We start from the raw sequence: 115343 nt of genomic DNA on the forward strand, positions 1-115343 counted from the left end.
TCTTCTTCAAAACCTACCTGTTGAATGGCTGATTCAAATTCAGCGCGTTCTTCTTCAGAGTACCTCTGGTTTTATTAATTAAATTACTTATTATGGTTAATCAACAGACGTGTATTGTTTTATTTATTCTTTCTGGTATGGATCGTTAAGTTTATTTATTGTGTGATCTTTGAAAACTGAAAAACAACGGGAGTGGTCTATATTTCTAATGGGACAACTGTCATTCATTCGCGCAAACTATCTCTTTACCTTCAATTAAGGGGATTTATGCTGGTTGCGATTGGTGATGATTTGAAGAGTGATAGGAATGTTTATTTGTTTTGCTCTAGTGAACGCTTACAACAGGCAATGGCAGATTATAAAACCGACCATGAATTTCATGAGTATGCCAGCAGAATGCCAGTAAGGAGCTAAACTAATACATTCCAATCATTCTATTCCAACATTTGTTGATGTTTATGGCGAGAAGTATACAAATAAAATTTTAAATATGAAGCGAAGGATATTGGAAGGTGAAACTGATCCGAATACGTTTGTAGTTATTGATTTAGAGGCTTCACTCGGTAAATCGGTGGAAACAAATAAGATTTTGAGAAACTACATCGAGTCCTATCAGTTCACAGGTATCAATTATGGGAAGCCATACAGGAAGTTTTTGTTGGTGAAGCGGTTTGCTAAGGACGTTGAAGATTCAGAAAAGTACATAGGTAAAAATATTGACAGGTTGTACCAAGGATTTGGAGACAGTAGCGAACGAATTATAGGCAAAGGTCAGCATGTTATTGGGATTACAAGTGAAAGTTGGCAGAAGCATTATCGCCATAATCTTGAGGTTGTACAAGATTCGGATGTTCTCATTATTACGCATTCACGCTATAAAATGCTGTGTGAAGACGATGAACTAAGACGATGGTTCACAGAGGGCAGACACACACAAATCATAGACGAACGCATTGACTTCGATATTGCCAGTTTCAGTAGGTCGGAGTATAACAATCTATTTTCTATTTTACCGCATACTCTTCATCCCTTGTTGTATGATGCTGTCAGGGGTTTGCTTGATCAGGTTAATGAATGTGAACGAATGAAGACGGCTGAAGGGAAGAAACTTTCCAGCAGGGGAATTATCAAGTGCCATCCCAAAATAGATAGCTTGGAGCCTGTCTATGAGTTGTGTAAGGTCATAAATAAAAACAAAGCAGAGATTACCCGTGACAAAGGATTACCAGTCTATAATAATCTCAAAGGCATTGTGCAAAAACTGGAATTATTTTATAAAAACACATGCTATTACAATTATCATTCGCTTAGTGCATATAACAGAAAGCACAGATTGTTTTGTCTAGACAACAATGTAATACTAGACGCTAACGGACAAATAGACCATCTATACAGTGTGAAGAACGGGAATATCAAATTTATTTTGGATAAACAATCCAAGCTTATTGATCATTCAGGCTCAACGATAACACACATTAAATTCAGCACCAGCAAAAACAGCATTCATAAGAAGCTGAACACAGAAATCAATCAGAATGAATACTTTGAAAAGATAATAAATTTCATCAAGCGCAACTTTAAGTTTGATAAACGCTATTTGGTTGTCTTACATAAGGAGTTCGTGTCATCTGTTAACGGTGATGAAGGTGATTTTATTCGTCAACTCAGACAAATTGGATTCACGGATATTGCCATAGGGGATGAATATAATGGCGAATCTATATCAGTTAACTGGTATGGGAATCTAATTGGAAAAAATACTTGGCGTGACTTTGACTGTTGCTATTTACTTGGAACACCTAATCAACGTTTCGAGTCCCATATCATCCATTTGTGCCAGTATACAGATAAACACGACTGGAGAGTGTCGTTAGATATTATAAAGAAGGAGAAGGCTAGAGGCTTCAAAAACAGGAATTTAGAGAAAATCAGACAGTGCGATATCATATCAGAGATGTATCAGACTGTTAAACGTGTACAGCGTATTCCTAAACCCAAAGCAGAGATATACATAGTAACCAGTAGCGGAGAAGTGTTTAATAAAGTAGCCAAGCAATTAAAGGGGATTAAGATAGCTAAGCCAATTCCATTGGTTGTAGATGATTTCGTGAGCAAGCATGAATTAAACGGTGATGCAGGACTATCTACAAAAGCAACAATGACAGAGAGGATCATGGATTGGTTACTTAGCCAGCCACAGGGAACATATCCAAAGAGGGACATAGCCAAGCAATTTAATATTAAAAGTAGCCATTTTGCGAGACATTTCAACAAGGATTTAAGTCTGGTACAGACATACCTGAACACAAAACAGATTCTAATTGAATATCGTTCTGTCATTAGGTTGTAATGTCTAAGCTACTTTAACAATAAGATCAAAAGAATCTCCGCAAGCGCTACGCTATTGCTACGTCATCCAGTCACGGGGTGACTGTCTGTAATTTGGATTCTTGCACTTGATCAGATACTAATCTATCCATTCTCCCTATATATATTATATAAAAAAGTGGCGAGATTAAGAAAAAAGTGTTGATATCATTGAGTTTTTTGCATATTTGGTTTTGCAAGTTATGGCTGAAATTAGTGTGAAATAGGCTGAAACTTGCAAATCAGATGGCGAGATTGAGAAGTATACAAATGAACAATGTGGCGTATGCCATGCTGTAAATGTTAGAACACGACCCGCTAAGGGGAGTTTTCTAATCGTTATAGCTGCATAAGTAGCAAAAAGATTGGAAGCTATATTTTGATTTCTGTGTTTTGTTACATGAATTATGGGAATCAGGGTGTCAGATTAGTTGGCAGATGGGATAACAGAATAGGATGTATTTGGTCAAGATGGATTATTATTGACTCGTCTTTAGTGCATCCATTTTCTGAATAATTTACAGGGAATTAGATACTTCTTCATAGACAAGGTATTTGTAAGGGGAAGGACAATAACTGTTATTCATAGATACATCTATAGGGATTAGCGATAAAATTAATTTAGGGACTCATCTTTACGTTTTCCCATGCAGCAGCATAGACTTACCATAGAGGCGGTTTGTAGATTAGATGTAATGAAGTAGCCGACTTATTTTTATAATGAGGTGTAATCATGGACGGTAAAAAATTTGTTCTTATGCTTTTACTTTTTTGCTTGTTGGGTATTATAGGGCTAATGTCTTTAATCTACGGATTCATCTGGCTAGTATTCAATGGATAGCTTATAAAATCAACATTTGACATGGAAGCAGGTCAATTGAGTACAGATGGGATACATATTGAGTCGAAACAGTTTATTATGACAGCCATAAGGGATGAAGGTTATCCATATGAAGTTGTTAGGACGTTCTTAGACAATTATTATTGCTTAGACGATCTGGAAGCGATTTTAAAGCGTGTTTACGGTTAGGGAGTAGTTAGAAGTAGGTTAGCAAGTTAGAAAGGCTTAGAATTGGAATTATAGATTTTCAGCAGGTAGACAAACAAGGAAACGAAAACGGAGGTAAATATACATACATGGAAGAAGAGATGTTAAAAGCTTTAGGATCATATCCCCCACTTTTAGATGTAAATCATATTCAGGAAATACTTATGGTGGGTCAGGCAGCAGCCTACAACGAATTAAATTCTGGCAATTTCCCAGTGATGAAAGTAGGTAAACAGTTACGAGTAGCAAAGCCACTTTTCGCAAAATACATAATCGAATCATCCACTTATAGCAATGTATAACCATGTATAAAGAAAGAACACACCAAGCAATTAATTTTTGCAAATGTGTTCTTTCTTTATGATGTAGTGGTCACACACTGGTCACAAAACCTCAAAAAAACGATGAAATTCAATAAGGTAGTTTGTGACTAGATGAGAAGTAAGATAAGAAAAAACACTGATACATAAGGTTATTTGAGGTTTCATGAGACTACATGAAAAGCTTTTGCCCATGGAGCGTACATGGCTGCTTTTTGCCCAAACGGAATCTTTATTACGTTTCCAGCATCTTCAAGAGAGATTTTATTTTGTCGCCCAAATGCTGTGGATAAAACTGCAAAGGAACATACGGACGTTGAGCTGCTTTCAACGCCTTATATACATCGATTTGGCCATATCCGAAATATTTGTCATGCCCCGGTGTACCCAAATCAATCACGCTGTTCCTCATCAAATCCATGACTTCTTTGTTCGTCAGGTCGGGGTTGATGGAACGAACGAGGGCGGCAAGCGCTGATACATGCGGACTGGCCATTGAAGTGCCTGAGAGGGCAGCGTATTGGTTCCCCGGATACGTGCTTGCTATGCTTGCGCCGGGGGCCATAACGTCAACATAATCTCCGTAGTTGGAAAATGAAGCCCGGTGCATGGACGCATCTATGGCAGATACGGCAAATACTTCAGGATAGGCTGCGGGATAGCCAGGCCGTTCCGTATTATCATTTCCCGTGGCTGCGACTAATACAACATCCTTGTCATAGGCATATTTAATCGCATCGTGTAAAAATTCAGCTTGCGCATAATTACCGAGGCTCAGATTAATGACCTTGGCTCCATGGTCTGCAGCCCATATAATACCCTCTGCCACGGAATATGTGGTACCGGAGCCTGATTGATCGAGTACCTTGACTGGCATAACCTTGTTGTACCATGTCATGCCAGCAACACCCTCGCCGTTGTTCACAAGCGCGGAAATAATGCCAGCAACATGCGTTCCGTGACCGACGTCATCGTAAGGCTTTTCCTTCGGGCTGACTACGTTGTGTCCCGCTAGGATTTGGCCCTTTAGATCAGGATGGTCCATATCCACTCCCGTATCCACGACGGCTACGACTACATTTTTGCTGCCTTTGGATAGCGCCCAGCCCCGGTTGGTTTCAGTGGCCGGCAGATTCCACTGATAGCGGGAAAAGAGCAGGTCATTTGGAATAGAGACATCCGATGCTTTTACAGGTGTTTTTTCATTAGTCAGATACATGTAGTGAGGTTCTGCATATACCGGGTTCCACTTCTGCGAGAAATATTGCTGTAGCTCTTTGAAGCTCATGTTATTCGAATGGAACACATACGTATAACCAAGCTTTCGGCCTGGCTCACAGTTCAAATCTGCTGCAATTTCGCGTAATTGCCGTTGATCAGGATTTTGGCGGAAGCGAACGACAATTTCATTTTCAAAATAATGGCTCGCATTTTCATTGTCATGACCCGTTTTGACGGTAATATCATGCAGTGTGTCGGGATGTACAGATTCGATTTTGTAGCTGCCCTCCTTCGGGTATGGGATCAGACGCAGGTTTTTACGCTGATGCTTTTCCACGTCACGAAGCACTTGCTGGCTGACCAGCGCGGCAACGCCGTATGTCCCGTCAGTCGATGGCTCTGCCATGACAAAATATTTTCCACCCTCTGCCTGAAAAGCAGCGGACTCGTAAGATTTATTTTGCAGGACGGAACGGCGAGCCGCAGCCAGGCTGTTTTTGACTTGAATGTGATTAAGCAGACGAGGTTGTGCCTTGCTGCCTGTGTAGGTAGTGCTCTTCCCTTCATGTGTATTGATCCACTGTAGCGTGTGAAGATGACTGTGCGACTGCTGAAGCTTGCGGGCAAAATGCTTTTTCTGATCATTAGTTTTATCATTCAGTTCTCGCATTACGTATTCAATATCCTGTCTGGCATCCATGCGAGTGATGGTATCCGTAGCGGACAAGTCCAAAGCCAACATTCCTTTTTTGAGCTTCTTTTCCTGCTGTGGCACCATTTTTGCCGTATATTCGGGCTGTGGTGTGTGGCGGTGATCTCGGGAAGGCAGCATCAGGGTGATGATAAGCACCCCGGCGGCTGCTCCGATCAGGGGTTTTAACCATTTTTGCCGAGACATGGGACCGTCCTCCTTGGGAGTTTATGAATTTATGGTTTAGCGTGAGAAGGTTGGCATGTTTTTATACCTTTCAATCCTTATTTGTGTTAGGATAAATACTGAAAATTACAGCTCTTTCGGTTAGAAGGATCTATTTTCGGGTAACCAAATTGATGAACAAGCAACAAATAAGGGGGAGCTGCATTAATGTCAGCAGTCAACGTACAAAAATTATGTGAGTCTGCGCAGGAGAAACTGAAATCTGCCGTGGAACGGGTGGAAGCATTCCTTAATGAACATGCACTGCCGGAGCTGGCTGTGGATCGCAGTGAGGAGTCTGTACTCTTTTACAAAGGCTTTTTGTCGGATCTCCGCCATGTCCTTGTTTTTTCTGAAATATCTTATGAAAAGCTGGGTGTGGCTTTGCGCCGTGCCAACTTTGACGTCGATTTTGCGGAAAAGGCATTGTATAACGTTTACCATGACTGCGTGAACAGCTTTTTTTATCCCAAAAATGAATCTTACGCAGAGGATGGACGCTACGCTTATACGGGACAAGATGCTATACGCTTCCGTAAAACGCCAGTAACGCCCGCCCGCGAAGTGATCATGGACATTACGAAAAATTTTGAAGAATTGCGCGATGATCTTGCTTATTATGAAAGTGATTATTTGACTCACCGCCGGATGCAGACTCGCCGTACACATGCATAAGCATCTAGCCAGATATTTCTAAAAAACAAAAACATACGAGACAAGCAAGCCGTTTCCTGTTTGCTTCCTGCCAGTTCGGAGGAGGTGCCGGAAACGGTTCTTTTCGTATGTCACCAACTGCCATATACCATGGCGCATAGGTGAACGCTACGGAGGAGACAATGAATCCGAGGTGATAATCATGAGCCAAGAGGCCAAGCCAATAGTCAAATGCAGCGTAGCCAATTGTCATTATTGGGGAGAAAACAACTTGTGCAAGGCAGATTTGATCATGATAGAAATTGACAGTCATGCCGGGAAAAAATTTGATGAAGAATATGCGGGTGAAAGCTTCAGCTCAGCCGAACGTGAACAGGCTGCAACATCTGCTGCAACCTGTTGCCACACTTTCAAACCAAAGTCTCTGTAAAGTTCATACCACGAATCATTACGTAATTGGAGGTGCAGTGTATTATGGAGGGTCATGAAAATGACAAGCATCGAGACGAAGGGCATTTTAGCCGTGAGCGTGTGGATTATCCCCGTCGTATTCAAGAACGTTATGCCAAGCGTCGCAATCACCAGGAGGAATATGCGGCTGAGGTAGCTCCAGGCTCACCAGCCGTGACTCGGCATGAGGACAAGGATGAGCAGCATGTCATAAGCCAAAGTGGACGTATCTCTGGCTATATTGGTCTAGCCGCAGGAATTGCTGCACTGTTTATGTGGTCTATTGTTCTGGGGCCTATTGCTGCGGTGTTGGGCTTTTTTGCTTATGTAAATGGTAACAAAACAACAGGTATTTGGTCGATTGGACTGGGTGCGCTGGCGACATTAAGTTACTTTGCTTTTATTCCATTTGTTCGCTGATCTCGTGAAGGCACGAAAAGCCAAGTGATCGCTTGCTCTGTTCGAGTAAATTATAAGCGATCTATTCTGTATTGACACAGTACCATGAAGCTCCGCTGTCAATTCGACGATGCGGAGCTTTTTTCCTTAAAAAGTATGGCAGTACATAGCAAAACGTTGTATCATAAGCAGTAATGATAGGCTGTTTGGGATATAACAACTAAAGAAAGTTGGGAATGCCACATGCAAATAGATCCGCGCGTGTCCAAGGCCATAATAGATACGCAGTTGTTGAGTAATATAGGTGCTACAGCACAAACGGGTACAACGGACGCTTTTTCCGGATTACTTGAGCAGGCAGGACAGTTGGAGACAGATGATGCTGCAGCTCGTGTAAATTCAGGGGACGTTACAAGGGATGAAAATGGGTTGCTCTGGCTCCAATTGGGACCCTCGAGGGGAACGATTTCGCCATTGGCGGTATATCCTGCTTCCAGCACAGCAACCGATGGGCCGACCAAACCTACAGCTTATGATGATTTAATTAACGAGGCCAGCAATAAATACGGGGTTCCGGTGTCGCTGATTAAAGCGGTCATTGATACGGAATCTTCGTTTAACCCGCTGGTCACTTCTTCAGCTGGAGCCAAAGGGCTTATGCAGCTTATGGATGCTACGGCCCAGGGATTGGGAGTTAGCGATGCGTATGATCCTGCACAAAATATTGATGCCGGAGTTCGTTATTTGTCTTACCAGATTAAGCGTTTTAATGGACAGGAAAATATGGCCTTGGCAGCTTATAATGCAGGCCCCGGACGGGTACAGCGATTGGGCGTGAACAGTGACGAGCAGTTGATGGCTGTGATGAACATGCTTCCGGTAGAAACGCAAAAGTATATTACCAAAATACAGAATGCACGTGAAAAATATACGTTTTAAGCCCTGTAGCTTATAAAGAAAAAAACAAAATTTTAATCAGACAGATCCGCAGGTGGGATCAATATGGGGAACGGGTGTCACTGTGTAATGCAGTGGCCTTTCCCTGTTTTGGTCTTTTTTTTGTTGTAGAGGTTGCAGTGCAGAAAGGGGAGTTTCATGAAGTATTTTGATTATGCAGCGACAACTCCACCTTTTGAAGAGGTGATTACGACGATTGCTGAGGTGATGAGACTCCACTATGGCAATCCGTCCTCAATGCATCGGTATGGAGAAGATGCGGATAAGCTGCTTAAGCGTTCCCGGGAGGTTTGTGCTACAGCTTTGGGGGTGCATCCGGCGGAGATTGTGTTCACATCCGGGGCAACGGAAAGCAACAATCTCGCTATTAAAGGAGTGGCCTTGCAGTATCAGGCCAGAGGCAAGCATATCGTTACGGTGTCGACGGAGCATCCGTCCGTGTATGAAGCTTGCAGACAACTGGCAGACCTCGGTTTTGAGGTCACATTTTTGCCCGTTGATGCGGAAGGGCATGTCAGTGCCAAGCAGGTATGTGCAGCTATCCGTAAAGACACGATTTTAGTCAGCATTATGCATGTCAATAATGAGACGGGAAGGGTACATCCGTTGCGTGATATCGGAGTAGCGTTGAAGGAACAGTTCCCGCGTGTACTGTTCCATGTTGATGGTGTGCAGGGCTATGGAAAGCTTCCTGTGGATATCCGGGGCTGGAGGGCTGATCTGTACAGCCTGTCCGCACATAAGCTGCGCGGTCCCAAAGGAGCCGGACTACTTTTTATTCGGGAAGGTGTGGAGCTTTTCCCACTGCTTAGTGGAGGCTCTCAGGAACAGGGATTTCGTGCAGGTACGGAAAATGTTCCGCTGCTCGTCGGTATGTCCAAGGCGGTCCGGCTCGCAGGAGAGCGGCAAGCAGAGGAAGCGCAGCGTATGACTGGGTGGAGAGATCGGCTAGCCACGGAAGTGAAGACGATCCCGCAATTGCTATTGAATAGCGGGGAGGAAGCGCCGCACATTGTCCATTTTTCGTATCCGGGTATGAAGGCAGAGGTGCTGCTGCACACGCTAGAGCAATTGGGCGTGGCTGTTTCGACCCAATCGGCTTGTTCCTCCAAATTGGCCGAGCCTAGTCGGGTATTACTGGCGATGGGTCGCAATGAGGCGGAGGCGTCCGGTGGCATTCGGATCAGCTTCGGTGATGAACATACAGAACAGGATATTGACGAGCTTATTCTCGCGCTCCACCAGGCTGTGGCACAATTGGAATCCCTTGAAAGGTGGAAACGTTAAAATGCACTATGACATGCTGTTGCTTCGCTTTGGCGAATTTACATTGAAAGGGAAAAACCGTGCCCGTTTTGAAAAGGCGGTACTGAATCACGTGAAACTGTTGCTCAAGCCGTTTCCCGGCGCTTCTTTGCGTAAGGAATTTGGACGGATTTATGTCGTTCTCGGGGGAGAGTCTTATGAGAAGATCATCCAAGTATTGCAAAAGGCGTTTGGTATCACCACCATCAGTCCTGTTAAAATGGCTCCTGTTGAGCTTGACACGATTATTGAGACCGCTGTAGCCTTGATGCGTGAGTTGAATCCGACGGAAGGAACGACTTTCAAGGTAAATGCTCGCAGGGTGTGGAAAGGATTTGCCCATTCATCACATGAGATGAATCATTTGATTGGTTCGCCGGTACTGCGCGGGTTTCCAGTGTTAAAGGTCGATGTTCGTCAACCGGATATCGAGCTACGGGTGGAAGTCAGAGAGCAGGCGGCTTATATATTTAGCGATATTATTAAGGCTGTAGGAGGCTATCCGTTAGGTACAAACGGCAAAGCTATGCTGCTGCTCTCGGGCGGAATCGACAGTCCGGTAGCGGGATGGTCCTCCATGCGCAGAGGATTGGAAATCGAATGCGTCCATTTTTACAGCTACCCGTTTACGAGTGAGCGTGCGAAAGAAAAAGTTATTGACCTGGCGAGGGTATTGGCGGGTTACGCGGGACGCATCAAGATTCATCTCGTACCTTTTACGGAGGTGCAGACGGCTTTTACACGTACTGGACAGGATAATCTAATCATCACGCTGATGAGACGGTCCATGCTGCGTATTGCTACGATGCTGGCGGAGCGTGAAGGCGCACTGGCGCTTGTGACGGGTGACAGTCTAGGCCAAGTAGCCAGCCAAACCTTATCGAGCATGAATGTGATTGGGCGTTCGACCGAATTACCGTTGCTGCGTCCTCTCGTGATGATGGATAAACAGGAAATTACGGAAATAGCCAAGCAAATCGGCACATACGATCTATCTATCCTGCCGTATGAGGATTGCTGCACATTGTTTGTTCCCAAATCCCCAACGACCAATCCTAATTTATGGGTTGTTCAAAAGATCGAAGCCTCTATTCGGGATTTAAATACGTTGATTGAGCAGGCCGTGGCTACAACGGAGACTGTTGTTCTTGAGGCAGATGGGGCTATAGAGGGACGTCAAGAGGAAGTTGTGCAAGAGGATTGGTTTTAAAATCTTTTAAGATGCTGCGTTTAGCGGTATATAAAAAGGCAGATCCATCGACTATTGTCGGGTCTGCCTTTTTTAGATTATAGATATACAAGTATTTTTCTTAAAATTATTTCAAAACGGCTTTTTTTCGACTGGATATGGCTCTGCGGTTTTGAAGATAGCCTGTGAGCAAAATACCAACCATCACTGAGGCAATAAACAGGACACGCAGCGCGGGATGTGCGGTAAAGTATGGCTCCAGCTTGCGTTCCTCGGTAATCATATTGGAGGCAGTATAGCCAAGCACAGCCGAGCCCAAATAGATGATCCACGGGAACTTGTTAATAAGCTTGATGAAAAGAGTGCTTCCCCATACGACAATCGGCACGCTGATCAGCAGACCGAGCACCACCAGTATCAAATGCTGCTGGGCAGCGCCTGCGACGGCAATCACATTGTCCAGTCCCATGGCTGCATCAGCTATAACGATGGTACGGATAGCCCCCCATAAAGTCGTTCCTGCTTTGACTTCGGCGTGATCCTCCTGATCTACCAGCAGCTTATATGCGATCCAGATCAGCATTACACCCCCGACGAGTAACAGCCACGGCACTTGAAGCAGCCAAAGCACAACAATCGTGGCGGCTATACGAATGAGTAGAGCACCTCCGGTACCGTACAGAATCGCTTTTTTTTGCGGTTCGGGCGGTAATTTCCGGGCGGCAAGTCCAATGACAATAGCGTTATCTCCTGCAAGCAGAAGATCAATAAATATCACATTAAGCAGTAGCCCAAAAAACTGAAATCCGGACATGTCAATCGTTCTCATCTCCCTGATTAAACAACGTTTCAGTATGCTCTGTTTATGATTAATACCCGTTTTTCGGAAATACGATTCATTATATTGCTGTTTGCTACTGATTTCAAGGATTATGCTCAACTAATCGGGTATTGATTTTTAATAAATGATGGCACACAGCATAGCCTCGTCCTATTTCGCATACAAGTAGCATGGGGGTGTTTGTACACATGGAGCATATCATTTTGCTGTTAAAAATATTAATGATCAATTTGGTGTTAAGCGGTGATAATGCGGTTGTTATAGCCATGGCGAGCAAAAACTTGCCTGCAAGGCAGCGGAGCCAAGCAATATGGTGGGGAGCGCTCGCCGCAGTTGTCCTGCGCTGTGTATTGACTTTTGCAGCTGTCCTTTTGCTGGGCATACCCTTTATTCAGGCGGCGGGCGGTCTGCTTCTGTTATGGATTGCGTTTAAGCTGCTTTATGAGAATAACGATAATGTGGGAGTAAGAGCAGAAACAACTATATGGAAGGCTATACAGGTGATTCTGGTGGCGGATTTTGTGATGAGTCTCGATAATGTATTGGCTATTGCAGCACTTGCAAATGGGGATATCGCCATCATTGTCATCGGTATTGCGATCAGCATTCCAATTGTGGTGTGGGGGAGCAACGTTATTGCAGTCTGGCTTCACCGTTTCCCTGTACTTGTTTTACTCGGATCTGGAATATTGGCTTTCACGGCAGGCGAAATGCTACTGCGTGATCCCAAACTGGAAGCATGGTTAACTGGGTATGGGGAAGTTTTACATTCATGGTTACCGGGGTTGCTGGCCATCGTAGTTGTAATAGCAGGATTGTATCAGCAGTTGCGAGCCCGCCGTATTTGAACGTAGTTTTTTTGGAAAACATCGGCTAAACTAGACCATAGGGATTTTGCAAACGCCGGGGAATCTAATCGGTTTTTGTAAAAACACTATAAAATACAGCAAATAAAGGAGACCACGATGAATTCCGGAAAAGAGCGTATGATCGGATTGGGCATCATTGCCGTAGGACTGATTATTTTGTTGGGAAAACTGGGGGTCTTCTCCTTTTTGGGACAATACTTCTGGCCTTTGCTGATTTTAATACCTGGTATTATATTGCATGCGATGTACATGATGCGTAAGCTTTCCCCCATTATGCTGCTGCCGGCCGGGATTTTGTCGGTGTACGGTTTTTTATTTTTTCTCTGTAATACATGGGGCTGGCATCTGATGGTCTATCTATGGCCTTTGTTACTGCTGGGTGTGGCGGTTGGATTATGGGAATACGCTATTAATGATATAACGCTGCCTCGCACTGTATATACAGGGAGCATGATTTTGGGACTCGTTTCGGTACTTCTACTGATAATTAGCATGTTGAGGACCGGAATGATTTATGTTGTTGCAGTTGTATTGATCGGTGCAGGGATATGGCTGATGGTTAACAATCGCACCAAACGTAAATGGTAAACGACAAGCAGTGCAAAATTTATGGCGGTAAATTACGGAACAGCCAATAATGTCTTGCTTTATGACATTTTTCAACTATAATATTAATGGATATGATAAGAGCGTCGGAATGTTTTCTGACGCTTATTTTAAGGTTTTAACGCGATTCGGAAAGAGAAGCTGCCTGCTCAAAGCCTGAAATATACAGAGGGCTGGCAGGGAGCGAGCCTGAAGAACGATTGTTAGCCTTGGATAAGCATTACTTTCAGGATAGAGACACTATTTTGATATACGGAAAGGATATGGATACAAACCATGCATGCAAGAGAGAATATTCGCAATATTGCAATTATTGCCCACGTCGACCACGGCAAAACGACGCTTGTCGACAAGCTTCTTCAACAGTCCGGAACATTTAGAGACCACGAGGCTGTTCAGGAGCGCGCCATGGACTCCAACGATCTGGAGCGTGAACGCGGTATTACGATTTTGGCAAAAAATACAGCTATTACGTACAAAGATTATCTGATTAACATTGTGGATACACCGGGACACGCCGACTTTGGCGGCGAAGTGGAACGGATTATGAAAATGGTTGACGGAGTTTTGCTCGTCGTTGATGCTTACGAAGGTTGTATGCCGCAGACTAAATTCGTACTGCGTAAAGCATTGGAGTCAAACCTGACGCCAATTGTTGTTGTTAACAAAATTGACCGTCCGGCAGCTCGTCCAGCCGAAGTTATTGACGAAGTACTTGATCTGTTCATCGAGTTGGGTGCGAGTGATGAGCAGTTGGAATTCCCTGTTGTGTATGCTTCAGCACTGAACGGAACATCCAGTTTGGATGCTGAAAAGCAAGATGATAACATGCAGGCATTGTACGAAACCGTTGTGGATCACATCCCAGCTCCAACGGAGAAAATAGATGAGCCTCTTCAATTCCTCGTAACACTGATGGACTATAACGAATATCTTGGCCGCATTGCAGTTGGTCGTGTAAACCGTGGTATTATCAAGCAAGGACAAGCGGTTACGGTTATGCAGCGTGACGGCAGCAGCAAATCAGCGCGTATTGAGAAGCTGTTCGGTTTCCAAGGTCTGAAACGGATTGAAACCGATCAAGCGGGCGCTGGTGACATTGTGGCTATTGCAGGGATCAAGGATATTAACATCGGAGAAACGATTGCCGATCCAAACCATCCTGAAGCTTTACCTGTACTCAAAATTGATGAGCCAACGCTGCAAATGACCTTCCTGGTTAATAACAGCCCATTCGCAGGTCGCGAAGGTAAATGGATCACATCCCGTAAACTCCGCGAACGTCTTCTGAAAGAACTCGAAACGGATGTCAGCTTGCGTGTCGATGAAACCGACAGTCCTGACGCATTTATCGTATCCGGACGTGGTGAGTTGCATCTGGGTATTCTGATTGAAAACATGCGTCGTGAAGGTTATGAACTGCAAGTGTCCAAACCGGAAGTAATCGTGAAGGAAATTGATGGCAAGAAAATGGAGCCAATCGAACGTCTCCTCATTGATATTCCTGAAGAAAGCATGGGCGCAGTGATGGAAAGTCTGGGTTCCCGCAAAGCTGAAATGGTCAACATGATTAATAACGGCACCGGACAGGTTCGTTTGGAATTCCTGATTCCTGCACGTGGTCTGATTGGTTACACTACGAACTTCCTCACTTTGACTCGTGGTTATGGCGTAATGAACCATGCGTTTGACAGCTATGGTCCATTTATTGGCGGTCAAGTTGGTGGACGTCATCAAGGCGTACTCATTTCGACGGAAAATGGAAGCACTACATTCTATGGAATGATGGGTGTAGAGGATCGCGGTATTCTGTTCCTGGAGCCGGGTACTGAGATTTATGAAGGTATGGTCGTCGGAGAGCATACACGTGATAACGACATCGTTGTTAACATTTGTAAAGAGAAGCAATTGACGAACGTTCGCTCTGCAACAAAAGACGATACTGTTAAACTTAAAACGCCTCGTATCTTCTCTTTGGAACAGGCGCTCGAATATTTGAATGATGATGAGTATTGTGAAATTACACCTAATGCCATTCGTTTGCGCAAAAAGATTTTGAACAAAAGTGAGCGCGAGCGTGCAGAAAAACAGCGTAAAACAACACAAGCAAATTCGTAATTGATTGGATTGGTTTTGGCCACAGCGGCGACGCCCGGCAACGGGATGCGCCGCTGTATCTGTTTTAGGATTGTAAACTTGGAGAAATTTTATTTCTCAAAACGCAGGAAAAGGTGTTGAAGTTATGAGTAATCTTTCTAACGGATTGCCTCCCCGGACACAAAGCGGGAAAAAATCCGCCAAACCGAAAAAAACCAAAAAGAAAAAAAGCTTTTTCAGATCGTTTATGAAGTTTGTTCTGTTTCTGCTTATTATAGGTATCTTGGCGGCTGGCGGTTATACCTATTATCTATATAATCAGGTAGAGGAAGTTTTGGATACGGGGATCAATAAGGAAGTGCCCAAAACACAATTGGCCGAGGCCAAGCCTTTGACCATTTTGTTGCTTGGAACGGATTACCGTCCTGATCATCCAACTTATTTGTCAGACGTTATTATGGTAGCTACACTGAATCCGAATACCAAGTCATCTACAATCGTGTCGCTGCCGAGGGATACGCGGCTTGAGCTGGAAGGATATAAACCTCGTAAGCTAAATGAGTACTATCCGGTGTTCAAGGCTAGAGAGAAAGAGTCTGGTGAAGTCGCTGAAGAGCAAATGAAGAAGATGATCGGCAAATATTTGAACATTGACATTAATTATGTGACAGTTATTAACTTCCAGGGCTTTAGAGATGTTGTGGATCATTTAGGTGGCGTAGATGTTACGGTCGACAAAAATATGTGTTACCGTGACAGTGCAGATGGTACTAACATTAACTTGAAGGCTGGAGCACAACATTTGACCGGTGATCAGGCCCTAGATTTTGTTCGTTACCGTAAATCAAACTGTCGCCCGAGAACAGCTGAATCTGACGATTTTGATCGCAACCGTCGACAAAATCAGGTGCTTCATTCCTTAATTGACCAAATGCAATCCTTCAGTGCTCTAAGTAAATTTAGTGCAATTATTAAATCTGTTGATAAGAATTTGATGACAGATATTGAATCTCAGCAAATGAAAAATCTTGTACAGACCTATTGGAATATTTCCAAGCAAAATGTGAAATACAATCCGGTAGCAGGAACGTGGCGCAGTCCTTATGTCTATATTGATGAGCAACAGCTTGAATTGGCCAGACAATCCTTGCAAGAGGAGCTATCAAAAAAAGCGAGCGACAATAATACTGTCTCTTCTTCCAATTCTTGAGTGTGTATCTTTCTCCCCTCTTATGTTATACTCGCAGCGAGTAAAAGCTCAATTGCATAAGGGGGTTGAGGTATGTCTGAATGGGTAGCACGCCAAGGTTATGGTTTGGACATTCATACCTGTTTGCTGTCTAATCTCGTTTGCTTTTTCTGTAATGAAATGAATGAAATAAGTAAGTAAGGTCCAGTGAGTGATCACTGGGCCTTTTGTGTCTAATCCAAAGGTGTACAGGCTCTAAGGCTCTAATTACCTACCAACTTTTCGTTGTTTAACGCTGCTTCTGGGGTCTTTTTTCAGGGAATCAGCAAGTATTGGCTACCCGGTGAATAGGTATAGGTATGAAACACGAGATTGTCCACGCCGCTTTGGAGGGGATCTAAATGAAGAAAATTTTTGTGCTGGATACGAATGTGCTATTGCATGATCCGAAAGCCATCTTTACCTTCAAAGAACATGAAGTGGTTATTCCAGCTGTTGTTCTGGAAGAAATCGACTCCAAAAAACGCAACGCGGATGAGATTGGACGGAATGCTCGCAACGTATCACGATTGCTGGACGGGTTGAGGGAAGTAGGACATCTGCACAGCGGTGTTCCGCTTCCGCAAGGTGGGAGGCTCAAGGTTGAATTAAATCATCGGAGCTTTTTGAAAGTTCAGGAGATGTTCGGGGAAGTCTCGAATGATAATCGAATTTTGGCAGTCGCCTTGAACTATCAAATGGAGGAGAAGGAACTGCCTGAACCGCGTTCGGTGGTGCTGGTTAGTAAAGATGTGCTGGTGAGAATCAAGGCAGATGTGCTGGGACTGCTGACCGAAGACTATTTATCCGACAGAACCGGTGATCTGAGTGAGCTATATCCCGGGTACTCGGCAATTCAGGTGCATCCGTCCATCATAGATGAGTTTTATTCCAATCGTTTCTTACCGATTAAGCCATTGGAGCTGTCTTATACGCTATATCCTCATGAATTTGTTATTCTAAAAGATGAGATGGGGACTGGAAAATCGGCTTTGCTGAAAGTAAACCAGGAAGCAGACCGATTAGAGCCTTTGTATTTAAGCAATGAATCGGTGTGGGGGATCAGTGCGCGTAATGCCCAACAGCGGATGGCGCTGGAGCTATTGCTTAATGACGATATCCCATTGGTGACGATTACCGGAAAAGCGGGTACTGGCAAAACGTTGCTGGCGCTCGCTGCTGGTCTGCTCAAGGTAGAGGATGAACATCGCTACAAGAAGCTGCTAATCGCCCGTCCTGTTGTTCCTATGGGCAAGGATATCGGTTATTTACCGGGAGAAAAGGAAGAAAAGCTTCGTCCGTGGATGCAACCGATTTACGACAATCTGGAATATTTGTTTGATACCAAAAAATCAGGCGATATTGATAAAATTTTGATGGGCTTGGGGAGCATTCAGGTGGAGGCGCTCACTTATATTCGCGGGCGTTCAATACCTGGACAATTTATTATTATTGATGAGGCACAGAATTTGTCGCGGCATGAAATCAAAACAATCGTGTCCCGTGTAGGTGAGGGGAGTAAAATTATTTTGATGGGAGACCCGGAGCAAATTGATCACCCCTATCTGGATGCTGCCAGTAACGGCTTGACGTATGTAGTAGAACGCTTCAAGCAGGAAGGGATTAGCGGGCATATTATGCTGGAAAAAGGAGAGCGCTCCAAGCTGGCGCAGTTGGCAGCCGATCTGCTGTAGAAGCTCATATTACAATCCCATGATCAGGATGTTTATATACTGCGTAATGTTTGTTGTAAATAAGAAGACCTCGGGAGCATCCCGGGGTCTCTTATTTTTGTCCATGTATTATTTATGATAGCTATACAAGGGTGACAAAGCCTTACTTCAGGCTCAATTCGAGCTTAACCTCAAGTACCCCCGCTATGGTGCGTACCTCTGTGGCCTTGACATAAGAAATAAGTTGCTGCGGATAGAAGCCTAGATCAAAATCCTTTTCCAGCTTGTTACGGGTCGTATCTGGTAGCTCCAGCCCGTTAAAGACCAGGCGATCCACATGGAATAAAATCGCATTTTGCGGTTCATTCTCTACCGTGTAGTGCCCCTCTACCCTCAATTTCATGGTTCCCTGTTGACCTTCTACAACAATACGATCCTGCCCGAAGGAAAAGTTGAAGTGATTAAATAATTTATTTTCCGATTTCAGAAAACGGTTAAAATCATCCTCACGTATGCTTATCGTAATGATTTTTCCGTTTGTAACCATGGCTCCTTGCTGCTGCTGAATAAATTGAGGCAAATCCTGCATCGCTTGAGCCAGCGCTTTAAAATGCTTGTTCACCTCGTAGACGCCTACATTCTCCCAATAAGCTGTCATTTCGCTGATTAGCTTGCGTAGCGTATCCGGGTCATTGCTGTTGTTAACACCGGCATTTACACGCTCCTGAAGCAAAACAATGCGCTTACGTTGTTCCAACAAGTTTGTTTTGACCGTTTTCAAATCCGATGAGGCCCGTGTGACCTGTTCTTCCGTTTTTCGCATAATCCGATAATTGGACTCGTATTCCTGAAGCACATCCTGATCGTGGCTAATCAGCAACAAGTAGTAATCGTACAGGGAGAGAATCTGTTTAAGACTTTTAGCTCCCAGCACTACACTGAGCAGCTTGTCTCTTTCGCCCATATAATAGGAGCGCAGCACAGAACTCGCACGTTTCCTTTGCCTGATCATCTGCTCCTGCTGAGTGGCGAGATTGCTCCGTAGCTCCTGCTGACGTTGTAAAAGTATCTGTTGTTCCTGACTGATCCGCTCAATTTCATGGTCAATCTCGACGATTGACAGACTATCCTGCAAAATCCGGTTTGCTTCTTCTGAAGGAGCGGCCAGAACAGGACATACAGGCATGGTGGTTAATATCAAAATGATCGTTAGCAGAGTACAACTTATCATTTTTAGAGTGGGTCTGTTCATTGGTTTTCCCCTTTTATGTATTCCCGCAAAAAGTCTAACAGTAATATATATGTTCCTTTCTTATTCTTTAACCATTGATTTATTGTACAGCACCCAGAGGATGCTTGAAACCTGAAACTGTATTTGTCCACGTATGAGTTCTTATAGAAATGGAAATACAATTTAGTATCAAATAGATTCTATGAACTCTACGAGAGGCATAGAAATGAATAAACAGCTTTTATACCCTATTCAAATACCGGTAAGATCGGTTCATGAAGACGGTTATTTCAGGATGTTGTTAGGAGGGCTAGAGGCATGACTGCAATAAGACAAGATGCATGGAGTGTTGAAGATGATTTGATACTGGCGGAGGTGACATTGCGTCATATCCGGGAAGGTGGAACACAGCTCGCCGCATTTGAAGAGGTTGGGCAAAAAATAGGAAGAACCTCCGCAGCATGCGGCTTCCGCTGGAACAGTTGCGTGCGCAAGCGTTATGATGAAGCCATCAGCATTGCTAAAGCGCAACGTCAAAAACGCAGTTATATTCGCAAGCAGAGTCCAGTTGGTGTATCTCAGGTGGCAGCTTTTGCCACGCTTGATACGGCTCAAGGGCTATACAGAGCGGATGGAACGAGTGAGGATACGTTGTCCATTGACGCAGTGATCCGTTTTTTACGTCAATGGAAGGGATCTGTACAGGAAACCAATCGACAGATCAAAATGCTGGAAAAAGATTTACGTGAAAAGGAAGAGGAATTAAATCAACTTCGCTCCATTAATGATCGGTTGTCCAAAGAGGTTAATGAGGTGCAAACTGACTATCGCGTTGTGAATGATGATTACAAAGCCTTGATTCAGATTATGGACCGGGCCCGCCGTTTGGCTTTAATTACTGAGGATGAGGAAGAGCTTAAATCCAGATTCAAAATGGACGCCAATGGGAACCTGGAGCGCATTGAGTAGCAAAATTACAGCAGCAAATGTTAAATAGAACGTCAACTCACGCTTTGCCGTAGTTGGCGTTTTTTGTATTTCTCTAGAGTGCATATGATATAGTAGAAAAAAAGATGGAAGAGAGACGATACATAGGTGATTGATATTATTGGAGCAGGTTCGCTCGGATTGTCGTTTGCTGGAAGACTAGCGGCCTCAGGTACAAAAGTAAGGCTATGGACACGAACGCTTGAGCAGGCACGGATCATTGCTTGTGAAGGGATTACTGTACTTAAAAAAGAGGGGCATGTTGCTGTTCATGTGACTGGAGGAGACGAATTAAAGGCAGCGCCGTTGGCAGATTGGCAACGCTTGAATTCACAGGTTCCGGCACGGTGGATTTTGATAATGACTAAACAGGGGGCGATTGGGGAAGTGCTGGAGCAGATTAAATCTGCGGGCAATACAGAAAGCGATATCGGAATTGTTTGCTTTCAGAACGGAATCGGACATATAGAACGAATTAAACAAGCCTATCCAGAAGCGGCGGTATATCCTGCGGTAACGACCGAAGGAGCCAAGAGAATGGGAGTAGCATCTGTCTTGCATGCCGGGCTGGGGGCTACGGAGATTGGCTGTCCAGATGAGCTGGAGGAGAAACAGGTCGGAAGATTCGAACAATATGTGTTAAATAGGCTGCTTGCAGCAGGATTTGACGTTTGCTTGTCGAAAGAAATCGAGAACGGTATTTACCGCAAGTTGCTAATCAACGCTGTGATTAATCCGCTGACAGCAATATGGCGAATCCCCAATGGAGAGCTGCTTTCCGATCCGGGCCGTATACATATGATGCGCAAGCTATACGAAGAAGGCATTCAAGTGTACGAAGCCAATGGTATTCGGTGGGACAGCGCATGGTGGGATCAGATTATGAAGGTTTGCCGGACAACAGCAGAGAATCAGTCGTCTATGCTGGCCGATGTGCTTGCACATTCCATGACAGAGGTTGCTTCCATTAACGGACAGCTGGTGCAGATGGCAGAGCAAGCGGGGGTTACTGCACCAACCCATTCGGTATTATGGCAATTAATTGAGGGCATGCGGCTAAAAGAGGGGTGATCAGTTGAGTCTCATACAAGGTACCATCATCACATTTAGTATTCTTCCCTTTTTTCCGTTTCTGATCGTGTTTGCGGTTTGCCGCTACCTGCTTAAACTGGAAAAAAAGAAGTCGTTGCTTATATCTATGGACATTACTACGGCTTTTCTGATACTATCCGTCGCGGCGCTCTTTAATGTCATTTTTGCATCAAGATTCGGTTTTTATTTGATATTACTGCTGCTACTTTTGGCGCTGGGTTTAATTGGAGGAGCCCAAAATCGAATAAAGGGTAAGGTCGATGGGAAAAGATTATGTAGAGCCGTGTGGAGATTAACTTTTATAGCCATGACATTAGCGTATATTCTATTAACTATTGTTGGCATTTTTAAAAATATATTCAATAACGTGTGATATAACATGACATGAAAACCCGAAAAAATATGAATTAATCATGTTTTTTTGAAAAAAAAGCTCAATTTAAAGAAATGTGATGTAGATTTTTTTGACCGCTGGTTGTATAATCTATAAACATATACCACTTTAGAACTAGGGGGAAAACGCTAGATGAAAAGGAAAAGTTTTTTAGTCCTTTTGACACTCGTTCTTGCAGTTGGCGCACTGCTCGCAGGTTGTGGCTCTGCCAAGAACGATAACAATGGTAAGGGCGCACAAGAAAATGCATCAACTACGCCGGCTCCGGCCGACAAACAAATTTTGCGCATTAACCTTTCTTCCGAACCGCCAACCTTCGATCCGGCACAAGCTCAGGATAGTCAAACGAACACGGTTCTCAAAACTTTGTATGAAGGTCTCGTACGTATGGGTCCTGATGGCAAAGAAATTCCTGGTGTAGCTGAATCTTGGAATATTTCCGATGACGGCAAAACCTATACGTTCAAGCTTCGTGATACTGCAAAATGGAGTAATGGCGACCCAGTCAAAGCAAGTGACTTCGTATTTGCTTGGCAACGGGTATTGGATCCTTCCACGGCTCCAGCACCTCCATATGCTTACCAATTGTACTATATAAAAAATGCTGAGGGCTACAACCTGAGCACTTCCAAATCTTTTAAAGGCACTAAAATTACAGACTTCAAAGATGTAGGTGTCAAAGCAGTTGATGACCATACATTGCAAGTAGAACTGGATCACCCAACTCCTTACTTCCTGGGCTTGACTTCTTTCTACACCTTCTATCCTGTAAACCCTGCTATTAAGGGTAATGAAAAGTGGGCGGTTCAGAAAGACAGCATGATCACCAATGGACCTTACACTTTAACAACTTGGGACAGCGGTCAAAAGATCGAAGTTACCAAGAGTGAAAACTATTGGGGCAAAGATCAAATCAGGTTGAACAAAATTACAATGTCTCTTGTAAACAGTGGTGCAACAGAACTGGCTTCTTATAGAAGTGGACAACTTGATTATGCAGGTATGCCAAGCGGTGAAATTCCTACAGACCAAATTCCGGCTGTGAAAAAAGAACTGCCGAATGAGTTTAAGGCTAAAGGGATTGCAAGTACGTATTACTATTTGTTTAACGTAACTGAAAAACCATTTAATAATGTTAAAATCCGCAAAGCATTTGCGATGGCTATTCAACGCCAACCGATTGTTGAGAGAGTAACATTGGGTGGTCAAATTCCTGCTTACGGCTTTGTACCTCCAGGTATCAAAGGAGTTTCTCAGGAGTTCCGTACCGAAAATAAAGATGATTTCTTCAAAGAAGATTTTACTGAAGCGAAAAAATTACTTCAAGAAGGTATGAAAGAAGAAGGCGTAACTACACTTCCTCCTGTATCTTTGCTGTATAACTCCAGTGAAAGTCACCAAAAGATTGCTTTGGCAGTCGCTGATATGTGGAAGAAAAACCTTGGTGTGGAAATTAAAACCCAAAACCAAGAGTGGGGCGTATTTATTCAAACACGTAACAAGCTGAATTTCCAAATCGCTCGTGGTGGTTGGTCTGCCGACTACAATGATCCAATGACATTCCTGGATATGTGGACAACAGGCAACACTAATAATAATTCTGGCTACGCTAATCCTGCATATGATGCTTTGATTGAAGCAGCTAAGACAGAAACCGATCCAGCAAAACGCATGGAAGATTTCGCAAAAGCAGAGAAAATTCTGGTTCAAGACGATATGGTTATGCTTCCGATCTACTACTATTCAAATGTTTCTTTAACGAAACCGAATGTAAAAGACATAACTCTTGACTTTAGTGGAGCGATTGATTTCACAAGAGCGTATATTACACAGTAACTGAAGCTCAATTCTGAAGTTTAATAGTTACTTCGGGATATATATGTGGATACAACCATATATATCCCGTTTTTTTTGTGTGTCATGATCTTTTCCATTATCATGTAACCATGCAAATAAGTAGGTTGGACATTCCAATTCTATTTCGATAAAATCGAATGGTGTCGAAAAAAATTTATGGGGGGTGTAAACGGGCAATGACGCGTTATTTGATCAGTAAATTTTTCTATATGCTGCTTTCCTTGTTCATTCTGATCTCTGCGACGTTTTTTCTCATGAAAGCAATTCCGGGTAACCCCTTCATGAGTGAAAAAGCGACTTCTCCTGAGATTCAAGCCCGGTTAATGGAGCAATATGGGCTGGATAAGCCTGTATATGTCCAATATTTCAAATACTTAGGTGATATTGCTTCAGGTGATTTTGGTATTTCCATGAAAAAAGCTGAACCAAAGTGTTACTGACATTATTGGACAAACTTTTTCGGTATCGCTTAAATTGGGCTTTGTCGCCATAATTGTGTCGATTATTGTCGGACTCTTGCTAGGTATGCTCGCAGCTTTATACCATCGCAGGCTTATTGACAACGTCGCAATGATTTTAGCGATTATGGGGATTGCGGTTCCCAGCTTTGTCCTGGCATCGTTGATTCAGTTCTTCTTTGCACAGGAGTTAGGTTGGTTTAATGTCATGGGCTTTGATGGTCCAATGGATTATTTCCTGCCTGTTGTAGCTTTATCCGCTTCGCCAATTGCTTTTATCGCTCGACTAACGCGTTCCAGCATGCTGGAAGTGCTTCATGCGGATTATATCAAGACTGCTAAGGCTAAAGGTTTGAAGCCTGTTACGATAATGTTCAAACACGTTGTACGTAACGCCATTTTGCCGGTTGTTACCTATGTGGGGCCTATGACAGCAAATATTATTACGGGTTCCGTCGTTATTGAACGTATTTTCGGGATTGGTGGTATTGGTAAAGTATTCGTAGACAGTATTACGACCCGTGACTATACCATGATTATGGGAGTTACTATTTTTTACGGCATTTTGCTAATGGTGGCACGTTTTATTACTGATATTGCATACGGTTTTATTGATCCACGGATTAAGCTGACCGGCGGGAAGGAGGGATAACTTTATGTCTGTGAAAGACAATGCTGTGAATTTGGAGAAGCTTCAGGTACAACCGGAAGACTTTCAGAAAATCGGCGCGGATGAGAAGCAGTCTGAAGTTATTCAGCGTGAAAGCTTATCCGCTTGGCGTGATGCTTGGGAACGGCTTCGTAAAAATAAACTGGCAATGACAAGCCTGAGCGTTCTGATTTTTATTGTACTTGCTTCGATCGTTGGTCCGATGCTTTCGCCATACGATGACCGTACGAATGATTTGTTGAGCACCAATCTTCCTCCTTCGGCGGAGCATTGGTTCGGAACAGATGATCTGGGGCGTGATATGTTTGTCCGTACATGGATGGGTGCCCGAATTTCCTTGGTTATCGGTTTGGCCGCAGCAATGATTGACTTGATGATTGGTGTTATTTATGGTGGAATTATGGGTTACTTTGGTGGCCGTGTAGATGAAATCATGAATAAATTTTCTGAAATTCTGTATTCCATTCCATATCTGCTTGTTACGATCCTGCTACTCGTTGTACTGGAGCCAAGTATCACGACGATTATTATTGCGCTCTGTGTGACCGGGTGGATTAACATGTCGTGGATTGTGCGTGGTGAAATGCTACAGCTGAAAAATCGGGAATTTGTGCTTGCTTCCCGCTCGATGGGTGCAGGTGCAGGCCGTCTGCTGTTCCGTCACCTATTGCCTAACGCTGTGGGCCCGATTATCGTCACACTGACTTTGACGGTTCCAAGTGCTATTTTTTCCGAGGCTTTTCTGAGCTTCTTGGGATTAGGGGTACAGGCTCCTCAGGCTTCGCTGGGTTCAATGATTGAATCAGCATTGACAGGATGGATGTACTATCCTTGGCGCATGCTTTTTCCGGCAGGTTTGATCAGTTTAATTATGCTTGCGTTCAACCTTTTTGGTGATGGATTGCGTGATGCACTTGATCCGAAGCTGAAGAAATAGGAGGTGAGATCATGGTGAGTAGCAACAATTTAATTGAGGTTGAAGGTCTTAAAAAGTATTTTAATGTTGGCAAAAACCGTGTGCTCAAAGCGGTGGACAACCTGAATTTTTATATTCGCGAAGGCGAAACACTAGGTATGGTTGGTGAATCAGGTTGTGGTAAATCTACAGCGGGCCGCACCATTCTTCGATTATACGAGCCTACAGCAGGTAGCGTACGCTTCAACGGTACGGATATCTACAAATTATCATCAGGCAAAATGAAAGCTATGCGCCGTGATATGCAGATGATCTTTCAAGATCCGTATGCATCCTTGAACCCGCGTTTTACGGTTTCTGATATTATCGGTGAGGCACTGGATATTCACAACATGGCAGGTAGCCGTGCAGAGCGCAAAAAACGGATTGAAGAGTTACTGGATTTGGTAGGTTTGAACCCGGATCATGCAACCCGTTATCCGCACGAATTTTCCGGTGGTCAGCGTCAACGTATCGGTATTGCCCGCGCGCTGGCGGTTAACCCTAAATTCATCATTTGTGATGAGCCGATCTCAGCTCTTGACGTGTCTATTCAGGCTCAGGTTGTCAACCTGTTAAAAGAGCTTCAAGAGCGTCTTGGTCTGACATACCTGTTCATTGCGCATGATCTGTCAATGGTCAAGCATATCAGTGACCGGGTAGCTGTAATGTATATGGGTAAAATGGTTGAACTTGCAGAAAGCGCGGAGTTGTATGCAAACCCGATCCATCCTTATACGAAAATGCTTCTGTCGGCCATTCCGATTCCCGACCCGGAAGTGGAAGCCAACAAAAAACGGATTATTATGCCTGGTGATCAAGCTGGCCCCATTCATACAAATGATGCAACCGGCAATAAGTCAGGCTATAACCTGGAAAATGCTCAGCTGATCGAAGTGTCCAAAGGGCATTTTGTAGCTGAGCCTTACGCCTGATGTTGTTTTATGCACCAACCGCCGAGTTTGCTCGGCGGTTTTTTTGTGAGAAGCTTTGACGCGGACAAGGGCTTTCGGTACAATCAAGCAGTAAGGTTTTGGTGGAGACAGGAGGCAGACCCATGAGAATAATTCCGGAAGAGCTTCGCGGAGGGTCGGCTTTGGCAGAAGATTACATACAGGGTACAGGACGCGCACGCGATTTGTATGAATATGATGTTCTGCATGCCGATGCTTATGCCCAACGAGCGAAGCGCCTGGATGAGACGGAGCATCTGCGATTAAATCGTAACGATGTCGTAGCATGTCTCCGCATATACAATGAGCAATACAACGCACACGAGGCAGTTCATGCTTCATTGGATCGGCTGGAACAGCTAGACGCTCTGGTGGTAGTTGGCGGGCAGCAAAGTGGACTGTTCACAGGTCCGATGCTGGTCGTTTACAAAGCTGCTACGATTATTAAGGCGGCCAGGGAAGCGGAGGAGCGGCTGGGGCGTCCAGTTATTCCCGTTTTCTGGATTGCGGGTGAGGATCATGACTGGGATGAGGTCAATCATTCATATGTAATGGGGAATGACCTGCAAGCAGTCAAAATCAAGCTGAATAAGCAGCCGGAACGTCGTTCTTCGGTTAGTGCGATTAAGGTCGATGCCGCAGAGTGGAAGCAAGCTATGGCTGATTTAGAGCAAAGCTTGCCTGACTCAGAGCATAAGGCTGATATTTTACGCATGATTAAGCATGGTTTCAATGATTCTTACGGATTAGGTGAAGGTTTCGCCAAGTTGATGGGACTTCTTTTTGGTGCCTACGGATTAGTGCTGCTGGATTCAGCTGATCCTTCGCTGCGCAAGCTGGAGACATCCGTTTTCCGTCGGTTGGTTCAACACAATGATGAGCTGGAGCAAGCTTACCATGCGACTGCTGCACGGATTGTAGATTATGGCTATCATTTGCAAGCAGATGTGCATGAAGGCGGCGCCAATCTCTTTTATATCCATGAAGAAGAACGCTTACTGCTGTTCAAGCAAGATGGTCTATTCACGGATCGCCGCGGTCAGGTAGCATTTACAGTCGAAGAACTGCTCGAAGAGACAGACAGGCATCCAGAACGTTTTAGTAACAATGTCCTAACCCGCCCTCTTATGCAGGACTCACTGTTTCCAGTGCTGGCCTCTGTGCTGGGTCTAGGAGAAATTGCCTACTGGGCGATTACACGCGACGCTTTCGGCGTGCTGGGGATGCAGATGCCACTACTGCTGCCACGGATGTCCTTCATGTTGGTGGAGCCAGGTGTGGAGAAGCATATGCTTAAGTACGAATTGAGCTTTGGAGAAGTTAGAGACGGGCTTGAGGAACGGAAAAAGCAATGGGTTGTCACCCACGATCAACTTGGAATGCAGGAGCAATTTGCCGGGGCCAAGGAAGCTTTTGTCCGAATGTATGAACCACTGATACAGCAGTCAGGCTTGATTGAAAAAGGTTTGCTTCGGATTGGGGAAACCAACCGTGAAAAGATTCTGGAGCAGATTGCCTATCTGGAAGCAAAAGTTCAGGGAGCACTGTTCCGGCAAAATGAAACAGCGCTTCGTCAATGGGATCGCATCGAGTGGTCACTTTTTCCGTTCGGACAGCCCCAGGAACGGGTGTATACGATCTATCATTTTCTAAACCGTTACGGTCTCAGCCTGATCGATATGATTATGGATGTGCCGACCGATCTGACGGGTACGCATCGTGTCATTTATGTATGATTTAGCATGTTAACAGCTACAACCAATATGAAGGAGGAACAAATATGACTTCCCATTCTTTGCAAAACAGCATCGTTCACGATCTTAATCTGGCGCCTGAGGGTCATCTGAAAATTGATTGGGTGCAAGCCCATATGCCGGTATTGAACCGTATACGTCAACAGTTCGAGCAGGAGCAGCCTTTTAAGGGTCTGAAGGTAACCATCTGTCTGCATCTGGAGGCCAAAACGGCCTACCTGGCTAAAGTAGTACAGGCGGGCGGGGCTGAGGTTACAATTACGGGTAGTAATCCGTTGTCCACTCAAGATGATGTTTGCGCAGCATTGGTTGAAGATGGAGTTACGGTTTTGGCTAAATACAATCCGGACCCTGCTGAGTTTAAAAGCTTGCAAATTAAGGCGCTGGAAACGAAGCCGGACCTTATTATTGATGACGGGGGCGACCTGGTTACTCTCTTGCAATCCGAACGCCCTGATTTGATTTCTACCATCCGCGGTGGGGCGGAAGAAACGACTACCGGGATTATCCGCTTGAAGGCGCTCGAAAAAGAAGGTCAACTCCACTTCCCGATGGTGGCCGTTAATGATGCTTACTGCAAATATTTGTTTGACAATCGTTATGGTACTGGACAGTCAGCATTCGACGGCATTATTCGCACAACCAACCTGGTTGTGGCAGGCAGCACGGTCGTCGTGGTGGGTTATGGCTGGTGTGGTAAAGGGGTTGCGATGCGTGCGAAAGGGCTGGGAGCCAATGTGGTCGTAACCGAAGTTGATCCTATCAAGGCAGTAGAAGCGCATATGGATGGTTTCCATGTGTTGCCGATGGTGGAAGCAGCCAAGCTGGGTGACTTCTTCATTACGGTGACTGGCAACAAAGCCGTAATTACCGGGGAGCACTTTGATGTCATGAAGGACGGGGCTGTGCTGTGCAATGCGGGGCATTTTGATGTGGAGGTTAGTAAGCCTGAGCTTGCCAAACGTTCCGAATCCATTCGGACGGTGCGTCGTAACATTGAGGAGTACCGCTTCAAGGATGGACGTAAAATGTATTTGCTGGCAGAAGGACGCCTCGTGAATTTGGCTGCGGCGGATGGTCATCCTGCGGAAATCATGGATACCACGTTTGCGCTTCAGGCGCTTGGCTTGAAATATGTGAACGATCGTTATAATGAGTTGGGCAAAGCCGTAATTAATGTACCTTATGAAATTGATGCGCAGGTAGCCCGCTTCAAGCTAGATAGCCTGGGAATCCAAATTGATTCTTTAACAGAGGACCAAAAGGTCTATCTGGATAGCTGGAATGCATAACTTGAGCATTGCCGATCACAATGTCCGGGTTCAAAGGTTTTAACGTGTAACACAGGTGTCTGTATAGGTTGGTATGATGAATGGGACTAAGCCCTTTATTTTCATGTTGTTTCGAAACCTGATGCATATTGTCGGGAGTTCGTCTCATGGAATAAGGGGCTTTTTGGCGAGTTATGATACTTGGCGACAATAATAGACATCATCGTATGGATTTGTCGTTTATCACTTTTTGGAAATGTAAAGAAGGTCTTTGATTTTTTAAAGCGAATCTATTATGCTTAGGTGGTGGAAAATGGGCCAAAGTGGGAGAATGGGGTAAGGGGTGACGAAACCAATGTTTATGGGGGAGTTCCAACATAGCATTGATGAGAAGGGGCGGCTTACTGTTCCGGCCAAGTTTCGTGAACTTCTCGGTGCCTCGTTCGTGGTTACCCGCGGGCTGGACCAATGCCTCTTCGTGTATCCCATGGATGAGTGGGCTGTCATGGAGAAAAAACTTAAAGCACTGCCTTTGATGAAGGCCGATGCGCGGGCGTTTACCCGGTTTTTTTTCTCGGGCGCGACTGAATGCGAATTGGACAAACAGGGCAGGGTAAATTTACCGGGGAATTTGTGCGAATACGCCAAGCTTACCAAAGAGTGCGTCGTATTGGGAGTGTCTACCCGGGTAGAGATTTGGAGCAAGCACACTTGGGAGCAATATTTCAGCCAATCAGAAGAAGCATTTAACGACATTGCTGAGAAATTGGTTGATTTCAACTTTGAATTGTAATTTAGGAGGTCAGCCGTTTGTTTCACCACATTACCGTACTCAAGGAAGAAGCAACACAGGCACTAAACATCAGGCAGGACGGGATCTATGTGGACTGCACGTTGGGAGGGGCAGGACACAGTTCCGTCATTGCGTCACAGCTTGGCCCTGAGGGAAGGCTGATTGCCTTTGATCAGGATGACTGGGCATTGAACAATGCGCGCGAGAAGCTGTCGGCCTACGAAGGAAAGATTTCATTGGTGAAGTCCAACTTTCGCCACTTGCAGGACAGGCTGGCTGAACTGGGATTGCCCGAAAAAGACGGCGTCCCACAGGTCCAGGGTATTTTGTTCGATCTGGGTGTGTCCTCGCCCCAGTTCGATGAGGGGGAGCGGGGATTCAGCTACAATCATGATGCGCCGCTTGATATGCGGATGGATCAGAGTAGCTCGCTGACGGCTTACGAGATTGTCAATGAATGGCCAGAAGCAGAGATTGCGCGTATTTTGTTTCACTATGGAGAAGAGAAGTTTTCACGCCGGATCGCGAAGATTATGGTTGAACGTCGAAAGAACAAGCCTATTCACACAACAGGGGAACTTGTCGATATTATCAAAGAAGGAATTCCGGCTGCGGCACGCAGAACCGGGGGACATCCGGCCAAACGCAGCTTTCAGGCTTTGCGGATCGCTGTAAACGATGAGTTGGGTGCACTGGAAGATACTTTGCATCAGGCAGTTAAATGCCTGGCTCCAGGGGGCAGAATTTCGGTCATTACGTTCCATTCTCTGGAGGATCGGATATGCAAGCATATTTTCAAGGAGTATTTGGCGAGAAGCATATATCCATCTGATTTGCCTATTTTGGAGGACAAAATGATAGGCGATCTAAAGCTGGTGAATCGTAAGCCGATTGTGGCATCAGAGCAGGAATTGGAGCTTAATCCACGGTCCCGGTCAGCCAAGCTGAGAGTTGCCGAGAAATTATGAATTTAATGGAGAAGGAGAGGCGACATGGCTTATACACGCGGTAATTTGGCTGTAAAAGAAAGAGCCCGTCAGGAACAGGTTCAGCAACAACGGTATCGTGAAACCACCAAAGTCGTTACACGCCGCAGAGAGCTGCCGATTCGGGAAAAGCTGCTGTATATTTTGACACTTGTAGCGTGCATTATCATTGCTGGTATGCTGATTGGCAGGTACGCGCACATTTATCAAATCAATTATTCGATTAATACAGCGAGCAAGGACATTTCCAAATTACAGACCAATATCGCCCAACTGAAAATTCAGAAGGAACGGCTGGAAAATCAGATTGTACCTACGGCAAAGGAACAGGGATATATCGAGCCGACAAGAGAGCCCATTCGTGTGGAAAAGCAGGCTGCCAAATAGTTAGTTAGGAGCATAGCATCAAGCTATGCTCTGACGTACATTTTTTCGCAGAGAGGTTTGAGCTATGGTCAAAAGAATAAAGCTTCGCACACTGCTGATAGGGGGATGTATTACCCTCTTTTTTCTTGTTCTGCTACTTAAGGTATTTTGGATTCAGGTCGTGAGCGGGGAATACTGGCATAATCAGGTAGTTACGCAGGTGAAAAGAGACCAGGTGATCCAGCCCAAGCGCGGAACGATTACGGATCGCAAGGGAAATGTACTGGCTGCAGATGCCCCTGCTTATACGGTAGTGGTCAACCCAAGCATCATTCAGGAATATGATCTGGAAAACGAGGTCGTAGCCAAACTGCATCAGCTGCTCAAAACACCTGAGGACGAACTGAGAAAGCATCTCTCGGCCAAGGACAAAGACGGTAAATATTTAATAAACCGCGAGATCCGTAACGGAGGCTGGAAGGTAGATCCTGAGCTCAAAACTCAGGTGGATAGGTTCAAAGAATATTTAAAGGATAAGTACGAAGTGATTGGAGCTGTGGATACGGTTCAGGAATCCAAACGCTATTACCCGGAAAATAAACTGGCTTCTCATGTTCTTGGCTATTACCGTAAAGATGGTACAGCAGGCATGGGGTTGGAAGCTTATTATAATAAAGAGCTCTCGGGTACGGCTGGAAAGCTTCTTTATCAGCGAGATCGAAAGGGAGTTCCTCTTCAGGGATCGGAGAGCATCTATGAACCGGCACAAAATGGTAAGAATTTAAAGCTGACGATTGATGATACAATTCAGTATTATATAGAGGGCGCTATGCAGGAAGCTATTGCAACATACAATCCGAAAACGATGACGGTTGTAGCAGCAGATCCCAAAACGATGGACGTTCTCGGTATGGCAAGTTACCCCAATTTTAATCCCAATACATACGGGAGCACATCTTCGATGGAATATTTCCGTAATAATGCAACTCAGTCCATCTATGAGCCAGGCTCCACGTTTAAGATTGTAACCTTGGCTGCGGCAGTTCAGGAAAAGGTGTTCAATCCAAATGAAACCTATCAGTCTGGTATGATCCGAGTCGGGGGATGGGATATTCGTGACGTGAGTCGAAATTGGGGAACGTTAACCTATCTTCAAGGGGTTAAGCGTTCAAGTAACGTCGGTTTCGTCCATCTGGGGCTGGATAAGCTGGGCGGCGAAAGGTTGAGGAAATATATTAACAACTTCGGATTTGGTGTGAAAACAGGGATTGATCTTCCGAGTGAGTCTAGCGGAGCCATTACGTTCCACACCCAATACAAATCCGAAGTCGCAACGGCTGCATATGGACACGGACGTGTTCAGGTAACTCCAATCCAGCAGGTAGTGGCTATCTCGGCCATTGCTAACGGTGGTAAGCTGATGCAGCCTCATCTGGTGAAGGAAATTACGAACCCGGATACAGGGGAAGTACAGACGATTCAACCGAAGGAAGTCCGCCAGGTGATTTCGCAGGAATCGGCATTACAGACCAGCAGCTATCTGGAGCAGGTCGTGTCTGACCAAGAAATTGGCACCGGGCGTCTTGCTTATATTGATGGGTATCGTGTTGCTGGTAAAACAGGCACAGCGACGAAAGTTGTGGGCAAAGTGTATGACCATTCGAAGGATGTCGTGTCCTTTATCGGCTTTGCACCCGTGAATGATCCGAAAATAGCTGTCCTGATTGTTATGGATGAACCTAACAAATCGGTAGGTGGAGGTACCGCAGCAGCCCCTGTGTTCAAAAAAATCGTATCCCAGTCGCTGCAATATATGGGAGTTCCCAAAACAGGAGCCAAAGCGAATAAATCAGACAGTGCTACTGTGAAAACGGTGAATCTGCCGACAGTGCCACAATTAACCGGTCAGGTGAAGAAGGATGCGCAAAACGCATTGCTCAAACAGGGGATTGCCTATGAAACGGTCGGCAAAGGCTCCAAAATTGTCCGTCAGTATCCGGAGGCAGGCGTCAAAATGAAGCCGGGACAACGCATTTATTTGCTGACTGAGGATAGTGCCAACATGACCATTCCCGACTTTACAGGCGTCTCGTTGCGTGACACGCTGCAAGTGTTGACGCTCATGAAGGTGGGCGTTCAGGTAAGCGGCGAAGGTTATGTTGTCTCGCAAAAGGCACAAATGGTGAGTGGCAAGCGGATCGTCAATGTGACGCTCCAGCCGGCTAAAGAAACCGTGACCGGAGTAAAGCCGGAGGAAACATCGGACCCAACTACCGGCGTAGCATCTAAACAAAAAGACAGTACAGTGAAAACGAGTACCGATTCAAAAACTGATACCACTGCGAGTGCAAGCTCCAGCAGGGAGACTTCCAAAGGTGGGAGCTCCGCTGTAGCCGATGAAAAAAGTGCGGCTGCAATTAAAGGTGAGGATAACTGATAGCTTGTTCTAACGTCCGTTTTTTTGAATATTCATGAGGTAAGACATGTCATGAGTATTTGGAGGAACGGAGGGGAGCGCGTTTGAAGAAATCTAACGTGACCATGCGGCGCAGGCTGGTATGGGGGCTGCTGGGATTGTTTGTATTGTTTGCAGCCTTGTCGGTCCGGCTCGCCTATGTTCAATTGGGTAAAGGGGGCGAACTCTCGGCCAAGGCCGAGGAATCGTGGCGCCGGAATATACCTTTTGCCGCCAAACGCGGCGAAATTTTGGATCGGCAAGGTATGGCGCTGACCTATAATGTCACTTCGCCGACAGTCATGGCGATACCGGTGCAGATCAAGGAGCCGGAAGAAACGGCGCGCAGGCTGGCGCCCTTGCTTGACATGAGCGAGGATAAAGTACTCAAGCTGATTACCAAACGAACAGCAAGCCAAAAACTTCAGCCCGGCGGACGAAAAATTACGATGGAGAAAGCGCAGCAAATTCGTGATTTGAAGCTGCCGGGTATCGTTGTTGCTGAAGACAACAAACGTTATTATCCTTATGGCGATTTGGCGGCTCATATTCTCGGGTTTACGGGAATTGATAATCAGGGGTTGACGGGGGTAGAGAAAAAGAACAACAGCAAGCTTCGGGGTATTGACGGAAGCATTGCGTATCTATCCGATGCAGGCGGTCGCCTGATGCCCGGTTCTTCTGAGAAGTACGTTGAACCAAAGGATGGTCTGAACTTGCAACTGACCATTGATAAGTCTGTACAGTCTATCATGGAACGGGAGCTTGACCAGGCTATGGTCAAATTCCAGGCTAATTCCGCGTTGGCCATCGCAATGAACCCCAAGAATGGGGAGATATTGGGCATGGCCGGGCGACCAGGCTATGAGCCTGCGCTATATAAACAATATGCACCTGAAATTTACAATCGAAATCTGCCGATTTGGATGACATATGAACCAGGCTCTACTTTTAAAATTATTACTTTGGCCGCTGCATTGGAAGAAAAGAAGGTCAATCTCAAAAACGATCACTTTTTCGATCCGGGTTACATTGAAGTTGGCGGGGTTCGCCTGCGCTGCTGGAAAAAAGGAGGCCACGGCAGCCAGACCTTCCTTCAAGTCGTGGAAAACTCCTGTAATCCAGGCTTTGTGACACTGGGTCAGCGTCTAGGTAAGGAATCGCTGTTCAAGTATATTCGCAATTTTGGGTTCGGCAGTAAAACGGGCATTGACATGATTGGCGAGGGGAATGGTATTTTATTTAAGTTACCCCAGGTAGGACCGGTAGAACTGGCGACAACTGCCTTTGGTCAAGGGGTATCTGTCACTCCGATTCAGCAGGTGACGGCTGTGTCGGCTGCGATCAATGGCGGCAATCTGTATAAACCTCACATTACAAAAGGCTGGATTCAACCAGAGACAGGCAAGGTGCTGGAAAAAGTAGAGCCTGAACTGGTGCACAGAGTCATTTCAGAGGATACCTCCCGACAGGTGAGGGAAGCGCTGGAGAGCGTCGTTGCGAAAGGCACAGGCCGCCCCGCTTTTATTGAGGGTTACCGGGTGGGAGGCAAAACAGGCACAGCGCAAAAGGTGATCAACGGACGTTATTCATCCTCGGAGCATATTGTATCCTTTATCGGTTTTGCCCCGGCGGATGATCCGCAAATAGTCGTCTATACCGCTGTGGATAACCCAAAGGGCATTCAATTCGGCGGTGTAGTCGCTGCGCCAATCGTGCAAAATATTTTGCGGGATTCGCTGCTTGCTTTGAAAATACCACCTCGTACCAATCAGATTGCCAAGGAATACAAGTACGGGGAAAATCGAATGGATACGGTGCCGGATTTGGTAGGTGCTACTGTGGCTGATTTATACGAAGATTTGAATATGAACTTTATGCTCGTAAAATCCGGGTCAGGCAAGACGGTTGTCAGTCAGGCACCAAAGCCAGGCTCCCGGTTGGAGCGGGGATCAACAATCCGTATATATATGGGGGATTGATAGGTTCTTTTTATACCCATACTATGATTAACGAGAGAGCAATGGAGGAATGAAAGATGCAGCTTCAACAATTGGCTTCACTGCTGGCTGCCTCCCGCATTGTGGGGGACGGTACAGTGGACTGCCGAGGAATCGGGGCGGACTCACGCCGGGTACAGCAGGGAGATTTATTTCTGTGTCTGCCCGGTTTTACGGTTGACGGACACGATTATGCGCAGCAGGCAGTTGCGTCTGGGGCGACAGCTTTGGTTGTGGAACGGGAATTGAATGTATCTGTGCCACAACTCATAGTCAAGGATGCCAGGTACGCAATGGCGGTTTTGGCGAATTATATGTTTGATTCACCGAGCCGCCGCATGCGCATGATCGGCGTAACCGGGACGAATGGCAAAACAACCATAACTTATCTAATTGAAAAAATCTTGAACGATGCCGGAGTGAACACTGGACTGATTGGCACTATTCAAATGCGTTACGGTGGTCAGTCCTACCCTATGTCCGGTACCACACCCGAGGCGGTAGAGCTGCAACGCTATCTTGGAAATATGGCGGAGCAAGGGGTCCAATGCTGTGCGATGGAGGTATCTTCACATGCACTGGAGCAAGGGCGCGTGAAAGGAACTGATTTTCGCACCGCTATTTTTACGAACCTGACGCAGGATCATCTGGACTACCATAACACGATGGAGGAGTACCGTGCGGCCAAAGGATTGTTGTTTTCTCGCTTGGGAAATACCTTTTCGCGGGATGCGTCGGACAGTAAATATGCTGTTCTGAATGCGGATGACCCGGCCTCCTCCTATTTTCAGGCTATCACTGCAGCCCAAGTGATTACATACGGCGTGGAAAAGGAGTCGGATGTGCAGGCATCCCATATCGCTGTAGGTGCCAAGGGCACATCCTTCCATGTCTCTACTTTTAAAGGAGATACCGATATTGAGCTGCGCATGGTGGGCAAGTTCAATGTGTATAACGCATTGGCAGCCATCACGGCCGCTTTGCTGGAAGGAGTGGCTCTGCCTGATATCAAGCACAGCCTGGAGTCCATAGCAGGCGTAGATGGGCGGGTAGAGCCTGTAGACGCAGGTCAGCCATTTGCGGTTATCGTGGACTATGCCCATACACCGGATGGACTGGAAAATGTGCTTCGCACTGTTAAGGAGTTTGCAGTTGGCAAAGTATGGTGTGTATTCGGGTGCGGCGGGGATCGGGATCGTACGAAACGTCCTTTGATGGGAAAAATTGCTGCTCAATACAGCGATCATGCTTTTATTACCTCGGATAATCCGCGGACAGAGGACCCGGAAGCCATTTTGAAAGACATCGAGCAAGGGCTGATTGACCAAGGTATACCTGTAGAACGCTACGAGCTGATCATAGATCGTAGAGCTGCTATTCATAAAGCTGTTGAAATGGCAAGCCCTGACGATGTAGTATTGATTGCGGGAAAAGGTCATGAGACCTACCAGTTGATCGGAAAAACGGTGCATGAATTCGATGACCGCATCGTAGCCAAAGAAGCGATAAGGGGTTTATCCAAGTGATGAAAAGAACAATCGGTCAAATCGCCTCCATAAGTGGGGGAACGCTTCACATAGAGGCGGACCCCGAACGAATGGTTGAGGGCGTTTATACAGATTCACGCAAGCCACAGTCCCAGGGGCTGTTCGTTCCACTCACGGGTGAACGGTTTGACGGGCATGATTATGTGCAGCAGATTGTGAGCGGAGAAGGCGCAGCTGCTTTTTTATGGCAAAAGGATCACGGTGCACCTCCTGCAGGGAATGCGATTGAAGTAGATGATACTTTGGTGGCCCTCCAGCGTCTTGCGGCTGCATATTTGCGGGAGACAGGTGTATCTGTCGTAGGGATTACTGGAAGCAACGGCAAAACGACGACAAAAGACATCGTCAACGCTCTGTTGGGCACGACCTTTAAAGTACACAAAACCGAAGGGAATTATAACAACCATATCGGTTTGCCTTTAACCGTGCTGTCCATGCCGCAGGATACGGACATCCTCATTTTGGAGATGGGAATGAGTGGACGTGGGGAAATCCGCCTGCTGACTGATATTGCCCAGCCTGATGTAGCGGTCATTACGAACATTGGCGAAGCGCATTTGCTCCAGCTCGGTTCCCGTGCGGAAATTGCACGAGCAAAGCTGGAAATCGTCAGCGGTCTCAAATCCGGCGGCTTGCTGATTTACAATGGAGATGAACCGCTATTGCCGCAAGTGCTTGCGGAACCCGAAACGGTTAAGCCTGACGGCTTGAAGCTGTTCACGTTCGGAATGTCTGCGGATAACGATGATTATCCAACTGGAATAACTACGGATGGAGTAGGTAGTCTATTCACGACAGCCCAATCCGGCAAGGATGCTTTCCGGCTTCCGCTGCTTGGGCAGCACAATGTAGTGAACGGTTTGGCAGCACTGGCGGTAGCGCGTCATTTTGGGGTGGATGCAGACCATGTGCGCCAAGGGCTGTCGGCATTGAAATTGACAGGCATGCGCATTGAGGTTGTGAGCTGCACCAATGGGCTTACCCTGCTGAACGATGCTTATAACGCCAGTCCGGCTTCAATGAAAGCTGCAATTCAGACGTTATCCGGTTACGAAACAAAGGGACGTAAAATCGCCGTGCTTGGCGATATGCTGGAGCTGGGTCCCGAGGAAAAGAAATTCCACGAGGAAATCGGGCTTTTTGCAGCGAAACATGACGTAGATATGCTGTTCACCTACGGTGTGTTGGGGGCGTCCATTGCGCATGGGGCGCAAGCGTCCATGCCGTCTGATGACGTACATGCTTATGAGGATAAGCAAGAACTGATTCAAGATCTGCAAGCTTACCTCCGTGCCGATGATATCGTGCTGGTTAAGGCATCCCGAGGGATGCGACTGGAAGAAATTGTGGATGCGCTGAAAAACGGTCCGCTACAGAAATGATGTTGACGAGAGGGAGACTCCCATGGATATTCAATTATTACTGCTGACGATCGTCGTATCGTTTATACTGGCGGTCATTGCCGCTCCAATACTCATTCCGCTGCTGCGGCGAATGAAATTCGGCCAGCAGGTCCGGGATGACGGGCCACAAAGCCATCTCAAAAAGACGGGTACGCCTACTATGGGTGGAATCGTTATTCTGGTGGCTTTTACGCTGACCTTTCTTAAATTTTCGGCGATAAAAAATACGGACTTTTACGTCCTGCTGGTCGCTACGCTTGGTTTTGGGCTGATCGGCTTTCTGGACGACTACATCAAAATTGTTTTCAAGCGTTCGCTCGGATTGACTGCCCGTCAAAAGCTATTCGGGCAATTGCTGTTCAGCGGGATCATGTGCTGGCTTCTGATCAGCAATGATCACAGCACTGCTATTGGCATACCGGGAACTTCCTGGTCGTTTGATTGGAACGGCTGGTTCTATTATCCGTTCATCGTCATTATGATGCTGGCGATTAGCAACGCCGTCAATTTCACAGATGGACTGGACGGGCTGCTGTCCGGTACCAGTGCGATTGCCTTTGGTGCTTATGCCATCGTAGCGATTCAAGCAACCTCGCTTCCGGCTGCGGTTTGCTCAGCGGCCATGATTGGTGCTGTACTTGGATTTCTTGTATATAACGCACATCCTGCCAAGGTATTTATGGGCGATACAGGGTCGCTGGGCATCGGAGGCGCTATAGGTGCCATCGCTATCGTCACCAAAAGCGAAATTTTGTTCGTTATTATTGGTGGTGTATTTGTAATTGAAATGCTGTCCGTAGTTTTGCAAGTAGCTTCCTTTAAAACACGTGGCAAACGCATTTTCAAAATGAGCCCAATTCATCATCACTTCGAGCTGTCCGGCTGGTCCGAATGGCGCGTTGTTATTACATTCTGGGCTGTAGGACTGCTGCTGGCGGGACTCGGACTTTATCTCAACAAGGGGCTGTAGACAAATGAACCATCCAGACACATACCGAGATCAAGAGGTCGTCATTATAGGCCTGGCTAAAAGTGGCGTGCAAGTCGCCAAGGTACTGCATCAGGCCGGGGCCAAGCTGATAGTCAATGATAAAAAAGACAGGGAACAATGTCCCGAAGCTTCTGAATTAGAGGCTTTGGGAATTTCCGTTTTATGCGGCAGTCACCCGGAAGGGCTAATTCACCCGGGAGTGAAGCTGGTTGTCAAAAACCCGGGTATTCCTTATACGGCCCCACCAGTGCAGAAAGCTATCGAACTGGGCATTGAGGTCGTGACCGAGGTCGAGGTCGCCTATCATCTATGCAAAGCGCCGATGATTGGGATTACTGGCTCGAATGGGAAAACGACTACAACCACTTGGGTGGGTAAGCTGTTAGAGGCATCCGGCATGAAGCCGATCGTGGCTGGCAATATCGGCACACCATTATGTGAGGCCGCTGTGGATGCTAGGTCGGACGAGTGGATGGTGGTTGAACTGAGCAGTTTTCAGTTAAAAGGAACAAAGGATTTTAAACCTGCTGTAGCCTGCTTGCTGAACGTGGCTGAAACCCATCTGGACTATCATGGTGATATGAAGGACTATGTTGCGTCCAAGGCGCGTTTGTTTGCCAATCAAACGGTGGCTGATACTGCGGTATTGAACTGGGATGATCCTGTTTGCCGTGAGCTTGTGCCCTATATCACAGCGAAGCTGCTTCCGTTCTCGATGACAGAACGTTTGCAGGAAGGGTTGTTCGCTGACCCGCCATACATACCGGATGTGACGGATGACATTGAACGAAGCATCGTATATCGCGATGCCAGTGGTGTGGTGCATCCAATTATAGGCGTGGCCGAAATTGGCCTTCCGGGCCGCTTTAATGTGGAAAATGCCCTCGCCGCTTGCGCAATTGCTATTGCAGCAGGAGCGGAACCGTCTGGATTGGCTGAACCGCTCAGCGCTTTTCGTGGAGTGGAGCATCGGCTCGAATATGTTGGAGAACATGCCGGAGCAGCTTATTACAACAATTCCAAAGCCACCAATTCCAAGGCGACGATGATGGCGTTGTCTTCCTTCAAGCAACCCATTGTACTAATAGCTGGAGGACTGGATCGTGGTTCGGATTATGCCGAGCTTGTACCCTCCTTGCAGGAGGGTGTGAAGGCTGTTGTGCTGCTGGGTGAGACTAGGCATAAGCTTGCAGACCGGGCACGTCAGGCCGGAATAGAGCGTGTCGAGGTCGTCGATAATGGGGAGGACGCCGCCGCTACGCTCGTGGAGGCTGTGAACAAGGCAGCTAAACTCGCTGAGCTGGGAGATGTTGTATTGCTCTCACCCGCGTGTGCAAGCTGGGATATGTTCCGGTCCTATGAAGAGCGTGGACGTATTTTTAAAGAGGCGGCGCATAAATTGTAAGTAGGGGGGTTGGATAAGCCCCTACTTTTATGCAAGGGGTGGCCTCCTGATGAAGCAGTCTCGTCCAGCGCCGGATATATGGCTTTTCGTCTGTATTATGAGCTTGTTAGCCATCGGCATGGTTATGGTATACAGTGCGGGCGCCGTCCTCGCTTTTCACGAGTATGGGGACTCCTACTATTTTGTAAAGCGGCAGTTGCTGTTCGCCGGATTAGGTCTTGTGGCGATGTACTTCACTGCCCGAACAGACTATCGGATCTGGAAGAAGTATGCCAAGGTCGTGTTGCTGATTTGTCTCGCGTTGCTGGTTGCTGTCCTCATTCCAGGCATTGGTGTAGTAAGAGGCGGGGCACGAAGCTGGCTCGGTATCAGCTCTTTTGGCATTCAGCCATCCGAGTTTATGAAGCTGGGCATGATTCTTTTTCTCGCCCGCTGGCTCAGCCGCCCGGATTATGATATTAATTCCTTTACTCGCGGCCTGTTGCCCCCGCTTGGACTTATGGGACTGGCCTTTGGCCTGATTATGCTCCAGCCCGATTTGGGTACAGGCACGGTGATGATGGGGGCGTCCATGCTAATCGTATTTACGGCAGGCGCACGCATGAAGCATCTGGGCTTGCTGGCATTAACGGGAGCGGCGGGATTTGCGGCCCTGATTGCGGCAGCCCCTTATCGGCTCCAGCGGGTCACTGCGTTTTTGGACCCGTGGTCCGATCCGCTTGGCGCAGGCTATCAAATTATTCAATCGCTGTATGCCATTGGACCTGGTGGGCTGGCAGGCTTGGGGCTTGGCATGAGCCGCCAAAAATACAGCTATGTTCCCGAGCCGCAGACGGACTTTATTTTTTCAATTTTGGCGGAGGAGCTTGGCTTTATCGGTGGAATGACTGTGCTGGCGCTCTTTCTGGTTCTCGTGTGGAGAGGAATGCGCATCGCTATTACCATCCCGGATACTTACGGCAGTTTGCTTGCTGTAGGCATTGTGGGAATGGTTGCCGTACAGGTGGTCATTAACATAGGTGTCGTAATCGGCTTAATGCCGGTGACAGGAATAACACTGCCCTTAATAAGCTATGGAGGCTCTTCTCTGACGTTGATGCTAACAGCGCTGGGCATTTTACTAAATTTATCACGTTATGCGAGGTGAACGTTTATGCGCGTCGTGTTGAGCGGCGGCGGTACCGGAGGGCACATTTATCCGGCGTTGGCCGTAGCCAGACAGTGCGAAGAGATTGATCCGGACGCTGAATTTTTATACATTGGCGGTCAGCGGGGACTGGAAAGCAAGCTGGTTCCTCAGGAAAAAATTCCGTTTGAGGCTATTGATATTACAGGATTTCGTCGCAGCTTGTCTGTGGAAAATATAAAAACGATCATTCGTTTCTTCAAAGGGGTTCGCAGATCCAAAGCATTATTGAAAAAATTCAAGCCAGACATCGTCATTGGCACCGGGGGGTATGTATGCGGCCCTGTCGTCTACGCTGCTTCCAAGTTGGGGATACCCAGTATTATTCATGAGCAAAATGCAATCCCGGGATTGACCAATGCGTTTCTGAGCCGTTACGTGGATACGGTGGCCGTCAGCTTTGAGGGCTCGGAAGGAGCTTTCCCCAAAGCCAAAAATGTACTGTACACCGGGAATCCACGCGCTACAACAGTTCGTCAGGCTAACCGGGACCGGGGCTTTGCTACCATCGGGGTTCCAATGAACAGCTCGGTCGTGCTTGTGGTCGGTGGCAGCAGGGGAGCAAAGGCCATTAATGATGCCATGATTGCAATGGCTCCGCAACTTTCCCAACTGAAAGACGTCCATTTTGTATATGTGACTGGTGAATCTTACTATGAGCAGACGTTGGACAGCATACGGGATCAGATCGGCTCACTACCCAATCATCTGCATGTGCTTCCCTATATTCACAATATGCCAGAGGTGCTGGCTTGTACCTCTTTAATCGTTAATCGCGCTGGGGCGTCCTTCTTGGCTGAAATCACATCGTTGGGTATTCCATCCATTCTAATTCCATCCCCCAATGTGACGAACAACCATCAGGAGGCCAACGCCCGTACACTCAAAAAGGCAGGGGCTTCTGTCATGATTGTGGAGAAGGACTTGACTGGAGCGTCCTTGTTTCAATCTATTGCGGGGATTATGGAGGATGAGGCATTGCGTAGCCGGATGGCTGAATCAGCGTCAGCGCTGGGCAAGCCTGATTCAGCTGATATTTTAGTAAAAGAAATGGAGCGTCTTGCCCGTAAAAGTTAGAACCGCAGCGCAGACTGGGCGGTTGTCACACACCGGATGGTATTGACATAAGATACCCTATACATTGTGACCATCACTCAGGCTGCCGGTTGTCAGGTGAGAGCCATACAACCATGCGGGGCAAGCAACAAGGAGGTTTCAGTACAAATGCAGCAATGGATGCCATTATTAGCGGAGCATGATATCGGAAAAGTGCTGGAGCATGAGCCGCTTTCCAAATATACGACATGGAAGATTGGAGGTCCGGCGGATGCTCTTGTCATCCCGGATACCAAGGAGCAGCTAGCAACTTTACTGCGGCTGGCTGGCGAGCACGGAATTCCGTGGATGCAGTTGGGACGGGGCTCGAACATGCTTGTTTCCGATAAAGGAATCCGGGGCCTCGTGATCAAGCTGGGACCGGGATTTGACTATGTCCGTTTTGAAGATGAACGGATCGTCGTCGGTGGAGGCGTGTCACTAGTCAAACTGTGTGTTATGGCCAGCAAGCAGGCGCTATCTGGCCTCGAATTTGCGGGAGGTATCCCGGGATCGGTTGGCGGGGCTGTTTACATGAACGCCGGTGCCCATGGGTCTGATGTGTCACAAATATTCCAGTCCGCTGAGATTGTGCTGGATACAGGGGAATTGGCTGTGTATGATGCCGAACAAATGCATTTCAGCTATCGTCACTCCGTGCTTCATGAGCAGCGTGGAATGGTGACAGAGGCGGTGTTTCGGATGAAGCAGGGCAACCGTGAGGAAATTTCGGCGGCTCTTGCGGCTTTCAAAGATCGTCGTAGGCTGACTCAGCCGTTACAGCTGGCTTGTGCCGGAAGTGTGTTTCGCAATCCTCCAGGAGACTATGCGGCACGGCTCATTGAAAACGCAGGTCTCAAGGGCTTAAAAGCGGGAGGCGCTGAGGTTTCTGTACAGCATGCCAATTTCATTGTTAATACCGGTCAAGCGACAGCAGAGGACGTGCTTACCCTAATGAAGCATATTCAAAGTACAATATCATCTCAAACCGGCATCAAGCTAGTTCCGGAGGTTTTCGTAGTGGGTGAGCGGTAAACTCGGAGGTGATACATTGGACAAATTGGTGATTGAGGGAGGCCGTCCCTTGTCAGGCACCATACGTATCCATGGGGCAAAAAACGCGGCACTACCGATTCTTGCGGCAAGCTTGCTTGCACAAGGAAAAGTAGAAATTCGGAATGTGCCCCATCTATTAGACATTAAGGTCATGCTGCACATCCTTGAGAGACTTGGCTGTACATGCCGACATGAAGAGGAAACGGTATACGTGGATACGTCGTCCGTCCGAACGTTCCAGATTCCGGAAGATTTGATGAAGCAGATGCGCTCGTCTATCTTTCTGATGGGACCGCTGCTCGCCAGATATGGAGAAGTTTCCATTTACCAGCCGGGAGGCTGTGCCATAGGCGAGCGCAAAATTGATCTTCACTTGGAGGGTCTGAAGGCTCTTGGAGCGGAGATCGTGGAAAAAGAAGAACAAATTACGTTTCGTGCTCGCAAGTTGACTGGAACGGATATCCATTTGGATTTCCCGAGCGTAGGGGCCACCGAAAATATTATGATGGCCGCTGCGTTGGCTGAAGGACGAACGACGATTACCAACGCAGCGAGGGAACCTGAGATTCAGGATCTTCAAAACTTCCTGAATGCGATGGGAGCTCGTATTATCGGAGCGGGGACGGATACGATTACGATTACGGGAGTCAACTGTTTGAATCCGTGTACGTATGAAGTTATTCCCGATCGCATCGTAGCTGGGACCGTTATGATTGCGGCTGCGGCCACGCGCGGCAGTGTGTCGTTGACACATTGTAATCCCTCCCATTTGTCCGCTCTGATTCACGTCCTCAGGCGGGCTGGTGTTCAAATCGGTATCTTGAATGATATAATGACCGTAAGCTGCATGAGCCGCCCCAAAGCAGTGGAGAGGATTGTTACCTCCCCTTACCCGTCTTTTCCGACGGACTTGCAGTCTCAAGTCATGGTTCTGCTTTCTCTGGCAGATGGCTTTAGTGTGATGAAAGAGACGGTCTTCGAAAGCCGATTCAAACATGTGGATGAATTGAATGTGATGGGTGCCGATATTACGGTTGATGCGAATGCAGCTTTTATACGGGGAGTTCCCCGTTTGTACGGGGCCACGGTAGAGGCTACCGATCTTCGAGCAGGGGCTGCGCTGGTTATAGCGGGTCTGGCCGCTCAAGGACTTACCATTGTCGAGCAGGTACACCATATTGACAGAGGGTATGACCGGATCGAGCGTCTTTTCCAGGGACTGGGTGCCCGAATGAATCGTCAGTCTCCGGTGCCGGAGCAGTTGGATTTCGTAAATTAATGCCTGTAATGTCCCTCCGTTAGCGGAGGGACCAAAGGCTTTTGTGGAGAGAAGCTATGCCAAACGCCCAAATACCTGTTCTTAAACAGAACAGAATGAAGAAAAGAACAAGTCGGAAGATTGCCATCCTCCTCATTTTGTTGTTTATCGTACTGCTTGCTGTTCTCTTTTTCCGTTCCTCATTAAGCCGGGTTTCTGAAATCCGTTTTGACGGCAATGTATTTTCGACCCAGGAACAGTTGCTTAATCGAAGTGGTCTGGCTATCGGTGATCAGTATTTCGGAGTCAGTTCTTCGGGCATTTCCGAGAAGCTGCGAGAGATTCAGTCGATTCAACAAGTAACGGTGGACAAGCAGTTTCCGGGAGTCATTGCTGTTCATATTAAAGAGTTTGCTACAGTTGCTTACGAGTTGCAGAGTGATGGGAGCCTGCGCGCCATTCTTGCGAATGGAACCAGCGTAGGCGTGGGCAGTAGCGGAATTGCGGTTGAGAAGCCTATTTTAACCAAATGGAAATCGGATGATCCCTACAAAGCAAAGCTATGTGATGCGTTATCTCGGATTCCGGGGGAATGGACAGCCGACATATCGGAAATCATTCCCGCGCCGATACCCTCTTTTCCAGACCGCATCAAAATGTATACACGCTCTCAATTTGAGGTTATTACGACGGTTTCTCTGCTGAGCTCTAAAATCAGTTATTTGAATCAGGTGCTGGAAACAGAAGAGCCTGGTTTAATCACAATGCTGCAGGCAGATTCCTACGTTCCGTTCAAACAGGATACGAGCAAAGAGCCCCAAGAAAAAGATACTACTCAGTGATGTGAAAAAATGCTAGAATTGATTTTATGGGTAATAGACTTGCCTCCTTCTTTTTTCTTCAAATTTTTATGTGACTGCAACCATAAATTGGCTTCTAAAAAATTTGTAGAAAAAAGAGGGAAAGCATGGAGTATGTTGAATATGTACAGAGTGTGTTCAAAGAACGAAATTCATTTTGGAGTCAGGAGGTGCCACAGACTTGAGCAACAATGACATCATTGTTAGTTTGGACATCGGTACATCCAAAGTTCGGGCTATTATTGGGGAAATGAACAATGGAACCTTTAATATTATTGGAGTTGGATCTGCCGACTCGGAAGGGATTCGCAAAGGTGCAATTGTAGACATTGATCAAACCGTGCAATCAATCCGTAACGCCGTGGATCACGCAGAGCGCATGGTTGGTATTCAAATAACAGAAGTGTATGTGGGGATTTCAGGCAACCATATTGGCCTGCAAAATAGTCATGGCGTAGTAGCCGTGTCCAACGAGGACCGTGAAATCGGTGAGGAGGACATTGAGCGTGTGCTCAAGGCAGCTGAAGTTATTGCAGTACCACCAGAGAGAGAAATTATTGACGTGGTGGCCAAGCAGTATGTCGTGGATGGCCTTGAAGGTATTCAAGATCCTCGCGGTATGATCGGAGTTCGTCTGGAAGTAGAGGCTACGATTGTTACGGGAGGCAAGACGCCGATACATAATCTGTTGCGCTGCGTTGAGAAGGGCGGCTTGAGGATCAAAGATTTGGTGCTGCTGCCTCTGGGCGCCGGACAATTGTCACTTTCGAAGGATGAAAAGGTGATGGGTTCGGTGCTGGTGGATATTGGTGCAGGCTCTACAAATGTTGCTATCTTCCAGGAAGGAACGATTGTTGCCACATCTACACTTCCCATCGGCGGAGAATTTGTAACCAATGACATTGCCTACGGACTGAGAACCCTTACCGATCAAGCTGAAAAAGTAAAGCTAAAATACGGTTGCGCATGGTATGATGATGCGGCAGCCGATGTCGTCTTTAAAGTGACCCGTATCGGCAGTAATGTCGATAAGGAATTCAATCAGCAGGACTTGGCTGCCATTATTGAGCCGAGGGTGCAGGAAATTTTTCAACTCATTCAGGTGGAAGTTAAGCGCTTGGGTTACACGGAGCTTCCGGGGGGTTATATACTTACCGGAGGCACCGTCTCCATGCCTGGTGTACTTCAGGTGGCACAAAGCGAACTGGCCGCTTCTGTAAGGATCGCCGTACCGGACTTTATCGGTGTAAGGGATCCTGGTTACACAAGCGGAGTCGGCATCTTGCATAATGCCATTCGCTACTATCGCGGAAGATCGACCAGCGTTAGCAGCAGCGGTGGAAGTTCCAAGAAGCCGACCAACCGAACCAAGAGCAGTCCCGTTGCGGAAGGCGAGCAAAAGCAGGGGTTGATTGAACGCTTAAAAAACATGTTCAGTGAGTTTATATAACGCTCATTGCTAATTATGCCAATCATGGACGGGCCATCCATGCACATTGAGGGGGAGATGGAATAGTATGTTGGAATTTGATTTTGAAATGGAGAGCTTGGCTCAAATTAAAGTGATCGGCGTCGGAGGCGGCGGCAGCAATGCGGTTAACCGAATGATCGAAAATGGTGTTCAGGGTGTGGAGTTTATCACCGTCAACACAGATGCTCAGGCGCTTCATTTAGCGAAGTCTGAGCATAAGCTTCAAATTGGTGATAAGCTGACTCGCGGCTTGGGTGCCGGAGCTAATCCGGATGTGGGTAAAAAAGCGGCTGAGGAGTCGCGTGAACTCATTATGAACACACTCAAAGGTGCGGATATGGTATTCGTGACGGCGGGAATGGGTGGCGGTACAGGTACTGGTGCAGCTCCTGTCATTGCTGAAATCGCCAAGGAATGCGGCGCGCTGACTGTAGGTGTTGTAACACGACCATTCACATTTGAAGGGCGTAAGCGCTCCAATCAAGCCGAGCTGGGCATTGAGGGATTAAAAGAAAAGGTAGACACTTTGATTGTTATCCCAAATGATCGCCTGCTCGAAATTGTGGATAAAAAGACCCCAATGCTGGAAGCATTCCGCGAAGCGGACAATGTTCTTCGTCAGGCGGTACAAGGTATTTCTGATTTGATCGCTGTACCGGGTTTGATCAACCTCGACTTTGCTGACGTGAAAACGATTATGACGGAGCGTGGCTCCGCCTTGATGGGAATTGGCGAAGCAACTGGTGAGAATCGGGCGGCTGAAGCAGCACGCAAGGCTATCATGAGCCCGTTGTTGGAAACATCCATTGAAGGCGCTCGGGGTGTGATTATGAACATCACAGGCGGCAACAATCTGTCTTTATACGAAGTGAATGAAGCAGCTGAAATTGTAACCTCGGCTTCCGATCCAGAGGTCAACATGATCTTTGGTGCCATCATTGACGAAGAGTTGAAAGAAGAGATTAAGGTTACCGTCATTGCAACTGGCTTTGAAGGTAAACCAAGCCAACCGGCACCGGGGCGTAAACCAGCTACCAACCCGGCTGCACCTGAATCGGCGGAAAAGGGTTCTCCTAACTTGCGGCCATTCGGAAACACTCAGAGCAGTGATCAACTCGATATTCCGACATTTTTACGTAACCGTTCACGCAATAATAATAACGATAACTAGATTGAAATCAGTTAGCCCGTGTTCTCCTTGGAGATGCGGGCTTCTTTCTATTTTCTGTATCTCGTAATTCGATTCGTTGGTTGATTTAGTTGTAATAACTTCCTTTTTTACCGTTTTCCGATCTTCCCCCCTTTCCGACAAAATTAGTCGATCACCGTCCCCATCGTTAGACAGACTTTGAACAGCATGACTACTATACTTAAGCCTATCCTGCAAACGCTGGGCGGGTGAACCTTTGGTTGTTTACATCGACTTCATTTTTTTGGTCAATTTGTTCATTGATGCTGTATTGCTGATGGCTACCGCCTGGATGAGAAAAGTTCGTCCGGTGTGGTGGCGGCTGCTTGCTTCGGCTGTTATTGGTGCGATGTATGTGGTCATGATGTTTGTGCCGGAGCTGTCCTTTTTATTTACATTCCTGATTAAGCTGGCATTATCGGTCATTATGCTGTTGGTGGCTTTTGGATTTGGCAGCATGCAAAAGTATCTTCGTACGATGGGTGCTTTTTATATGATCAATTTTGTAGCAGCGGGAGGAATTCTGGGGATGCATTATTTACTCCAGAGCACGGGGGAATTGTTTAATGGCATCTGGTACACGGCTTCAGGTGGAATGTCCTTTGAGCTGAAAATTGCATTCTGGTTTATCTTATGCGCATTTGGCGGAGTGATGCTTTTCTTTCGCATTGTGCAATCTTCAAAGCATCGCGCAGAAAGGATGAGTGGATTTCTGGGTGAGGTACAGGTATGGATCGGACAGGATCATATTGAGTGTACAGGCTTGTTGGATACGGGGAACCAACTTCATGATCCATTGACCCGGACACCGGTGATGGTCATGGAGGCTGCCTTGTGGGATGCATATTTACCCTCTTCCTGGCTCCACAAGCTATCTGAGGGAAATGTGGATCAACTGGTGATGGAGTTGGGAGACGAATCGTTTAAATGGCAGGATCGAGTTCGTCTCGTTCCATATCGTGGCATTAACCATAACCACTCCTTTATGCTCGCACTCAAACCGGATCGCGTAGAGGTGGTGATGAATGGGGCTCGTTATGTGCATCATCGGGTGCTGATCGGCTTGGATGGGGGAAAGCTGTCAGCAGAGGGAAAATACCGCGCGATCATTCATCCAGATGTGACGGCACACGCAGAGGGGGCTGCTGAGACGAATCAGAAGCAGGAAGAAATATGCTTTGAAGCGCAGGACTATGGTCGTGGACACACGATCAGGTCTGAAGGCAATCAGGCTATTGCTGTAACGGACGAAGGGACGCAACGAGATTTTACACCATTTTCAGAAGGGGGAGAATGACATGCGGGAACAGATGAAATTCAAGATGAAAATCAGGTTTACTTTACAGCTGCAATATTATCGTATTTTATTTTTATTCGGGTTAAAAAGTGAAGAGATTTATTATATCGGCGGCAGCGAGGCGCTCCCCCCGCCGCTGACGAGGGATGAGGAAGAGTATTTGCTTGGAAAACTCTCTTCCGGTGATGCAGCAGTACGCTCCATGTTGATTGAACGGAATTTGCGGCTGGTGGTGTACATTGCGCGTAAGTTTGAGAACACAGGAATCAATATTGAGGATCTCGTATCTATAGGGGCGATTGGACTTATCAAGGCAGTTAACACCTTTGATCCCGAGAAAAAAATCAAGCTCGCTACCTATGCTTCCCGATGCATCGAAAATGAAATTTTAATGTATTTGCGCCGAAATAGTAAAACAAGAACGGAAGTTTCTTTTGACGAGCCTTTGAATATTGATTGGGATGGGAATGAGTTGCTGCTTTCCGATGTGATGGGGACGGAAAATGATACCATTTACCGCAATATTGAGGAGCAGGTGGACCGCAAATTATTGCATAAGGCGCTGGATAAGCTGACGGATCGGGAACGTCTGATTATGGAGCTGCGTTTTGGCTTGCAGGACGGGGAAGAGAAGACACAGAAGGATGTTGCTGACCTGTTAGGCATCTCGCAATCCTATATTTCGCGTCTGGAAAAACGTATTATAAAGCGCTTACGGAAAGAGTTCAACAAAATGGTGTGATGCTTGGGTATATTCGGAAGCGATGGAAACGGCGAATAAAAAAACACCCTCAGGAGATAATGTACATTAATGTTGCTCCTTGGGAGGTAAGACACGATGACCCGAAACAAAGTGGAAATTTGCGGTGTGGATACCGCCAAACTGCCGGTGCTAACCAATGCGGTAATGCGCGAGCTGTTCACATCACTTCAGCAAAATAATGAACGATCAGCCAGAGAAAAATTGGTTAACGGCAATTTACGGCTCGTCCTGAGTGTGATTCAGCGCTTTAACAATCGGGGAGAGTTTGTTGACGATTTGTTTCAGGTAGGATGCATTGGCCTGATGAAGGCGATTGATAATTTTGACCTTTCGCAAAACGTGAAGTTTTCCACTTATGCGGTGCCAATGATTATCGGTGAGATACGCCGGTATTTGCGGGACAACAATCCGATCCGTGTATCCCGTTCGCTGCGAGATATTGCATATAAGGCGCTTCAAGTGCGGGATAGTCTGACAAATCTGAATTCGCGGGAACCGACGATTTTGGAAATTTCTGAGGCGCTGAACGTGCCTAAGGAAGATGTTGTGTTCGCATTAGATGCGATTCAGGACCCGGTTTCGCTGTTCGAGCCGATATATCACGACGGGGGCGACCCAATCTATGTGATGGATCAGATCAGTGATGACAGAAATAAGGACGTCTCATGGATTGAGGAAATCGCTCTGCGGGAAGCGATGCATCGCCTGGGCCAGCGTGAAAAGATGATATTGTCCATGCGTTTTTATGAAGGAAAGACGCAGATGGAGGTTGCCGACGAAATCGGTATCTCTCAAGCCCAGGTTTCGAGATTAGAGAAGTCGGCTATACAGCAAATGCAAAAGCATGTGAAGTCTTAGTTTTAAGGGAAGAGCAGCTTGGAGGGCATACCGATAAAAACGATCCTTTGTGGATCGTTTTTGCGTTTAAAGGACATTTTTTGGGTTCTCTCGCTCATATAGTGAAATAAAGGATGTGATGCGTGTGAGTACACCGGAAACGTCGGTAAGGGCCATGAAAATTTCCGAGTTTCAAACAAAGGATGTCATTAACATTGTAGATGGGCGACGATTGGGACAAATCAGTGATTTGGAGATTGATGTACGACAGGGCAAAATCGAGGCCATTGTTGTCCCTGGCAGCAGCCGTTTTATGGGCTGGTTTGGAGGGGGAAGTGAACTGGTCATTCCTTGGCGCAACATTGTGAAAATTGGCTCGGATGTGGTACTTGTACGATTGGAGGGACTGCATGAGCCGCAGGGTGATGTTGAGGAAAAATTATATATTGAGCGCCAGGAACGAAATGATCGACGGGGATTTTGAACAGTGATTTTGAGCTTAAGGTATATGTACATTTGACAGCTATGTGAAGACACGGCGGCGGCTTTTTGGTACACTGGGCAATAGAGGTGAGAATGAATGGAACCGTTTGTAGTGAATACCGGGGCAACGGGTGTTGCGTCAACGACAGATGGCACGCATCCTTTGCCGGAGTTGTTATATATTCAATCCTGGGTGAAACAGGTTCGCGGATTGACAGCAGGTTTTACCGGACGCCATGGCGGTGTCGGTGAAGTGCCTTACGAAAGTCTGAATTGTGCGTTTCATGTAGGGGATGACCCGGAGAAAGTTATTCGCAATCGGCAGCTTATTGCGAAGCAGCTCGGATTTGTGCCTGAAGCCTGGACCTGTGGAGAGCAGGTACATGGTAATCACGTTGCTGTTGTAAAGGCTGCTGATCGCGGGCGCGGCTTTGCGGATCGTGCATCTGCTTTTCAGGATACAGACGGACTGTTGACCGATGTACCAGGCATTTTACTGACATCCTTTTATGCGGATTGCGTGCCGTTATATTTTTGTGATCCGGTGCGGCGTGTGGTTGGGCTGGCGCATGCGGGCTGGAAAGGAACAGTTGCGGAGATTGCGCTGAAAATGGTGCAAATGATGCAGACCGAATATGGATCTCAGCCGTCCGATTTGCTTGCAGCCATTGGCCCTTCCATTGGTTCTGAGTCATACGAGGTGGATGAGCATGTTATGAGCCAAATTCGGGTTTTGGAGCATGATTGCCCGGGTAATGATAAATGGGAAGGTACTGTCTATTTCCCGTTAGGCGGCGGAAAAGCGCTCCTTGACTTGAAACAATGCAATCGACACATTATGATGAAAGCAGGAATATTGCCGAGCCGTATCGAATGTACTACCTTATGCACGAGTAGCCGCAGCGATTTGTTTTTTTCGTATCGCAAGGAAGGCGGCGTCACAGGGAGAATGGCGAGCTGGATTGGTCTGGAAGAGAGGTGAGTCCTCCCGTGTCTTTGGAGGAACGAATTAAAGAAGTGAACGCCCGTGTGGAAGCGGCATGTGCCCGCAGCGGACGTTCGCGTGAAGAGGTAAATGTGATCGCTGTCACGAAATATGTTTCAGCAGCGGCGATGGCATCTGTATTGGACAATGGCTTGGAGCATGTTGGCGAAAATCGCTGGCAGGATGCTGCGGATAAATGGAGTAAGCTGGGTGACCAGGGAACATGGCATTTTATCGGTCATCTGCAAACGAATAAGGTTAAAGATGTCATTGGAAAATTTGAATTTATACATTCGCTTGATCGGTTGTCGCTGGCTCAGGAATTGGATAAGAAGGCGGCTGTTCTTGGACTAAGGATCAAAGCCTTTGTGCAAGTTAATATTTCAGGGGAGACTTCGAAATATGGCCTTTCTTCTGAGGCGGTGGTACCTTTTCTGAAACAAATTCGCGATCTGGAGCATGTGGACGTGATCGGCTTGATGACAATGGCTCCCCATGAGGAAGACCCGGAGAATACCCGGCCTGTATTTCGGGGGCTACGTGAACTGCGTGATGCGTTAAATGGACAAGCTTTAACGAGAGAACCTATTGTTCACCTGTCGATGGGCATGTCTAATGATTTTGAGGTGGCGGTTGAAGAAGGAGCGACCTGGTTACGGCTTGGTTCTGTACTGGTCGGACGAGAGGAGGATTTCCATTGGGCGTAATGAATAAGTTCATGAACTTCCTGGGACTTCAGGAAGAAGAGGAAGTTGTAGAGCGAGAGGTTATGAATACGCCGGAAGATCAAGAAATTGAAACCCCAAGCTTTGATAAACGTAAGAACCAGAAGGGCAATAATGTTGTCAGCATCCATTCACAGAAAAATGTGAAAGTTGTCCTGTATGAGCCGCGTTCTTATGATGAAGCACAGGAAATCGCCGACCACATTCGTTCCCATCGTACAGTCGTGGTCAATTTGCAACGCATCCGTAAGGATCAGGCGCTGCGAATCATTGATTTTTTAAGTGGTACTGTATATGCGTTGGGCGGGGGGATTTCCAAGGTGGGCAATAATATTTTCCTGTGTACACCGGATACGGTTGAAATTCAAGGCTCCATTACGGAAATACTAGCTGACACTGAACAAGAACTTAACAGAATGAGGTGAGCTTTTCTTGATCGAGGTAATCGGTTGGCTATTTCAGATTTATTCTTACATGATCATTGCATATGTCCTGATGTCATGGCTTCCTAATGCAAGAGAAAGTGTAATCGGTGATTTACTTGCCAAGTTTGTGGAGCCGTATTTGTCTCCTTTTCGCAGATTTATACCGCCAATCTTCGGGATGATTGATATTTCACCCATCGTTGCGCTGATTGCTCTGCGTTTTGCGTCGTACGGTTTGATGTCTTTAATTCGCAATTTCGTCTAGGAGGGCTTATGCGAACTGAGATTTATGAGCATTTTCACCCGGATGAACGGGATTATGTAGATCGCGCTTCCGAATGGATCAGTCATGCGGGGGCTTATCATGAGAAGAAGCTGACTGATTTTTTGGACCCGCGTCAACTGTACATATTGGAGACGCTTGCTTCGAAGGAAGACAAGGTCACGATTAGGGTAGATGGCGGTTATGAGGCATCGGAACGAAAGCGGGCGCTGATTGCGCCCGATTATTCGTATTTGGACGAGGAGAATATGGGGATTCAGGTTCTTTCCGTCACGTCCGATGATCATAAAATGAATACGTTGGAGCACGGTGATTACTTGGGTGCGATATTGGGACTTGGAATCAAGCGTGAAAAAATAGGGGATATTCATGTGCTGGACGACGGGTGCCATGTATTGGTGGCTTCAGAGATCAGCGATTTTATTACGATGCATTTACAGCAGGTTCATCGTGTTCATGTGTGGACCGAACTGTTGCCTCCAGAAAATCTGCGGACGAAGGATGTTGCATTAGAGCCGCTGGACCTGACGGTGGCATCTTTGCGTCTGGACGGCATTGCCAGTGATGTGTATAAGCTGAGCCGCAGCAAGATCTTAACACCGATCCGGGCCGGACGGTGCAAGGTAAATTGGAAGGTGGAGGAGAATCCATCCACTTCACTTAAGGCGGGGGACATTATTTCCATGCAGGGATTTGGGCGTTTCAAAGTGCTGGAAACAGACGGTGTGACAAAAAAAGGAAGATTCCGTGTCAAAATTGGCAAGTTTATATAGCTGGAGGCAGGATTCACGAGCTTTCTGTCGAAAGAATTAAGCTATAGCGAAGAACTGGAACGATTTTGCTCTGTACAGCATTCACAAAACGGGGTATGATGACCGATAGATGATAGTGAGCGTCGTGACGCGGAAAATGTTTTTTTGTCAATCTTATAGGAGGTGGACGGCATGCCATTAACACCATTGGATATACATAACAAGGAATTTGCCCGCCGGCTTCGCGGTTATGACGAAGATCAGGTCAATGAATTTTTGGATCAGGTGATCAAGGATTACGAGGGCGTTATCCGTGAAAATAAAGAACTGAGTACACAGCTGTTGAATGTTCAGGAAAAGCTCGATCATTTTTCGACCATTGAGGATACGCTGAGCAAGACGATTATCGTGGCGCAAGAAGCGGCTGATGAAGTCCGTAACAATGCCAAGAAAGAGTCGCAGCTCATCGTGAAGGAAGCGGAAAAAAATGCGGACCGCATTGTGAATGAAGCGTTGTCCAAATCCCGCAAAATTGCGTTGGAGGTCGAGGAACTGAAGAAGCAGGCTTCGATTTACCGGGCACGTTTTCGTACATTGGTGGAGGCGCAGCTTGACTTGTTAAGTCAGGACGGATGGGAAGCGCTTGAAAATCGTGAACGCGAAGTGCTGGAGCGCGAGCGTGAAATGAAAGAGATTTATTAATCGTCATTTCTGACAGCGATGATTGGGTCTCTTCAGGGTTGACTTTTATCTTCAAAGAGGCTATAACTGAAATACTATACTGGATATCACGTTATCCGTTGGGTAATGGGTTGTTATTCAGGGCAGCGAAGCTGCTGATTTAATTTCCCGATGAATTTAACATTTGGAATTCGTTGATGGGAACGAGTACGTCATGTTTTTGTCCCTCAGAGAGTTGGCCTTTTTCCGGTGCAAGCCAACGTTCAGAACATGACCGAAGATCCTCCCTGAGAAGTGAGCTGAAGCGCTTGAGTTTTATCCAGCGTGTGTAAGCTATCACCGTATGCCATACGTTACAATGGCGCCCTGCTGTAGTTGAGTAGGGCTCGGAGAGCCGTGACGGGACCAGTCTTTTTGAAAATGGTCTGTTTACGGAATCAGGGTGGTAACGCGAGCACAGTCTTGTCCCTTTACAGGGACGGGGCTTTTTTGTTGCTTTTTTTCAGAGAATCCTACAGAAACTGATGAACAGAGAGGAAGAATGACATTATGAACAGAGTAGATGTCAAAGAAAAGGCACGGTCCCGCGACCTGCGCATCCTGAGCAAATGGAAGCGGGAGGACACGTTCCGCAAAACCATCACGCATCGTGAGGGAAAACCAAACTTTGTATTTTATGAAGGCCCGCCAACAGCTAATGGTAAACCGCATATCGGTCACATGCTGGGGCGTGTAATTAAGGATTTTGTCGGCCGTTACCAAACGATGAAGGGGTACCGTGTCGTACGCAAGGCAGGTTGGGATACCCATGGGCTACCGGTAGAATTGGGTGTACAGAAGCAATTGGGCATTTCCCATAAGCCTGAAATTGAGGAATATGGCGTTGAAAAGTTTATCAAAAAATGTAAAGCCAGCGTGTTTGAGTATGAGCAGCAATGGCGTGATCTGACCGAAGCCATCGGCTACTGGACAGACCTCGATCATCCATACATCACGCTAGATAATAATTATATCGAGAGTGTGTGGAACATTCTGGCGACAATTCACGAAAAGGATCTGCTGTATCGCGGTCATCGCGTAAGTCCGTATTGTCCGGATTGTCAGACAACGCTGAGTTCCCATGAAGTGGCACAGGGCTACAAAGACGTAAAAGACCTGAGTGCCACGGCCAAATTCAAGCTCCATAGTAGTGGTGAATATGTGCTGGCATGGACGACAACACCTTGGACTTTACCGAGTCACGTGGCACTTGCCGTCAATCCTGATCTGGAATACGCTCGTGTAAAACAGGAAGACGGTGTATATATCGTTGCCAAAAACCTCGTCGAAGACGTGATTAAAGGCGATCATGAAGTGATTGGCACGCTGCTGGGTTCGGAATTGGTAGGTCAATCGTATACTCCGCCATTTACGTATTTCCAAGTCGAGAAGGGTAATCAGATTCTGGGTGCGAAGTTCGTAACGGACTCCAGCGGTACAGGTATTGTTCATATGGCTCCGGCGCATGGTGAAGATGATTACCGGGTATGTCGTGAAAATGGCGTTGGATTCATCAATGTGGTGGATCTCCAGGGTAACTATGTAGAGGAAATCACTGATTTTGCAGGCCGTTTTGTGAAGGACTGTGATGTGGATATTGTTAAAATGCTGTCGGAAAAAGGCTTGCTGTACAGCAAGGAAAAATACGAGCATAGCTATCCGTTCTGCTGGCGCTGTGATACTCCGCTATTGTACTACGCCATGGATAGCTGGTTTATCAAAACAACCGCCATCAAGGATCAACTGATTGCCAACAACAACGAAGTTGAATGGTATCCGGGTCATATACGCGAAGGACGCTTCGGCAAGTTTTTGGAGGAATTGGTGGACTGGAACATCAGCCGTGATCGCTATTGGGGCACACCGCTGAATATCTGGGTTTGTGAAGAAACCGGAGAGCAGTTCGCTCCGCATAGTATTGCTGAACTGCGGGAACGTGCGATTGGTGACGTACCAGCCGATATTGAGCTGCACAAGCCATATGTGGATGAAATCAAGGTTCGCAGTACATGCGGCAAATACGAAATGACCCGTACACCGGAAGTGATCGACGTATGGTTCGATAGCGGCTCCATGCCATTTGCCCAACATCATTATCCATTTGAAAATAATGAAACATTCGAGCAGCAATTCCCGGCAGACATGATCTGTGAAGGTATTGACCAGACTCGTGGCTGGTTCTATAGCTTGCTTGCGGTTTCGACCATGCTGACGGGCAAAGCTCCTTACAAAGCAGTTATGGCGACAGGTCACGTACTGGATGAGCAGGGGCAGAAAATGTCCAAATCCAAGGGAAATGTGATTGATCCATGGGAAGTGATTGACGAGTACGGTACAGATGCTTTCCGTTGGGCTTTGTTGTCCGATAGTGCACCGTGGAATAGCAAACGTTTTTCCAAGGGCATTGTAGGCGAAGCCAAATCGAAGCTGGTAGATACGCTCGTAAATACACACGCTTTCCTGACTTTGTATGCGGATATCGACGGTTATGATCCGGCGCAGCATCCGTTCAAGCCATCAGCACACAAGTTGGATCGTTGGATTTTGTCCCGCCTCAACAGCTTGATTCTGGTGGTGGACAAAGCGCTGGCAGTAAACGACTTCCTGAATTCGTCCAAAGCGATTGAGTCGTTCGTGGATGAACTGAGCAATTGGTATATCCGCCGTTCGCGCGACCGATTCTGGGGCCATGGCCTTACAGAAGATAAATTGGATGCGTACCGTACACTGACTGAGGTGCTGTTGACGACAGCGAAGCTGCTTGCGCCGTTCACACCGATGCTGGCTGAGGATATTTACTTGAACCTGAGCAACGGGGAAAGCGTTCATCTGGATGATTATCCAACTGCAAATGAAGCCCTGATTGATCTGGAACTGGAACGTGACATGGAGACGGCTCGCCGCGTAGTAGAACTGGCGCGCAATGTCCGTAACGAAACGGGGCTGAAAACGCGTCAGCCGTTATCCGAATTGATTTTGTCCATGGATCAGGATTTTGAGCTGAGTGGTTATGAGGAAATCATCAAGGATGAGATCAATGTGAAACATATTCATGTTGAAACGGACGATAGCGGCTTTGTAGACTTCACACTGAAGCTGAATTTGAAGGTAGCGGGCAAGAAATACGGCAAAAATGTCGGCTTCCTGCAAAACTTTTTCAAAGGAATGTCTGTGGAGGACACGCGTTCGGTTGTAGAAAAAGGAGTGCTGAACATGGCTTCTCCAGAAGGGGAAGAGTTACAGGTTACAGCCGAGGAATTACTGGTGGAGAAAAAAGCGAAGGAAGGCTTTGCTTCCGCTTCCGGCTATGGTTTAACCGTAGCGTTGAACACAGACATTACGCCTGAGTTGGAGCAAGAGGGCTGGGTACGTGAGGTTGTTCGTGCGGTGCAGGATTACCGTAAGAAGCTGGATCTGCCGATTGAAAAGCATGTGGCACTTATGCTGGATGTAGATAGTGAGCTACATCAGGCGATTCAAAATTTCGATTCGGTGTTGCGTGAAAACGTATTGGTAACGACGGTGACATTTGGTCAAGCCGAGCCTATGGAACGTGTAGAAGTGAACGGTAAAACGATCGGCGTGCATATTGGGGAATAATTACAAGACCCCTGTCCCATAATACAATAACAGGCAGCATATAAAAAACGAGCCTAGGTATTGGAACGGATGGATGATCTCCGTTACATGCCTCGGCTCGTTTGCTGCGTTCAGGGCAGCATGGGAAAAGGGGGATGGTGCATGACCGCACGATCAAGGCGCAGACAGGGCAGAAGCCGCCAAGGCATGAACGGAGGAAGTACAGGGGCTGTAGTCACAGATCTAGGCACAGCAGGTGATCAGGCAGACCAGCTAAGCCGTGTAGAAAAGCTGGTGCGTTCCGTGTCGCAGCAGTTGGAACGCAGCCGTATTGCTGATTATGCCCTGTTGCTCAACAGGCCTTGGCGATTGCTCTGGCTAAACTTAATATCAGGTCTGTCTCGGGGACTCGGTATCGCGCTTGGGTTTACTTTTTTCGCGGCGACCATTATCTATGTGCTGCAAGTGTTGGGAGCGCTGAATTTGCCGATCATCGGTGATTATATTGCTGATATTGTACGGATTGTGCAACGACAACTGCAGCTAAACACCTACTAGTTACTTATTTACCTGTTAGGATTTGGTTTAACTATTCGTCTTCGTGCGTATCTGGCTCCAGCAGACCTTCGCCCTCACCATCATCCAGATAACGCTGATAAATGGAACTGCGGACAACCGATACATTTTTTCCATATATGTCTGTGGCTACAAAGCTTTCGTAAGGCTCTACGAAGCCCATATTATCATCGTTGGCCTCAATTTCCATATCGTCGTAGCTATGAATTTCTCCACTTTCGGCCATGGCTGGTGTATTCGATGTACCCCAGCTTTCAACGATTTGCCAGGCGTCCTCGCCGTCAAAGCCGTTTTGATCTTCACGCTCATCCAGACTTGTTCTGCCGAATGCGGGAGCGAGGAATTCCTCCTCCACCGGGCGTCGGTTGGAAACTTCTGTTTCAGGGCTGTATTCTTTGCAGTAAATGGTATAGGGAACTGCTAGCAGACGGTCATAAGGAATCGGTTTGCCGCTAGCTGCACAAATGCCATAGGTTCCCTTATCCATTGCCATTAAGGCTGATTCGATACGTTCTAATTGAAATTCGTCGTGCTCCAATAGGGAAATGTCCTTGGCTCGCTCATACGTTTCGGTAGCCAAATCACCCGGATGATTATCAATAGGGGAAAGTTCGCCGGTCTGATCGCGTTGGGAATCGCCGAGTCCATAATGATCGTTGTCCTGCAAACGATGCTCAATCTCCTTTTTACGTTCCAGTAGTTCGTTACGCAATCCCTGCAATTGTTGCTCCGTCAATGGGGACATGGAATCCACTCCTTATTCTAGGTTTAACCTGCGCGTATGCTGTGTCGGTTATGCTCCTTATAGTTTGCACCGGAAAGACCTCTTTTACATAGGAAATTCTGATCAAATGCGCTGGAGTTTATTTATTCGTAATTCAGGCTCAATAGCTTGGGGGATTCGTGGACGATCTGAGAAGGCTTATGCTACAATAAATGGGTTCGACAACGGATATAAGCAGATCGGAGTGACGAAGGACTGTGATTTATTTTGGTATTGCGCTAATTATTTTTTTGATTGATCAGGGAGTCAAATATTTGGTGGCTACGCGCATGGAATTGTACGAGCAAATACCCGTCATCGGCAATTTCTTTCTAATCACGTCCCATCGTAACCGAGGAGCCGCTTTTGGGATTTTGGAAGGCCAGCGTTGGCTGTTTATCGTGATTACGATTGTGGTGGTGATCGGTATCATATGGTATTTGCGGAAGACGGTTAAGGCCGGGCAGAAATTGCTTCCAGTTGCATTAAGTTTGGTCCTTGGAGGCGCGGTCGGTAACTTTTTGGATCGGGCTATTTCAGGGGAAGTGGTTGATTTTGCTCAATTCAATTTTGGAAGCTATACGTTTCCGATTTTTAATGTGGCAGACTCGGCGATTGTCATCGGTGTAGCACTGATTATTTTGGATACATTGCTGGAATCGCGTCGGAACAAAGATAATGGCAGTGATAGCATTGAAGGGAAGTCATAGCATGAAAGAAGTAAACGAAAACGGCGAAGCCACAGGTTTGTCTTATGAGGACGAACTGGAGGGTGAATCTCTGGAATGGACAGCGGAATCCGGGGATGCCAAAACGCGTATAGACAAATATATCGCCGAAGAAATGAAGGATGTGTCCCGTTCCCAGATTCAACTGTGGATCGGGAACGGTCGGGTGTTGGTGAACGGCACAGCGATCAAAGCGAATTACAAGCTGGCTGAAGGTGATCGAATATCATTGTCCGTACCTGAGCCGGAGAGTGTAGATATTGTACCGGAAAATATTCCGCTGGATGTTGTTTACGAGGATTCGGACGTCATTGTCATTAACAAGCAACGTGGTCTGGTTGTACATCCTGCACCAGGACACTCTTCGGGCACATTGGTCAACGCACTCATGTACCACTGTCATGATCTTTCCGGCATCAACGGTGAATTGCGTCCTGGTATCGTCCATCGTATTGATAAGGATACATCAGGACTGCTGATGGCAGCCAAAAATGATCAGGCTCACGCCTCGCTCGCAGCGCAGCTTAAGGATCACAGTGTCACTCGTAAATATATAGCGCTGGTTCATGGCCATCTAAGTCATGATCAGGGAACGGTAGATGCTCCCATCGGACGTGATTCGGGGGACCGCAAATTGTTCACTGTGACAGAGCGCAACAGCAAGCATGCAGTTACCCATTTTCTCGTGATTGAGCGTTTGGGAGATTATACCTTGCTGGAACTTCAACTGGAAACAGGGCGTACGCATCAAATCCGTGTGCACATGAAATTTATTGGGCACCCGTTGGTCGGTGATCCGATGTATGGACGTAGCAAAGGGGTCCGTATGGATGGCCAAGCACTGCATGCCGCGGTATTGGGCTTTAAGCATCCCACCACTGGAGAGTACATGGAGTTCAGCAGACCGATTCCTCCCGATATGGAAGATGTACTGGCATCCTTGCGCAGTCGGTAAACAATGATAAATTACATTCGATATTCACAAACCTGAATAATGATTAAGCATAACCGCCTAATTGGCGGTTATTTTTGTTATTGGTCATGGTATATGTAAAAACAACTATGGATAATTATACAGTAAAATTGTATAATTATTTAAGTGCTTCCGGTGGCGCCGGTTGAACAGGTGTTGACACGTGATTTTCAATCTGTCATACTTCTTGTAGTTGTGATGAACTTTGTCCACAAGATGGCTTGCTATCTTGTACTATGAGAAACTGGATAAAGGAAATCCTGAATAGCACCTTTAAATCAGTCCCGTGAGGCTGGCAAGGTAACGTGAATGGATCACTGATCAGTGCATCCGCTGCGGCGGCATGTCTTCAGTGTATCCGAGAGATCGGAGAACGGTGGAAGACTGTTCATACGAGACTCCTTGCCAAACTTGGGCAAGGAGTCTTTTTTGTATCCGAACACGGGACCAGGTCTGAAGGGAACATATCCTGAGGAGGCTGGAAGCATGAGTAGTGAAACACATGTACTGATGGATGAAATTGCGATTCGCCGGGCTTTGACACGGATTGCACATGAAATTTTGGAAAAAAACAAAGGCATTGACAATTGTGTGCTGGTAGGCATTCGAACGCGAGGGGTTCATCTGGCGCAGCGTCTCGCTGCAAAAATCGCTGAAATTGAGGGCGCCCCGATTCCATGGGGGGAACTGGATGTCACAGCTTACCGTGATGACCGGGGGAACAATGCCGAAGCCAAGGGAAATGGAAAAGAGCTTTTGATGAATCCCGCTGACGTATCGGTTCATGATAAGAAAGTCATTCTCTTCGACGATGTGCTGTACACAGGCCGTACCATTCGCGCGGCGATGGACGCATTGATGCACTGCGGAAGACCGCAAATGATCCAACTGGCGGTTCTGGCAGATCGCGGACACCGTGAGCTTCCGATTCGTCCAGATTACATCGGCAAGAACATCCCGACCTCCAAATCCGAGGAAATCGTAGTTGCGCTTCAGGAGACGGACGGTAAGGACGAAGTGACGATCAATCAAAATCGGGGGGAACAGGCATGATTACAACAACCAGTCAACTTAGAGAACGCAGCCTGCTCGGATTAAAAGAACTTAGCCGAAATGAAATTGAGTCGATTCTGGATCGCGCTCATTATTGGGAATCACAGCCGGAAAAGCTGGTTCCAGTGCTACAATCACGCTTTGCGGCTAACATGTTTTTTGAAAACAGCACCCGCACCCGCTTTTCTTTTGAAATGGCGGAAAAACGCTTAGGCGCTCAGGTTTTGAACTTTTCCGCTGCGGCCTCCAGTGTAGAAAAAGGGGAATCCATCTACGACACGGTACGCACGCTTGAATCGATGGGCATCGACGCAGGAGTCATTCGGCTGAAGCCGGACGGAGTGCTGCAAGAGCTTGCTGAGAAGGTCAGTGTCCCACTGGTGAACGCCGGTGATGGCAACAACGAGCATCCAACGCAGGCGTTGCTGGATCTGTACACGATGCGCAAGACTTTCGGCGAGCTAAAGGGCTTGCGAGTATCCATCATTGGAGACATTCTGCACAGCCGTGTGGCTCGATCGAATCTGTGGGCCTTGCAAAAATTTGGAGCCCAGGTTAGCTTCTGCGCGCCGGACAATATGCAGGCATCTGATCTTGCGGCGCACGCGCCTTATGTACCGATGCAAGAGGCATTGCAGGCAGACGTAGTTATGATGCTTCGGGTACAGCTGGAACGGCACGCCGAAGGGATGCTGCGTTCAGCGGATGAGTACCGCGAGCAGTACGGCTTGACAGAGCAAAGAGCAGCCAATCTTAAACCCGGAACGATCATTATGCATCCGGCTCCAGTGAACCGGAATGTGGAAATCGACAGTGCAGTTGTGGAAAGCGAACAATCACGGATTTTCCCGCAGATGGCAAACGGGGTTCCAATCCGCATGGCGGTAATGGAACGGGCAATGAAGCTGTAGAGACTGTCAGCAGGATCGCGGAATTAGCATTGGTAACGGTTAAAGCAAAGCATAACAAGCAGCGGCGAAAGTTGCAGAAAACCTGAGCGGAGGAACCTTTTACATGAACCAATTAATTATGAATGCAAGCGTATTGAATGAGCAGGGCGAGGCTGAACTGAAATCTATTCTGATCGCGGACGGAAAAATATTGGCAATCGTAAATGCAGACGCTGGAGTTAGTCTACTTGTGGAAGAAGGGGCATCCGAGCAGGAGAGCCAAGTCGAAAAAATCGACGCCCAAGGCAAGCTGGTGATTCCCGGTTTGATCGACATGCATGTGCATCTGAGAGAACCTGGCTTTGAATATAAAGAAACGATTGAAACGGGCAGCCGAGCGGCGGTGAAAGGCGGATTTACGACGATTGCCTGCATGCCGAATACACGCCCGGTGACGGACAATGTGGACACGGTTCAATTGGTACTGAAAAAGGGGCAGGACGCCGGGCTTGCCAAGGTACTTCCTTACGCAGCCATTACGAAAAACGAGTTGGGCCGCGAGCTGACGGATTTTGAAGCGCTCAAGGCAGCAGGCGCAATCGGCTTTACTGACGATGGTGTCGGGGTGCAAAGCGCGCAGATGATGAAGGATGCCATGGCGCGGGCCAAAGTGCTGGATATGCCGGTTATTGCTCACTGCGAAGATAACACGCTTGTTGAAGGAGCAGCGGTGACAGACGGCGAATTTGCCAAGCGCCACGGACTTAAAGGCATTCCGAACGAATCCGAAGCGATTCACGTCGGACGGGACATTTTACTATCCGAGGCAACCGGGGCACACTATCATGTATGCCATGTCAGCACGGAGCAGTCTGTGCGGCTGATCCGCCACGCGAAATCTTTTGGCATCAAGGTAACGGCTGAGGTATGTCCCCACCATTTGGTATTGTCGGATGAAGACATTCCGGGGCTGGACGCGAATTGGAAAATGAATCCTCCGCTGCGCTCCCCACGTGATGTGCAGGCCTGCATCGAGGGACTGGAGGACGGAACGATCGACATCGTCGTAACCGACCATGCGGCACACAGCGAAGAAGAGAAGGCAAAAGGGTTGGAGCTGGCGCCTTTTGGTATCGTTGGCTTCGAAACAGCTTTTCCGCTGCTGTACACGAAATTTGTAGCGACCGGACAATGGACGCTCGACTTTCTGGTACGGCGCATGACGGCTGACCCGGCACGTGTCTTCCGCCTCGACACAGGGCGTCTAGAAGAAGGAGCACCTGCGGACCTGACCATGGTTGATCTGGAGCAGGAGCAGGCCGTTGATCCGCAAGCATTTGCCAGTAAAGGACGCAACACTCCTTTTACAGGCTGGAAGCTCAAAGGATGGCCTGTGAAAACTTGGGTAGACGGCAGACTGGTATGGTCTGCTGACGAAGTGAAATAAATACAAAACACTAAAATAATAGAACCTTATTACAGGAAATCATACAGAGGAGTGAGACGGGATGCAGGCAAGATTGTTGCTTCAGGACGGCACGCTGTTTACAGGCACAGCATTTGGTGCGGACGGTGAAAAAACAGGCGAGGTCGTTTTCAACACAGGGATTACAGGCTACCAAGAGGTGCTGACCGATCCCTCTTATTGCGGACAAATCGTAACGATGACTTACCCGCTGATTGGCAATTACGGAATTACTCGGGATGACTTTGAATCGGTACGGCCTTATGTGCATGGCTTTGCCGTTCGACGTTACGAGCCGGTGCCAAGCAACTGGCGTGCCCAATACAGCGTGGACGATTTGCTGAAGGAATATGGCATCATTGGCATTAGCGACATCGACACCCGCATGCTTACCCGGATTATTCGCCATCACGGCACGATGAAGGGCATTTTGACGACAGGCACTCAGCCTGTGGAAGAACTGAAAGAAATGATGGCTGACCTGACAATTGAAGAACTGCGTAACCAGGTTCCATTGACCTCTACGCCTCATCCGTATAGCAGCCCTGGCAACGGGGAGCGGATCGTACTGATTGACTATGGTGCTAAGAGCGGTATCTTGCGTGAACTGAATAAAAGGGATTGCGACGTAGTAGTGGTTCCGCATGATACAACGGCAGAGGAAATTCGCCGCTTGGACCCGGACGGAATTCAGTTGTCCAACGGCCCTGGAGATCCCAAAGACGTACCGCATGCCGTACGCACGGTGGCTGAACTGCTAGGGGAATATCCGATCTTCGGAATTTGCTTGGGACACCAGCTGTTTGCCTTAGCTTCGGGAGCGGATACGGAGAAACTGAAATTCGGTCATCGTGGCGGTAACCATCCGGTGAAGGAACTGGAGAGCGGACGCTGCTTCATTACTTCACAAAATCACGGCTACACCGTGAATGAGGGCTCGATCGAAGGAACCGAGCTTGAAGTGACGCATATTAATAACAACGATAAAACGATTGAAGGTCTTAAGCATACCAAGTATCCCGCGTTTTCGGTGCAATATCATCCGGAGGCTGCGCCTGGACCTTACGATAACGGCTACTTGTTTGACCGCTTTCTGGACATGATCCGTGAGTACAAAAGAAATCATCCAAAGCAACCGCGTCAGGCTGCTATCGCCGCCGCAGTGAGAGGAGAGCGCTAATATGCCGAAAAATACAGAACTTAAAAAAATACTCGTAATTGGTTCCGGCCCTATCGTGATTGGTCAGGCTGCGGAATTCGACTACGCTGGTACGCAAGCCTGTCAAGCGCTCAAAGAAGAAGGCGTCGAGGTAGTGCTGATCAACAGTAACCCGGCAACCATCATGACAGACACGAACATGGCGGACAAAGTATACATCGAGCCGATTACACTTGATTTTGTAACACAAATTATCCGTCAAGAGCGTCCAGATGGCCTGCTTCCTACACTGGGAGGACAAACAGGACTGAATATGGCGGTGGAGCTGGCTCATGCCGGAGTACTGGAGCGTGAAAACGTCAAGCTGCTGGGAACACAGCTGACTTCGATTGAAAAAGCCGAAGACCGTGACTTGTTCCGCGATTTGATGCGTGAGCTGGAACAGCCTGTACCTGAGAGCGTCATTGTTACAACGTTAGAGGAATCGCTGGATTTTGCTAACGAAATCGGTTATCCGATCATCGTTCGCCCGGCTTATACGCTGGGTGGAACAGGCGGCGGGATCTGTGAGAACGAAGAAGAACTGCGTGAGACGGTAAGCTCTGGCTTGCGTTACAGTCCAATTGGACAATGTCTGGTGGAAAAGAGCATCGCAGGCATGAAGGAAGTCGAGTATGAGGTCATGCGTGACGGCAATGATAACTGTATCGTTGTCTGCAATATGGAAAACTTTGATCCGGTCGGCGTACATACTGGCGACAGTATCGTTGTAGCGCCGAGTCAGACGCTGTCAGATCGAGAGTACCAAATGCTGCGCTCCGCTTCCCTGAAAATTATCCGCGCCCTCAATATTGAAGGCGGATGTAATGTGCAGTTTGCGCTTGATCCACACAGCTATCAATACTATGTCATTGAAGTAAATCCACGGGTGAGTCGTTCCTCAGCGCTGGCATCCAAGGCGACTGGATATCCAATTGCCAAAATGGCTGCCAAAATCGCGCTGGGGTACACGCTGGATGAAATCGTGAACCCGGTAACGGGACAAACGTATGCTTGCTTTGAGCCGACACTGGATTACATCGTGAGCAAAATACCGCGCTGGCCATTCGACAAATTCATTTCTGCCAATCGCAAGCTGGGCACGCAAATGAAAGCAACTGGCGAAGTGATGGCTATCGGTCGCACGTTCGAAGAGTCCATCCACAAAGCGGTACGGTCGCTGGAAATCGGTGTACATCGTCTGCATCTTAAGGGAGCGGATCAACTGTCGGATGAGGTGCTCACGGAGCGCCTGATTAAAGCAGATGATGAGCGCTTGTTCCTGGTAGCTGAGGCATTCCGTCGCGGCTGGGAGCAGCAGGAAATTCAGGATTTAACGAAAATTGACTGGTGGTTCCTCGACAAGGTAGAGGGCATCGTCAAGTTCGAAGCCAAAATGGCCGAAGAATCCGAACTGACCTACGAAACACTCTATCAGGCCAAACGTAACGGCTTTACGGACCGCTCCATCGCCGAGGTTCGCAGTCTGAGCCAACCGGGTGGCAGCATGACAACCGAGCGCGAGGTACGTGAGTTCCGTTTGAGTCACAACCTGCGCCCGGTCTATAAAATGGTAGATACATGCGCAGCCGAGTTTGAAGCCACTACGCCGTACTACTACTCCTCTTATGAGGTGGAAAACGAAGTGATTCCATCCAATAAAGAGAAAGTCATCGTACTCGGCTCCGGGCCGATTCGGATCGGGCAAGGGATTGAATTTGATTACTCCACCGTGCATGCGGTATGGGCCATTCAAAAAGCGGGCTACGAAGCAGTGATTATCAATAACAACCCTGAAACCGTCTCTACGGACTTTAACACATCCGACCGTCTCTACTTTGAGCCGCTTTTCTTCGAGGACGTTATGAATGTCATCGAGCAGGAAAAACCGATTGGCGTTATCGTCCAGTTCGGCGGTCAAACGGCCATTAATCTCGCAGCTCCGCTTAGTGCGGCAGGCGTGAACATTTTGGGTACGAGTCTGGAAAGCATCGACGAAGCGGAAGATCGGAAAAAGTTCGAGCGGCTGCTGTCACGTCTGGCTATTGCACAGCCTAAAGGCAACACGGTCATCTCGGTAGATGAAGCGGTAGGAACTGCGCAAGGGCTGGGCTACCCGGTGCTGGTGCGTCCATCCTACGTCCTCGGCGGACGGGCGATGGAGATTGTATACTCCGATGCGGAATTGCTGCGCTACATGGAAGAAGCCGTTAAAATCAACCCTGAACACCCGGTGCTGATCGACCGTTACATGCTGGGCAAAGAAGTTGAGGTTGACGCCATCTGTGACGGCGATACGGTACTGGTGCCGGGCATTATGGAGCATGTGGAACGGGCTGGGGTTCACTCAGGTGACTCTATCGCGGTGTATCCGCCGCAGCACTTGTCCGACGAGTTGAAGCAAAAAATCGTGGAAATCACGATCAGCATCGCCAAGGAATTGAAAACGATTGGTCTGGTGAACATCCAGTTCGTCATTCATCAAGACGAGGTGTATGTGATCGAGGTCAACCCGCGTTCCTCGCGGACGGTTCCTTTCCTGAGCAAAGTCACGAATATCCCGATGGCGAATCTGGCGACACAGGCCATTTTGGGCGGCAAGCTCAAGGATGCGGGCTATACAGAAGGGCTATGGCCTGAAAGTAATTATGTCTCGGTCAAGGTTCCGGTATTCTCCTTTGCCAAGCTGCGCCGTGTAGAGCCGACCCTGGGGCCGGAAATGAAATCGACGGGTGAAGTGATGGGACGCGACATTCAGTACGCCAAAGCGCTGTACAAAGGACTCGTGGGTGCTGGTATGAAAATCCCTTCTACCGGGGCGATCATCATCACGGTGGCGGATAAAGATAAAGAAGAAGCTGTCGAGCTGATGCAGGGCTTTTACAGACTGGGCTACAAAATTATTGCAACAGGTGGAACGGCGGCTGCGCTGGAGCAGGCTAACATTCCAGTGAAGACGATCAACAAGCTGAGCGAGGGTACCCCAAATATTCTGGATATGATCCGTACGGGTGAAGCCAACTTCGTCTTCAATACGCTGACCAAGGGGAAAACCCCAGAGCGTGATGGCTTCCGTATCCGCCGTGAAGCGGTTGAGAACGGCATCGTCTGCATGACCTCGTTGGATACTGTACGCGCTTTGCTGAGAATGCTGGAGACGATTAACTTCACATCCGAATCCATGCCGGTTCTGAGCCGCTAACGCGATACGCGAATAGAGGATAAAAAATAAGTACTACAGGAAAGGACATTCATCAGCTTTGGCTGACGGATGTCCTTTATCACGGGCAAATATACCCGAATTGACGTGAAAAGGGGATGCAGGACGATGAACGAAGCATTTCAGCAGATGGCAGGACGGCTGATGGTCGCGTTAGATTACCCGGATGCGCAGCAGGCAGAGCGGCTCATTCAACAGCTGGAGGGTATTCCCTGTTATATAAAAGTAGGTATGCAGCTGTTTTATAGCGCAGGGCCTGCTTTTGTAGAGCAGCTAAAGTCGAGAGGCTACTCCGTATTTCTGGATTTGAAAATGCATGATATCCCCAACACCGTACGGGGAGGTGCGGAGAGCATCACCCGCCTGGGCGTGGATATGTTCAACGTACATGCTGCCGGAGGGCGAAATATGATGGCAGCCGCCAAGGCCGGGGCCGAAGCCGCGGTTTCCGCAGACAGCTCGCTTGCCATGCCGCTCATTATTGCTGTTACACAGCTAACCAGTACGGATCAGATAACGATGAACCAGGAGATAGGTATTCCTGGTACGGTACAGGATGCGGTCGTTCGATACGCACAACTGACCCGTGAGGCAGGCTTGGACGGAGTAGTGGCATCCCCGTTGGAAGTGCCTGCGATCCGCGCTGTTTGCGGGGCGGACTTCAAGACGATTACCCCTGGCATACGTCCGGCAGGCAGCACTACAGGCGACCAGTCACGTGTAGTGCTGCCTGGGCAGGCCATCGCCCAAGGCAGCAGCTACATCGTCGTTGGACGCCCTATTACGGCTGCATCAGACCCGCGTGCCGCAGCGGAACACATTATTGAGGAGATGAATCAAGTATGACTACATTAAATAATATCCCTGAGCAAATTGCATCCCATCTGTTACGTATTCAGGCGGTAGCGCTGCGTCCACAGCAGCCTTTTACATGGACATCCGGCATTAAATCGCCTATTTACTGTGACAACCGACTGACCATGTCCTACCCGGAGGTGCGCGAGCTGATTGCTGATTCGTTCGCTGCTGTGATCCGTGAGCAATATCCTGAAACCGAAGTCATTGCAGGCACGGCTACAGCGGGCATTCCTCATGCTGCCTGGGTGGCACAAAAGCTTAATCTGCCGATGGCGTATGTAAGGGACAAAGCTAAAGGACACGGCAAGGAGAACCAGATCGAAGGTCAGATTCGTGAGGGACAAAAGGTTATTGTTATCGAGGATCTCATTTCGACTGGCGGCAGCTCCATCAAAGCAGCGCAGGCCGTAGAGCAAGCAGGCGCCCATTCGTTAGCTGTACTCGCTATTTTCAGCTACCAGCTTGATAAAGCGACTCAAGCCTTTGCAGAAGCAGGTGTGAAGCTGCAAAGCTTGTCCAATTACACGGCCCTGATGGATGTCGCCTTGCGTGAAGGAACGATTCAGGAAGAAGAGTTGGAACTGCTGCGTTCCTGGCGTCAGGACCCGGCCTCCTTTGGCAAATAAGGCTTAGCATATAAAGTGTAACGAGGCCATTGATTAAAGTGACTCATACTCGTTGCAGATTGTTATGATGCAGGCCGTGTAATTCGAATTCGATCCGGTTACACTAACTTCTACCATCATGTGAAAAGAGGGAGTTCGGATGTATTGGATTTACTACGGCAGACTGTACACGACCAAATTTCAGGCAGGATGTCTGGCAAAAAGGCTGGAGCACGATGGCTGGATGTATGGCTACAACGATCCCCGCGCAGTGGAGGTGTACCGCTCGCGCAAAGGACGTTATGGTGTTCGATTTATTCCCTAGATTCATAAAAAAAAATTAAAAAAGAAAAATTTTCGGAAAACTATTGACGAAACACAAGAAAATGTTGTATATTAATTAACGCCGCTGTTTTATGTAAATGTAGCGTGAATATACATATTTTTTTGAGGGCCCTTAGCTCAGCTGGTTAGAGCGGTCGGCTCATAACCGATTGGTCGGGGGTTCGAGTCCCTCAGGGCCCATTTCCTCAAAAACCCTTGCATAGCAAGGGTTTTTTTTGTTGTCTTATATAGGGTTTATGAGCTTCTACATAAATGTCTTCTGAAATCATCCAAGTATCTTCCCACATCCCACGATCACACTCTCCGTCGCTTTCAAGACTCTTGAAAGCCTAATTTCTCAAGGACAATTAACCCAAATTTTGAAGTCATATTTATCCTCCAGTTCCTTTTGGATGGAGTATACTCCATAATCAGCACCGATAGGTTTTTTTGAGAGATGTGTATTTAAAATGTTAGAGGAGGGCAGAGAAAAATTATCCTTGTGAACAATAGTTGAGTTAGATAGTTCTTTTTTAACTTGTATGCGAATGTACTTTTACCAGAACCACCACAACCATCTACCCCAATCAGCAAAGTAGATTGCTTTTTAGATTTTTCGTTTATAGCATTTACGAAGTTTTGAAAAGAGTTGAAATGCCCCTCTATTATTTAGTAAATTATGATAAGCTAAGCTTATCATAGGTCGCTTCCGTTGAGAACGGACAGCTTAACGGTATGGAACTCATCAACTCACAGTTAGTTTACAATTAGATCTAAAAAGAGGACTCCACTGGCTGAATGCTGGTGTGAGTTCCAGTGTACTTCTTTAGATGACTTTAAACGTGAGCCTTTCATTGGAGAGGATTAATTAAGGCAGTTGACCTGCTCCGAGGTACTTATTATTTGAAGTACTCCATGAATACGTCGCTATAGCTAAATCCCATCCACCCTCAGGTCTGTACTTTTTCCAATATTGTTTAACGGTTCCCTTTATATCAACTTGTACACCCTGATCACCCATAATGGAAAGTTTATTAAATAATGTACCATTTCTATATTGATAAGCATAAAACTGTGTATTTGATGGCCCATATTCAAACGTTATTGCTACGTGCTTTTCTTTTTTAGATACTTGATAAATCTGGATGGTTGGCTGTTTAAAAAATTCATCACTTATTATATTTGTGTTAATTAATTCAACAGCCCCTTTAGAATTAACAAGAAAAAAATTACCCGCTTCAGTAAGTAGGAAGTATTCCTTTTTACCATCTCCGTTTAAATCTGCAGATTTGCTCAGTGTTATAATTTCACGAGGATATTTTTTCTTTAGGATTTCTTTGGTTTTGATTTCTACAGCAAATGTTGGAAATTGGAGGAATACAGAAACAATGATTACTGAGAAGAATACTAATATATATTTCTTCATTTTTATGACTCCTTATCCTTTTAATTTTCAAAACACAAAATTAGTCTATCAGAACTAGGAATATTTTTCTAGGTTGATTCACCTTGTTTAGAATGTATGTTCGTAATATAATTTTTGCAACGGCGAGGTAAGCGGGGGCTGATTGACTCCTACAATTCACTTACGTTCTTTTCGTTCCAAAAAGAAGCACTGCCCTAATAAACGGACAGTGCTTCTTTTGATATTCTCGAAATCGCTTAACAAAGTGCCTAAAAAACTCGCTACCAAATCACCATTTTGATAATGATCGTTGACTCCACATTCCCAGGAACACTTACTCCAATCTTAGAGCACCTTAACAGTGTATACCATTCTCAATTTACCGTTACCGCCGTAAATCTCAACTCTTGCAGTTGTTGCAGTGGTGGTTGTTACCACGCCAGAAGCGGAGATTGTCACATTTCCACTTGCCACTTTATAAGTATCCCCCGGGTAATTTGACAGCGCATAGGAATAATTTCGCGGTAACGTAGCAGTTCTGTAGTATACTCCGTTAACTTCTACAGTAGGCGTAATTATCGGTGAAGGACCTACTGCTGCGGACGCACTAGGGACGATGATACTACCAATGAGCCCCAAAGACATGACCGTTGATAATAATATTTTCTTAGTATTCATAAAAAATTCCTCCTGATGTATGATATGAGCTCCTAAAATATACCATGCAAAATTGTTGATTTCACTTCATTCGACAAATAGTGTCAAAATAGTACAATAAAACGATTCTAAAGTCCTATAAAATACAAAAGAATTAAAATATAACAATTTAAGTATTTACTTTTTAACTTACCGTACTTTTGAACTATCTCCATAGCTGTATAGTTTTTGACCCACACGGAATAAAAAACGGACGTCAGAGTGATTAGCCCCAAGTCCTTTCAAGTCTCTCACCGCTGACTGGATTCCTTTCTACCATACGTTGTTTTAATGCAGACAGTTCCGTGCATTTACGAATGGCTTCAGCGACCAATTTAGCGATCTGTCTTGCTCCTTCATCAGAAAAATGAGTATTATCCGTTACGCCAGCGGGGTAATTCGGATGTACTTTTTCAGGTAAATGCATAAATAGCTGCTTGGACCCTTCTTCTCCAAGGTTACGATAAAACTGCTGAGAGGCTTTAAAAATATCGAGCAGCGGTGTCCGCGTTTCCTCGGCTACTCGTCTCATCGCTGCGGGATAGGCTCCCACAGCAAGCGGATCAGGCTCTCCGTCTGCGATAAAGCGGCGGCGGCTTACAGAGGTCAACAGCACTGGAATTCCACCACGCTCCCGGGCAGACTCAATACATTGAATTAGGTTTAGGCGATAGTCCCCGTCAGGATCGGTATAGCGGGTGGGATCTTCCTTCTTCTCATCGTTGTGTCCAAATTGAATAAACAGATAATCGCCAGCTCGAAAATCCCTTTCAATATGAGCCAATCGACCTTCGGCTATAAAAGATTTAGTGCTTCGTCCATTAACCGCACGATTGTTCACTTGAACAGACGGATCAAAATAACTCTGCAAGTGTTCGCCCCAGCCTGTCATCGGTTTTTCGGTAGCTCCTTTTTGGGCAGCCGTGGAGTCACCAGCGATAAACAGCCTGGATGTGATCCGCTGCCCTTCCGTAACAAAGCTATGTTTTTGCAGCCACTTTTTCGCAAGAGCGAGCCATTGCTGGCATTCGCGGTTATCCTCAGCCAGTCCCAAGCCGTGTCGCCCTTCCTCAAATACATGCAGCTCAAATGGAATGCCTTCTCTGGATAATGCGGAAGCCAGCAACAAGCTGTTTTCGACCGGAACAGTGGCGTCATTGGCCGTAGTCCAAATAAAAGTTGGAGGGGTCTGTGAAGCCACTTGTTGATCGGATGAAAAGGCGTGAAGCTGCTCCTGTGTCGGCTGTTCACCTAAAAAACGAGTGCGGCTTCCGATGTGCGTATAAGCATCATGAAACGTAATCACAGGATAGCCCAACAGCAGAAGATCGGGTTTTTCCACCCCTCTGGTAGCGACAATGGAGGCCAAGTGCCCGCCTGCTGAAAATCCAACCAGACCTACTTGCTCCGGAATTACTTTCCAGTTTTTGGGCGTTTGTCGAATCCACCTCAGGGCATGTTCCACATCCTCCAACAAGGAATCGACCTCAAAGTCTCCGACTTGATAATGCAGCACACCTGCATGAATACCTAAATCATTCAACCACCGAGCTATGGGCTCTCCCTCATGTGATGCCAAGTGCTCGTAGCCACCGCCGGGCAGTACCAATATAAAAGGGCGAGCTTCATGGGCCACTGCTGGATAGAGGGAGAGAAAGGAAGTGTCTGCTGGAAATTCTTTTTTTACAATCTGATCTTTATGACTAACAACATGTAACATAAGGTACCTCCAAATTCCTTTTTTAAATTCTGCAAGCCTGCTTGAAGAGTGGGCTTAAGCCCAGGTTTGTTTTTTAAATAAATGCACACGTGAAAAAAATGATTTAAACCTTGTTATGAAAGCGCTATAATTTTGGTATGATGCAAAGAACCAAAGGGGGAGCGCAATGAAAAGAGGCAGAATGTTTTACACCATTTTTATTACGATTCTGGTTTTGGGAATAGGGCTGGTGGCCAGCTTCGGCAGCTACATCTATTTTACAACAATTAGCTCAGTCATGGAAAGAGTTTCCAACAGTAAACAAAGCTACATGACTCAGATCAAAAACAGTCTGGAGCAGAAAATCCAAACGATTGAATATGCTTTCAATACGTATAGTACGACCAGTTCATTTGATGAAGTCGTAAAACATCCCATTACAGAAAAAGATTTTGTAGCGTATCGGAATGTGAATTCGCAACTCAATTATATTGCTACGATGGGATTAGAAGGAACGGAATACTCACTGATTAGCCTGGATCAGAATTGGAAAATCTCCAATGGAAGCCTGTCCTATTTGACGAAAACTGAACGAGAGAAGCTATTTAAAACCTATATCGACCATCAGGATAAGGGGCTATTCTGGATTAAAACAGACAAGGGAATCCGCTTTGTAAATACTTTGCCTGTATTCTCCAAAAAGAAGCAAGCCATTGCGCTGTCGGATATTTCGTTGCAAACGTTAAATCGTACAATGCAGGCAGAGGATCACATGGCCGTTTTTATTCTGAATAAACAAGGCGATTTATTGTACGAAACGGAGCCCGTTGAACAATTATTATCCGCCCAGCAGCTTCAGCACATTTCAGAGGCTACGGCTACACCCGACAATTCAGGCATGTTGACACTGGAAAAAACGAAGCATCAGCCTGGTCAGCAGGTCATTTATGCCAAGTCCGCTTATAACAACTGGACCTACTTAACGATATTAGATAAAAAGGAGATTTCGAATGCATTCCAAACGACTAAATTTGGAATCATCACGATGGTACTTGTACTCACGCTCTTGATTGTAGTGGTGGCGTATATGGTAGCCGTTTATTTTACAAAGCCATTCCAGCAAATTAAACGCAGCCTGCCTAAGAATCCTAATTTTTCGTTCAAAAATGAGCCTTCCAGAAATGAAATTGACTGGATTATTGATTCGATTGACAGCATTGTAACGGAAAAGGAGAGCCTGGAAAGCCTCATTCAGTCCGAAATGCCACAGCTTGAAACCCAATTGATTCTCAACCTGTTCCGCAGGCGTATTTCAGCAGAGGAGCTGGTACGAAAAATGCCACGCTTGGGCTATCCACAACTTGAGAACCCCATGTATATTACCCTGTTGATCCAACTGGATAATCTGGGAGATCGGGAGCCCTCGGATAAGGACGTTTTACTGCTGGCCATTAACAAAATCGTAGAAGAGACCATTCCAAAGCAGCAGCGAATGCTTCCCATTATTTTGAACGATGACATCCAGGCGACCATTTTAATGTTTACAGGAAAGAACGAACAGGAAATAAACAAGCAAGTGCTGGACGATGCCACCCTTTTAATTCGAACTGTAAAAGAGTATTTGAATGTATCCATCAGTATCGGCATTAGTAAGTCGTATGACAATTTGTTAGAAAGCAAGGAAGCCTGTGAGATGAGTAAGCAAGCCTTGCACCACCGTTTAAATTTAGGCAAAGAATCCATTATATTTTATGAAGACATTTCCACGGTCATTTCAGGTCCGGTGCTGCTTCATTATCCGACGGAATTGGAATCGCAGCTGTTTGACGCTATTCGAATAGGAGATGAAGAGCAAGTACGACTTACCGTACATTCCTTATTGACTGAAATCATGACAAAGAACAATCATTCCATGAACTTTGAGGTGCTGTTGGTGCGGTTTGTGAATAATCTCATTCAATTGGAGCAGCTGCTAGGGATCGAAGTGCTGCTGACGCAGAACAATCATGCGTTGTACCATCGTTTGCTGGACATTCGTAATCCGGAAGAGATCGAGCGTATGCTGGTGGAGCAAGTCATTTCCCCTATGGTAAAAAGTATGAAGGAGAAGACGAACCAGCAATTCCGCTGTCTCTCTGAGAAAATTGCCGCCATAATCCGAGCTGAATATGACCAGGAATTGTCACTGGAGCTTATTGGGGACCGTCTTCATTACAATCCCAATTATTTAAGCAGTATTTTCAAAAAAGAATATGGTACGACGTTCAGCGAATATCTGATGGGCTACCGGCTGCAAATGGGCAAGAAGTGGCTCGTTGAAACAGATATGACGATTAAAGAAATCGCCGAGCGATTGCAATATCATAATCCGCAGAACTTTATCCGCTCGTTTCGGAAAAAGGAACAGGTCACGCCCGGAGCATACCGCAAGATGAAGCAAGCGAATTGAGCTGAAATTTCACTGGCAATCGAGGGGCAGCTTATCCTTTTACCGCCCCTAATAATGCCCCTTTGACAAAGTGTTTTTGTACAAATGGATACACGATTAGCATAGGAACGGTTGCCACCACAATGACCGCCATCTTAATCGTCTGTGCAGGTGGGATGACATCCACAGAGGTTCCTTCTGCCTGCATACCACTGGAAACGATTACAATTTGGCGAAGCAAGACCTGAATGGGCCATTTGGCGGAGTCATTGATATAGAGAATGGCATGCATATACGTATTCCAGTAGGCTACCGCGTAGAAAAGTGAAATGGTTGCAATCGAGGGCATCGCTAACGGCAGCATGATTTTAAAGAAGATGCCAAAATCGTTGCACCCGTCCATCTTGGCCGATTCCTCCAGATCATCCGGCAACGCCTGAAAAAAGTTTCGCATAATAATCAGGTTAAACGCATTAATGGCCACGGGAAGTATAAGGGACCAATACGAATTGATAAGCCCCATGCTTTTTACAACCAGAAAAGTTGGAATCATCCCTCCGCTAAACAACATGGAAAACACCACAATGAAGTTAATCGTATTTCGGCCAAGCAGATATCTTCGGGATAATCCGTACGCCATAAAAGCAGTAAAGATCATACTCACCACGGTACCGACGACAGTCACTCCGATCGAAACCCCTAGTCCTCTGAAAATCGTTGGGGTCGACAGGATATACCGATATGCATCCAGGGAAAAAGTGACAGGGAACAAAATGAATTTTTTAGCTACCACTTCTTGGGTTGAAGCAAAGGAGCTGGCAATGATATTCAGAAAAGGCAAGAGACAAGTGAGGGCAATGAGAATTAATAAAGTACTGTTTACAATGGTAAAAATACGACTGCCCAGCGATTCTTTTTTTAGTGATGTTTGCGCCAAGTGTATGACCTCCTCGTAATCGTTTACATGTAAACTGTACCAAGAGGGTGGAATTCCGTATATAATCAAATCTTGAGGTGTTCTCCTAAGCATGGAAATAAGAGGGTAATCATTAGGTTGTGTAGTAATCATTAGGTAAGGTGAAAAGCCGGAAAATAGGCGGTATATAAGGTTTTGTAAACGCTATCATTTGATGATTATATGCGTAACGCCAAAAATCACGTACTCTTGAAAACGTATACATAAACGTTTGAAGGAGGTCGAGCTAATGAAAGCTTCAAGTGTCCCGTCACCGAACATGAAACCGAATCTGAAAATGAAAAAGAACAACAGAACGACGGAAAATCTTTTACGTATGCAAAAACATAAGTTGCTGTACCTGATGGTTTTACCCGGACTAGTGTACTTCATTATTTTTAAATATTTCCCTATGGGCGGTTTGGTCATTGCGTTTCAGGATTATCAAGCCTTTCTGGGAATCACGGGTAGCCCGTGGGTAGGAATGAAGCATTTCATTCGTTTATTTACCGAGCCCACGTTTTTCATGCTATTACGTAACACCCTGGTTATATTTGCGCTCAACATTGTGATTTTCTTTCCATTACCGATCATTTTGGCATTGATGCTGAATGAGGTCAGGAAGCGTGTGTTTAAAAATATCATTCAAACGATTATCTACATCCCGCACTTTATGTCATGGGTCATCATTGTTTCGATTTCTTATGTATTTTTAACCGTAGACGGCGGAGTACTAAATGAAATGATTGCTGCGCTAGGCGGTGAGAAGATCAGCTTCTTAACTTCCCAGGAATGGTTGCGTACCGTTTATATGGGGCAAGTGATCTGGAAGGAACTAGGCTGGTCTACCATCATTTATCTGTCGGCGATTACGGTCGTGGATACGCAACTGTATGAGGCAGCAGAAATGGACGGTGCCGGACGTCTCCGAAAAACATGGCATGTTACCTTGCCTGCAATTCGCCCAGTCATTATTACGTTGTTAATTTTGAAAATTGGCAGCACGCTGGATTTGGGATTTGAGCATATGTATCTGCTATTGAACTCACTAAACCGCGAGGTTGCTGAAATCTTTGATACTTACATTTATACAGCGGGCTTAAAGAATGGACAATTGAGTTTTAGTACGACGGTAGGACTTTTTAAAGGCGTGGTGGGATTAATTCTAATTATGGGCTCCAATCGACTGGCCAAGAAATTTGGTGAAGACGGCGTTTACTAATGACGACGGGAAGGATGCGAAATGGTACGGTTTGTAGAAAACATGAACAAATGGTGCATGCGGCTGCTCCGGCTGGTTTACCTTAATTTGCTGTGGACGGTTGCAACGATCCTGGGCTTGGGCTTTATAGGTGTGGGACCTGCAACTGTCGCTATGCTCAGTATTTTAAGGCAATGGATTCGGGGGAATGAGGAGGTCGCCATTTTCTCTGCGTTTGTACGTTACTTTAAAGAAAGCTTTAAAGAAGCCGCGATCATTGGAGCCATTTACAGCCTCGTGGGCTACGTACTCTACGTGGATATCGTCAATGTCTCGTCCTGGTATGTTCGCGTAGTGACGCTGATTGGAGCCTTTTTGTATCTCATCTCTCTGGCGTACATTTTCCCGTTACTGGCTCATTATGATTGGAAAGGGATTAAGCTGAAAATCAGAATGTCCGTGGTGATTGGGTTTTCGTATTTGCAATATACACTTGTTCTTTTTGTTGCGATTGTCGCGCTTTTTACATTGATTCTAGGCTTGTACCCAGGAATTCTGACTTTTGCCGGAGCCAGTATCATCGGTTATCTCGTGATGTGGATGACGCATCAGGTGTTTAGCAAAATAGAGCGAGAGGTTCTGGTGAAAGAGGAAGATATGGCATGAATATACGATCAGAAAAGGAGCAAACACAATGAAAAAAGGAATCACGATGAAAAAGGGAATATCGGGCCTTCTTGCCGTACTTATGGTCATGAGTGTTTTTTTAGCTGCTTGCGGTGACAAGGGGGCAGAGGATCAAGGCAGCCAAACCTATGACCCGAATTCAAAGCTGGAATTAACCTGGTTAAATGTATTGCATACAGCCTCTCCACCTACAAACACGATTAAGAACAAAATTGAAAAAAACACCAATTCCAAGATTACGTTCAACTGGGTTCCTGATGCGTCCAAGGAAGAGAGGATCACTACAGCGCTGGCGTCCGGTGAATTGGCGGATATCGTGACTCTTACGATGATGACAAATTCTTCAGTTCGAAGTTCATTGAAATCAGGTCTATTCTGGGATGTAGGGAGCTATTTGGACGATTATGACAATTTAAAAAAGATACCTCCCGAAGTTAGAAATGCAGCTTCCATCGAGGGTGTTCTGTATGGAGTTCCATTCCAGAAAAATTTGGCACGAGCAGGCTTGGTTATTCGCAAAGATTGGCTGGATCGTTTAGGACTTAAAGTACCTACGACCCTGGATGAGCTTTACGAAGTTGCGAGAGCGTTTACAGAAGATGATCCGGACGGTAATGGTAAAAAGGATACGACAGGCTTTGGCGACAGATCTGATCTGCGCTACAGCAGCTTTAAAACCTTAAGCTCTTATTTTGGCACACCTAATGGCTGGAAAGTTGATGAGAATGGCAAGTTTACGCCGGAATTTGATACACCTCAATATTTGGAAACGATAAAGTATTCCAATAAATTATATAAGAACGGGTATATATCGAAGGATTTCGCCGTAACCGCTAAAACCGATCAGCAGCAGCAATTTGCTCAAGGGAAAACCGGAATTTATACGGGAATGGTGGATATCACCAACTTGAGAAATCTGTCACAAGGATTGCAAAAGGGGCTTGAATTGGTGCCTGTAAACAAAATTTCCAATGGAGACGGTAAATATCACATTTGGTCCGAGGGCAGCGGAGTTGGCGGTTTGCTGGCATTTCCTAAATCCGAGGTGAAGACGGAAGCTCAATTGAAAAGATTGCTTCAATTTGTCAATGATTTGATTGATGAAGAAGTATTTATGGACATGACAGGTGGTATCAAGGGAACTCATTATGACATTGATAATGAAGGAGCTTTCAGAATTATTAACACCGATTTGTGGCAAGCAGATGTACAGCCGTTTGCAAGCTCCAGACCGAGTGAAGTAACTTACACGTTAAAAGATGCCAACCCTGAAAAGGAACTGGCCAATCAATTAATCAAGGAAAATAACGAATTTGCCGTTTTGGACCCAACCGTTCCTCTGGATTCTGTAACTGCCAATGAAAAAGGAACTGAACTCGAAAAAATTATTACCGATGCTACGTTCAAATTTATTATGGGTGAGACCGATGAAGCCGGATTTAAAGCAGCGGTAGAAAACTGGAAAAATTCCGGTGGATCACAGATTATTACTGAATACGAAGAAGCGTATAAGAAATCGAAAAAATAAGGATATAGATATAGGTTGAACATCAGTGTACATGAAGTGCCACTACGCAGGCGGATGGTGCTTACCATCGCTGACGCTTGTTCAGCACCATTCCGCCTACTCCGTTTTCCAGTGTATTTTTAAGTTCAGCCTATATAAATTATTTGCGCATTCACAAATACGATGACAGGAGAGAGCGAGATGCAAGTGTATAACATTGTAGATTATGGAGCACCTCAGGATGGTACGACGTTGGCAACAGGGGCGATTGCGGCTGCGATTGAAGCGGCTAGCCATGCCGGGGGAGGAACGGTATTTGTTCCCTCGGGTACGTATCTGACAGGCGCTATCTTTCTGAAAAGTAACATTGAGCTGCATGTAAGCCCCGGTGCAATTCTTTCCTTCAGTACGGATTTGGTTGATTATCCAGTAGTAGAATCCAGATGGGAAGGCGTTCAGCGAGAAGTACATGCGTCGTGTATTTATGGACAGAACCTGGAGAATATTTCAGTTACAGGCAGCGGAACGCTGGACGGAAATGGTCAACCGTGGTGGGAAAAGCATCGGAATCATCCCGAGGAGTTACAGTACCCGAGACCCAAATTAATCAGCTTTGACCGTTGTCAGCGGGTCACCATTAAAGATATCATGTTGAAAAATTCCCCCAGTTGGACTGTAAACCCTATCGCTTGTTATAACGTTACGATTGACAATGTGTCCATTCTTAACCCGGCGGATTCCCCCAATACGGATGGCATTAATCCCGAATCCTGTTCCAATGTTCGTATTAGTAACTGCAATATTGATGTGGGCGATGATTGTATTGCGATTAAAGCAGGAACCGAGGATACACAGGAGAGGATTCCTTGTGAAAATATAACGATTACCAACTGTACGATGGTGCATGGACATGGCGCTGTCGTACTGGGAAGCGAGATGAGTGGAGATATCCGTAATGTCACGATCAGCAATTGTGTGTTTAAGCAAACGGATCGGGGCATCCGCCTGAAATCAAGACGGGGACGCGGCGGAATCGTCGAGGATATTCGTGTTAGCAATATTGTGATGGAAGATGTGATTTGCCCATTTATTCTGAACCTCTATTATTTCTGCGGACCTCGGGGTAAAGACAAATATGTCTGGGACAAAAATCCCTATCCAATTACCGATGAAACGCCTTGCTTTAGACGGATTCATTTTTCCGATATCACGGCACGACAGGTTCATGCGGCTGCTGGGTTCTTATACGGACTTGCAGAACAATATATTGCTGAAATTACATTTTCCAATATTGATATTTCTATGGCGAAAAATGCGATTCCCGGCCGTCCTGCCATGATGACAGGGATCGAAGATATGAACAACCGTGGTTTTTATTTAGGCAATGTGAGAGATATCCGTTTTCAACAGGTGACTATTGAGAATCATGAAGGTCCCGCTTTTTATATTGAAAACGGGGAAGGCGTTGAAGTCAACCGTTGTCATTCGAAGAATACAAACCAGCCTGAAAAGCTGATTGAACAAGTGACGATACAACCTTCTGAACAAAATATTTTTAATTGAGGATTTTGCAAAAATCCTGATTTAGGAGGGGCATAGAAGGAGGGAAAACGTGGATAAGCTGCAAGCATTATTGGGTGACCTTCCGGCAGACCGACCCGTTACGGCCACCCTGCTAAAGCAAGAGGAGCAAGAGGGATACCAATTGAAATATCTCCTGCTGGACATCAACGGAATCGAGCCTGTGCCAGCTTATATAGCCACACCATTACAAGGAAACGGTCCGTTTCCATTGGTCATTTTCAACCATTCGCATGGAGGCAATTATACCAATGGACGCAAGGAATTTATCCATAGCAGCCCTTACTTGCAGCAGCCCTCGTTTGCTAAAACCCTGACAGACATGGGCTATTGCGCTTGTTGTATTGACATGTGGGGCTTTAATGAACGCGGGGGTAAAACCGAAAGCGAGCTGGTAAAGGAGATGCTCTGGCAGGGCCAAGTGCTGTGGGGCATGATGCTGTACGATAACCGTCGTCTGGTGGATTATATGTGCCAGCGAGAGAATGTTGATGCTTCTCGCATTGCAACGATTGGCATGTCGATGGGGGGCCTGATGGCGTGGTGGCTGGCAGCGCTAGATGAGCGGATACAGGTCACGATTGATATTTGCGGACAGGTAGATGCCCATACGCTGATCGCCAAAAGGGGACTGGATCACCATGGCTTCTATTCCTATGTCCCCGGCTTGCTTAAGCATTTTACCACGCTGGATATTCAAAAGCGGATTGTTCCCCGTCCACGAATGAGCATAACAGGTCAAAATGATCGAATGTGTCCTATTGAAGGAGTCGAGCATCTGGCGCAAGGACTGCTGGAAGCTTACCAGGAAGCAGGTCGCCCTGAGCATTGGCAGCCTGTGATTGCAGGTGGTGGGCATATGGAGACTTTGGAAATGCGAACGGCGTGGCAATCATTTTTAGCAGAACATCTGTAATTCCAATGAAAGGATTGGGGCAACCATGCTGGTAGGGAAAGAATCCTTTTGTGATTTCCATACGATTCAAGAGGCGATTGCTGCATTGGAGCAGTCGCCTTCCAATGAAATGGAAACGCTGTATATTTTATCGGGTACCTACGAGGAAGAGGTGCGAATTTACCGTTCGTATCTTCATATCATAGGCATCGGACAGGTAGACATTCGAATGCATCGATATGCCAAGGAGCGGGATGAGGCAGGGGAGGAAATAGGGACCTTTGCGACTCCCACTTTATTTTTAGGCGGTAGCCATCTGATGTTGGAAAATCTCACGATTTCCAACACAGCGGGACAGGGGGAAGCCATTGGGCAGGCTGTTGCTGTATATGCTCACTGTGATAAAACGGTTTTTAGAAACTGCACCTTTCGCGGGCATCAGGATACGTTATTTACAGGTCCCTTGCCTCCGGCACCGAAAGAACGGCTAAAGTTTGGCGGCATCCATTTAAAAGAACATCATGCCCACTATCGCCAGCTCTATCAGCATTGCTATATCGAGGGCACGGTCGATTTTATTTTTGGCGGGGCGACAGCTTATTTTGAACATTGCGAAATTCGCAGTTTGCGCCATCATGAGAACCAAACGAGCTACGTTACAGCCGCTTCCACTCCCCACGGACAAGCGTATGGCTATGTATTCAATCATTGCTGCTTAAGCGCAGAGCCTGATATTACCCCGGTATTTTTGGGGCGGCCGTGGCGTGAGTATGCCAAGACCGTATTTGTGGATTGTAAAATGGGCGAACATATTGATCCACGGGGTTGGGACAATTGGGACGATTCTGCAAATGAGAAAACGGTTTGCTATCAGGAGTATGGTGTATCCGATGTTGCCTCGTTGCTTAGGCAGCGTGTTCCGTGGGCGGGTTGTTTTGAAGCAGGAGCAGAAGCGTGGAGCAAGGAGCAGGTTTTTGGTGGAGACACTTTTTGGAAGCAAGGAGGAGCAATTTCTCATGATGATCCAAAATCCCATATTAAAAGGCTTTAATCCCGATCCGTGTATTGTACGAGTCGAGGATACTTACTATATTGTCGTGTCATCGTTTGAGTGGCTGCCGGGAGTACGGGTCTATCAGTCCACAGATTTGGCACATTGGGAGCACTGCACAGATATTTTGACCGATCAGGTTGATTTAAAAGGAAACCCGAAAAATTGCAGCATTTGGGCGCCGCAGCTGAGCTACGCGGATAACCTTTTTTATCTGCTCTATACGGATGTAAAGAGCACCAGACGTCCGTTTAAGGACGTTCATAATTTTGTGATGACGGCGCCTGCGATCCATGGGCCATGGTCGGACCCGGTATATCTCAACAGCAGTGGATTCGATCCGTCTTTATTTCACGACGAGGATGGACGTAAATGGCTATTGAATGCATTGTGGGATTACCGCATGGTGGACAGCAATAAATCTTCAGGTATTGTTATGCAGGAATACGATAGCGGACAGCAACGACTGATTGGCGAGCCTGTGAAAATTTTTGATTGCACGACTTTGAAAAAGACAGAGGCCCCTCATATCTACAAGAAAAATGGATATTACTACCTTATTACAGCGGAAGGTGGAACGGGTACGGGACATGCGGTAACCGTAGCCCGTTCGAAGCAGCTATTCGGGCCTTATGAAGTAGACCCGCATAACCCGATGCTTACGTCACGCGATCGTCCTGAATTCCCTTTACAATGTGCAGGACATGGCAGTCTTGTACAGACGCCAGATGGTGATTGGTATATGGCTCATTTATGTACTCGTCCATTGGAAGGGAAGTATGCCATTTTAGGGCGAGAAACAGCCTTGCAGCACGTGTACTGGAATGATGAAGGCTGGCTGCGATTAACCGGCGGGGGCCATACGCCGCAATTAGAAGTGCCTGCACCGATCGGAACCACTTTCCCGGCAGGGCACAAGGACAGCTTTGTATTCGAAGACTTTTTCGAGGGGCCCATTTTAAATAAAACGTGGAACACATTGCGTATACTGGCGGATGACCGTTGGTGCTCACTGAGCCAGCGTCCGGGCTATCTCCGAATTTTGGCTGGAGAATCCATTCAAAGTCTGTTTCAGCATCATGTGCTTGCCATCCGGCAAACCGATCATCATTTTCGGGTAGAAACGGCCTTGGAATATCAACCTGTTAGCTATTTGCAAATGGCGGGGCTCCTGCTGTATCTAAATGAAGAAAATTATTTATATGCTTATGTCAGCTATGAAGAGGCACAAGGGAAAGTGCTACGCATGATGCGATGTGAAGCAGATACATTCACATTAGTTCCCCATGCGATTACACTTCAGGAGGAGCTCCCTATACATTTGGCCGTAGAAGTCCATGCAACCCAAGGACGGTTTTATTACCATGTCGGGAATGAACCTACCTGGACTCCGCTTTTTGAAAAGCAAAATATCAGCTTTTTATCAGGTGGATTTACAGGGAATTTTGTAGGGATTGCCGCCCACGACATGCAACAATTTCAAGGCAGCTACGCTGATTTTAGCCACTTTCTGTATCATGGGCAAGATCATCTATCCTCTTAAAATACCTTTCTTTCGTTAGGAGTATTTATCAAGGTATTTTTTTCAAGCCCTTGTTCTTAGCAGGGGCTTTTTGCAATTTTTCATGAACCTGAAGTCAATTGGATTATTTTGGAGGAGTTCAGTTATAATGAAATCAATATGTATAGTAAAATCATCGGAATAAGCGAAGAGGGGGAATAATCCATGAATCCCGTGTTACATCATTACATTGCAGGACTTGAATTTTCCGGGGTGCTTTTTTTTATGGGCTTGAAAGCTGTACCTGTTCACCTTTTCACGTTATAACCTCGCAAAACTTCTAAAAAAACGGTGGTCGCTTTCGTTTCAAATACCGCAGAAGGGGTCAGAAAAGAGAATTTCCGAACGACCGGGAAACCACTTATATCCAACACTTTTAAAGTGCCCAAGGTGAGTTCCTTTTGAATCGTCCACTGTGACAGCAAAGAAATGCCCAAGCCTGCTTCTACAGACTCTTTAATAATCTGGGTGCTGCCAAAATCCATAATATGAGCAGGGGCAAACTGAAATCGTGCAAACATCTTTTCCGCCGCTTCCCGGGTTCCAGAGCCTTCTTCGCGCAGAATCCATATGTCCTCTTGTAGCTCACTTAATCCCACTTGAGCTTTACTAGCCAAACGATGATGATGTGGAACGACGATATACATTTCATCTTCTGCAAACGGTTCAATATACAAATGGTCATGTTGAAATTGTCCTTCAATAATCCCGACATCCAGTTGATTGCGGATCACCAATCTTTCAATTTCCTGAGTGTTGCCGATGCTAATGGAGGGCTGAATGAGTGGATATTGACTTCTCATTTGCGCAATCACATGAGGAAGTACGTACTCTCCGTACGTGTAGCTTGCGCCAATGGACAGATTGCCCTTTGTCGTATTCATCAACTCGTCCACTAAATACTGCATTCGGGTGTGGAGGCGGATCATTTCCTGGGCATGATGATACACAATTTCACCGGCTTTGGTTAAACGCACATATTTATTACTTCGCTCCAAAAGCCGGGCTCCCACGGTACGCTCCAGCGTTTGAATGTATTGACTGACGGCGGGCTGGGTCATGTGTAGCTCTTCGGCTGTTCTTGTGAAGTTTTGTTTTTCTGCGACCATAACAAATACGATTAAAGATTGATCCAAAGCCAACTCCTCCATTTTCATCATACCTATTTACTTATGGATACCATTATAATGATTTATTTTTCTTATGACAAAATACGCATTAAGCTTTATGAAGACAGAATTGGAGGTATTCACCATGAGCAGTCACATAAAGCGCATGAAATGTTCATTAAATTCCGGCTTATCACAAAAGCGTTCTTCACACTCTAACCCAAATCGCTTTATCCAGCGTATCTTAGGCATTGGACTGACCATGATATTTGCATCCGTGGGGTATGGTCTGAACGAAATACCTGGCTTTCATTATGTAGGCCCTTTGGCTTGCGCCATGTTTCTCGCAGTCTTATACCGACAGCTCTGGGGATATCCCGAAGCTTTACGCTCAGGGGTTGAGTTTTCGGCTAAAAAATTACTGCGAGGGGCTATCGTATTATACGGACTAAAGCTCAATATGGATGTTGTTATTCATCACGGTATGGGCTTGCTCCTGCGTGATGTGGGTACCGTCATATTTTCCATCCTGTTTACGATGTGGCTGGCCAAGCGCTTTAAGGCAGATGCTTCGCTCTCGCTTCTTCTCGGTATTGGGACAGGTGTCTGCGGTGCGGCTGCACTTGCGGCTGTTTCTCCCCTGTTGAAATCCAAGGATGAGGATACGGCTATAGGAGTAGGGCTTATTGCTTTGGTCGGAACCGTATTTGCCATTTTGTTTACCGTCCTTCGATCCTGGCTTCCTTTGACGGATATGCAATATGGAATATGGTCAGGCATCAGCCTGCATGAGATTGCACATGTGGCCTTAGCTGCCGAGCCTGCTGGGCAGGATGCTCTCGCGATTGGCTTACTAGCCAAGCTGGGCCGTGTCTTTTTACTAATACCGCTGAGCTTTATGATCATGTACTGGATGAAGCGAACCGGAAAGATCCGTTCGGATGCGAAAATGGAGTTTCCCTGGTTTCTCATTGGATTTGTCATCACAAGTTTGATCGGTAGCTATGTTTTGGGAAAATATATCGTAGTTCCTTCTAGTCTGATGAACGGACTTTCTCACATCACCACATTTATGCTAACGATGGCAATGGTAGGCATGGGGCTGAATGTGAGCTTTAAGACCTTGCGGGAGAAAGCGGTGCTTCCCTTACTGGTGCTGTCCATCACCTCGGTCATTCTTGCAGGCTTAACATTTTTGACCGTGTGAATAAGGATACAAAAGAAGTCTCTGCTCGCTATGTAGCTGGTAGAGACTTTTTAGTGCTGTAAATGATAAACTTGAGATATATGATGACTTATCCGTAACTTTTACATATGATTTGCGTCTATCAAAATGGCGGGTACTGAGGATACTAGATTGCACGATTTTTATAAGTGAAAATTTATAGAATGGTAGGGTACATAATGAAGAAAATTTGTTTTTTGGCTTTTTTATTTCTGTTTTTATGGGGATTTCCAGGGCAAACTTACGCTACGTCTTCAAGTTCACATATTGAGCTGGATGGTAAAGATTTAAGTACTGCGAAGGGAATTCAGATTCAGGAAATACAGGGGAGTGTGTTGGTCCCACTTCGTCTCATTGTGGAGGAATTAGGTTATAAGGTCAATTGGGAGTCCAAGACAAGTACGGTAACGATACAGGATCGAGATCATAACCTCAGTCTTCAGGTAAATAACCCCATAGCGTCTGTCGATGGTCTTCAAATGGGGTTGACGGTAGCTCCAATGCTTAAAGGCGGGACGACTTATGTTCCGCTTCGCTTTGTATCTGAACAGACAGGGCTTGATGTGGCATGGAGCAGCAAGCTAAAAACGGTGTTTCTGACCTCCCCGCCTGTCATCTTTTCCGACGGACATGCTCAGGGAATCGATGTCTCTCACTATAATGGCAATATAGATTGGCAGCAGGTTGCGGCGGCAGGCAAGACATTTGCTTTCATCAAGGCTACTGAGGGGATAACATATCAAGATAATCAATTTTTAGCAAATGTTCAGGGAGCGAGGGATGCCAACATACTGGTCGGTGCTTATCACTTTTTGAACGCTACAACTACGGATGGTGCTCGTCAGGAAGCTGCTAATTTTGCCAGAGCTATAGAATCAGCAGGTGGCAGTCTGGATCTGCCACCCGTGATGGATTATGAAAATAACCCAAAAGGTCTTACTCCTGCGCAAATTAGTGAAGTGGCTCATGCATTTTTGGATGAAACGGAGAAGCTTACCGGTCGTCTGCCAATCGTGTACACGGGAAATGTCTTTGCTTCCAAGTTTGATCCTACATTTTCTATGTATAAATTGTGGGTAGCCAGATATAGCACCACTCAAAAACCGACGGCAGTTCCAGCCTGGGATAACTGGTGGGCCTGGCAGTACAGTAGCACAGGTAGCGTTCCCGGTATCCGTGGTAATGTGGATTTGAATGAATTCAATGGAACGATAGATGAACTCCGTTCTTCGCTGGCGGGAGATATTGAATAGCAGAAGCTTATGACAATAGTAAATCCTCGCGAATCCGGTATAGGATCGGCGAGGATTTTTGGAGTCTAATCGTCTAATTGGGCATAATCCATACGATTTCACAGATCCGGACAAAGAATTTCTTACCGTACACATCCAAAATAACATGATCAGGCTTACAATCCACTACACAACCGTCAATTCTGCCACGAGTGGTCTCCAGTACAACATATTTGCCAATAACCGATTTTAATGTTTCTACCACATACGGGTCTACAGGGGTTACCATGATGTGATGAGGGTTATGGTGGTGATGAGGAAAAGGTTGGTTCGTACTGTAATTAAGCGCTTGATTTGGATTCAATTGCTTCACTCCTTCAGGATTAATTGTGATATCTTATGCTCCTGCCCAGAAAGGGTGTAGGCGGATGCCCAATCAACGGAAAAATTCACATCATTGCCGATAAGCCCGGTCCATAGGAAGCCTCTATACATAAGCTATGATGTACCTTGAATTGAAGGAGGAACTTATCCATGGGTGAATGCGAAAGAGGTTGTGGCGGTCAAGTTGGAGGCTACGGTGGTTGGACATCAACAGGGGCTATCCTGGTACTGTTCATTCTGCTGGTCATCATCACCAAGTCGTTATGGATCTAATTTGAAATGAGTGTATTAAATCCCTCACCGGTGTATAGCTGGTGGGGGATTTATCGTTTTAAGGGATTCAAGTGACTTGTTTGGATAGTAAAACACCCCAAATAGCAGTTACCACTACCTGACGGATGAGTGTCGGGGGTGGTAGCTGTCATATGAGGTGTCACACTTGTTAGACAGGGCTTGACGTGGAGCAGCGGATTAAATTAAAGCAATTGCCAGCAGGGTGAACAGGCTCAAGGTTAAGACTTGATTACCATATCCATAGCCAGGATAAAATGCAGAGGTTTGAACACGCCCGTTGGATTCCGCTTTTAAGTACACATTATTGCGATCCACCTTCACGACGGTGCCTTCGTGCTGTTGTCCGTCCACGGTCAAAACACGTACTCTTCTGTTCATACAGCCCAAGCAGTTGTAATAAGCGTCCATTCAATCACCCCCTCTTGTACATTCGCATTTTATGAGAGGAATGATGTAACGGTAACGGCTAATATACAGGGAGAGGGCATTCCCACGGATTTATGATCTTATCGTGGTTAGATCCATTCAATAATAAGGGGGAGATGAGAAAGGTCCAACTTGAATTCTTTGCTGATAATATTATCCAATAACACTTAAAAGAACTAGGAGGTGTAGATGTAAACACATCAAGCTGGATTATCGAAAAAATTGTAATGTAATTCGGTGAAAATTTCTTCCATGAATGGTTAGAAATAGCATAGAAGCGGAGTAAAGAAATTAGTGTTCCTCGTTGGAGCGAAAGTATTACCATTCATTTATAGGGTACGATGAGATATCATGTAATTGTCCCTATAAAACCGAAGACAGTCGAAAGGATATCCAACTTATGATATCGCTTACACCTCAGAGAATTGCGATGATAGTAATGGATAATCCGAGTACAGAAAATAAACAGCTTAAAAGGTCAGTTGAAGAATATGTAAAAAAACTAAATTTCTAAGTCGTTGATCTAAAAAAAGATCAGCGGCTTTTTGATGTTCAAATATTCAATCAAGGACGAATGAGGAAAGAAAGAAAAGATAACTTTTTGGGGTCAATTCACTTAATGCTAGTAGGGTATTTACTATCCCAAACGCTTGGGATTATTCCGTAGTAACGGACGGTTGGGTAGCCGGAACTGGAGTTTGCACCTAAGCATAATTATCATCAATAGGGACCTGTTTCTTTTTGCCGTTTCAAATAGCAAAATATAAACTGTTCTTTAGGTAGCGCTTCCAAGTATCATGTATTCATAACCAGCTGAGTTGCTTGACCGATACTAGTATCAAAAATGAGGGATCGCATGCGAGAATACACAATTCTAAATATTTTATTCACCAAAAAGCTTCCTGTAAAAATGAGTGAATTAGTTGCTGAGGTTGAGTTGTCCGAAAGAACCGTAAGGGGAGTTGTTCGCTCTTTAGAGAAAGCGGGGGAGAAGCAAGGCTTCCGTATCCGGATGATCCGTAATCAAGGATATCTGCTTGAAACCGAAGACGAATCACGATTCTTGGCCTATATGGAGCATTTATCTGTGAAACGGGATATTGTAGGTTCGGATAATATAGCTTCCAGACAGCAATATCTTATTTACTATTTGCTACAAAGCGATACGTTCCGGCCTATAGATGAGCTAGCGGATGAACTAGGAATCAGCCGCTCGACTCTGATTTCTGATTTGAAGGAAGTGGAGTTGCAGTTTGAAGCGTTCCAGCTCAAATTACAGCGCCGCTCCCACTATGGGGTGAAGATTGAAGGCGACGAGAAAAATATCCGCAAGGCCTTTTCCCATTACATTTTGCAGAACAGTCAGGTTGTTGAGCATAGCAAGGATTTCAACACCTTCCGGCGCGAGCTGGATGCCGGGAAGCTGAAGGCTTATCTGCTGCAGGTGCTCAAAGAGAAGGAGCTCAAGATCTCGGATGTCTTTTTAGACAACATTGTCACGCATTTATTCATCCTTCTGTACCGGATATCCAAAAGCAATTTCATTGTAAGCGGCCAAGCGATGCTAAAGACACCGGAGCCATTATACTGTGACATTGCATGGAGGATAGCTGAATGGGTTGAAGAGCATTACCAAATCTCGCTGCCACCCGATGAGGTTGATTACCTAGCGCTTCATATTTCAGGGAAAACAATTGTCGAGAATATCACTACAGAAATGAAATCACAACTGCGTGAAGGAATAAGCGCGATATTGCAGCGTCTGGATAAGGAATTCCTAACCAGCTTTAATCAGGATGAGGAATTGCGGGAATCGCTCCTGCTGCATATGTTTCCTCTGCTCAATCGTCTCTATTACAATCTTCAGCTGGATAATCCATTAGTAGAGGATGTCTACAGCGAATATGCCAACGTGTTCGTGATTTCTTTCCGCTTTGCCGAGATTATTGAAGAGCAGTATGGATTCAAAATGTCCCGGGATGAAGCAGGTTATGTAGCGCTCCATTTTGCGACACATCTGGAACGGAAGAGGCAGCATAACCTGGAGCAATTCAAGCGGATTGCCGTCATTTGTTCCACTGGAGCGGGAAGCGCCCATCTGATTCGACTTAAATTGGAAGCCGTATTTCCTAAAGCCTCGGTTATTACCGCCTCTATCTCCGAGCTTGAAGCGATCAGTACAAGGTCGGTAGATTTAATCCTAACTACCGTACCGCTCGGGATCGAAATACAGGATAAGCCGGTTATACACATCAAGAAGCTGCTGGATGACCAGGAAGTGCAGCGGATCAGGGAGACGATCTCCTTGCAAATGGATCACTTCCGGCCCTCTTATAAGCTTATGGATTTCAAGGAATTATTTCATGAGGAACTCTTTCACCTGAGCGGACCTGAGGATTACACTGAACTGCTGAAAGAGCGCTGCCGCGAAGTTGTGCGTAAAGGGTATGCGCTGGAGGATTTTCCGGAACAGGTCCTGCTAAGAGAAGCTAAATTTACGACCATCTATAAAAATGGCGTTGCCGGTCCGCATCCCATGAGAATGAGTGCCCTGAAAGACTGCATCAGCATTACATTATTAAAGAAACCAACTGTGTATACAGGAAAACCGGTGCAGATCATTTTTATTATCAACCTGCGCGCAGGCCAGTTATTTCTTCATAAAGAAATAAGCAAGCTTCTGCTGACACTGATGGAGAGGGAAGACGGCCGCAGCAGACTGCTCACGGTCAACAGCTACAACCAATTTATAAAAGAAATAGAGAATCTATTATAGGAGTGGAGAAACAATATGGATTACGAACAAACCGTTATGCAAATTATTGCCAGCAGTGGAGAGGCCAGAAGCCTTAGCCTAAAAGCAGTGAGAACCGCCAGACAAGGAAAGCTGGACGAAGCAAGTGATCTGATCAAGCAAGCGAAGGAAAGTCTGACCAAGGCGCATAAGGTCCAAACTCAGTTGATTCAGGCGGAGGGCCGGGGAGAGAAAACGGAAATTACGATTCTTTTGATTCATGCTCAGGATCATTTGATGAATGCTCTGACAGTCAGAGAATTAATTGTCGAACTGATTGAAGAGATTAAGGAGCGTAAAGCATTGGAACAACAATTGAAGGGATCGGTGAGCTAATGTTAAAAAAAATATTGCTGGTATGTTCGTCGGGTATGTCTACAAGTATGCTGGTTGAAAAGATGAAGGAGTCAGCGATCTCCCAAGGCATAGAGGTTCTCATTGATGCAACGGCTGAAAGTGAGGTAGAGAAATTTGGTGATGTGGATATCGTCCTATTAGGACCACAAATCGGGCATATGGAGGATGAGTTAAGAGCAATTCTTCCGATGCCGGTACTGACCATTAATATGATGGATTACGGCATGATGGATGGAGAAAAAGTGTTAAATACGGCCTTGAGTAATATTTAAATAAGGAGGCTTAATCTGTGGGCTTAAACGTAGAAGTAATAAAAAAGAAGGTCATTTCAACAGCAAGTAAAATAAGTAAAAATAAATATCTTTCTTCCATATCCGAAGCATTAACCTCCGTCATGCCCGTTTTGATGCTGGGCTCGTTTGCTACGTTATTTGCTAATCTTAATATTGATAGTTACCAAAACTTTATTCAACGTACAGGTCTGAAACAGGTTTTTCAAATCCCTGGTAGTGTATTAATCACGCTTTTGTCCATTTATGCAGTGTTTTTTATCGCTTATCGGCTGGTCAGTAATTTGAATCCCAAGGCGGATAATGCAGGTGCAGGTCTCATCGCGTTGATGTCCTTTTTCATTTTGACACCGATTACTAAAGTAGATGAGGTCAATGCGTTCACCTTCAATTATTTGGGAGCACAAGGTTTGTTTGTAGCAATTATAGTAGGACTTGTTGTAGGTAAATTATATGTCATGATTATCAATAGAAACTTGATTATTAAAATGCCTAAAGGGGTACCACCGACTGTAGCCAAAACGTTCGCCAACCTCATTCCAGGTACGATAATAGTTATTGTTTTTACAATGATCAGCTATCTGTCTTCCTTAACGGATTTTGGGAGTTTACATCAGATGATTTACACTTCCATACAGGCACCATTGCAGAATATTGGCGGAGGTTACTGGTCGCTTGTGATCTTTGTATTTGTTGTTCAGCTATTGTGGTTTTTCGGGATTCATGGATTTATGGTTGTCAGCCCGATATTTTACAGTGTATGGTTGCCGTTGGGATTGGCCAATCTTGATGCGATCAGTAGAGGAGAAGCACATACCAATATTCTTAGCGGAGGTTTTTACAACTCGTTTGTAGTCATCGGCGGATCAGGCGCTACGCTTGGATTAGCCATTTTACTGGCCTTCTTTGCGAAAAGCAAAAGATACAAGACTCTGGGGCGGCTTGCTTTTCCGGCATCCATCTTTAGTATTAATGAACCTATAATTTTCGGGATTCCGCTGGTACTCAACCCGTTCATGTTCATACCGTTTGTGTTTGGGCCAATTATCGTATCAAGCTTTGCTTACTGGTCGATGAACTTAGGTATTTTCCCAATAGCGAACGGGACTCATTTCCCGGCGGGAACGCCGATTATCTTGAATTCATTTGTCAATGGCGGTATTAGGTTAGTTGTACTTCAATTAATGTGTATTGCATTGCAGGTGATCATTTACTATCCTTTCTTCAGAATTATCGACAAAAAATCAATTGAAGACGAACAAAATGCGATTACTCAGGGGGCTGACAATGTCACAGTATAATTCAGGGCATCAAGGATTTCCGGTAGATTTTTTGTGGGGAGGGGCAATTGCAGCTTGTCAGGCCGAGGGCGGTTTTGGTGAGGATCATAAAGGCATGTCTGTATCCGATATATCATTTTATGATCCTCACTCCGACCGTGTAGATTTGTCAAAGCACAGTAATATCACATCGGAATTGATAGAACAGGCGCTTAATGCTGACAGTACGAAAGGTTATCCTAAAAGAGACGGTGTAGATTTCTATCATCGGTATGCAGAAGATATTGCTTTATGTGCGGAAATGGGCTTTAAAGTGTTCCGCTTCTCTATTGCTTGGAGTCGGATTTTCCCTAACGGAGATGAACAAGAGCCGAATCGGAAAGGGCTAGAGTTCTATGACCGGGTGTTCGATGAGCTGGAGAAGCATCAAATAGAGCCGCTGGTTACACTCTCCCATTTTGAGCTCCCGCTTCATATTGTCAATCAGTATGGAGGCTGGAAGGATCGTAAAGTCATTGAGATGTTCACCAACTTTGCTGCTGTTCTTTTTAATCGTTACAAACATCGGGTTCGCTACTGGATAACATTTAATGAGATTAATGCGGGCAGATTTGCTACCTTTAAATCCACCGGGATCGTGGAGGATCGAACGGAGAATTACTTACAGGATATCTATCAGGCCGTTCACCATCAATTTGTAGCGAGTGCTCTGGCGGTAAAGTTATGTCATGACATTGCTCCGGAGAGCGAGATTGGCTGTATGATTGCCCGTCTGACGACATATCCTGCCACCTGTCATCCTGACGATATTATGCAGGCTACCTTGGATGACCAATATGGAAACTTTTTCTATATGGATGTGATGGTTAGAGGTTATTATCCTTCATATATGAACCGTTATTTCCTGGAGAACAGTATTGAGATTATTAAAGGCGAAGAAGATGATGCGATTCTAAAAAATAATATCGTGGATTTCATCAGCTTGAGCTATTATGTATCATCGATTACTACGAATGATAAGGAAAGATTGAAGAGCTTGCAGCAAACAGAGGGGAATCTGACCAGAGGATTAAAAAATCCTTATCTGATAGCTTCTGATTGGGGATGGCAGATTGACCCTGTAGGGCTTAGATATTCTTTAAATACGATCTATGATCGTTATCAAAAGCCATTGTTTATTGTAGAGAATGGGTTGGGTGCCGAGGATATTCTGGAAGATGATCACAAGATTCATGATGCGTACCGCATAAGCTACTTGAAAGAGCACATCAAGCAAATGAAAGAAGCTATTATCGATGGTGTGGAGCTAATTGGATATACGCCTTGGTCTGCTCTGGATATTATTTCATCTGGGACTTCCGAAATGTCCAAACGATACGGTTTTATTTATGTGGACAAAGATGATGAGGGCAACGGAACACTAAATCGTTATCCAAAAGACAGCTTTTATTGGTACAAACAGATTATTGAAAGCAACGGTGCAGATTTGCACAACTGATAACTCAAGGCTGGATCTTCCTTAGGGAGGGCTCCAGCTTTTTTTTCTAAGATGTCTAATCAACTAACAAACTTATTTACTATTTGTTTCAGATAGGCGACAGGGTCTTGATGGAAACGTCTGCGTTTCGTAGATTCTGCGAGCCGTGTATCCCAGATTCTTCGCTCATTATAAAAATGAATGAATTCGGTGACGGCTTCGTAAGCTTCGCTGTACGTTTCAAAGTCGTAGCGAGCCAAGCATTCAACCTGCAATAGCTTATGTTGTATGAGAGCGGAAAATAAAGGGCAAATATTGCTCCTGAATACGACTTAAGCGCTTCTACACTGGATCGTTGGATTGCGCAGAGCCAAAACTCAGGAGCATTTGCAAAGTCCTTAAACTACCACGTAGTACCAATTACTACAAACCGGAACTGGCTGACAACGAAAATGAAAAACGATTGGAGCCTGATTGTTGATCTCTTTAACCGTGAAATGATCGGTTTTAGCAGCGCTCCCAGGAAGACAGCATCGCTCGCTTACAAGGCCATTGCAAGCCTATCTATTCGACTTGACCGTATCCAGATGTTTCATACCGATTAAGGTAAAGAGTTCGATAACCAGCTGATCTCCCAAGCTGTAGAAACATTTGGTATCATCCGTTCGCTCAGCGCAAAGGGTTGCCCTTATGATAACGCTGCCGCAAAAGTCACATTTAAAATCTTCAATACCGAGTTCGCGAACCAGAACCATTTTCTAATCTAGGAGCAGCTTGTTGTCAAGCTGCGCGACTATGTCCACTGGTTTAACCACTACTGCATTCACGGTACACTTGGTTACCTCACGCCTGTGCAAGCTAGAAAAGTGTCCTCATGGTTGTTGTTCAATTTTGCGTTGACAATCCATTGTTAAATGACAATCCGGGATATCCGTTTGTAGGGGCATAGGTTCTTTCCGGGGCGGCCTGCAAGTGCGGGGGAGTATCGGCAAGTCTCACATGTATTCCCGGTTTTTTGGCCTGCTGGTGCTTGCAGTCATTGGGCGGACCGATAATCACAGGCTTTTTGATAGGAGCGAGCGCTGCCTGAATTTTATTCTCATTCAGGCAGTAGGTATGAGCCAGAATATTGCTTGGCGTTAATCGCAAGATGTCTGAGCCGAGGATGAATTCAGGGATGGGAGCATTAAAAATCGCTATCAAATGAGTATGATCCATTGTGGCGACCTCGTAGTGCCACCATCCCTGGGGAACATTAGCGACCTGACCAGGTATGAGCGGGAAATGGTGCAGCTCGCGGGTGAATGGGTTAATTAGTGACACGGTCACTGCTCCAGAGACGCAGTATACCAGTTCTGCTGCATTTTGGTGGTAATGAGGCTCTACGACGTTGGCTGTGCTGAGGTAAATATCCAGCAGCGATATATTCGCCAACGTATTTAGTTGCTGGATCGAAAGCTCGTTGATGTAGTTTTGAGCATCCTTTTGAAATAAAACATTGTCTTTTAAATCATAGGTAAATTGTGCAGAGGGAGAGGTATAATCCATATATGAATCCACGCGTCATTCCTGCCTTTCTACTATTCAAAATTTGATGATCGTACAGCTACCCTATGCATTCGCCCAATGTTGTGTGCAGGGATAGGGCACGCGTCAGACCGTTAAGGCTAGCGTTTATTTGTATACACAGTCTTAGGACCAGAGCCGGATGATACGTAAATGCGGCTTGTGGAATACTGCAACGGACGTGTGAGAGCATCTTTGTCCGATCCCGTATGTAGCAACGCGTCATTTCCGCAGCTAGGCATAAGCTATAGCCCAAGAAACAACATCGGATAAACGCCCCTGAGTTGTACAGGCCGGAATGGTTGTACCGGACAGAACAGGAAAGAGGAGGTTGTCTGAAGTATGAAAAAATGTTTTATGTTGATCCTGTCCTGTGCATGTATGCTGGGTGCTGTGTTGTTGGTTGCTCCAGGACAAGTACAAGCGCAATCGTCAACGCTGACGAAAGGGGCTCAGAGTGAGCAGGTGCTTGAGCTTCAACAACAGCTTCATTCGCTTGGTTATTTTAAAGCCGGTTATACCGGATATTACGGCTCCTTGACCAGTAAAGCGGTTGCCCGCTTCCAACGGGACTACGGTCTTACGCCCGACGGTGTAGCCGGAGCGGCAACGCAAGCCAAGCTGGATTCCTTCGGGAAGGTGCGTTTAACGGCCAAGTGGAGCAAGAGTCGTCCGGCTGTCATTTCATTCGGCCGCCATACGTTTACAATTAATTCAACGTAAGAACACGTCACTCGTCAGCCGTCAAGTTGCTTCCTGTAGCCAGGAGCAGTGGCAGTTTTTTTTGCATATTCACAAATTTGTAATATATTAGTATCGATTTATCAAATTTAATATTGAAATTTCTACATATTTTTCCGATAATCTTAATAGTAAAAAATATGAATTCAAAGGAGTCTTACTGAAATGAGTCAAAATCCTTACAGCATCGAAGTGGATCAAACCATTAAAACGGTACATATGGCGGTGAACGGTGTGTTTAGCCCGACTGAGTATGATAGCTTTGTCAAGGAGTATGTATCCAAGACTACCTCCATTCAGGCATCCAGCTTTACGCTCAAGGTGGACTGCACCCAAATGGCACTGCTGGGTCCGGAAGAAGTAGAAAAACTGAAAGGTTCTTTTGTACGGTATAAAGAAACCGGGTTTGCCAAAGTGATTTTTGTTATCAGCCTTCAACAAACGATTATTAAAATGCAACTTGGTCGTGTAGCACGTGAAGCGGGATTAAACAACGTAGATGTCGTCGTACAATAATGCTCTGAAGCGGTGATAAACAGCGAGATGAATGTGTAAGGGGGAACCTGCTGATGAGCCATATTAGAATAAAGGCATTGGGTGTGTATCATCCGCCTCATTCGGTGGATAACGAATATTATATTCGTCATTTTGATGAACAGGGCAAAGATATTCGGCGCTTCATGGAGCATATGGGCAGGAAAAAGCGTTACATTATTGATAGCCCGCATGAGAACGGTTTGACGATGGGGATCACGGCTGCCAAGAAAGCGCTGGATCAAGCTCAAATGACAGGCCGTGATGTGGACATGATCGTGTTTTCCACCCAAGTCCCAGAGTCACTCTTCCCTATGAATGGCCTATTTATTCATCAAGCGATTGAGGCCAGACATGACGTGGTTGTCATGGATTCTAACGCGAATTGTGCAGGCATGACGGTGGCTGTCGATCAAGCCAGCCGATCCATGCTGTCTAGTCCTGACGTGAGGACAGCACTTATCATTGGTTCGGATTATAACTCACTCGTTTCTGGCCCTGAGGATGAAATTACTTATGCGAATTATGGGGATGCCGCTTGTGCGGTTATTTTGGAGCGTACAGAAGAGGATACAGGTTTTATGGATTCTATGTATTTTACGGACCCGGTCAACATAGATAAAATTTTGTACCCGGCTCAGGGATTAGCGGCAACACTCCAAGCAAATGCTCCGGGAAAATATATTCAGTGGCTTCCGTTTGACGCTAATATGGCCTTGCCCCCTACATTTGAGCTGCTTGAACGCATTTTGAAGAAGAACGGACTGGCGCCTCAGGATGTACGGGCTTATTGCCTGTCTCAGTTTTCGCTGGCAAATGTATTGAAGATTCAGGAGCACTTGAAGCTGGAGGACGCCCAAATGATCTATGTGGGTGATCGTTATGGCTACACGGGTACCAGTAGCCCGTTCATTGCCTTGTATGAAGGGATTGAATCCGGTCGCATCCGGCGCGGTGATTATGTGCTGTTCTGGACGATTGGAGCTGGATATCAGCTGGTGGCTATGCTGTATAAATATTAAGAAATATGAAAAAGACCTTGCGGCCGCAGGGTCTTTTTGTACATAATACCTATTCAAATGTAATGAGAGATTATTTTTCGCAGGCAATTCCGTCATGGTCACGGTCGAGTGCTGAGCGGTAGCCGGGATCACCTTTGTAGAGAGGTGCCTTACCTGCCTTTTTAACAGCTGTACAGTTTTTGTAATAGACGGAACTTTGCGTAGCTGATTTATGGGATTTTTTTGATTTTTTGGCCTCCACGGTGGGGGCGAATTGAAAAGAAACGCTGAATACTAGAGCCGATGCCAGTGCGATGGAGACGATTTTGGATTGTTTGTTCATCCTTACTCTTCCTTTCTGTTCATGACTATAGTCCCGGTCCTTTATACAAATCTGTAGGGATTAGACTGATTATAGTCTATCAGAATCAGGAATATTATTCTATAAAAAAGGATGGGTGGATAGTTTATGGCTATTTATTTGTGTTTTGTTCGATTGTTTTGTAAAGTTTATACATTGAATTCCTGAGGGGGCTTATATTGCGGACGTTTAATAGCATAATAAGATAGAGCGAAAATGGGACAACATAAAACAGGAGATGACGTGTCATGACAATCGAAAATGTATTCTATGGGGATAGGATTAAACTATCCGCTGTCAGGGAAGAAGATGCCGAAACGATGTTCAAATGGGGAGAGGATGCGGAATATCTGCGAAATGTAGATACGGATCTGGCACTTCCTTATACGCTGAAGCAAATGGAGTCGGAAGGTTCACCCAGTTCGAACGAAGTCTATTTCCGGTTGAGAACGTTAGCAGATGATGTCCTGATCGGATTTGTGGCCATTCACGGGATTGAGTGGAATAATCGGATCGGTCAGTTGGCGGTTGGCATTGGCAATAGGGACTACCGTGGGAAGGGATACGGGGCGGAAGCGGTGAGCCTCATTCTTCGTTATGCTTTTTACGAATTAAATTTGAATCGGGTCGGTCTGGATGTTATTGAGTATAATGAACAGGCCATTCGAACCTACGAAAAGGCGGGTTTCCAGCTTGAGGGCAGAGTTCGTTCGGCTGTTCTTCGTGATGGCAACAGTTATGACCGTATTATGATGGGGATGCTGCATTCCGAATGGAATGAAAGCGTTAAAGTTTGACAGATACACAATTTGTTCATAAAATATTCCATAAACAGTCTTTTAAAAGGGTCAAATGAGGTCTATAGTTAAATTGTCACATACTGTGATGCATCGTGTTTTCGGTATGAGTCAAAGCTAAGGAGGAATTTACATGACAAATGTTGTAAGGTCCGTCACTTCACCCAAGAAATTTATTTCTGGCCAGAATCTGCTTTCGTCGTTAAATGACTACATTAAGGATTATGGCGATAAAGCCTTTATTATTTGTGATGAGTTTATACTTGAAAGGGCTCAAAGGGAGGCTGGCGCTTCAATAGAAGCAGCTGGCAATCAGGCCATTTTTGAAAAATTTCAATATGAATGTACTAAAGAAGAAATTGAGCGTAACCGGGAATTGGTGCGCAAACATAGCGCTAACATCATTATAGGAATCGGCGGCGGGAAAACGCTGGATACCGCTAAGGCAACGGCTTACTATGAAAAGCTGCCTGTCGTTATTTTCCCGACGATTGCTTCTACGGATGCCCCTTGTACAGCCCTTGCGGTTATCTACAAGAAGGATGGCTCCTTTGATGAATATTTGTTCCTGCCAACCAATCCCGACGTTGTACTCGCAGATACGGGCATTCTGGCAGCGGCGCCTGCACGTTTCTTCGCAGCTGGCATTGGCGATGCGCTGGCTACTTATTTTGAAGCGCGGGCTTGTTATCAGTCCAATGGGGACAACCTCGTGCTGAACAAGCCTTCGACCACAGGGCTGGGGCTTGCCCGTCTCTGTTATGATACATTGCTGGAAAATGCCGTGAAAGCCAAGCTTGCGGTGGATCGTAAAGTATATACTCGTGCGGTGGAAGATACCATTGAAGCGACAATTTATCTGAGTGGTGTTGGTGCGGAATCAGGTGGTTTGGCAGCAGCTCATGCGATTCATAATGGCATGACGGCTGTTCCTTCACTGCATAAAGCACAGCATGGCGAGAAGGTCACATTCGGCTTGCTAACTCAGCTGGTGCTGGAAAATGCACCGAAAGAAGAACTGGAAACGGTCATCAAACTGGTTAAGGACGTAGGTCTTCCATTGACGCTTCGTGATCTGGGTGTAGAGGAGTTTGTCGAGGCTGAATGGCGTCAAGTAGCCGAAGCTGCCTGTGCATCGAATGACACGATGGTCAATATGCCCTTTCCGGTCAGTCCTGCTGACGTGTACAACGCCATCATTGCGGCGAATGCGATTGCAGAATCCTATCAGGGATAGTTTTTTCCCTAAAGTACGAAAATATCTTTTGCAAAAACGGGTCTGTCATATTATTGGCAGGCCCGTTTGGTTTAAACGCGGACTTATATCATATCTTATTCTGACCGATATACATGTAACAGTTGAAATTAGGAATGGTTACAGCAGGAGGAGATTTGATGTTGGTACATGGTAAAACACGAAGAGGCAATTTGTACATCCACATGTCCAGCGGTTTTCACAAAATTGGAGATTATCGGGAAGAATATTCAGTAGCGCCGGGAGATCGACTGATGTCGAGACTGACCAAGCGGATCTATACCATTGTATCTGTGCATCTCGGTGAAGAGGCGTATGCCGATATTGATCTGGAAGAAGTGATTAGAAATAGTTAAGCGCTTGGCTTGGTTAGACTCAAAAAAGCTTCAATTTCACTCATAGAGCGAAGTTGAAGCTTTTTTTTGTTGTTTCAACGCAGGGCCTCGTTGAGAAGGTCCCGTGTGATAATATTATTTTGATTCATAAATGTTCTGATCGTTGATTGCGAATTGGTTGTGGATAGTTCCTTTCCCCATGTCATGGCATAGGCCCAGGCGGGTTGATTTTTTAACACATTGGCGCTCGGCAGAATATTACTTTCTCCAATTCCAATCGGCTTGCCTTGTGCAAGCTTGAGCAGTCCGGTGTAATAAGAGGCTTTGTAATCATTGTTGTAAATGTCAGCTGCGAGAATATCCACTCTGTTTATGCCTGGAAAAGGCCCATTGTACGGTGTGCTGTATGTGTTCGGTGCATTCGGACTCCATACCCATAACAGATTATCTAGATGGTGAACATGAACGAATCGGTCATACATCACATTCCAGAGCTGAGCGTAATTTTGTTTGTTTCCCCACCAGAACCAGTTGCCGTTCATTTCATGATAGGGTCTCCACAGAACAGGCACATCTGCGTCCCGCAACGTTTTGAGGGAAAGTGCGACCTCATCAATATCGGCAATCAGCTGTCGATATTGCGGGGTACTCGGTGTGATGTAGGAATTAAATTCAGCCTGACTAAGCTTGGTTTGCACGTTTTTCCACGTTTTCGGTTTACCAGGTAACGCCTGATGAAAGGTAATCGCTACAATTCCACCGGACTGGCTCCACTGGATAGCACTGTCCACAACACGCTGACGCTGCTCTTGTAAGGCTGCGTGGGACTGATTGGCTAATCCTCCAAACTCATAGCCATGGAGTCCTGCATATTGTCCGCTGATTTGTTGTAGCTTGTTGTTTTGTTCATCCGGTGCCTCCAAATAATCATGCTGCCCGGAAATTAGCGTCCCCCCCGGCACATTGGAAAGGTAGGTGAGTAGTTGCTTGGCTTTGGCAGAGGCCTGGGAATTAACAGGTGGAGCGGCATCAGCTATAATGAACGATTGCTGAGAGACACTGAATAGTAAAACAACTAGTAGCAGTAGCACCCTTTGCAAGCAAAAGCGTATTGAGTGAGATTTCATGGCGCTCCTCCTTTGATGACATCATGATGAAATTACATGTTTTCTTTGTGTTTTCTCAGCTGGATACATGCGCTAATGAGGATGATTAGCAAACAGAAGAAACCCAACCAGTTCGGTTCCTGTGAATATATCCAGCCTTCCAGCAGAAGGAAGCCGAAAATCAACGCAAGCAAACCCATGGTAAGAACCATTTTGGTTTGCGCCGGACGGCGGCTACGCTTGGAAATCCAGTGTATGATGCCCAGAACGATGGCTGCCTGAAATAAAATGGGCAAGTAGTTGTACTCTCGTTACAATCTAATTAAGTTGACTAAATTATACCATAACTACCGTCCTGCAATAAAAGGTGTCAAAATACCTACTCTGCCTCGATTCGCCATCGTACGCTATATTCAGTGAAATATTGACACATAGTTGTACACTTCATAAATATGCAGGTGTAGTGGGAAATATACAGTAAGCATGAGTATAAAATCAACGCGAAATCAGCGGGGAAGTTTGGTATCATTAAGGTGGTATTGATAAGGAGGTCATTTACATGAATGAAGATAATCGACCGTTTTCCAGCCCTGTAGATGCTGAAGGAGCCAAAGCGAATTTTGATGTGAACCAGCGGAAGCTTCACTCTAAGGGAGCCTCTGGCTTATGGCATCAGGTCAGCAATCTGCTTATTCTGGTTGGCGTGATTGCGTTGATTATTATTTTAGGTCGAGTGCTGTAAGGATGGCAACTAAGAAATAAAGTCGATAAAATTATCAGAATAGGGATGTGAAATGGTGTTAAAGGCAGCGTTACTTTTTATTTTGGCTGGCTTAGCTGAAATTGGGGGAGGGTATCTGATCTGGCAGTGGCTGCGTGAAGGGAAGACATGGTATGTCGGACTTTGCGGCGGGGTGATTTTGGCTGTCTACGGAGTCATTGCAACTTTTCAGGTTTTCTCCTCCTTTGGGCGTGTGTATGCAGCATACGGAGGTGTCTTTATAGTCCTTTCCATTGCATGGGGATGGTGGATTGATAAAAAGACACCAGATTTGTACGATATCGTGGGTGGCTTGATTTGTTTGGTCGGAATAGCCGTGATACTTTTTCCCCGATCTGGATGATAGGACAAAAAACCCTTTTTTATTTTTTTGAAAAACATGACTATTGATCTACATAAATGAGCTTCATATTCCGAAATAGAACTTAAGGAGGGGGTTCTATGAACTGGAATCAAATGAAGCTTAGAATGAAATTTGGCCATGCTGTACCGAAGAGTGAAGGGAATTTTTCAGTAGGCATCGTATGGGGAGTCTTGATTAGTGCTGTGCTTTGGGTCTCGATTATTGGCTGGTTTATGCTTATTTTCAAATGATCTCTAGGAATCACTATATAAGTCTGTTTAGTTAATGCGACTTAAGTAACCCGTGCCCTATGACCCAGGTTTTAATCTGTAAAATCGTTACGAAGCTTGTCCATGCCACGGTTTATCGCTTCATCAATCATATCTGTAGCAGCAGGAGTATCAGCATGGATGTCAGGAATACGATTAAAGCCTGGCTCGCGCGATCTAACGACTGTTCATGTTTGACCTGATCGACGGTGCGATTCTTTGGTTCCCTAATGTTTTCTTTCATAATACATCACACGCTCCTTTACGAGTGCAAGCATATTGCACGCTTTATATAAACGTTAATACTCAAGGCAGCTAAAGCGGCTAAAAAATAAAGCCGGGGAGGAAATAGCTCCCGCCCGGCACTTCCCAAACGACTAGCGATGCTCAATCAGATCAATCGCTCCCAGAACAACATGAGCCAGTCCGAAACCGAGAATGCCTGTAGCCGCAAGCTTGTACTTACTGCTCAGCAACACAGCGCCTGAAGCCGATACTACCGTTCCAAGAACAGCTGGAATCATACCTTCACGCATTCGTAACACCCCTTCTGGTAGTTTGGAAAGACGTTTATTATTGTATTCAAATGCGCCCGAGTTATACAAGAAAAGAAATTTTATTATTTTAGAAAAAAGTACTTTACAACTCGTTGAAATTGTCGTATTATATGTTGGTGCCCATTAAAACGGTATTTACATAGCGAGAACCATTTTGTACATAAGATGGATGTTTCTCCGATACTTATAAGTGAAGTAAGTATGAAAAATAGCGTTCCTAAATTTATGCCGGGGTGGCGGAATTGGCAGACGCACAGGACTTAAAATCCTGCGGTAGGTGACTACCGTACCGGTTCGATCCCGGTCCTCGGCACTATAGTTTTACTCTTGAATCCCTTGATAATCAAGGGATTTTTTATTTTTTAGTGATTGAAATCATGACTTTCATATCACAGGGAGCGAGCGCTTTTTTCGCTCTTGGGGACGAACTTTTGGATCGAAGATGTCAAGGTGAGCTGTTGTTTTGCGACTGGGCTTCTTGGTGACGTGCGCATAGGTATCTGTGGTCACCTGAGTGGAGTGTCGCAGTCGATGTTGAATCGCCTTGATTGATACACCCCGTCCTAGCAAATAGGTTGCATTGGTGTGGCGGAGTCCATGAAGTGAACATTACGGAATCCGTTCCGCTCACACTAGTCTTTCCATCGTTGGGATGGCGTTATGTGGTAATAGGGCTTTCCCGTCCCAGAGTGGAAAACAAAGTTGCGATCTCCACCTTGCTACACACCGATCGCCTTTCACCGTCGCAAAGGCGCGGGAAACCAGTACAGCGTCCTTATGGGGACCTGCACTATGGCCGATGATCTCTCGATTAAACAGATCAACGAGCACGCAAATATAGTGCACTGGTTCTGGACTTTCACATAGGTTAGATCACTGACCACGAAGCGTTTGGCTTCTGTTTGGCTGAACTCGCGGTTCAGTGTATTGGCGATAGCAGCTTCGTTACAAGCGGCTTTATTGGGCTTATATTGCGCCACCGTGTATGTTGAAACGAGTCCCCGCTCGTTCATGATTCGACCGATTCGACGTCTGGAAACGACCAACCCGCGTTCGTGGAGCTTGGTTTTAATCTTACGGGTGCCATAAGCTTTTCGATTTTTGTGAAAAATGTCCACAATGGATGTGGTCACGTCATCTTCCTTCGACTCTTCTTTGGCTTCGTAATAAAACGTGCTTCTTGCGATTTGCAGGACGTCACACATGGCTGATACCGAGTATTTATCAGGGTTGTTCTGGATGATAGCTACTTTCGTCTCATGATCAGCGCGGCTTGCTTTAAAATATCGACCTCTATTTTGAGACGCTGATTTTCTTTGCGCAAAGCGATCAGCTCATTCTCTTCTGGTGAACGATTGTTCTTCTCCTTGAAGGAGCCCGTTGGCTGAACTTGCTTAATCCAGCGATCTAGAGCCGAGGCTGTGAGGCCATATTCCTCCACCAAATCTGCTCTTGACTTCCCGTTCTCGTATAATTGCACCATTTGCTTCTTGAACTCTGCTGTAAAAGTATGTCGTTGTTTCGGCATTGTAGAGATCCGCTCCTTAGGATGATAGGTTTTGTTCTACAAGCCCTCATTTTTATTGTCCAACTAAGTGTAGCTGATCCACTTTTCTGTTTGCAGTACCACAAGTTTTCACCCGATACGATTAAGATTGCCAGAGTGTATTATATGCGGAATCAGTTTGAATTTAGAGTAGATGTGAAAAAGGACTCCGCTGGTCTATAACCACCAGTATGGAGTCCTTTTAGTTTATTCCTGATCACTTCTCGTAAAAACTTTTCCAATCAGGACATATATGATTAATGCAATAATCACAGCCAGACCGTAGTCGATAATGAACTTAATGATATTTTCTAATGTAAAAAATCCAGTTCCAGTGTTGTATTGAAAAAATTCTAGCCTTCCGTAAGTTAGATTCCCAATAATATTGCCGATGAGCAGTGCGATGATAAATCTCCAAATATTTTTCACAAAATACCTCCTTTTAATTGAAAATAGAAGTTGTTATAAAATAAACTATAGTTTACCATAAATAGTGTGATGATTACATCAATGGTAAATGCATATAAAAAACAATGAGGAGTTGAAGTGGTGAAAAAAGTTTGGATAACCTCACTTATGGCCGCAACTTTACTAACAGGTGTGATTGCGGTACCAGCCTCAATGTACGCATTGCCTTTTACAGACTCTAGTAGTGTTTCTAGTAGTGCTAAGGATTCTCTTAGTGAATCAGAATTACAAGATATCGAAGGTATTTCCGAATATTTCAATTTGTCTGAGCAGGAAAAAAATGATTTTATTAAAGCCATCCAAAATAAAGAAGACCGTGGAGAGTATCAAACACAAGGGAAATTGAGTTGGGCAGTAAAAGCTTTAAAAGCAGGATTTGATAAACTTCCGGCCTCAGTGAAAGCTTTTATTGGAGTTGAGGGTTTCTTACAGATCCTAGGTGTTGTTGACAACTTCACTGGAGCTATTGAAGATGCAATATATGCAGGAGCTTTGCAAGTGACTGGGAATGAAACTGCTGCCTGGTGGGTTACTAAAGCTTTAATGTTACTTTTATAGGATATTCCACAATAAGATAAATGGTGTGGATTTTGAACAATCTAATCAAAAAGCTCTGCTAACCTTAATTGGTCGGCAGAGCTTTTTTTATTTCCCGAAGCGCCTGAATTAGCTCCTTAGTGCCGTGAAAGAGACAAAAGGCAGCCAGCACCAAGAAACAAGCATATATATACTCAAATGGCATGTGTCAACCTCTTGGACTACTGTCAATAGAATGGACACCTTCAAGCGGGTTTTCGGTACAATCGTTCATACTGATTTGGAGATACATAACCTAGGGAAGAGTGGATTCGTTTTCCATTATAAAAGCATGTAATATATTCGAAAATCTGCTTCTTTGCCTCACGACGGGTTTTGTAGTGGTCTAAGTAAATCAGTTCCTTCTTTAGAACGCTGTGAAAGGATTCGATACAGGCGTTGTCATAACAGTTCCCTTTGCGGCTCATGCTGCCTTTCATAGGGTACTTAACCAGCTTAGCTTGATACTCGTGAGATGCGTATTGGCTCCCACGATCTGAATGATGCAGAACCTCTTTGCCCGGTCGTTGGACACGATAGGCTTGGTCAAGGGCCTGAATGACTGACTCTTTAGTCATCCGAGAATCCATGTAGAATCCTACGATTTTGCGGCTGTACAAGTCCATCACGCTCGCCCAATAAAGCCAGCCTTCATCGGTGGGAATATACGTAATATCCGTCATCCACACCTCGTTTGGGTCCTCAGCAACAAACTGCTGGTTTAAAAGGTTCTCATGAACAGGCAGTTGGTGTTTGGAGTTCGTAGTTGCTTTGTATTTTTTCCATGATCCCAGATTCTCAAAGAGAAAGATCGGAGGGGAATGGTACTATCCAGCTCGCGAAACGAGAGCCTAATTAGAAAAATGGATTTTGGAGCAATAAATCAATTACTCGTAAACGATCAATTGATACACAACCCCAAAAATATACCTCACACGGTGGTAAAATTTTACCATAATAAAAGGTTATTGCATTGCTACTTACCTGAGATAAAATATACAATTACAGCAGGCTAAATAGGAGGATGGTGTATCTGTGTTATCTGCTTTTTTATATATTTTAATTGGGGTATTCGATGCTTTGGCCGTTGTTACTTTGGTTTTAAAGCTTTATATGCTTCCCGTTTGGGAATATCGTAGAAAAATACTTTTTTACGCAATTGGCATAGCTTTGTTTTCCTTTCTAATGAGGGTGGTTATAGGTGTGCCTAAATTAGATTTGCCGTTTCAGTATTTGTTTATGATAATCTTTTTTAGATTTGGTTTAGGAATCAAAACACATCTTGCGGCTTTTTCTACAGGTTCTGGTTTAACAGCCTACATTAACCTACAGCTATTTGTATATGTATTTGCGAATTTTTTCGGAGTAGCACAACCGGGTGCTATCAATTATACTTCTGGGCTTTCTATTTACTTTATTCAGTTATCTTCTATCATTATTGCATACTTGATTTCTTTTGTTATGGGGAAATATAACTTTGGATTCTCGTTTATAATTCAGCCTCCACACGATTTTTTAAGAGGTGAAAATTATTTCTCATCCCTAAATAAGATGTTAATTATAGGTGCGCTAATATCAGCGGTCACCATCTCTATTACTTTATATATGCTATATAACTCTAGTACAATAGGATTACTTTCTATTTCATTGTTTACTTTCGGATTGTCCTATTTCTTTTCAGATCGGGGGGATTACGAGGATGCTAGAAGCGTTATCCAGGCACATCGCAACGGAAATAAAAAAAGCTGATCCTGATGGACCTACAAGTGTAGAAGTGATGGAATATGCACTCGGGATAAGGCTTACTGAATTTTCGACTATATTTTTTGTCTCACTTACAGGCTGGCTAACAGGTCATTTCTTCGGGTCGTTATTAGCGCTTGGCAGTCTTATGTTAATAAGAAAATTTTCAGGAGGGGCACATTTCTCTAGTCTAACATTTTGTTTATTTTTCACAACAGCAGTATGTGTTACTATACCTTTTTTCTCTATGGGAATATCGACATTTTTAATTATTAGCGTTTGCTCATTATTAGTGTTTTTTGTTTATGCACCTAATCATTTTATCTATATTGAAAAGTCTGCAAACCATAAGTATTTCAAAATCATATGCATTTCCATTTGCCTGTTGAATTTCTGTGTACAATCACACATAATATGTTTATCTTTAGTTATACAAGCTTTCAGTATTCTTCCTTTATGGAAAGGAGGTGAACGGAAATGGACAAGAGATTGGCAAGAGCATTAAATGTAAAACTTGGGAAATACGCTGGCGAATCTATTAAAAATGAAAAAACAGTATTTGGCGCTACACCAATACCAGAAGAGCTGAAGAAAAAAGATCAGAAGAGTCAATAAACGAATTGATATATGGAAGATGGAAAGCGGATTCTTACCACCAATTGTTATGTGACAACGCATTATAAGGATACCCTAAATTAATCTCAGCTTAATTAGCAAAATTGAAACAGATATATTCGGAGGTTCAGTTCACTTCAAAGGATCTGGATTCATCTGCTCCATGTCATACAATAAACTCAAAACCCTTAAAAAGCTGTGGAAATGACCCGTTAATTTTGCGGGTCATTTTTTACTATATTATCACCTTGAATACAGACGGCAGAGGAGTTTCGTGATATGAAAAAACATCAAATTGTAATACCGTGGGATGCGCTGACACTTGAGTCTGTGCGTCCAGTCGGCCAATCGCCTTGAGGAACTGATACCCGCTAACCTAGTGGTCTTTGGTTGTTGATTTTGCTTTTAGTGGAGTGACCACACAGGCAAAAAGAGCAATGAGGGAATATCCCTCCTGCTCTTTTTCATTGGGGACAGACTGTAGGTCAAGCGATAGAAGTCAGTCTCAAAGGGCGTTTTTTTGTTTTTCAAGATGACGGAGTATTATTCCGAACACGGGCAACGGGACCGATAGGCGACGATTATTTGAGCTGCGTAGGTTCATTAGCTCTGACAACATCTACCTTGCTTAAAAACAGATAACAAATTGTAAAGGAGAGTGCGACAGCAATGATCATTCCGGAAATGGCATAGATAAAGTAAGGCCCAAAATAAGCGGGAATGCTAAATATGCTGGATAACACATATCCATACAATCGGACACCGAAAAAGCTGATAAAAGCCGAAGCAACTGAACTTGCGATGATGGCGGCTAGAAAAGCTTTTTTATACTTAGCCAGAACACCGAATAAAGCGGGTTCAGTAATTCCCAAAAGACCAGAGACGGCGGC

The 115343-nt window shown here is 45.9% G+C and carries 108 protein-coding genes, 2 tRNA genes, 7 pseudogenes and 1 other annotated feature (1 of these 118 running past the window's edge); of the genes and pseudogenes, 94 read left to right on the forward strand and 23 right to left on the reverse strand.

What is annotated here, in order from left to right; all coding sequences use genetic code 11:
* Nucleotides 1-192: 192 nt before the first annotated feature.
* The 3 genes from ACIFO6_RS15620 to ACIFO6_RS15630 all read left to right on the forward strand — a co-directional run bounded on the left by ACIFO6_RS15620 (nt 193) and on the right by ACIFO6_RS15630 (nt 3717).
* A complete protein-coding gene (locus ACIFO6_RS15620; protein WP_430041717.1) occupies nt 193-414 on the forward strand; it encodes a DUF5659 domain-containing protein in 222 nt (73 codons plus the stop codon).
* A 76-nt stretch (nt 415-490) separates the two neighbouring features.
* Entirely contained in the window at nt 491-2350 is a 1860-nt protein-coding gene (locus ACIFO6_RS15625; protein ID WP_430041720.1) for a hypothetical protein, read from the forward strand.
* Nucleotides 2351-3504: 1154 nt separating this feature from the next.
* Nucleotides 3505-3717 carry a DNA-binding protein gene (locus tag ACIFO6_RS15630; protein WP_430041723.1) on the forward strand — a complete coding sequence of 71 codons (213 nt, stop codon included), beginning with the start codon at nt 3505-3507 and terminating at the stop codon, nt 3715-3717.
* A gap of 253 nt (nt 3718-3970) precedes the next feature.
* Here the strand turns inward: ACIFO6_RS15630 and ACIFO6_RS15635 are convergent, their stop codons facing one another.
* Nucleotides 3971-5854 (reverse strand): S8 family peptidase, encoded by a 1884-nt coding sequence (locus tag ACIFO6_RS15635; protein ID WP_430041725.1) that lies wholly within the window; start codon nt 5852-5854, stop codon nt 3971-3973.
* 186 nt (nt 5855-6040) lie between these two features.
* On the opposite strand from ACIFO6_RS15635, the gene ACIFO6_RS15640 reads away from it, so the two are divergent.
* From ACIFO6_RS15640 to thiI, 6 genes are all read left to right on the forward strand, one after another.
* The gene (locus tag ACIFO6_RS15640; RefSeq protein ID WP_430041727.1) at nt 6041-6547 is read left to right on the forward strand and encodes a YpuI family protein; all 507 of its coding nucleotides are present in this window, start codon (nt 6041-6043) and stop codon (nt 6545-6547) included.
* 181 nt (nt 6548-6728) lie between these two features.
* A complete protein-coding gene (locus tag ACIFO6_RS15645; RefSeq protein WP_430041729.1) occupies nt 6729-6956 on the forward strand; it encodes a DUF1540 domain-containing protein in 228 nt (75 codons plus the stop codon).
* A gap of 44 nt (nt 6957-7000) precedes the next feature.
* Entirely contained in the window at nt 7001-7396 is a 396-nt protein-coding gene (locus tag ACIFO6_RS15650; protein WP_430041731.1) for a hypothetical protein, read from the forward strand.
* 222 nt (nt 7397-7618) lie between these two features.
* Nucleotides 7619-8314: a lytic transglycosylase domain-containing protein gene (locus ACIFO6_RS15655; RefSeq protein ID WP_430041733.1), complete on the forward strand. Its 696-nt coding sequence runs from the start codon at nt 7619-7621 to the stop codon at nt 8312-8314.
* 156 nt (nt 8315-8470) lie between these two features.
* A complete protein-coding gene (locus ACIFO6_RS15660) occupies nt 8471-9619 on the forward strand; it encodes a cysteine desulfurase family protein (protein ID WP_430041735.1) in 1149 nt (382 codons plus the stop codon).
* A 1-nt stretch (nt 9620) separates the two neighbouring features.
* The gene (gene thiI / locus ACIFO6_RS15665; protein WP_430041737.1) at nt 9621-10847 is read left to right on the forward strand and encodes a tRNA uracil 4-sulfurtransferase ThiI; all 1227 of its coding nucleotides are present in this window, start codon (nt 9621-9623) and stop codon (nt 10845-10847) included.
* A gap of 106 nt (nt 10848-10953) precedes the next feature.
* Here the strand turns inward: thiI and ACIFO6_RS15670 are convergent, their stop codons facing one another.
* The gene (locus ACIFO6_RS15670) at nt 10954-11655 is read right to left on the reverse strand and encodes a TerC family protein (protein WP_430041739.1); all 702 of its coding nucleotides are present in this window, start codon (nt 11653-11655) and stop codon (nt 10954-10956) included.
* Nucleotides 11656-11855: 200 nt separating this feature from the next.
* Here ACIFO6_RS15670 and ACIFO6_RS15675 point away from each other — a divergent pair, with 200 nt between their 5' ends.
* The 5 genes from ACIFO6_RS15675 to ACIFO6_RS15695 all read left to right on the forward strand — a co-directional run bounded on the left by ACIFO6_RS15675 (nt 11856) and on the right by ACIFO6_RS15695 (nt 18161).
* A complete protein-coding gene (locus tag ACIFO6_RS15675; protein WP_430041741.1) occupies nt 11856-12515 on the forward strand; it encodes a TerC family protein in 660 nt (219 codons plus the stop codon).
* Between the two features lie 117 nt (nt 12516-12632).
* A complete protein-coding gene (locus ACIFO6_RS15680; RefSeq protein ID WP_430041743.1) occupies nt 12633-13124 on the forward strand; it encodes a hypothetical protein in 492 nt (163 codons plus the stop codon).
* A gap of 294 nt (nt 13125-13418) precedes the next feature.
* Nucleotides 13419-15260 (forward strand): translational GTPase TypA, encoded by a 1842-nt coding sequence (gene typA, locus ACIFO6_RS15685; RefSeq protein ID WP_430041745.1) that lies wholly within the window; start codon nt 13419-13421, stop codon nt 15258-15260.
* Nucleotides 15261-15384: 124 nt separating this feature from the next.
* On the forward strand, nt 15385-16449 hold the full coding sequence (locus ACIFO6_RS15690; RefSeq protein WP_430041747.1) for an LCP family protein: 1065 nt from the start codon (nt 15385-15387) through the stop codon (nt 16447-16449).
* Nucleotides 16450-16829: 380 nt separating this feature from the next.
* Nucleotides 16830-18161 (forward strand): PhoH family protein, encoded by a 1332-nt coding sequence (locus ACIFO6_RS15695; protein WP_430041749.1) that lies wholly within the window; start codon nt 16830-16832, stop codon nt 18159-18161.
* A gap of 142 nt (nt 18162-18303) precedes the next feature.
* Here the strand turns inward: ACIFO6_RS15695 and ACIFO6_RS15700 are convergent, their stop codons facing one another.
* The gene (locus tag ACIFO6_RS15700) at nt 18304-19392 is read right to left on the reverse strand and encodes a hypothetical protein (protein ID WP_430041751.1); all 1089 of its coding nucleotides are present in this window, start codon (nt 19390-19392) and stop codon (nt 18304-18306) included.
* A 297-nt stretch (nt 19393-19689) separates the two neighbouring features.
* On the opposite strand from ACIFO6_RS15700, the gene ACIFO6_RS15705 reads away from it, so the two are divergent.
* From ACIFO6_RS15705 to ACIFO6_RS15885, 37 genes and pseudogenes are all read left to right on the forward strand, one after another.
* Nucleotides 19690-20340, forward strand: a complete 651-nt coding sequence (locus ACIFO6_RS15705) for an RsfA family transcriptional regulator (protein WP_430041753.1) — start codon at nt 19690-19692, stop codon at nt 20338-20340.
* 126 nt (nt 20341-20466) lie between these two features.
* Nucleotides 20467-21429 carry a ketopantoate reductase family protein gene (locus ACIFO6_RS15710; protein WP_430041754.1) on the forward strand — a complete coding sequence of 321 codons (963 nt, stop codon included), beginning with the start codon at nt 20467-20469 and terminating at the stop codon, nt 21427-21429.
* Between the two features lie 4 nt (nt 21430-21433).
* On the forward strand, nt 21434-21823 hold the full coding sequence (locus ACIFO6_RS15715; RefSeq protein WP_430041756.1) for a DUF3397 family protein: 390 nt from the start codon (nt 21434-21436) through the stop codon (nt 21821-21823).
* Nucleotides 21824-21976: 153 nt separating this feature from the next.
* Nucleotides 21977-23680 (forward strand): peptide ABC transporter substrate-binding protein, encoded by a 1704-nt coding sequence (locus ACIFO6_RS15720; RefSeq protein WP_430041757.1) that lies wholly within the window; start codon nt 21977-21979, stop codon nt 23678-23680.
* A gap of 197 nt (nt 23681-23877) precedes the next feature.
* A pseudogene (locus tag ACIFO6_RS15725) lies at nt 23878-24811 on the forward strand (ABC transporter permease).
* A 4-nt stretch (nt 24812-24815) separates the two neighbouring features.
* Nucleotides 24816-25766 carry an ABC transporter permease gene (locus tag ACIFO6_RS15730; RefSeq protein WP_430041758.1) on the forward strand — a complete coding sequence of 317 codons (951 nt, stop codon included), beginning with the start codon at nt 24816-24818 and terminating at the stop codon, nt 25764-25766.
* A gap of 11 nt (nt 25767-25777) precedes the next feature.
* Nucleotides 25778-26719 carry an ABC transporter ATP-binding protein gene (locus ACIFO6_RS15735; protein ID WP_430041760.1) on the forward strand — a complete coding sequence of 314 codons (942 nt, stop codon included), beginning with the start codon at nt 25778-25780 and terminating at the stop codon, nt 26717-26719.
* A 122-nt stretch (nt 26720-26841) separates the two neighbouring features.
* Nucleotides 26842-28473 carry a bacillithiol biosynthesis cysteine-adding enzyme BshC gene (bshC, locus tag ACIFO6_RS15740; RefSeq protein WP_430041762.1) on the forward strand — a complete coding sequence of 544 codons (1632 nt, stop codon included), beginning with the start codon at nt 26842-26844 and terminating at the stop codon, nt 28471-28473.
* A gap of 44 nt (nt 28474-28517) precedes the next feature.
* Nucleotides 28518-29783, forward strand: coding sequence for an adenosylhomocysteinase (locus ACIFO6_RS15745; RefSeq protein ID WP_430041764.1), 1266 nt, complete (start codon nt 28518-28520; stop codon nt 29781-29783).
* A 334-nt stretch (nt 29784-30117) separates the two neighbouring features.
* Entirely contained in the window at nt 30118-30555 is a 438-nt protein-coding gene (mraZ, locus tag ACIFO6_RS15750; RefSeq protein ID WP_007431201.1) for a division/cell wall cluster transcriptional repressor MraZ, read from the forward strand.
* Between the two features lie 17 nt (nt 30556-30572).
* On the forward strand, nt 30573-31523 hold the full coding sequence (rsmH, locus tag ACIFO6_RS15755) for a 16S rRNA (cytosine(1402)-N(4))-methyltransferase RsmH (RefSeq protein WP_044648183.1): 951 nt from the start codon (nt 30573-30575) through the stop codon (nt 31521-31523).
* Between the two features lie 24 nt (nt 31524-31547).
* Nucleotides 31548-31928 (forward strand): hypothetical protein, encoded by a 381-nt coding sequence (locus ACIFO6_RS15760; RefSeq protein WP_430041767.1) that lies wholly within the window; start codon nt 31548-31550, stop codon nt 31926-31928.
* 64 nt (nt 31929-31992) lie between these two features.
* Nucleotides 31993-34344, forward strand: a complete 2352-nt coding sequence (locus ACIFO6_RS15765; RefSeq protein WP_430041770.1) for a penicillin-binding transpeptidase domain-containing protein — start codon at nt 31993-31995, stop codon at nt 34342-34344.
* 83 nt (nt 34345-34427) lie between these two features.
* Nucleotides 34428-36344 carry a stage V sporulation protein D gene (locus tag ACIFO6_RS15770; RefSeq protein WP_430041771.1) on the forward strand — a complete coding sequence of 639 codons (1917 nt, stop codon included), beginning with the start codon at nt 34428-34430 and terminating at the stop codon, nt 36342-36344.
* A gap of 56 nt (nt 36345-36400) precedes the next feature.
* On the forward strand, nt 36401-37888 hold the full coding sequence (locus tag ACIFO6_RS15775) for a UDP-N-acetylmuramoyl-L-alanyl-D-glutamate--2,6-diaminopimelate ligase (RefSeq protein ID WP_430041772.1): 1488 nt from the start codon (nt 36401-36403) through the stop codon (nt 37886-37888).
* A complete protein-coding gene (locus ACIFO6_RS15780) occupies nt 37888-39291 on the forward strand; it encodes a UDP-N-acetylmuramoyl-tripeptide--D-alanyl-D-alanine ligase (protein WP_430042228.1) in 1404 nt (467 codons plus the stop codon). Before ACIFO6_RS15775 ends, ACIFO6_RS15780 begins: the two co-directional genes overlap by 1 nt.
* A 22-nt stretch (nt 39292-39313) precedes the next feature.
* Nucleotides 39314-40282, forward strand: a complete 969-nt coding sequence (gene mraY / locus ACIFO6_RS15785) for a phospho-N-acetylmuramoyl-pentapeptide-transferase (RefSeq protein ID WP_430041774.1) — start codon at nt 39314-39316, stop codon at nt 40280-40282.
* Nucleotides 40283-40286: 4 nt separating this feature from the next.
* The gene (murD, locus tag ACIFO6_RS15790; RefSeq protein WP_430041776.1) at nt 40287-41708 is read left to right on the forward strand and encodes a UDP-N-acetylmuramoyl-L-alanine--D-glutamate ligase; all 1422 of its coding nucleotides are present in this window, start codon (nt 40287-40289) and stop codon (nt 41706-41708) included.
* A gap of 49 nt (nt 41709-41757) precedes the next feature.
* Nucleotides 41758-42855, forward strand: a complete 1098-nt coding sequence (gene spoVE / locus ACIFO6_RS15795; RefSeq protein ID WP_430041778.1) for a stage V sporulation protein E — start codon at nt 41758-41760, stop codon at nt 42853-42855.
* A 6-nt stretch (nt 42856-42861) separates the two neighbouring features.
* Nucleotides 42862-43971 carry an undecaprenyldiphospho-muramoylpentapeptide beta-N-acetylglucosaminyltransferase gene (gene murG / locus ACIFO6_RS15800; protein ID WP_430041779.1) on the forward strand — a complete coding sequence of 370 codons (1110 nt, stop codon included), beginning with the start codon at nt 42862-42864 and terminating at the stop codon, nt 43969-43971.
* Between the two features lie 147 nt (nt 43972-44118).
* Nucleotides 44119-45024: a UDP-N-acetylmuramate dehydrogenase gene (gene murB, locus ACIFO6_RS15805; RefSeq protein ID WP_430041781.1), complete on the forward strand. Its 906-nt coding sequence runs from the start codon at nt 44119-44121 to the stop codon at nt 45022-45024.
* On the forward strand, nt 45014-46324 hold the full coding sequence (gene murA / locus ACIFO6_RS15810; protein ID WP_430041783.1) for a UDP-N-acetylglucosamine 1-carboxyvinyltransferase: 1311 nt from the start codon (nt 45014-45016) through the stop codon (nt 46322-46324). Before murB ends, murA begins: the two co-directional genes overlap by 11 nt.
* Before the next feature lie 56 nt (nt 46325-46380).
* Nucleotides 46381-47145, forward strand: coding sequence for a cell division protein FtsQ/DivIB (locus ACIFO6_RS15815; RefSeq protein WP_430041784.1), 765 nt, complete (start codon nt 46381-46383; stop codon nt 47143-47145).
* A gap of 199 nt (nt 47146-47344) precedes the next feature.
* The gene (ftsA, locus tag ACIFO6_RS15820; protein WP_430041787.1) at nt 47345-48613 is read left to right on the forward strand and encodes a cell division protein FtsA; all 1269 of its coding nucleotides are present in this window, start codon (nt 47345-47347) and stop codon (nt 48611-48613) included.
* A gap of 67 nt (nt 48614-48680) precedes the next feature.
* Nucleotides 48681-49805 (forward strand): cell division protein FtsZ, encoded by a 1125-nt coding sequence (gene ftsZ / locus ACIFO6_RS15825; RefSeq protein ID WP_430041789.1) that lies wholly within the window; start codon nt 48681-48683, stop codon nt 49803-49805.
* A gap of 235 nt (nt 49806-50040) precedes the next feature.
* A complete protein-coding gene (gene spoIIGA, locus ACIFO6_RS15830) occupies nt 50041-51120 on the forward strand; it encodes a sigma-E processing peptidase SpoIIGA (protein ID WP_430041790.1) in 1080 nt (359 codons plus the stop codon).
* A gap of 1 nt (nt 51121) precedes the next feature.
* The gene (gene sigE, locus ACIFO6_RS15835; RefSeq protein WP_430041792.1) at nt 51122-51862 is read left to right on the forward strand and encodes an RNA polymerase sporulation sigma factor SigE; all 741 of its coding nucleotides are present in this window, start codon (nt 51122-51124) and stop codon (nt 51860-51862) included.
* Nucleotides 51863-51958: 96 nt separating this feature from the next.
* Nucleotides 51959-52741, forward strand: coding sequence for an RNA polymerase sporulation sigma factor SigG (sigG, locus tag ACIFO6_RS15840; protein WP_430041795.1), 783 nt, complete (start codon nt 51959-51961; stop codon nt 52739-52741).
* A gap of 124 nt (nt 52742-52865) precedes the next feature.
* Entirely contained in the window at nt 52866-53204 is a 339-nt protein-coding gene (locus ACIFO6_RS15845; protein ID WP_430041797.1) for a YlmC/YmxH family sporulation protein, read from the forward strand.
* Between the two features lie 96 nt (nt 53205-53300).
* Nucleotides 53301-54185 carry a peptidoglycan editing factor PgeF gene (gene pgeF, locus ACIFO6_RS15850; protein WP_430041798.1) on the forward strand — a complete coding sequence of 295 codons (885 nt, stop codon included), beginning with the start codon at nt 53301-53303 and terminating at the stop codon, nt 54183-54185.
* Nucleotides 54186-54193: 8 nt separating this feature from the next.
* On the forward strand, nt 54194-54895 hold the full coding sequence (locus tag ACIFO6_RS15855; RefSeq protein ID WP_430041799.1) for a YggS family pyridoxal phosphate-dependent enzyme: 702 nt from the start codon (nt 54194-54196) through the stop codon (nt 54893-54895).
* Nucleotides 54886-55338 (forward strand): cell division protein SepF, encoded by a 453-nt coding sequence (locus tag ACIFO6_RS15860; RefSeq protein WP_025684635.1) that lies wholly within the window; start codon nt 54886-54888, stop codon nt 55336-55338. Before ACIFO6_RS15855 ends, ACIFO6_RS15860 begins: the two co-directional genes overlap by 10 nt.
* Nucleotides 55339-55345: 7 nt before the next feature.
* A complete protein-coding gene (locus ACIFO6_RS15865; protein WP_134913494.1) occupies nt 55346-55603 on the forward strand; it encodes a YggT family protein in 258 nt (85 codons plus the stop codon).
* Nucleotides 55604-55611: 8 nt separating this feature from the next.
* The gene (locus ACIFO6_RS15870; RefSeq protein ID WP_430041802.1) at nt 55612-56394 is read left to right on the forward strand and encodes an RNA-binding protein; all 783 of its coding nucleotides are present in this window, start codon (nt 55612-55614) and stop codon (nt 56392-56394) included.
* A gap of 171 nt (nt 56395-56565) precedes the next feature.
* Entirely contained in the window at nt 56566-57075 is a 510-nt protein-coding gene (locus tag ACIFO6_RS15875) for a DivIVA domain-containing protein (protein WP_014282424.1), read from the forward strand.
* Nucleotides 57076-57239: 164 nt separating this feature from the next.
* Nucleotides 57240-57527, forward strand: a binding site (T-box leader).
* Between the two features lie 76 nt (nt 57528-57603).
* The gene (ileS, locus tag ACIFO6_RS15880; protein ID WP_430041805.1) at nt 57604-60693 is read left to right on the forward strand and encodes an isoleucine--tRNA ligase; all 3090 of its coding nucleotides are present in this window, start codon (nt 57604-57606) and stop codon (nt 60691-60693) included.
* A 141-nt stretch (nt 60694-60834) separates the two neighbouring features.
* Entirely contained in the window at nt 60835-61230 is a 396-nt protein-coding gene (locus tag ACIFO6_RS15885; protein ID WP_430041808.1) for a DUF5665 domain-containing protein, read from the forward strand.
* 31 nt (nt 61231-61261) lie between these two features.
* On the opposite strand, the gene ACIFO6_RS15890 is transcribed toward ACIFO6_RS15885, so the two are convergent.
* The gene (locus ACIFO6_RS15890) at nt 61262-61993 is read right to left on the reverse strand and encodes a TraR/DksA C4-type zinc finger protein (protein WP_044648406.1); all 732 of its coding nucleotides are present in this window, start codon (nt 61991-61993) and stop codon (nt 61262-61264) included.
* A gap of 236 nt (nt 61994-62229) precedes the next feature.
* On the opposite strand from ACIFO6_RS15890, the gene lspA reads away from it, so the two are divergent.
* From lspA to ACIFO6_RS15945, 11 genes are all read left to right on the forward strand, one after another.
* On the forward strand, nt 62230-62721 hold the full coding sequence (lspA, locus tag ACIFO6_RS15895) for a signal peptidase II (RefSeq protein WP_149093331.1): 492 nt from the start codon (nt 62230-62232) through the stop codon (nt 62719-62721).
* 1 nt (nt 62722) lies between these two features.
* Complete coding sequence (locus tag ACIFO6_RS15900) at nt 62723-63694, forward strand: RluA family pseudouridine synthase (protein WP_025684629.1); 972 nt, start codon at nt 62723-62725, stop codon at nt 63692-63694.
* 504 nt (nt 63695-64198) lie between these two features.
* A complete protein-coding gene (gene pyrR, locus ACIFO6_RS15905; protein ID WP_430041811.1) occupies nt 64199-64765 on the forward strand; it encodes a bifunctional pyr operon transcriptional regulator/uracil phosphoribosyltransferase PyrR in 567 nt (188 codons plus the stop codon).
* Nucleotides 64762-65676: an aspartate carbamoyltransferase catalytic subunit gene (locus tag ACIFO6_RS15910; RefSeq protein WP_430041814.1), complete on the forward strand. Its 915-nt coding sequence runs from the start codon at nt 64762-64764 to the stop codon at nt 65674-65676. Before pyrR ends, ACIFO6_RS15910 begins: the two co-directional genes overlap by 4 nt.
* Nucleotides 65677-65779: 103 nt before the next feature.
* Nucleotides 65780-67102 (forward strand): dihydroorotase, encoded by a 1323-nt coding sequence (locus tag ACIFO6_RS15915; protein ID WP_430041817.1) that lies wholly within the window; start codon nt 65780-65782, stop codon nt 67100-67102.
* Nucleotides 67103-67163: 61 nt separating this feature from the next.
* A complete protein-coding gene (locus ACIFO6_RS15920) occupies nt 67164-68300 on the forward strand; it encodes a carbamoyl phosphate synthase small subunit (protein ID WP_430041818.1) in 1137 nt (378 codons plus the stop codon).
* A gap of 1 nt (nt 68301) precedes the next feature.
* A complete protein-coding gene (gene carB, locus ACIFO6_RS15925) occupies nt 68302-71520 on the forward strand; it encodes a carbamoyl-phosphate synthase large subunit (RefSeq protein ID WP_430041821.1) in 3219 nt (1072 codons plus the stop codon).
* 126 nt (nt 71521-71646) lie between these two features.
* Complete coding sequence (gene pyrF / locus ACIFO6_RS15930) at nt 71647-72384, forward strand: orotidine-5'-phosphate decarboxylase (RefSeq protein ID WP_430041823.1); 738 nt, start codon at nt 71647-71649, stop codon at nt 72382-72384.
* The gene (pyrE, locus tag ACIFO6_RS15935; RefSeq protein WP_430041826.1) at nt 72381-73022 is read left to right on the forward strand and encodes an orotate phosphoribosyltransferase; all 642 of its coding nucleotides are present in this window, start codon (nt 72381-72383) and stop codon (nt 73020-73022) included. Before pyrF ends, pyrE begins: the two co-directional genes overlap by 4 nt.
* A 139-nt stretch (nt 73023-73161) precedes the next feature.
* Complete coding sequence (locus ACIFO6_RS15940; protein WP_014282411.1) at nt 73162-73326, forward strand: hypothetical protein; 165 nt, start codon at nt 73162-73164, stop codon at nt 73324-73326.
* A 126-nt stretch (nt 73327-73452) separates the two neighbouring features.
* A tRNA-Ile gene (locus ACIFO6_RS15945) sits at nt 73453-73526 on the forward strand.
* Between the two features lie 5 nt (nt 73527-73531).
* On the opposite strand, the pseudogene ACIFO6_RS15950 reads toward ACIFO6_RS15945, so the two are convergent.
* The 4 genes and pseudogenes from ACIFO6_RS15950 to ACIFO6_RS15965 all read right to left on the reverse strand — a co-directional run bounded on the left by ACIFO6_RS15950 (nt 73532) and on the right by ACIFO6_RS15965 (nt 77146).
* Nucleotides 73532-73991, reverse strand: a pseudogene (locus ACIFO6_RS15950) (uridine kinase).
* A gap of 202 nt (nt 73992-74193) precedes the next feature.
* Nucleotides 74194-74751 carry a hypothetical protein gene (locus tag ACIFO6_RS15955; RefSeq protein WP_430041828.1) on the reverse strand — a complete coding sequence of 186 codons (558 nt, stop codon included), beginning with the start codon at nt 74749-74751 and terminating at the stop codon, nt 74194-74196.
* A gap of 324 nt (nt 74752-75075) precedes the next feature.
* Nucleotides 75076-75408 carry a hypothetical protein gene (locus tag ACIFO6_RS15960; RefSeq protein ID WP_430041830.1) on the reverse strand — a complete coding sequence of 111 codons (333 nt, stop codon included), beginning with the start codon at nt 75406-75408 and terminating at the stop codon, nt 75076-75078.
* A gap of 244 nt (nt 75409-75652) precedes the next feature.
* Nucleotides 75653-77146 (reverse strand): GDSL-type esterase/lipase family protein, encoded by a 1494-nt coding sequence (locus tag ACIFO6_RS15965; protein ID WP_430041832.1) that lies wholly within the window; start codon nt 77144-77146, stop codon nt 75653-75655.
* A 166-nt stretch (nt 77147-77312) separates the two neighbouring features.
* Between ACIFO6_RS15965 and ACIFO6_RS15970 the strand changes: the two genes are divergently transcribed.
* The gene (locus ACIFO6_RS15970) at nt 77313-79574 is read left to right on the forward strand and encodes an AraC family transcriptional regulator (RefSeq protein ID WP_430041833.1); all 2262 of its coding nucleotides are present in this window, start codon (nt 77313-77315) and stop codon (nt 79572-79574) included.
* Nucleotides 79575-79605: 31 nt separating this feature from the next.
* Here ACIFO6_RS15970 and ACIFO6_RS15975 read toward each other — a convergent pair whose 3' ends face one another.
* Complete coding sequence (locus ACIFO6_RS15975) at nt 79606-80490, reverse strand: carbohydrate ABC transporter permease (protein ID WP_430041835.1); 885 nt, start codon at nt 80488-80490, stop codon at nt 79606-79608.
* 268 nt (nt 80491-80758) lie between these two features.
* Here ACIFO6_RS15975 and ACIFO6_RS15980 point away from each other — a divergent pair, with 268 nt between their 5' ends.
* From ACIFO6_RS15980 to ACIFO6_RS16010, 7 genes are all read left to right on the forward strand, one after another.
* The gene (locus ACIFO6_RS15980) at nt 80759-81730 is read left to right on the forward strand and encodes an ABC transporter permease (RefSeq protein ID WP_430041837.1); all 972 of its coding nucleotides are present in this window, start codon (nt 80759-80761) and stop codon (nt 81728-81730) included.
* A gap of 21 nt (nt 81731-81751) precedes the next feature.
* Nucleotides 81752-82375: a YesL family protein gene (locus ACIFO6_RS15985; RefSeq protein WP_430041839.1), complete on the forward strand. Its 624-nt coding sequence runs from the start codon at nt 81752-81754 to the stop codon at nt 82373-82375.
* A gap of 28 nt (nt 82376-82403) precedes the next feature.
* Nucleotides 82404-83924: an extracellular solute-binding protein gene (locus tag ACIFO6_RS15990; protein WP_430041841.1), complete on the forward strand. Its 1521-nt coding sequence runs from the start codon at nt 82404-82406 to the stop codon at nt 83922-83924.
* A 180-nt stretch (nt 83925-84104) separates the two neighbouring features.
* The gene (locus ACIFO6_RS15995; RefSeq protein WP_430041843.1) at nt 84105-85466 is read left to right on the forward strand and encodes a glycoside hydrolase family 28 protein; all 1362 of its coding nucleotides are present in this window, start codon (nt 84105-84107) and stop codon (nt 85464-85466) included.
* 49 nt (nt 85467-85515) lie between these two features.
* Nucleotides 85516-86400 carry a dienelactone hydrolase family protein gene (locus ACIFO6_RS16000; protein ID WP_430041844.1) on the forward strand — a complete coding sequence of 295 codons (885 nt, stop codon included), beginning with the start codon at nt 85516-85518 and terminating at the stop codon, nt 86398-86400.
* Between the two features lie 25 nt (nt 86401-86425).
* Nucleotides 86426-87430 carry a pectinesterase family protein gene (locus ACIFO6_RS16005; RefSeq protein WP_430041845.1) on the forward strand — a complete coding sequence of 335 codons (1005 nt, stop codon included), beginning with the start codon at nt 86426-86428 and terminating at the stop codon, nt 87428-87430.
* Entirely contained in the window at nt 87396-88973 is a 1578-nt protein-coding gene (locus ACIFO6_RS16010; protein WP_430041847.1) for a glycoside hydrolase family 43 protein, read from the forward strand. The genes ACIFO6_RS16005 and ACIFO6_RS16010 overlap by 35 nt, the downstream gene beginning before the upstream one ends.
* A 266-nt stretch (nt 88974-89239) precedes the next feature.
* On the opposite strand, the gene ACIFO6_RS16015 is transcribed toward ACIFO6_RS16010, so the two are convergent.
* Entirely contained in the window at nt 89240-90127 is an 888-nt protein-coding gene (locus tag ACIFO6_RS16015) for a LysR family transcriptional regulator (protein ID WP_430041849.1), read from the reverse strand.
* 118 nt (nt 90128-90245) lie between these two features.
* Here ACIFO6_RS16015 and ACIFO6_RS16020 point away from each other — a divergent pair, with 118 nt between their 5' ends.
* Nucleotides 90246-91307 carry a YeiH family protein gene (locus ACIFO6_RS16020; protein ID WP_430041852.1) on the forward strand — a complete coding sequence of 354 codons (1062 nt, stop codon included), beginning with the start codon at nt 90246-90248 and terminating at the stop codon, nt 91305-91307.
* A gap of 197 nt (nt 91308-91504) precedes the next feature.
* The gene (locus ACIFO6_RS16025) at nt 91505-92578 is read left to right on the forward strand and encodes a GH25 family lysozyme (protein ID WP_430041854.1); all 1074 of its coding nucleotides are present in this window, start codon (nt 91505-91507) and stop codon (nt 92576-92578) included.
* A gap of 73 nt (nt 92579-92651) precedes the next feature.
* On the opposite strand, the gene ACIFO6_RS16030 is transcribed toward ACIFO6_RS16025, so the two are convergent.
* The gene (locus tag ACIFO6_RS16030) at nt 92652-92921 is read right to left on the reverse strand and encodes a YuzF family protein (RefSeq protein ID WP_430041857.1); all 270 of its coding nucleotides are present in this window, start codon (nt 92919-92921) and stop codon (nt 92652-92654) included.
* Nucleotides 92922-93091: 170 nt separating this feature from the next.
* On the opposite strand from ACIFO6_RS16030, the gene ACIFO6_RS16035 reads away from it, so the two are divergent.
* Nucleotides 93092-93214 carry a hypothetical protein gene (locus tag ACIFO6_RS16035; protein WP_014282395.1) on the forward strand — a complete coding sequence of 41 codons (123 nt, stop codon included), beginning with the start codon at nt 93092-93094 and terminating at the stop codon, nt 93212-93214.
* A gap of 198 nt (nt 93215-93412) precedes the next feature.
* Here ACIFO6_RS16035 and ACIFO6_RS16040 read toward each other — a convergent pair whose 3' ends face one another.
* Nucleotides 93413-93643, reverse strand: coding sequence for a hypothetical protein (locus tag ACIFO6_RS16040; protein ID WP_430041859.1), 231 nt, complete (start codon nt 93641-93643; stop codon nt 93413-93415).
* An 874-nt stretch (nt 93644-94517) separates the two neighbouring features.
* Here ACIFO6_RS16040 and ACIFO6_RS16045 point away from each other — a divergent pair.
* The 5 genes from ACIFO6_RS16045 to ACIFO6_RS16065 are packed head-to-tail and all read left to right on the forward strand — an operon-like array spanning nt 94518 to nt 99880.
* Nucleotides 94518-96437 (forward strand): BglG family transcription antiterminator, encoded by a 1920-nt coding sequence (locus ACIFO6_RS16045; protein WP_430041862.1) that lies wholly within the window; start codon nt 94518-94520, stop codon nt 96435-96437.
* Nucleotides 96438-96452: 15 nt separating this feature from the next.
* The gene (locus ACIFO6_RS16050) at nt 96453-96791 is read left to right on the forward strand and encodes a PTS lactose/cellobiose transporter subunit IIA (RefSeq protein ID WP_430041864.1); all 339 of its coding nucleotides are present in this window, start codon (nt 96453-96455) and stop codon (nt 96789-96791) included.
* The gene (locus ACIFO6_RS16055; RefSeq protein WP_430041866.1) at nt 96791-97084 is read left to right on the forward strand and encodes a PTS sugar transporter subunit IIB; all 294 of its coding nucleotides are present in this window, start codon (nt 96791-96793) and stop codon (nt 97082-97084) included. The genes ACIFO6_RS16050 and ACIFO6_RS16055 overlap by 1 nt, the downstream gene beginning before the upstream one ends.
* A 17-nt stretch (nt 97085-97101) precedes the next feature.
* Nucleotides 97102-98403 carry a PTS sugar transporter subunit IIC gene (locus tag ACIFO6_RS16060; protein WP_430041869.1) on the forward strand — a complete coding sequence of 434 codons (1302 nt, stop codon included), beginning with the start codon at nt 97102-97104 and terminating at the stop codon, nt 98401-98403.
* Entirely contained in the window at nt 98390-99880 is a 1491-nt protein-coding gene (locus ACIFO6_RS16065) for a glycoside hydrolase family 1 protein (protein ID WP_430041871.1), read from the forward strand. Before ACIFO6_RS16060 ends, ACIFO6_RS16065 begins: the two co-directional genes overlap by 14 nt.
* Before the next feature lie 59 nt (nt 99881-99939).
* Here ACIFO6_RS16065 and ACIFO6_RS16070 read toward each other — a convergent pair whose 3' ends face one another.
* Nucleotides 99940-100134 carry an IS3 family transposase gene (locus ACIFO6_RS16070; RefSeq protein ID WP_430041873.1) on the reverse strand — a complete coding sequence of 65 codons (195 nt, stop codon included), beginning with the start codon at nt 100132-100134 and terminating at the stop codon, nt 99940-99942.
* A 177-nt stretch (nt 100135-100311) separates the two neighbouring features.
* On the opposite strand from ACIFO6_RS16070, the gene ACIFO6_RS16075 reads away from it, so the two are divergent.
* Both ACIFO6_RS16075 and ACIFO6_RS16080 read left to right on the forward strand, forming a co-directional pair.
* Nucleotides 100312-100464, forward strand: coding sequence for a hypothetical protein (locus tag ACIFO6_RS16075; RefSeq protein ID WP_430041874.1), 153 nt, complete (start codon nt 100312-100314; stop codon nt 100462-100464).
* Between the two features lie 174 nt (nt 100465-100638).
* Nucleotides 100639-100773, forward strand: a pseudogene (locus ACIFO6_RS16080) (IS3 family transposase); the annotation flags it as partial.
* Here the strand turns inward: ACIFO6_RS16080 and ACIFO6_RS16085 are convergent.
* The gene (locus tag ACIFO6_RS16085) at nt 100745-101419 is read right to left on the reverse strand and encodes a cupin domain-containing protein (protein WP_430041877.1); all 675 of its coding nucleotides are present in this window, start codon (nt 101417-101419) and stop codon (nt 100745-100747) included. The pseudogene ACIFO6_RS16080 and the gene ACIFO6_RS16085 overlap by 29 nt on opposite strands.
* A gap of 348 nt (nt 101420-101767) precedes the next feature.
* Here ACIFO6_RS16085 and ACIFO6_RS16090 point away from each other — a divergent pair, with 348 nt between their 5' ends.
* The 3 genes from ACIFO6_RS16090 (at nt 101768) to ACIFO6_RS16100 (ending at nt 103722) form a co-directional block, all read left to right on the forward strand.
* Entirely contained in the window at nt 101768-102148 is a 381-nt protein-coding gene (locus tag ACIFO6_RS16090) for a peptidoglycan-binding domain-containing protein (protein WP_430041878.1), read from the forward strand.
* Between the two features lie 183 nt (nt 102149-102331).
* Complete coding sequence (locus ACIFO6_RS16095; protein ID WP_430041880.1) at nt 102332-102682, forward strand: hypothetical protein; 351 nt, start codon at nt 102332-102334, stop codon at nt 102680-102682.
* Between the two features lie 53 nt (nt 102683-102735).
* Nucleotides 102736-103722 carry a ketoacyl-ACP synthase III gene (locus ACIFO6_RS16100; RefSeq protein WP_430041882.1) on the forward strand — a complete coding sequence of 329 codons (987 nt, stop codon included), beginning with the start codon at nt 102736-102738 and terminating at the stop codon, nt 103720-103722.
* Nucleotides 103723-103792: 70 nt separating this feature from the next.
* On the opposite strand, the pseudogene ACIFO6_RS16105 reads toward ACIFO6_RS16100, so the two are convergent.
* A pseudogene (locus tag ACIFO6_RS16105) lies at nt 103793-103960 on the reverse strand (excalibur calcium-binding domain-containing protein); the annotation flags it as partial.
* 350 nt (nt 103961-104310) lie between these two features.
* On the opposite strand from ACIFO6_RS16105, the gene ACIFO6_RS16110 reads away from it, so the two are divergent.
* The 3 genes from ACIFO6_RS16110 (at nt 104311) to ACIFO6_RS16120 (ending at nt 106470) form a co-directional block, all read left to right on the forward strand.
* Nucleotides 104311-104859 carry a GNAT family N-acetyltransferase gene (locus ACIFO6_RS16110; RefSeq protein WP_430041885.1) on the forward strand — a complete coding sequence of 183 codons (549 nt, stop codon included), beginning with the start codon at nt 104311-104313 and terminating at the stop codon, nt 104857-104859.
* A gap of 133 nt (nt 104860-104992) precedes the next feature.
* Nucleotides 104993-106096 (forward strand): glycerol dehydrogenase, encoded by a 1104-nt coding sequence (locus ACIFO6_RS16115; protein ID WP_430041888.1) that lies wholly within the window; start codon nt 104993-104995, stop codon nt 106094-106096.
* A 158-nt stretch (nt 106097-106254) separates the two neighbouring features.
* Nucleotides 106255-106470 carry a hypothetical protein gene (locus ACIFO6_RS16120; protein WP_322153707.1) on the forward strand — a complete coding sequence of 72 codons (216 nt, stop codon included), beginning with the start codon at nt 106255-106257 and terminating at the stop codon, nt 106468-106470.
* A gap of 74 nt (nt 106471-106544) precedes the next feature.
* On the opposite strand, the gene ACIFO6_RS16125 is transcribed toward ACIFO6_RS16120, so the two are convergent.
* A complete protein-coding gene (locus tag ACIFO6_RS16125) occupies nt 106545-107576 on the reverse strand; it encodes a glycosyl hydrolase (RefSeq protein WP_430041889.1) in 1032 nt (343 codons plus the stop codon).
* Nucleotides 107577-107608: 32 nt separating this feature from the next.
* Complete coding sequence (locus ACIFO6_RS16130) at nt 107609-107851, reverse strand: hypothetical protein (RefSeq protein ID WP_430041891.1); 243 nt, start codon at nt 107849-107851, stop codon at nt 107609-107611.
* 263 nt (nt 107852-108114) lie between these two features.
* On the opposite strand from ACIFO6_RS16130, the gene ACIFO6_RS16135 reads away from it, so the two are divergent.
* The 3 genes from ACIFO6_RS16135 (at nt 108115) to ACIFO6_RS16145 (ending at nt 108930) form a co-directional block, all read left to right on the forward strand.
* Nucleotides 108115-108297: a hypothetical protein gene (locus tag ACIFO6_RS16135; RefSeq protein ID WP_430041892.1), complete on the forward strand. Its 183-nt coding sequence runs from the start codon at nt 108115-108117 to the stop codon at nt 108295-108297.
* Between the two features lie 55 nt (nt 108298-108352).
* Nucleotides 108353-108679, forward strand: a complete 327-nt coding sequence (locus ACIFO6_RS16140) for a YnfA family protein (RefSeq protein WP_430042230.1) — start codon at nt 108353-108355, stop codon at nt 108677-108679.
* 98 nt (nt 108680-108777) lie between these two features.
* A complete protein-coding gene (locus ACIFO6_RS16145; protein ID WP_430041893.1) occupies nt 108778-108930 on the forward strand; it encodes a hypothetical protein in 153 nt (50 codons plus the stop codon).
* Between the two features lie 395 nt (nt 108931-109325).
* Here ACIFO6_RS16145 and ACIFO6_RS16150 read toward each other — a convergent pair whose 3' ends face one another.
* Nucleotides 109326-109484 carry a hypothetical protein gene (locus ACIFO6_RS16150; RefSeq protein WP_013311032.1) on the reverse strand — a complete coding sequence of 53 codons (159 nt, stop codon included), beginning with the start codon at nt 109482-109484 and terminating at the stop codon, nt 109326-109328.
* 248 nt (nt 109485-109732) lie between these two features.
* Here ACIFO6_RS16150 and ACIFO6_RS16155 point away from each other — a divergent pair.
* Nucleotides 109733-109818: transfer RNA gene (locus ACIFO6_RS16155), tRNA-Leu, on the forward strand.
* A 71-nt stretch (nt 109819-109889) separates the two neighbouring features.
* Here ACIFO6_RS16155 and ACIFO6_RS16160 read toward each other — a convergent pair.
* The 3 genes and pseudogenes from ACIFO6_RS16160 to ACIFO6_RS16170 form a co-directional block, all read right to left on the reverse strand.
* Nucleotides 109890-110096: pseudogene (locus tag ACIFO6_RS16160) on the reverse strand (hypothetical protein); the annotation flags it as partial.
* Nucleotides 110097-110240: 144 nt separating this feature from the next.
* Nucleotides 110241-111033, reverse strand: a pseudogene (locus ACIFO6_RS16165) (IS3 family transposase); the annotation flags it as partial.
* Nucleotides 111034-111258: 225 nt separating this feature from the next.
* On the reverse strand, nt 111259-111480 hold the full coding sequence (locus tag ACIFO6_RS16170; RefSeq protein ID WP_430041895.1) for a hypothetical protein: 222 nt from the start codon (nt 111478-111480) through the stop codon (nt 111259-111261).
* 120 nt (nt 111481-111600) lie between these two features.
* On the opposite strand from ACIFO6_RS16170, the gene ACIFO6_RS16175 reads away from it, so the two are divergent.
* Nucleotides 111601-112077 (forward strand): hypothetical protein, encoded by a 477-nt coding sequence (locus ACIFO6_RS16175; RefSeq protein ID WP_430041897.1) that lies wholly within the window; start codon nt 111601-111603, stop codon nt 112075-112077.
* A 224-nt stretch (nt 112078-112301) separates the two neighbouring features.
* Here the strand turns inward: ACIFO6_RS16175 and ACIFO6_RS16180 are convergent.
* Nucleotides 112302-112877 (reverse strand): annotated as a pseudogene (locus tag ACIFO6_RS16180) (IS3 family transposase); the annotation flags it as partial.
* 253 nt (nt 112878-113130) lie between these two features.
* Between ACIFO6_RS16180 and ACIFO6_RS16185 the strand changes: the two are divergent.
* The 3 genes from ACIFO6_RS16185 to ACIFO6_RS16195 are packed head-to-tail and all read left to right on the forward strand — an operon-like array spanning nt 113131 to nt 114453.
* A complete protein-coding gene (locus ACIFO6_RS16185) occupies nt 113131-113844 on the forward strand; it encodes a hypothetical protein (protein ID WP_430041899.1) in 714 nt (237 codons plus the stop codon).
* Between the two features lie 28 nt (nt 113845-113872).
* Entirely contained in the window at nt 113873-114343 is a 471-nt protein-coding gene (locus ACIFO6_RS16190; RefSeq protein WP_430042232.1) for an accessory gene regulator B family protein, read from the forward strand.
* Nucleotides 114316-114453, forward strand: coding sequence for a hypothetical protein (locus ACIFO6_RS16195; RefSeq protein WP_430041901.1), 138 nt, complete (start codon nt 114316-114318; stop codon nt 114451-114453). The genes ACIFO6_RS16190 and ACIFO6_RS16195 overlap by 28 nt, the downstream gene beginning before the upstream one ends.
* A 581-nt stretch (nt 114454-115034) precedes the next feature.
* Here ACIFO6_RS16195 and ACIFO6_RS16200 read toward each other — a convergent pair.
* Nucleotides 115035-115343 carry the end of a PTS transporter subunit EIIC gene (locus ACIFO6_RS16200; RefSeq protein WP_430041903.1) on the reverse strand. Its footprint extends 1077 nt past the window's final position, so 309 of the gene's 1386 nt are visible here — the last part of the coding sequence; its start codon lies off the right edge, out of view — the gene reads right to left on this strand; the stop codon is at nt 115035-115037.

It is taken from the genome of Paenibacillus sp. NRS-1781 (genome assembly GCF_050467745.1).
GTDB lineage: Bacteria > Bacillota > Bacilli > Paenibacillales > Paenibacillaceae > Paenibacillus > Paenibacillus terrae_A.

Coding starts and splice junctions, on each gene's coding strand:
- ACIFO6_RS15625 (WP_430041720.1), top strand. CDS start 491: ATGAAGCGAAGGATATTGGAAGGTGAAACTGATCCGAATACGTTTGTA.
- ACIFO6_RS15630 (WP_430041723.1), top strand. CDS start 3,505: ATGGAAGAAGAGATGTTAAAAGCTTTAGGATCATATCCCCCACTTTTA.
- ACIFO6_RS15635 (WP_430041725.1), bottom strand. CDS start 5,854: ATGTCTCGGCAAAAATGGTTAAAACCCCTGATCGGAGCAGCCGCCGGG.
- ACIFO6_RS15640 (WP_430041727.1), top strand. CDS start 6,041: ATGTCAGCAGTCAACGTACAAAAATTATGTGAGTCTGCGCAGGAGAAA.
- ACIFO6_RS15645 (WP_430041729.1), top strand. CDS start 6,729: ATGAGCCAAGAGGCCAAGCCAATAGTCAAATGCAGCGTAGCCAATTGT.
- ACIFO6_RS15650 (WP_430041731.1), top strand. CDS start 7,001: ATGGAGGGTCATGAAAATGACAAGCATCGAGACGAAGGGCATTTTAGC.
- ACIFO6_RS15655 (WP_430041733.1), top strand. CDS start 7,619: ATGCAAATAGATCCGCGCGTGTCCAAGGCCATAATAGATACGCAGTTG.
- ACIFO6_RS15660 (WP_430041735.1), top strand. CDS start 8,471: ATGAAGTATTTTGATTATGCAGCGACAACTCCACCTTTTGAAGAGGTG.
- thiI (WP_430041737.1), top strand. CDS start 9,621: ATGCACTATGACATGCTGTTGCTTCGCTTTGGCGAATTTACATTGAAA.
- ACIFO6_RS15670 (WP_430041739.1), bottom strand. CDS start 11,655: ATGAGAACGATTGACATGTCCGGATTTCAGTTTTTTGGGCTACTGCTT.
- ACIFO6_RS15675 (WP_430041741.1), top strand. CDS start 11,856: ATGGAGCATATCATTTTGCTGTTAAAAATATTAATGATCAATTTGGTG.
- ACIFO6_RS15680 (WP_430041743.1), top strand. CDS start 12,633: ATGAATTCCGGAAAAGAGCGTATGATCGGATTGGGCATCATTGCCGTA.
- typA (WP_430041745.1), top strand. CDS start 13,419: ATGCATGCAAGAGAGAATATTCGCAATATTGCAATTATTGCCCACGTC.
- ACIFO6_RS15690 (WP_430041747.1), top strand. CDS start 15,385: ATGAGTAATCTTTCTAACGGATTGCCTCCCCGGACACAAAGCGGGAAA.
- ACIFO6_RS15695 (WP_430041749.1), top strand. CDS start 16,830: ATGAAGAAAATTTTTGTGCTGGATACGAATGTGCTATTGCATGATCCG.
- ACIFO6_RS15700 (WP_430041751.1), bottom strand. CDS start 19,392: ATGAACAGACCCACTCTAAAAATGATAAGTTGTACTCTGCTAACGATC.
- ACIFO6_RS15705 (WP_430041753.1), top strand. CDS start 19,690: ATGACTGCAATAAGACAAGATGCATGGAGTGTTGAAGATGATTTGATA.
- ACIFO6_RS15720 (WP_430041757.1), top strand. CDS start 21,977: ATGAAAAGGAAAAGTTTTTTAGTCCTTTTGACACTCGTTCTTGCAGTT.
- ACIFO6_RS15730 (WP_430041758.1), top strand. CDS start 24,816: ATGTCTGTGAAAGACAATGCTGTGAATTTGGAGAAGCTTCAGGTACAA.
- ACIFO6_RS15735 (WP_430041760.1), top strand. CDS start 25,778: ATGGTGAGTAGCAACAATTTAATTGAGGTTGAAGGTCTTAAAAAGTAT.
- bshC (WP_430041762.1), top strand. CDS start 26,842: ATGAGAATAATTCCGGAAGAGCTTCGCGGAGGGTCGGCTTTGGCAGAA.
- ACIFO6_RS15745 (WP_430041764.1), top strand. CDS start 28,518: ATGACTTCCCATTCTTTGCAAAACAGCATCGTTCACGATCTTAATCTG.
- mraZ (WP_007431201.1), top strand. CDS start 30,118: ATGTTTATGGGGGAGTTCCAACATAGCATTGATGAGAAGGGGCGGCTT.
- ACIFO6_RS15760 (WP_430041767.1), top strand. CDS start 31,548: ATGGCTTATACACGCGGTAATTTGGCTGTAAAAGAAAGAGCCCGTCAG.
- ACIFO6_RS15765 (WP_430041770.1), top strand. CDS start 31,993: ATGGTCAAAAGAATAAAGCTTCGCACACTGCTGATAGGGGGATGTATT.
- ACIFO6_RS15775 (WP_430041772.1), top strand. CDS start 36,401: ATGCAGCTTCAACAATTGGCTTCACTGCTGGCTGCCTCCCGCATTGTG.
- ACIFO6_RS15780 (WP_430042228.1), top strand. CDS start 37,888: ATGAAAAGAACAATCGGTCAAATCGCCTCCATAAGTGGGGGAACGCTT.
- mraY (WP_430041774.1), top strand. CDS start 39,314: ATGGATATTCAATTATTACTGCTGACGATCGTCGTATCGTTTATACTG.
- murD (WP_430041776.1), top strand. CDS start 40,287: ATGAACCATCCAGACACATACCGAGATCAAGAGGTCGTCATTATAGGC.
- spoVE (WP_430041778.1), top strand. CDS start 41,758: ATGAAGCAGTCTCGTCCAGCGCCGGATATATGGCTTTTCGTCTGTATT.
- murG (WP_430041779.1), top strand. CDS start 42,862: ATGCGCGTCGTGTTGAGCGGCGGCGGTACCGGAGGGCACATTTATCCG.
- murB (WP_430041781.1), top strand. CDS start 44,119: ATGCAGCAATGGATGCCATTATTAGCGGAGCATGATATCGGAAAAGTG.
- ACIFO6_RS15815 (WP_430041784.1), top strand. CDS start 46,381: ATGCCAAACGCCCAAATACCTGTTCTTAAACAGAACAGAATGAAGAAA.
- ftsZ (WP_430041789.1), top strand. CDS start 48,681: ATGTTGGAATTTGATTTTGAAATGGAGAGCTTGGCTCAAATTAAAGTG.
- sigE (WP_430041792.1), top strand. CDS start 51,122: ATGCGGGAACAGATGAAATTCAAGATGAAAATCAGGTTTACTTTACAG.
- sigG (WP_430041795.1), top strand. CDS start 51,959: ATGACCCGAAACAAAGTGGAAATTTGCGGTGTGGATACCGCCAAACTG.
- pgeF (WP_430041798.1), top strand. CDS start 53,301: ATGGAACCGTTTGTAGTGAATACCGGGGCAACGGGTGTTGCGTCAACG.
- ACIFO6_RS15870 (WP_430041802.1), top strand. CDS start 55,612: ATGCGAACTGAGATTTATGAGCATTTTCACCCGGATGAACGGGATTAT.
- ACIFO6_RS15875 (WP_014282424.1), top strand. CDS start 56,566: ATGCCATTAACACCATTGGATATACATAACAAGGAATTTGCCCGCCGG.
- ileS (WP_430041805.1), top strand. CDS start 57,604: ATGAACAGAGTAGATGTCAAAGAAAAGGCACGGTCCCGCGACCTGCGC.
- ACIFO6_RS15885 (WP_430041808.1), top strand. CDS start 60,835: ATGACCGCACGATCAAGGCGCAGACAGGGCAGAAGCCGCCAAGGCATG.
- ACIFO6_RS15890 (WP_044648406.1), bottom strand. CDS start 61,993: ATGTCCCCATTGACGGAGCAACAATTGCAGGGATTGCGTAACGAACTA.
- ACIFO6_RS15900 (WP_025684629.1), top strand. CDS start 62,723: ATGAAAGAAGTAAACGAAAACGGCGAAGCCACAGGTTTGTCTTATGAG.
- pyrR (WP_430041811.1), top strand. CDS start 64,199: ATGAGTAGTGAAACACATGTACTGATGGATGAAATTGCGATTCGCCGG.
- ACIFO6_RS15910 (WP_430041814.1), top strand. CDS start 64,762: ATGATTACAACAACCAGTCAACTTAGAGAACGCAGCCTGCTCGGATTA.
- ACIFO6_RS15915 (WP_430041817.1), top strand. CDS start 65,780: ATGAACCAATTAATTATGAATGCAAGCGTATTGAATGAGCAGGGCGAG.
- ACIFO6_RS15920 (WP_430041818.1), top strand. CDS start 67,164: ATGCAGGCAAGATTGTTGCTTCAGGACGGCACGCTGTTTACAGGCACA.
- carB (WP_430041821.1), top strand. CDS start 68,302: ATGCCGAAAAATACAGAACTTAAAAAAATACTCGTAATTGGTTCCGGC.
- pyrF (WP_430041823.1), top strand. CDS start 71,647: ATGAACGAAGCATTTCAGCAGATGGCAGGACGGCTGATGGTCGCGTTA.
- pyrE (WP_430041826.1), top strand. CDS start 72,381: ATGACTACATTAAATAATATCCCTGAGCAAATTGCATCCCATCTGTTA.
- ACIFO6_RS15940 (WP_014282411.1), top strand. CDS start 73,162: ATGTATTGGATTTACTACGGCAGACTGTACACGACCAAATTTCAGGCA.
- ACIFO6_RS15955 (WP_430041828.1), bottom strand. CDS start 74,751: ATGAAGAAATATATATTAGTATTCTTCTCAGTAATCATTGTTTCTGTA.
- ACIFO6_RS15960 (WP_430041830.1), bottom strand. CDS start 75,408: ATGAATACTAAGAAAATATTATTATCAACGGTCATGTCTTTGGGGCTC.
- ACIFO6_RS15965 (WP_430041832.1), bottom strand. CDS start 77,146: ATGTTACATGTTGTTAGTCATAAAGATCAGATTGTAAAAAAAGAATTT.
- ACIFO6_RS15970 (WP_430041833.1), top strand. CDS start 77,313: ATGAAAAGAGGCAGAATGTTTTACACCATTTTTATTACGATTCTGGTT.
- ACIFO6_RS15980 (WP_430041837.1), top strand. CDS start 80,759: ATGAAAGCTTCAAGTGTCCCGTCACCGAACATGAAACCGAATCTGAAA.
- ACIFO6_RS15985 (WP_430041839.1), top strand. CDS start 81,752: ATGGTACGGTTTGTAGAAAACATGAACAAATGGTGCATGCGGCTGCTC.
- ACIFO6_RS15990 (WP_430041841.1), top strand. CDS start 82,404: ATGAAAAAAGGAATCACGATGAAAAAGGGAATATCGGGCCTTCTTGCC.
- ACIFO6_RS15995 (WP_430041843.1), top strand. CDS start 84,105: ATGCAAGTGTATAACATTGTAGATTATGGAGCACCTCAGGATGGTACG.
- ACIFO6_RS16005 (WP_430041845.1), top strand. CDS start 86,426: ATGCTGGTAGGGAAAGAATCCTTTTGTGATTTCCATACGATTCAAGAG.
- ACIFO6_RS16010 (WP_430041847.1), top strand. CDS start 87,396: ATGATGATCCAAAATCCCATATTAAAAGGCTTTAATCCCGATCCGTGT.
- ACIFO6_RS16020 (WP_430041852.1), top strand. CDS start 90,246: ATGAGCAGTCACATAAAGCGCATGAAATGTTCATTAAATTCCGGCTTA.
- ACIFO6_RS16025 (WP_430041854.1), top strand. CDS start 91,505: ATGAAGAAAATTTGTTTTTTGGCTTTTTTATTTCTGTTTTTATGGGGA.
- ACIFO6_RS16035 (WP_014282395.1), top strand. CDS start 93,092: ATGGGTGAATGCGAAAGAGGTTGTGGCGGTCAAGTTGGAGGCTACGGT.
- ACIFO6_RS16040 (WP_430041859.1), bottom strand. CDS start 93,643: ATGGACGCTTATTACAACTGCTTGGGCTGTATGAACAGAAGAGTACGT.
- ACIFO6_RS16045 (WP_430041862.1), top strand. CDS start 94,518: ATGCGAGAATACACAATTCTAAATATTTTATTCACCAAAAAGCTTCCT.
- ACIFO6_RS16050 (WP_430041864.1), top strand. CDS start 96,453: ATGGATTACGAACAAACCGTTATGCAAATTATTGCCAGCAGTGGAGAG.
- ACIFO6_RS16055 (WP_430041866.1), top strand. CDS start 96,791: ATGTTAAAAAAAATATTGCTGGTATGTTCGTCGGGTATGTCTACAAGT.
- ACIFO6_RS16065 (WP_430041871.1), top strand. CDS start 98,390: ATGTCACAGTATAATTCAGGGCATCAAGGATTTCCGGTAGATTTTTTG.
- ACIFO6_RS16075 (WP_430041874.1), top strand. CDS start 100,312: ATGAAAAACGATTGGAGCCTGATTGTTGATCTCTTTAACCGTGAAATG.
- ACIFO6_RS16090 (WP_430041878.1), top strand. CDS start 101,768: ATGAAAAAATGTTTTATGTTGATCCTGTCCTGTGCATGTATGCTGGGT.
- ACIFO6_RS16095 (WP_430041880.1), top strand. CDS start 102,332: ATGAGTCAAAATCCTTACAGCATCGAAGTGGATCAAACCATTAAAACG.
- ACIFO6_RS16100 (WP_430041882.1), top strand. CDS start 102,736: ATGAGCCATATTAGAATAAAGGCATTGGGTGTGTATCATCCGCCTCAT.
- ACIFO6_RS16110 (WP_430041885.1), top strand. CDS start 104,311: ATGACAATCGAAAATGTATTCTATGGGGATAGGATTAAACTATCCGCT.
- ACIFO6_RS16115 (WP_430041888.1), top strand. CDS start 104,993: ATGACAAATGTTGTAAGGTCCGTCACTTCACCCAAGAAATTTATTTCT.
- ACIFO6_RS16120 (WP_322153707.1), top strand. CDS start 106,255: ATGTTGGTACATGGTAAAACACGAAGAGGCAATTTGTACATCCACATG.
- ACIFO6_RS16125 (WP_430041889.1), bottom strand. CDS start 107,576: ATGAAATCTCACTCAATACGCTTTTGCTTGCAAAGGGTGCTACTGCTA.
- ACIFO6_RS16135 (WP_430041892.1), top strand. CDS start 108,115: ATGAATGAAGATAATCGACCGTTTTCCAGCCCTGTAGATGCTGAAGGA.
- ACIFO6_RS16145 (WP_430041893.1), top strand. CDS start 108,778: ATGAACTGGAATCAAATGAAGCTTAGAATGAAATTTGGCCATGCTGTA.
- ACIFO6_RS16150 (WP_013311032.1), bottom strand. CDS start 109,484: ATGCGTGAAGGTATGATTCCAGCTGTTCTTGGAACGGTAGTATCGGCT.
- ACIFO6_RS16190 (WP_430042232.1), top strand. CDS start 113,873: ATGGAATATGCACTCGGGATAAGGCTTACTGAATTTTCGACTATATTT.
- ACIFO6_RS16195 (WP_430041901.1), top strand. CDS start 114,316: ATGGACAAGAGATTGGCAAGAGCATTAAATGTAAAACTTGGGAAATAC.